At 70.7% G+C, this 102,071-nt stretch carries 80 protein-coding genes and 1 pseudogene (1 of these 81 only partly in view); 41 read left to right on the forward strand and 40 right to left on the reverse strand.

Going from position 1 to position 102,071, the window contains the following annotated elements; translation table 11 throughout:
* On the reverse strand, positions 1–417 hold the 5' portion of the coding sequence (locus ACFYZJ_RS27660; protein ID WP_388572285.1) for an ATP-binding protein. 531 nt of this gene lie to the left of the window's left edge; the window shows 417 of its 948 coding nt (coding positions 1–417); the start codon lies at positions 415–417; its stop codon lies beyond the left edge, outside the window.
* 28 nt (positions 418–445) lie between these two features.
* On the opposite strand from ACFYZJ_RS27660, the gene ACFYZJ_RS27665 reads away from it, so the two are divergent.
* Positions 446–1,297 (forward strand): MBL fold metallo-hydrolase, encoded by an 852-nt coding sequence (locus ACFYZJ_RS27665; RefSeq protein ID WP_388572287.1) that lies wholly within the window; start codon positions 446–448, stop codon positions 1,295–1,297.
* A 370-nt stretch (positions 1,298–1,667) separates the two neighbouring features.
* Here ACFYZJ_RS27665 and ACFYZJ_RS27670 read toward each other — a convergent pair whose 3' ends face one another.
* The 3 genes from ACFYZJ_RS27670 to ACFYZJ_RS27680 form a co-directional block, all read right to left on the reverse strand.
* Entirely contained in the window at positions 1,668–2,117 is a 450-nt protein-coding gene (locus tag ACFYZJ_RS27670; RefSeq protein WP_388572288.1) for a nuclear transport factor 2 family protein, read from the reverse strand.
* Positions 2,118–2,237: 120 nt separating this feature from the next.
* Positions 2,238–3,665: an FAD-dependent oxidoreductase gene (locus ACFYZJ_RS27675; RefSeq protein ID WP_388572290.1), complete on the reverse strand. Its 1,428-nt coding sequence runs from the start codon at positions 3,663–3,665 to the stop codon at positions 2,238–2,240.
* Between the two features lie 212 nt (positions 3,666–3,877).
* Positions 3,878–4,597: a hypothetical protein gene (locus ACFYZJ_RS27680; protein ID WP_388572292.1), complete on the reverse strand. Its 720-nt coding sequence runs from the start codon at positions 4,595–4,597 to the stop codon at positions 3,878–3,880.
* 316 nt (positions 4,598–4,913) lie between these two features.
* On the opposite strand from ACFYZJ_RS27680, the gene ACFYZJ_RS27685 reads away from it, so the two are divergent.
* From ACFYZJ_RS27685 to ACFYZJ_RS27695, 3 genes are all read left to right on the forward strand, one after another.
* A complete protein-coding gene (locus ACFYZJ_RS27685; RefSeq protein WP_388572294.1) occupies positions 4,914–6,410 on the forward strand; it encodes an FAD-dependent monooxygenase in 1,497 nt (498 codons plus the stop codon).
* A gap of 189 nt (positions 6,411–6,599) precedes the next feature.
* Complete coding sequence (gene rpmG, locus ACFYZJ_RS27690; protein WP_388572296.1) at positions 6,600–6,764, forward strand: 50S ribosomal protein L33; 165 nt, start codon at positions 6,600–6,602, stop codon at positions 6,762–6,764.
* A 72-nt stretch (positions 6,765–6,836) separates the two neighbouring features.
* Positions 6,837–7,097 (forward strand): type B 50S ribosomal protein L31, encoded by a 261-nt coding sequence (locus ACFYZJ_RS27695; protein ID WP_388572298.1) that lies wholly within the window; start codon positions 6,837–6,839, stop codon positions 7,095–7,097.
* A 505-nt stretch (positions 7,098–7,602) separates the two neighbouring features.
* Here ACFYZJ_RS27695 and ACFYZJ_RS27700 read toward each other — a convergent pair.
* Positions 7,603–7,692, reverse strand: a pseudogene (locus ACFYZJ_RS27700) (hypothetical protein); the annotation flags it as partial.
* Between the two features lie 408 nt (positions 7,693–8,100).
* On the opposite strand from ACFYZJ_RS27700, the gene ACFYZJ_RS27705 reads away from it, so the two are divergent.
* Both ACFYZJ_RS27705 and ACFYZJ_RS27710 read left to right on the forward strand, forming a co-directional pair.
* On the forward strand, positions 8,101–8,469 hold the full coding sequence (locus ACFYZJ_RS27705; protein ID WP_388572475.1) for a squalene/phytoene synthase family protein: 369 nt from the start codon (positions 8,101–8,103) through the stop codon (positions 8,467–8,469).
* 161 nt (positions 8,470–8,630) lie between these two features.
* A complete protein-coding gene (locus ACFYZJ_RS27710; RefSeq protein ID WP_388572300.1) occupies positions 8,631–8,810 on the forward strand; it encodes a hypothetical protein in 180 nt (59 codons plus the stop codon).
* Positions 8,811–8,833: 23 nt separating this feature from the next.
* Here ACFYZJ_RS27710 and ACFYZJ_RS27715 read toward each other — a convergent pair whose 3' ends face one another.
* The 3 genes from ACFYZJ_RS27715 to ACFYZJ_RS27725 all read right to left on the reverse strand — a co-directional run bounded on the left by ACFYZJ_RS27715 (position 8,834) and on the right by ACFYZJ_RS27725 (position 15,076).
* Positions 8,834–9,469 carry a TetR family transcriptional regulator gene (locus ACFYZJ_RS27715; RefSeq protein ID WP_388572302.1) on the reverse strand — a complete coding sequence of 212 codons (636 nt, stop codon included), beginning with the start codon at positions 9,467–9,469 and terminating at the stop codon, positions 8,834–8,836.
* Positions 9,470–9,669: 200 nt separating this feature from the next.
* On the reverse strand, positions 9,670–10,911 hold the full coding sequence (locus ACFYZJ_RS27720) for a cytochrome P450 (RefSeq protein WP_388572304.1): 1,242 nt from the start codon (positions 10,909–10,911) through the stop codon (positions 9,670–9,672).
* A gap of 79 nt (positions 10,912–10,990) precedes the next feature.
* Positions 10,991–15,076, reverse strand: coding sequence for a discoidin domain-containing protein (locus tag ACFYZJ_RS27725; RefSeq protein WP_388572306.1), 4,086 nt, complete (start codon positions 15,074–15,076; stop codon positions 10,991–10,993).
* 1,686 nt (positions 15,077–16,762) lie between these two features.
* On the opposite strand from ACFYZJ_RS27725, the gene ACFYZJ_RS27730 reads away from it, so the two are divergent.
* From ACFYZJ_RS27730 to ACFYZJ_RS27745, 4 genes are all read left to right on the forward strand, one after another.
* The gene (locus ACFYZJ_RS27730; protein ID WP_388572307.1) at positions 16,763–19,690 is read left to right on the forward strand and encodes a BTAD domain-containing putative transcriptional regulator; all 2,928 of its coding nucleotides are present in this window, start codon (positions 16,763–16,765) and stop codon (positions 19,688–19,690) included.
* 321 nt (positions 19,691–20,011) lie between these two features.
* Complete coding sequence (locus ACFYZJ_RS27735) at positions 20,012–20,848, forward strand: alpha/beta fold hydrolase (protein WP_388572309.1); 837 nt, start codon at positions 20,012–20,014, stop codon at positions 20,846–20,848.
* 399 nt (positions 20,849–21,247) lie between these two features.
* Positions 21,248–21,988 (forward strand): LuxR C-terminal-related transcriptional regulator, encoded by a 741-nt coding sequence (locus ACFYZJ_RS27740; RefSeq protein WP_388572311.1) that lies wholly within the window; start codon positions 21,248–21,250, stop codon positions 21,986–21,988.
* A gap of 407 nt (positions 21,989–22,395) precedes the next feature.
* Positions 22,396–24,702, forward strand: a complete 2,307-nt coding sequence (locus ACFYZJ_RS27745) for a molybdopterin-dependent oxidoreductase (protein WP_388572313.1) — start codon at positions 22,396–22,398, stop codon at positions 24,700–24,702.
* A 196-nt stretch (positions 24,703–24,898) separates the two neighbouring features.
* On the opposite strand, the gene ACFYZJ_RS27750 is transcribed toward ACFYZJ_RS27745, so the two are convergent.
* A complete protein-coding gene (locus tag ACFYZJ_RS27750) occupies positions 24,899–25,384 on the reverse strand; it encodes a VOC family protein (RefSeq protein ID WP_388572315.1) in 486 nt (161 codons plus the stop codon).
* A 178-nt stretch (positions 25,385–25,562) separates the two neighbouring features.
* Between ACFYZJ_RS27750 and ACFYZJ_RS27755 the strand changes: the two genes are divergently transcribed.
* Entirely contained in the window at positions 25,563–27,245 is a 1,683-nt protein-coding gene (locus tag ACFYZJ_RS27755; RefSeq protein ID WP_388572317.1) for an FAD-dependent oxidoreductase, read from the forward strand.
* Positions 27,246–27,505: 260 nt separating this feature from the next.
* Here the strand turns inward: ACFYZJ_RS27755 and ACFYZJ_RS27760 are convergent, their stop codons facing one another.
* Together ACFYZJ_RS27760 and ACFYZJ_RS27765 are read right to left on the reverse strand one after the other, a co-directional pair.
* Positions 27,506–27,991, reverse strand: coding sequence for a DUF1269 domain-containing protein (locus ACFYZJ_RS27760; RefSeq protein ID WP_388572319.1), 486 nt, complete (start codon positions 27,989–27,991; stop codon positions 27,506–27,508).
* Between the two features lie 301 nt (positions 27,992–28,292).
* Positions 28,293–28,799, reverse strand: coding sequence for a DUF302 domain-containing protein (locus tag ACFYZJ_RS27765; protein ID WP_388572321.1), 507 nt, complete (start codon positions 28,797–28,799; stop codon positions 28,293–28,295).
* A gap of 199 nt (positions 28,800–28,998) precedes the next feature.
* On the opposite strand from ACFYZJ_RS27765, the gene ACFYZJ_RS27770 reads away from it, so the two are divergent.
* Positions 28,999–29,565: a hypothetical protein gene (locus ACFYZJ_RS27770; RefSeq protein WP_388572322.1), complete on the forward strand. Its 567-nt coding sequence runs from the start codon at positions 28,999–29,001 to the stop codon at positions 29,563–29,565.
* Here ACFYZJ_RS27770 and ACFYZJ_RS27775 read toward each other — a convergent pair.
* Together ACFYZJ_RS27775 and ACFYZJ_RS27780 are read right to left on the reverse strand one after the other, a co-directional pair.
* Entirely contained in the window at positions 29,478–32,198 is a 2,721-nt protein-coding gene (locus tag ACFYZJ_RS27775; RefSeq protein ID WP_388572324.1) for an AAA family ATPase, read from the reverse strand. The genes ACFYZJ_RS27770 and ACFYZJ_RS27775 overlap by 88 nt on opposite strands.
* A 111-nt stretch (positions 32,199–32,309) precedes the next feature.
* Positions 32,310–33,155 (reverse strand): alpha/beta fold hydrolase, encoded by an 846-nt coding sequence (locus tag ACFYZJ_RS27780; protein ID WP_388572326.1) that lies wholly within the window; start codon positions 33,153–33,155, stop codon positions 32,310–32,312.
* Between the two features lie 282 nt (positions 33,156–33,437).
* Here ACFYZJ_RS27780 and ACFYZJ_RS27785 point away from each other — a divergent pair, with 282 nt between their 5' ends.
* The 4 genes from ACFYZJ_RS27785 (at position 33,438) to ACFYZJ_RS27800 (ending at position 38,560) form a co-directional block, all read left to right on the forward strand.
* On the forward strand, positions 33,438–34,424 hold the full coding sequence (locus ACFYZJ_RS27785; protein ID WP_388572328.1) for a LysR family transcriptional regulator: 987 nt from the start codon (positions 33,438–33,440) through the stop codon (positions 34,422–34,424).
* A gap of 242 nt (positions 34,425–34,666) precedes the next feature.
* A complete protein-coding gene (locus tag ACFYZJ_RS27790; RefSeq protein WP_388572329.1) occupies positions 34,667–37,567 on the forward strand; it encodes an ATP-binding protein in 2,901 nt (966 codons plus the stop codon).
* A gap of 221 nt (positions 37,568–37,788) precedes the next feature.
* Entirely contained in the window at positions 37,789–38,262 is a 474-nt protein-coding gene (locus ACFYZJ_RS27795; protein ID WP_388572330.1) for a DNA starvation/stationary phase protection protein, read from the forward strand.
* A gap of 49 nt (positions 38,263–38,311) precedes the next feature.
* Positions 38,312–38,560 (forward strand): DUF2630 family protein, encoded by a 249-nt coding sequence (locus ACFYZJ_RS27800; protein WP_388572332.1) that lies wholly within the window; start codon positions 38,312–38,314, stop codon positions 38,558–38,560.
* Between the two features lie 408 nt (positions 38,561–38,968).
* On the opposite strand, the gene ACFYZJ_RS27805 is transcribed toward ACFYZJ_RS27800, so the two are convergent.
* Entirely contained in the window at positions 38,969–40,357 is a 1,389-nt protein-coding gene (locus ACFYZJ_RS27805; protein ID WP_388572334.1) for a dihydrolipoyl dehydrogenase family protein, read from the reverse strand.
* Positions 40,358–40,809: 452 nt separating this feature from the next.
* Between ACFYZJ_RS27805 and ACFYZJ_RS27810 the strand changes: the two genes are divergently transcribed.
* The 6 genes from ACFYZJ_RS27810 to ACFYZJ_RS27835 all read left to right on the forward strand — a co-directional run bounded on the left by ACFYZJ_RS27810 (position 40,810) and on the right by ACFYZJ_RS27835 (position 48,137).
* On the forward strand, positions 40,810–42,819 hold the full coding sequence (locus ACFYZJ_RS27810; protein WP_388572336.1) for a BTAD domain-containing putative transcriptional regulator: 2,010 nt from the start codon (positions 40,810–40,812) through the stop codon (positions 42,817–42,819).
* 515 nt (positions 42,820–43,334) lie between these two features.
* The gene (locus ACFYZJ_RS27815) at positions 43,335–44,351 is read left to right on the forward strand and encodes a LysR family transcriptional regulator (RefSeq protein WP_388572338.1); all 1,017 of its coding nucleotides are present in this window, start codon (positions 43,335–43,337) and stop codon (positions 44,349–44,351) included.
* Positions 44,352–44,764: 413 nt separating this feature from the next.
* Complete coding sequence (locus ACFYZJ_RS27820; protein WP_388572340.1) at positions 44,765–45,607, forward strand: alpha/beta fold hydrolase; 843 nt, start codon at positions 44,765–44,767, stop codon at positions 45,605–45,607.
* Between the two features lie 28 nt (positions 45,608–45,635).
* Positions 45,636–46,355, forward strand: coding sequence for a hypothetical protein (locus ACFYZJ_RS27825; protein ID WP_388572342.1), 720 nt, complete (start codon positions 45,636–45,638; stop codon positions 46,353–46,355).
* Between the two features lie 183 nt (positions 46,356–46,538).
* On the forward strand, positions 46,539–47,561 hold the full coding sequence (locus tag ACFYZJ_RS27830) for a zinc-binding alcohol dehydrogenase family protein (RefSeq protein WP_388572344.1): 1,023 nt from the start codon (positions 46,539–46,541) through the stop codon (positions 47,559–47,561).
* A 291-nt stretch (positions 47,562–47,852) separates the two neighbouring features.
* A complete protein-coding gene (locus tag ACFYZJ_RS27835) occupies positions 47,853–48,137 on the forward strand; it encodes a hypothetical protein (RefSeq protein ID WP_388572346.1) in 285 nt (94 codons plus the stop codon).
* Between the two features lie 66 nt (positions 48,138–48,203).
* On the opposite strand, the gene ACFYZJ_RS27840 is transcribed toward ACFYZJ_RS27835, so the two are convergent.
* Positions 48,204–48,875 (reverse strand): enoyl-CoA hydratase/isomerase family protein, encoded by a 672-nt coding sequence (locus ACFYZJ_RS27840; RefSeq protein ID WP_388572348.1) that lies wholly within the window; start codon positions 48,873–48,875, stop codon positions 48,204–48,206.
* 172 nt (positions 48,876–49,047) lie between these two features.
* Here ACFYZJ_RS27840 and ACFYZJ_RS27845 point away from each other — a divergent pair, with 172 nt between their 5' ends.
* Positions 49,048–49,755, forward strand: a complete 708-nt coding sequence (locus ACFYZJ_RS27845) for an enoyl-CoA hydratase/isomerase family protein (protein WP_388572350.1) — start codon at positions 49,048–49,050, stop codon at positions 49,753–49,755.
* Positions 49,756–49,965: 210 nt separating this feature from the next.
* On the opposite strand, the gene ACFYZJ_RS27850 is transcribed toward ACFYZJ_RS27845, so the two are convergent.
* Complete coding sequence (locus ACFYZJ_RS27850) at positions 49,966–50,919, reverse strand: NADP-dependent oxidoreductase (RefSeq protein ID WP_388572351.1); 954 nt, start codon at positions 50,917–50,919, stop codon at positions 49,966–49,968.
* 192 nt (positions 50,920–51,111) lie between these two features.
* Between ACFYZJ_RS27850 and ACFYZJ_RS27855 the strand changes: the two genes are divergently transcribed.
* Positions 51,112–51,633, forward strand: a complete 522-nt coding sequence (locus tag ACFYZJ_RS27855; RefSeq protein WP_388572353.1) for a TetR/AcrR family transcriptional regulator — start codon at positions 51,112–51,114, stop codon at positions 51,631–51,633.
* A 139-nt stretch (positions 51,634–51,772) separates the two neighbouring features.
* Here ACFYZJ_RS27855 and lpdA read toward each other — a convergent pair whose 3' ends face one another.
* The 3 genes from lpdA to ACFYZJ_RS27870 all read right to left on the reverse strand — a co-directional run bounded on the left by lpdA (position 51,773) and on the right by ACFYZJ_RS27870 (position 55,242).
* Positions 51,773–53,173 (reverse strand): dihydrolipoyl dehydrogenase, encoded by a 1,401-nt coding sequence (lpdA, locus tag ACFYZJ_RS27860; protein ID WP_388572354.1) that lies wholly within the window; start codon positions 53,171–53,173, stop codon positions 51,773–51,775.
* A 208-nt stretch (positions 53,174–53,381) separates the two neighbouring features.
* Positions 53,382–54,248: an alpha/beta fold hydrolase gene (locus ACFYZJ_RS27865; protein WP_388572355.1), complete on the reverse strand. Its 867-nt coding sequence runs from the start codon at positions 54,246–54,248 to the stop codon at positions 53,382–53,384.
* A 166-nt stretch (positions 54,249–54,414) separates the two neighbouring features.
* Positions 54,415–55,242 carry an enoyl-CoA hydratase/isomerase family protein gene (locus ACFYZJ_RS27870; protein ID WP_388572357.1) on the reverse strand — a complete coding sequence of 276 codons (828 nt, stop codon included), beginning with the start codon at positions 55,240–55,242 and terminating at the stop codon, positions 54,415–54,417.
* A gap of 546 nt (positions 55,243–55,788) precedes the next feature.
* Here ACFYZJ_RS27870 and ACFYZJ_RS27875 point away from each other — a divergent pair.
* Entirely contained in the window at positions 55,789–56,328 is a 540-nt protein-coding gene (locus ACFYZJ_RS27875; protein WP_388572359.1) for a GNAT family N-acetyltransferase, read from the forward strand.
* A gap of 137 nt (positions 56,329–56,465) precedes the next feature.
* Here ACFYZJ_RS27875 and ACFYZJ_RS27880 read toward each other — a convergent pair whose 3' ends face one another.
* From ACFYZJ_RS27880 to ACFYZJ_RS27890, 3 genes are all read right to left on the reverse strand, one after another.
* Positions 56,466–56,879 (reverse strand): hypothetical protein, encoded by a 414-nt coding sequence (locus ACFYZJ_RS27880; protein ID WP_388572361.1) that lies wholly within the window; start codon positions 56,877–56,879, stop codon positions 56,466–56,468.
* A 215-nt stretch (positions 56,880–57,094) separates the two neighbouring features.
* Complete coding sequence (locus ACFYZJ_RS27885) at positions 57,095–57,931, reverse strand: alpha/beta fold hydrolase (protein ID WP_388572363.1); 837 nt, start codon at positions 57,929–57,931, stop codon at positions 57,095–57,097.
* An 84-nt stretch (positions 57,932–58,015) separates the two neighbouring features.
* On the reverse strand, positions 58,016–59,035 hold the full coding sequence (locus ACFYZJ_RS27890; protein WP_388572364.1) for a zinc-binding dehydrogenase: 1,020 nt from the start codon (positions 59,033–59,035) through the stop codon (positions 58,016–58,018).
* A gap of 543 nt (positions 59,036–59,578) precedes the next feature.
* Between ACFYZJ_RS27890 and ACFYZJ_RS27895 the strand changes: the two genes are divergently transcribed.
* The gene (locus tag ACFYZJ_RS27895) at positions 59,579–60,148 is read left to right on the forward strand and encodes a TetR/AcrR family transcriptional regulator (protein ID WP_388572366.1); all 570 of its coding nucleotides are present in this window, start codon (positions 59,579–59,581) and stop codon (positions 60,146–60,148) included.
* 182 nt (positions 60,149–60,330) lie between these two features.
* On the opposite strand, the gene ACFYZJ_RS27900 is transcribed toward ACFYZJ_RS27895, so the two are convergent.
* Positions 60,331–60,903 (reverse strand): TetR/AcrR family transcriptional regulator, encoded by a 573-nt coding sequence (locus ACFYZJ_RS27900; RefSeq protein ID WP_388572368.1) that lies wholly within the window; start codon positions 60,901–60,903, stop codon positions 60,331–60,333.
* Between the two features lie 213 nt (positions 60,904–61,116).
* On the opposite strand from ACFYZJ_RS27900, the gene ACFYZJ_RS27905 reads away from it, so the two are divergent.
* The 6 genes from ACFYZJ_RS27905 (at position 61,117) to ACFYZJ_RS27930 (ending at position 65,456) form a co-directional block, all read left to right on the forward strand.
* Complete coding sequence (locus ACFYZJ_RS27905; RefSeq protein WP_388572370.1) at positions 61,117–61,614, forward strand: cupin domain-containing protein; 498 nt, start codon at positions 61,117–61,119, stop codon at positions 61,612–61,614.
* A gap of 146 nt (positions 61,615–61,760) precedes the next feature.
* Complete coding sequence (locus tag ACFYZJ_RS27910; protein ID WP_388572372.1) at positions 61,761–62,195, forward strand: universal stress protein; 435 nt, start codon at positions 61,761–61,763, stop codon at positions 62,193–62,195.
* Between the two features lie 118 nt (positions 62,196–62,313).
* Positions 62,314–62,763 carry an SsgA family sporulation/cell division regulator gene (locus ACFYZJ_RS27915; RefSeq protein WP_388572374.1) on the forward strand — a complete coding sequence of 150 codons (450 nt, stop codon included), beginning with the start codon at positions 62,314–62,316 and terminating at the stop codon, positions 62,761–62,763.
* A 168-nt stretch (positions 62,764–62,931) separates the two neighbouring features.
* On the forward strand, positions 62,932–63,450 hold the full coding sequence (locus tag ACFYZJ_RS27920; RefSeq protein WP_388572477.1) for a BlaI/MecI/CopY family transcriptional regulator: 519 nt from the start codon (positions 62,932–62,934) through the stop codon (positions 63,448–63,450).
* A gap of 290 nt (positions 63,451–63,740) precedes the next feature.
* Complete coding sequence (locus ACFYZJ_RS27925; protein WP_388572376.1) at positions 63,741–64,577, forward strand: alpha/beta fold hydrolase; 837 nt, start codon at positions 63,741–63,743, stop codon at positions 64,575–64,577.
* Positions 64,578–64,754: 177 nt separating this feature from the next.
* Positions 64,755–65,456: an SDR family oxidoreductase gene (locus tag ACFYZJ_RS27930; protein WP_388572378.1), complete on the forward strand. Its 702-nt coding sequence runs from the start codon at positions 64,755–64,757 to the stop codon at positions 65,454–65,456.
* 42 nt (positions 65,457–65,498) lie between these two features.
* Here ACFYZJ_RS27930 and ACFYZJ_RS27935 read toward each other — a convergent pair whose 3' ends face one another.
* The 5 genes from ACFYZJ_RS27935 to ACFYZJ_RS27955 all read right to left on the reverse strand — a co-directional run bounded on the left by ACFYZJ_RS27935 (position 65,499) and on the right by ACFYZJ_RS27955 (position 72,141).
* The gene (locus ACFYZJ_RS27935; protein WP_388572380.1) at positions 65,499–66,356 is read right to left on the reverse strand and encodes a hypothetical protein; all 858 of its coding nucleotides are present in this window, start codon (positions 66,354–66,356) and stop codon (positions 65,499–65,501) included.
* A gap of 248 nt (positions 66,357–66,604) precedes the next feature.
* The gene (locus tag ACFYZJ_RS27940) at positions 66,605–67,549 is read right to left on the reverse strand and encodes a GNAT family N-acetyltransferase (protein ID WP_388572382.1); all 945 of its coding nucleotides are present in this window, start codon (positions 67,547–67,549) and stop codon (positions 66,605–66,607) included.
* Between the two features lie 409 nt (positions 67,550–67,958).
* On the reverse strand, positions 67,959–69,584 hold the full coding sequence (locus ACFYZJ_RS27945) for a multicopper oxidase family protein (protein ID WP_388572384.1): 1,626 nt from the start codon (positions 69,582–69,584) through the stop codon (positions 67,959–67,961).
* A gap of 165 nt (positions 69,585–69,749) precedes the next feature.
* Positions 69,750–71,054, reverse strand: a complete 1,305-nt coding sequence (locus tag ACFYZJ_RS27950) for an MFS transporter (RefSeq protein ID WP_388572386.1) — start codon at positions 71,052–71,054, stop codon at positions 69,750–69,752.
* Position 71,055: 1 nt separating this feature from the next.
* The gene (locus ACFYZJ_RS27955) at positions 71,056–72,141 is read right to left on the reverse strand and encodes a GNAT family N-acetyltransferase (RefSeq protein ID WP_388572388.1); all 1,086 of its coding nucleotides are present in this window, start codon (positions 72,139–72,141) and stop codon (positions 71,056–71,058) included.
* A 301-nt stretch (positions 72,142–72,442) separates the two neighbouring features.
* On the opposite strand from ACFYZJ_RS27955, the gene ACFYZJ_RS27960 reads away from it, so the two are divergent.
* From ACFYZJ_RS27960 to ACFYZJ_RS27995, 8 genes are read left to right on the forward strand one after another with little or no spacing between them, the layout of a single operon-like run.
* Complete coding sequence (locus tag ACFYZJ_RS27960; RefSeq protein ID WP_388572390.1) at positions 72,443–73,798, forward strand: DegT/DnrJ/EryC1/StrS family aminotransferase; 1,356 nt, start codon at positions 72,443–72,445, stop codon at positions 73,796–73,798.
* Positions 73,795–74,646 carry a transketolase gene (locus tag ACFYZJ_RS27965; RefSeq protein WP_388572392.1) on the forward strand — a complete coding sequence of 284 codons (852 nt, stop codon included), beginning with the start codon at positions 73,795–73,797 and terminating at the stop codon, positions 74,644–74,646. The genes ACFYZJ_RS27960 and ACFYZJ_RS27965 overlap by 4 nt, the downstream gene beginning before the upstream one ends.
* Entirely contained in the window at positions 74,643–75,674 is a 1,032-nt protein-coding gene (locus ACFYZJ_RS27970) for a transketolase family protein (RefSeq protein WP_388572394.1), read from the forward strand. Before ACFYZJ_RS27965 ends, ACFYZJ_RS27970 begins: the two co-directional genes overlap by 4 nt.
* Entirely contained in the window at positions 75,671–75,850 is a 180-nt protein-coding gene (locus tag ACFYZJ_RS27975) for a lysine biosynthesis protein LysW (protein WP_388572396.1), read from the forward strand. The genes ACFYZJ_RS27970 and ACFYZJ_RS27975 overlap by 4 nt, the downstream gene beginning before the upstream one ends.
* Positions 75,851–75,853: 3 nt before the next feature.
* Positions 75,854–76,723, forward strand: coding sequence for a lysine biosynthesis protein LysX (gene lysX, locus ACFYZJ_RS27980; protein WP_388572398.1), 870 nt, complete (start codon positions 75,854–75,856; stop codon positions 76,721–76,723).
* Positions 76,720–77,742: an N-acetyl-gamma-glutamyl-phosphate reductase gene (gene argC, locus ACFYZJ_RS27985; RefSeq protein ID WP_388572400.1), complete on the forward strand. Its 1,023-nt coding sequence runs from the start codon at positions 76,720–76,722 to the stop codon at positions 77,740–77,742. Before lysX ends, argC begins: the two co-directional genes overlap by 4 nt.
* A 7-nt stretch (positions 77,743–77,749) precedes the next feature.
* Entirely contained in the window at positions 77,750–78,559 is an 810-nt protein-coding gene (locus tag ACFYZJ_RS27990) for a [LysW]-aminoadipate kinase (protein WP_388572402.1), read from the forward strand.
* Positions 78,560–78,588: 29 nt separating this feature from the next.
* The gene (locus ACFYZJ_RS27995) at positions 78,589–79,626 is read left to right on the forward strand and encodes a M20/M25/M40 family metallo-hydrolase (RefSeq protein WP_388572403.1); all 1,038 of its coding nucleotides are present in this window, start codon (positions 78,589–78,591) and stop codon (positions 79,624–79,626) included.
* A gap of 76 nt (positions 79,627–79,702) precedes the next feature.
* On the opposite strand, the gene ACFYZJ_RS28000 is transcribed toward ACFYZJ_RS27995, so the two are convergent.
* The 4 genes from ACFYZJ_RS28000 to ACFYZJ_RS28015 all read right to left on the reverse strand — a co-directional run bounded on the left by ACFYZJ_RS28000 (position 79,703) and on the right by ACFYZJ_RS28015 (position 83,183).
* Entirely contained in the window at positions 79,703–80,548 is an 846-nt protein-coding gene (locus tag ACFYZJ_RS28000; protein WP_388572405.1) for a BTAD domain-containing putative transcriptional regulator, read from the reverse strand.
* 280 nt (positions 80,549–80,828) lie between these two features.
* Entirely contained in the window at positions 80,829–81,182 is a 354-nt protein-coding gene (locus ACFYZJ_RS28005) for a cupin domain-containing protein (protein WP_388572407.1), read from the reverse strand.
* A 69-nt stretch (positions 81,183–81,251) separates the two neighbouring features.
* Positions 81,252–82,703 carry an MFS transporter gene (locus ACFYZJ_RS28010; protein WP_388572409.1) on the reverse strand — a complete coding sequence of 484 codons (1,452 nt, stop codon included), beginning with the start codon at positions 82,701–82,703 and terminating at the stop codon, positions 81,252–81,254.
* A 69-nt stretch (positions 82,704–82,772) separates the two neighbouring features.
* Positions 82,773–83,183, reverse strand: coding sequence for a DUF3291 domain-containing protein (locus tag ACFYZJ_RS28015; RefSeq protein ID WP_388572411.1), 411 nt, complete (start codon positions 83,181–83,183; stop codon positions 82,773–82,775).
* Positions 83,184–83,298: 115 nt separating this feature from the next.
* Here ACFYZJ_RS28015 and ACFYZJ_RS28020 point away from each other — a divergent pair, with 115 nt between their 5' ends.
* Positions 83,299–83,916 carry a MerR family transcriptional regulator gene (locus ACFYZJ_RS28020; RefSeq protein WP_388572413.1) on the forward strand — a complete coding sequence of 206 codons (618 nt, stop codon included), beginning with the start codon at positions 83,299–83,301 and terminating at the stop codon, positions 83,914–83,916.
* Positions 83,917–83,919: 3 nt separating this feature from the next.
* Here ACFYZJ_RS28020 and ACFYZJ_RS28025 read toward each other — a convergent pair whose 3' ends face one another.
* From ACFYZJ_RS28025 to ACFYZJ_RS28060, 8 genes are all read right to left on the reverse strand, one after another.
* Entirely contained in the window at positions 83,920–85,230 is a 1,311-nt protein-coding gene (locus ACFYZJ_RS28025; RefSeq protein ID WP_388572415.1) for an NAD(P)/FAD-dependent oxidoreductase, read from the reverse strand.
* Between the two features lie 30 nt (positions 85,231–85,260).
* Positions 85,261–85,986: a 4'-phosphopantetheinyl transferase family protein gene (locus tag ACFYZJ_RS28030; protein WP_388572417.1), complete on the reverse strand. Its 726-nt coding sequence runs from the start codon at positions 85,984–85,986 to the stop codon at positions 85,261–85,263.
* Positions 85,987–86,117: 131 nt separating this feature from the next.
* Positions 86,118–87,914, reverse strand: a complete 1,797-nt coding sequence (locus ACFYZJ_RS28035; RefSeq protein WP_388572419.1) for an acyl-CoA dehydrogenase family protein — start codon at positions 87,912–87,914, stop codon at positions 86,118–86,120.
* Complete coding sequence (locus tag ACFYZJ_RS28040; RefSeq protein WP_388572421.1) at positions 87,914–88,150, reverse strand: hypothetical protein; 237 nt, start codon at positions 88,148–88,150, stop codon at positions 87,914–87,916. The genes ACFYZJ_RS28035 and ACFYZJ_RS28040 overlap by 1 nt, the downstream gene beginning before the upstream one ends.
* Complete coding sequence (locus ACFYZJ_RS28045) at positions 88,137–89,861, reverse strand: acyl-CoA dehydrogenase family protein (protein WP_388572423.1); 1,725 nt, start codon at positions 89,859–89,861, stop codon at positions 88,137–88,139. Before ACFYZJ_RS28045 ends, ACFYZJ_RS28040 begins: the two co-directional genes overlap by 14 nt.
* The gene (locus ACFYZJ_RS28050) at positions 89,858–91,492 is read right to left on the reverse strand and encodes a PfaD family polyunsaturated fatty acid/polyketide biosynthesis protein (RefSeq protein WP_388572425.1); all 1,635 of its coding nucleotides are present in this window, start codon (positions 91,490–91,492) and stop codon (positions 89,858–89,860) included. Before ACFYZJ_RS28050 ends, ACFYZJ_RS28045 begins: the two co-directional genes overlap by 4 nt.
* A gap of 23 nt (positions 91,493–91,515) precedes the next feature.
* Positions 91,516–99,084, reverse strand: a complete 7,569-nt coding sequence (locus tag ACFYZJ_RS28055; protein ID WP_388572427.1) for a beta-ketoacyl synthase N-terminal-like domain-containing protein — start codon at positions 99,082–99,084, stop codon at positions 91,516–91,518.
* A gap of 105 nt (positions 99,085–99,189) precedes the next feature.
* Positions 99,190–102,071, reverse strand: a 2,882-nt coding sequence (locus ACFYZJ_RS28060; RefSeq protein ID WP_388572429.1) for an SDR family NAD(P)-dependent oxidoreductase, incomplete at its 5' end; no start/stop codon positions are given.

Raw genomic sequence — 102,071 nt, forward strand, 5'->3', positions numbered from 1 at the left:
GGTCGCTGTCAGGCCAACCGATCCATTGAGTTGGATATTCCAACTCACTGATCGGCCGCGTGAGTTGACTGACGGCGTGAGGAACGACGCGATGCCGAAGTGGTCTCCACGGTCAGCGGACGACGCCGTCCCCGCGCCACGGATTCCGTCTCCCCTTTGTTCGACTCGCGGGACGGTGTCGTGTGTGTTGAGGCAAAAGGGCTGCCCCAACGGCTCGTTCCTGTCTCTGCACGGCCGTTTTCCGACCGTGGCGGCAGAGGATGTGGGACAGCGCGGTGTGGATGACTCGCAGGGACGGGAACGCGGTAGCGCCCGGCTCTCCTCCACTCCGTGACACAGGGTCAGTGCGGCCGGCTCGAAGCAGGCGTCTCGCACCCGCTCAGCTACCCACCCAGGCGTGGTCTGGGTGATGTTCACCCGTTCTCATCAGGTGAGAGGAACAACGATGACGTCCTTGGCCTACGCGGTGCACGTCAGTCCGATGCAGCCGTTGGCGCCGACCGCCCTGCCTCCCCGGCCGGACGGCGGCCCGCTGCTGTGGTCTCCGCTGTCCACGACTCTCATCTACGGTCCACGCGAGGCCGTCCTGGTCGACCCTGGGCTGACCACGGAGCAGGGGCTCGCCGTCGCGAAGTGGGCCGCCGGTTTCGATCGCACGATCACCGGCGTCTACGTCACGCATGCGCACGGCGACCACTGGTATGCGACGGCGCCTGTTCGTGAGCGGTTCCCGGACCTGACGGTGTGGGCCACGGCCGATACGATCGCGGAGATGGAGCGGACCACCCCCGGCGGTCTGCCGAACCCGTTCTGGGGAGCGGCGTTCCCCGGTCTCATCGGCGACACCCCTGTCATCGCCGAGGCCGTCCCGGAAGGCGGCCTCCAGGTGGACGGGCAGCCGCTCGTTCCCCATGCCGCCGGGCACACCGACACCGAGCACACGACGTTCCTGCACGTGCCGTCCTTGGACCTGGTCGTCAGTGGCGACGTCATCTACAACCAGGTGCACCAATACCTCGCCGAGGCCGGCGCCCACGGCATCGACAGCTGGCTCAGCGCGATCGACGCCGTGGCCGCCGTCAACCCGACCACCGTCGTGGCCGGGCACAAGAATCCCGAGCGTGACGATTCGGCGTCCATCATTGAGGACACTCGCGATTACCTGCGTGCGGCCGCAGAGGTTTTCGGCGGTGCCACCAGCCGGGGGGAGTACTTCGAGGCGATGACGCAGAGGTTCCCGGCATGGTTGAACCCGGGCATCGCGTGGCTGACCGCGGTCGGACGCTGGGCCGAATGAGTCAGGTGTGAGGCATCGCTTCCGACCCGCGTAACCACGACTTCCCGGCGTTCACCCAGGGGGCCAGGGCCTTCCGCAATGCCCCGGGGGGACGGATTCAGCCACTCCGTCTTCGTCTGGGTTCCCCTGGAAGAACGACCAATGGGCCGGGCACTTGCAGTCGTGGTCCCCGCCGCCTTCCGTGCTGCCGAGCTTGCGGCCGGTCTTCGCCTCGTACACGGTGCCGTCGTATCGGTCCTGCTGGAAGGAAACGGACGTAGTCGTCGCTGTAGCGGGAGGTTGGCGCCAGCCTGCCACGAGGCCTTGTCACTGCCACCGCCCCTTGCGCTCTCGCCCGGCAACACGCCCACCGCGCCGCCGACCCCTATCTTTAGAGGTCAACCTCCTCCCGTTCACCGGCACTTGACGCAGGCCTTCCCCCGGAGGAAACGGCCTGGTGTCGGACGGCGGGTGGAACGGTGTACGCGTTCACCAGGGAGATGATCAGTCCCTCCTCGTTCAGTTCGGCGATCTCGACACCCGCGACAGCGCCGATACGGCCGTCGCGGGTGCGGAAGGAGGCGGCCCACTCGGCCCGCAGCGTGCCGTCGGGATTGGTCGTGGTCTGCCACAGGTGCCGCGACTCGGCGAACCTCGTGACGAACTGACGGTAGAAACCGACGATCGCTTCGAAGCCCGTCACCGGCGTTCCGGTGATGTTGACCGTGGCATCCGGGGCGAAGATGTTCGCCAGTTCTCTTTCCACGATCGCCGGATCTGTCACGACTCGATCGGCCAGCCCGACGTAGCGGTCGAGAACTGTGGAGGGCAGTGCGGACATCTGGTCTCCCTTCCCGTGCTTTCGGTGCCGAGGGGGGTGTGCTCTGCGAAGTGCTTGCGGTATGCGTGGTGTCCGCGGTCCGGGCGGGAGCCGGCTGAGCCGCCACTGCGGGACGAACGCTCAGGCGACATCGGCGGCGGGCCCGTACTCGCGGTCGAACTCCTCGTCCGGCACCCCGGTGGCCAGCGCCGCACGTCGTACGAGGTCAGGCGCGAGGAGTGTCGCCGGATGCGCGAGCATGAAGCTCACGTCGCGGAAGGCCTCGGCCACCTGGCTGTCGTGAACCGCCGCGGCCATGATGTGCCGCATCGCCCAAGCGGTGCGCTGCTGTTGGGCGGTGGCCGGGCGCCCGGCCAGGCCCAGGCGTGCGGCATCCGCGGTAGCCGACGTCTGCCATGCAGCGGCGACGACCACGTGTTGAAGCTCGAAGAAGTGCCGGGCAGGGGTGTCGAGGTCCGGCGCACCGCGCAAGTACTCCGACAGGCACGAAGCGTGCAGCATCGCGGAACTCATGCCCTGGCCGTAGACCGGGTTGAACGACGCCACAGCCTCCCCGGTCACCACCAGGCGGGCAGGGAAACGATCGAGGGCTTCGAAGTGACGCCAGCGGTTGTCGGGATGCCGGAAGGGTGCAAGCTCCCCGATCAGCCGGCCCTTCACGGCTTCCTGGTAGACCGGTTGCAGTTCGGCGCACCGGGCCCGGAAGCCCTCGGCCTCCGCCACCTGCGGGTCGTCGCCGTAGGTGGCCAGCATGACGGCCCATCGCTGGTCCTCGACGGCGTTCACCGCCGCCCCGGCGAACCGCGCGGACGCGAATCGTGGACTGTGGCGCGTGATGCCGCTGAGCGGACCGGCCCAGTCGGGTGGGCGTTCGAAATGAGCCGTGACATAGCGGACGTCGACGTGGAGCCGCTCCGTCCGTGGCCGGGGCCACTCCCCCGCCTCCAGCCAGTCGGCCATCCGGCTGCCGCGCCCGGTGGCGTCCACGAAGAAGTCGCCGGCCTGGACAGTCTCGCCCGCCTCGGTCGAGTACCGCACCGCCGCGACGCGTTGGCCGTCGTGGACCAGACCTGTGACGCGGCCGGCAACCAGCTCGACGTTCGGCAGGCCGAGGGTGCGCTCGCGTATCAGTCCCTCGAGGAAGGGCCGGGTGCAGATGAGGAAGTCCACGTTGGGGGTGCTGACCTGCTGGACTCCGTCCACGTACGAGGCGCTCCGGTCCGGGCCCGGCAGCACCGCTCCGCGGGCCTCGGCCTGGCGCGCGGCTCCGGGGTACCACCGCTCCAACTGCCGCAGGCCGCCGGGCATCAGGGTGTGGACCTGGGACCCCTGAGGTACGCCGGGGCGTGGGGTTCTGCCGATGTCCCCTGCTCCCGCGTCGGGGTCGATCACGACGACACGCTCCGCGTGGTCGGAGAGGACCCTGGCGGCGAACAGTCCCCCGATTCCCGCGCCCAGAACATGCACGGTGCCGAACAGGACGGAGGTGTCGGCGGGCGCCCGGGAAGCACTCAGGCGCTGGAACACGGCAATGGGTGAGGGTGACACTCGCTTCTCCAGGTCGGTCCGGGGGTCCGCAACGACATACGTATCACGGGAGACACCTGTGGCACCGACACATGTGTCACACGCGCTGATCCGGCAGCGGGGCGGCGACCCGAGGGGGCCCGGCCCCGGCCACAGCCGGTGAACCGGGCCGGAGCCCCGGCGGGCAGGTCAGCGTCTTGGTGAGAGGCGTTGCCGGCTTGCCGGACCGGTTCTCACTCGAAGTGGTGGTCGGACAGGTCGACGGAGACGATCAGCGGCTCCGGTGCCGGGGTGTTGTCCGGCTGACGCGGGTAGATGCGCAGCTTGGACGGCAGCGTGATCCCCTGGACCTGCACCGGGTCGATGAGGTAGCGGGCCGCGGGATTGCTGCCCTGGATGTCCACCTCGTAGTCGTGCCGGACGAGAAGTCCGCCCTCGTTGAAGTAGTAGGTCTGGACCTCGCTGTGCGTCGCGATGGTGTCCGGGAAGACGACCCGCAGACGCCGCCACTCCTCACCGTTCTCCTGCCACGGTTCGATCTCCTCGGCCGTCACGCCCGGCTGCTTGAGGACGAAGGGCGAGGTGAGATAGGTCCACATCGTGTACCCGCTGAAGTACGCGACCTGCGCGTCGCTCCAGGGCGTCTCCATCTCATAGCCCGCGAACGACTTGCGGGGTTCGTTCAGTTCCTCGACCACCTCGCCGTCCGGGGTCTCGATCGTGACCCGGTCCGGAGTGAAGACGGAGTGGTTCGGGGTCGGCGCGAACGGCCAGTGGGACACCCGCTCACGTGTGAGGTCGACCCGCACGTGGCAGTCCTCCAGGACCGTGGGCTTGCCCTTGAGGCCCCACAGGACACCGCCCTGATGCAGCTTGGCGGTCAGCGAGGAGAAGCGGCTGAACTGCTCCAGCCCTCCATGCGCCTTGATCGCCAGTTCGACGAGATCACTCATGCTCGTACTCCTCGTGGTTCTTGTTGCTCGGCAGGGAGCGCTCGGCACACGTGTTCCGACGCGTGTGCCATCGCTCGGCCCTGCACCCCACTGTGCTGGCACCCCACGGCGTCGGCATCTGCCACATGACTTAGCGATGTGTGCGGGCGGCCGGATCCACGCCGAGCCGCCGAGGCGGCCGGACCGGTGCGCCGGATCGGCCCGGCGTTCCTTGAATGACCGACTGGTCATTACGGTGGGCAGAGTCGTACCCTGCTAATGACCGCCCGGTCATTACGGCCCGGCGGCGCATCTACCCGTCAGGAGATGAGACGGCATGTCCGAAGACTGGGAGCCCACGCGTCACCAAGTGGTCATCGTCGGCGGCGGCCCCGTCGGCCTGTGGACCGCTCACGAACTGGCCCTCGCGGGCGTACGCCCCCTCGTCCTGGAGCAGGGCGAGCACCGCAGCCCGCATTCCAAGGCCCTGGGCGTGCATCCCCGCACGATCGAGGTGCTGGCCATGCGCGGGCGTCACGAGGAGATCCTGGCAGGCGGCCGGCCTGTGCCGAACTGGCATTTCGGCATGCTGGACAGTCGTCTGGACTTCCGGACGCTGCCCACACCCTTCCCCTTCATGCTGGCCTTCCCGCAGTCGGCCACCGAGGAACTGCTGGAGCGGTACGCGGTCGAGTTGGGCGCGGAGGTCCGGCGGGGTCACGAGGTGGTCTCCCTGACCCAGGACGACGCGGCCGTCACGCTCCAGGTCAGGGGTCCCGCCGGCACCTACGAGGTGACCGCTCGGTACGTCGTCGGCGCCGACGGCACCCGCAGCACCGTGCGCCGGGAAGCGGGTGTCGACTTCCCCGGGACCGAGACCTCCGCGTACGGATACCTCGGCGAGGTCGTGCTGGACAGTCCGCCGCCGTCCGGGTTCCACGCCCTGAACCAGGCCGGTCGCCTCCTGGTGGTGCCGCTCCCGCAGGGCAGGTACCGCGTCACCGGGTACGACCCGCTCAACCAGCACCGCGATCCGCTCACGCTGGACGAGCTCCGGGACGCCGCACGGCGCATCGCCGGCACCGACTTCGGGATGCGCGACCCGTCCTGGCTGACCCGGTTCGGCAACGCGACGCGCCTGGCCTCGTCCTACCGCGCCGGCCGTGTGCTGCTGGCCGGGGACGCCGCGCACAGCCACTTCCCCGCGGGCGGGGTCGGCCTCAACGTCGGGCTTCAGGACGCCATGAACCTCGGCTGGAAACTGGCCGCCGTCGCACAGGGCAGGGCCGGCTCGGAGCTGCTCGACACCTATCACTCGGAACGGCACGCGGTGGGCGAGGAACTGGCGGAGCACACCCTGGCGCAGAGCGCGCTGATCACGGGTCTCACTCCGGACGTCACCGCGCTGCGGTCCCTGCTGAGCAACGCGATCGCCGACGAGCCGCACTTCTCCAGGATGCTGGCCGGCAAGCTCTCCGGACTCGACACGGCCTACCCGCCGGCCGACACGGACGCCCACCCCCTCACCGGCGTCCGCGCCTACGACCCCGAAGGCCAGGGGGTTCTCCCGCTGCTGCACGACGGCCGTCCGGTGCTGCTGACCATGGGTGACACCCCGGTCTCCGCAGAGGTGGCCGAACGGGTGGCAACGGCCGGTGTCGCGGTCCACCGCAGCCGGCTGTCCACCACGGGCGGGGAGCACTGGGCCGGCGTGACCGCGGCGCTGCTGCGGCCTGACGGGCACGTGTGGTGGGCGACCGAACAGCCCGCCGCCACAGCCGACTTCGAAAGTGAGACGGTCAAGGCCCTGGAAACCTTGCCCGCGCGGTTCTGAGCACCTGGAGGTGCCGCCGGCCGGCAGCGGATGCCGGTCGGCGGCTGTGCGGGCCGCTCCGGAGAGGGCGGCGATCGGCGCCCGCGGAGGGCGATGAGGGCCGGGAATGCATCACCGGGTGCCGGCGTTGCAGGGGCCGTCTGGCATGTTCGAGTCAATCGGCTCGCGTGTTGACGGAAGGAGTCCTTCATGGCACGCAGCACCACACGCCCCGTCGTCAAGCTGAAGTCGACGGCCGGCACCGGAGTCACCTACGTGACCCGCAAGAACCGACTGAACGACCCCGACCGGCTCGTCCTGCGCAAGTACGACCCGGTGGCCGACGCGCACGTCGTGTTCCGCGAGGAACGCTGACCCCCGCGCACACCGGTCCCCGCGCACGCCGACCCCGGCGATGAACGCACTCCCCCGAGGAGGAACACCCTCATGAGACACGGCATCCACCCCGTCTCCCGCCCCGTCGTCTTCCGCGACCGCGTGGCAGGCTTCCAGCTGCTCACCCGCTCCACCATCGACACCGAGCGAACGGTCGAGTGGGAGGACGGCACCACGTATCCGGTCGTGGACGTCGAGATCTCGTCGGCGAGCCACCCGTTCTACACCGGCACCTCGCGCGTCGTGGACACCGCGGGCCGGGTGGAGCGCTTCCAGCGGCGCTACGGCCGTACCGCCGCCCCTCGCCACTGACGGCGGAACCCTGTGGGGCCGACCCCGCTTTCACGGCGGCGCGGCCGGCCACGCCCCCGCTGTACAGGTCGTACGGGCCGCGGCTCCGTCGGCTGAGCCCGAGGCCTGACGCTGCCTGACAGGTCACCACATCCTGGCCACGAGGGCAGGTCGGCAGCGTTGATCTTGTCAGTCGGAGCCTCCGCTGCCACGCTCGTGGGGCCGGTCCGGGCGTGCCCGTCCGTGGTCCGGCAGGCGGAGTGGCTGGCCTGTATTTCCCCGGATGCCGGACCGGCCGCCTGCAGCGCTCCGCATCCGAGGCTTCCGGCACGGAAAGCTGAGCGCTGCAGGCCGCCTACAGGTTCATCGACAGAGCTGGATCTCCCGCTTCAGGATCTTCCCCGTGGAACCCTTCGGCAGGGAGGGGAGGAACCAGATCACCCGCGGGTACTTGTAGGGGGCGACACGCGCCTTCACGAAGGATGCCGTAGTAGAGCGCAACGAACGCCGGGACGTTGGGCAGCATCACGCACACCCGGTCACCGGCCGCCAGCCCTTCCGCCCGGAGCGTCCCCGCGACGCGGGAGGCGGCGGTGTCCAGCTCCGCGTATGTCATCAATCACCGATCCGGAGTGCGGGGTGATCGGGGTGGAGCCGCGCCGTACTCGACAGGTTCTCCGCGATGTTCGGCATATGTCCTCCTGCTCAACGACCCGGTGGCAACCCGGCGTCGGCGACCGTGGTCCGGCACGGCACATGCCGTACGACCGTCACACATGTACTCGGAGCAACATAGCAGTCGGCCAGTTTCACCTGCCTTGCCGTTCCGCGCGTCACACGTATGCGCTGCACCACGCGGGACGGTTCACTCCTCCCCCAACGGCGAGTCGGTCGGGACGACTTGCTTCACCTATGGTCACTCGCGGATCGGTGCCTTGCGCAGTTGACCTGCTCTGACGTACCGCGTCCGGCAGCTCCGGTGGTGAGCGCTCGGTCCTGTCCTTCAGTGGAAGAGTCGATCAGTGTGACTGCATTCCATGACCTCTCCCATGCCCGGACGGACGATGTGCGGGCGGCATACCGTCATTGCGAGGCAGTGACACGCAAAGAAGCGAAGAACTTCAGCTACGGCGTCCGGCTGTTACCGGGTCCCAAGCGGCGCGCCATGTCCGCGATTTACGCGTTGGCGCGGCGGGTGGACGACATGGGCGACGGTGACCTGGAGACGCGGCGCAAGACGGAACTGCTCGGGCGCGTCAGCTCCATGGTGGACGGGTTGATATCGGGACGCGCGGATCCTGCGGACGCGACCGACCAGGTCCTCCTGGCCCTCGCGGACGCGGCTCGGCGTTTCCCGATTCCCGAGGGGGCTTTCAGTTGCTGCCGCTGCTGAGAACGGAGGAGAAGTCACACCTGGCGCTCGCGGCCCTGCTGGGACGTGTGCGCTGACGTGCGTCGTGACAGGTGAGCCGGCCTGCAGTTCGCCATCGACCACCCCGACCGCCTCGACGGGCTGATCTTTTACGACACCGCTCCCGTGTACAGGCGGAACCCATGGAGGCGGCCACCTCCAAGATGGCCGCCTTCGTCCAGCGCCGGCCGGACCGGCCGGAGGCGGTCGAGGCAGGCAGGACGTGGGAGGCGGCCGTCGTGGCCGGGACGCTGGTACGTGACGACGACAAATCGCACCAGCGCTGCCTGAACACGATCCTGTCGAAGCGCCGACGCTGGTGATCGTCGGCGGCTTCCGTCGGCCGCTACCGTCCCCGGCCCTGCTCGACGGGCGCGTCCTCGGTGCCGGAATTCCCCTGGAGCAGGGCTTCGAGGGAAGCGGTCAGGTCCGCGGTCAGTTGCTCCGCGCTCATCTCCGCCAGGGCTCCGGCTCGTACCACGTACCGGCTGAACGTGACGCCGACGAGCAAGGCGGCCACGAACGGCAGCCGGTGCCGCAGGTCGTGCTCGTCCAGGAGCCGGCGGTACACCTCGTCGGTACGTTCCTGCATCGCCACGTACAGGGCGGCGGCGCTGCCGGTGTCGTCGGCGGCACTGCGCAGCAGCGCCACGAACGTGTCGTTGCCGTCGGCGCTCTCCATGCGATGCATGTAACCACGGGCGATACGAGCCGCGAGTGGCTCCCGGGTGTCCTCGGCCAGGGCGTCGATGTCCCGGGTGCCCGGGACAGCCGCCAGGAACAGGCTCTCCTTGCTGCCGAAATGGCGCAGCACCGATCCATGGGTGACGCCGGCCCGCCGGGCGATGTCCCGCAGGGTGGCCCGGTGGTAGCCGCGCTCGGCGAAGGCCTGGGACGCGGCCTCCAGAATGGCTCGGCGGTGCAGTTCCGGGTTGCGCGTACGGCGGGGCGGCGCGGGCGGGTCGGAATCGGGTGCGGCCATGGGCCGAGCCTACCGTCGCGGTCGTTTCCGTCGCCGTCGCCGACCGCTTCCCAATCGGCGACACAGTGTGTCTCGAAGGTGAGGATGCCGAGGTCCACGAAGTAGCGGTGGCCGTTCCACCGGTGTGACATGTCGCGCCCTTCAGCAACGTTCGCATCGATACGGCCAACCCTTCCCCCTCCCCGCGTCCTCGGCATCGGTCATCCGACCACCGCGGCGGTGGTCCGTCCCGGCTGGTCCGCTGTGCGTACCGGGAGCGCGATCAGGCCACGCGAGCGCATGGACGGGCGTCGGCGCAGGTTCTGCGGGGAGACGGCGAGCGAGAGGCCGGGGAAGCGGTCGAAGAGCGCGGTGAGCGCGATGCCCGTCTCCATCCGGGCCAGCGGAGCGCCGAGGCAGTAGTGGATGCCGTGTCCCAGCGCCAGGTGCCCGGTGGCGTCACGGCCGAGGTCCAGCCGGTCGGGGTCGGTGAAGCGGCGCGGGTCGCGGTGCGCGGCGGCGAGCGACAGCAGGACGGTCTCACCGGCGGGTACGGTGACGCCACCGATGAGGACGTCCTCGGTGGGGAAGCGGCGGATCGCCAGAGGTACCGGACCGTCGTAGCGGGCCAGTTCCTCGATCGCCCGGTCCAGCAGACCGGCATCGGCCCGCAACGCCGCCAGCTGGTCCGGGTGGGCGAGCAGTGCCGCGACCGCGTTGCCGATCAGGTGCACCGTGTTCTCGTATCCTGCGACGAGGATGAGGAAGGCCAGCGACATCAGCTCGTCCTCGCTGAGCCGGTCCTCCTGGTCGCGTACGGCGATCAGGGCGGACAGCAGGTCGTCGGCCGGACGGGCACGCTTGTCGGCGATCAGCCGGGTGAAGAAGGACAGCAGGTGGCCGACGGCCTCCCTGGCACGTTCCGGCCGCGTCGGGTCGGGCGCGACCAGGGCGTCGGTCCAGGCGCGGAAGTCGGGGCGCTGGGCCTGGGGCACGCCGAGGAGGTCGCAGATGACGATGATCGGCAGCGGAGCGGCGTAGGACGGGATCAGGTCGACCTCGTCCTGCCCCGAGAGGGAGTCGAGCAGCCGGTCCGCGGTGTGTCGGATCGGCACCCGGAGCCCTTCGACGTGCCGGGGGGTGAAGACCTTGGACACCATGCGCCGGATACGTGTGTGGTCCGGCGGGTCCATGTTGAGGAGGTTGGCGTCCAGCGCGGGCGGCAGGGCCATGCCCCGGTAGCCGCCCGGAGTCGCGTTGCGCTTGTCCAGGGACAGCCGGGGATCGGCGAGCGCCTGGCGGACGTCGTCGTACCGGGTGACCAGCCACGCGGGAAGGCCGTCCGTGCCGGTGATCCGGTGGACCGGTCCCTCCTCACGCAGTCGGCCGTAGACGGCGTAGGGGTCCTGGAACAGCTCACCGGCGTCAACGGCGGGTGATGAGGTGGAAGTTGACTTGGTCATTGCGACAGCCAATCAGATCCGGTGACGCGTGCACCGGACACCCCTCGCGGACGGCCGGATTCCCTGCCCGGTACGGATGTCAGGAGCGCGTCCGCACCGGACGGCTGTTGAAGGCCTCCGCGTGCAGCACGGGGCGGCCCGAACGCAGGGCCTCTGCGGGCCACGACAGGGTGACCGTCCGTGACTCGCCGGGCAGCAGCCAGAGGTAGTTGTCGCCGTACAGCGTCGGCAGTACGCGGTCGCCGCCGCCGTCCAGCAGGGACAGCCGCACCATCGCGGCGACGGCCGGACCCCGGTTGGCGACGGTGGCGGTCAGTTCGTGGCGGCTGCCCGACCGTGAGAGACGGGTGATCGTCGCGGACAGCACGACCCGTCTGAGGGTGGTCAGCCGCCGCATGGCCGCGGGTGTGCGGTGGCGCCAGTAGGTGTTGCGGGACAGGACGGCACCGCCGCGGTCCTTCAGGGTCAGGCGCAGCAGGTGCAGGTCGGGCAGCGCGTCCGCGAAGTCGACGGTGAACGTGCGGGCGACCGACGCCGGGGCGAGGTTCACCTCGGCGCTGCTCGGCGCTCCCAGCCGGTCGCCGTTGAGGTCGTGAAGCTGCGCGGTGACGGTCGCACCCCCCAGCGCGCGGCTCGTGTGGTTGACCGCGCACACCTCCCAGCGGAGCGGGTCCGCCTGGACGTGCAGCGGCTCGCAGGCGCTGCGGGCCCCGTAGTAGGCCCCGTTGACGTCGAAGTCGTAGTCGTACGTCTGCCAGACGGTGCTGTGCCAGGCCGGGTGGGACATCCACAGCATCAGGCCGGAGGCGTCGTTCCAGAGGTTGGCGTTCCACGCCTCGAACATGGCGCGGACGTTGTCGAAGTTGACGAACTGTGCCTTGCGTGTGAAGTCGTCCAGGTCCGTCGCGGCGCCGAGGCGCTCCTCGATGGCCGCCCTGTAGCCCTGCGGTGCCTGATTGCCGTGCTCGCTCCAGTCGTGGTGGTACCAGACGTCGCCGATCGGCCAGGCCGGCTCGTCACCGGCCATGGCGCGCGTGCCGGCGGCGGTGGAGACCACGGGCATGCCGATCTCGCTGTGGAAGCCGAAGCTGTTGCTGCCGTAGGAGGACGGGTCGTAGTACTTGTGCGGCTCGACCCAGTTGTACGGTCCGCCGCCGTTGATGATCCCGCCGGCCGAGTTGTTCTGGTAGAGGATGCCCGGGGCCAGCCGCTCGACCGCCTCGCGCATGCCCGCGTCGATCGCGGCCGGCGGGTTGCCCTCGTTCGCGCCGCACCAGACCACGACGCACGGGTGGATGCGGTACCGCAGTACGGTGTCCCGCGCGATCGTGTTGAAGGCGTCGTGGTCCGGCGGGTCCATGCCCCAGGCATTGGGGAAGTCGTTCCACACCAGGATGCCGTGCTCGTCGCAACTGGCGTAGAACTCCTCGCGGTTGCTGCTGCCGACCCAGTTGCGGATCATGGTGAAGTTCATGTCGCGGTGCATCCGCACGGCGGCGTCCATCCGCTCGGCGGGCATCCGGCGCAGCAGCTCGTCCCAGCCCCAGTTGCCGCCGCGCGCCAGGACCCGGACACCGTTGACGCTGATCTTCAGCGGCTCGGGAGTGTTCGTGGCGGAGACCACGTCGGTCCAGGTCTCGCCGTCGTCGGACACCTGGACGACGTAGGTCTTCGGATAGGCCGTCTCCCACATGACGGCCACCCGGTCGAACGTCCGCCCGGAGCCGAGGTCGACCTGGATCCACTGGTGGTCCTCCGCCTTCGAGGACCACCGGGTGCCGCTGTCGCCGTCGGTGGCGTGGGCGGCGGGGTGGTCGGCTTCCTCGGTCGACGCGGTCGCCGGGCGGTGAAGGGCGAGGTCGGTCCCCGGCTCCTTGCTGTCGATCACCGACAGGGACCACAGCGAGTTCCCCCAGCTCGTCTGCCGCAGACCGCAGGCGATCCGGACGAAGCGGGCGGTCCGGGCCTCGAAGTCGTGCGTCCGCAGACTGGCGTTTCCCCGGTTGAACAGCAGGGGCACCGCCGTGTTGTCGACGTGTGCGGCGTCGGCCCAGGTCTCGTCGTCGGCGGACACCTGGACGACGTAGGTGGCGGCGTACGCCTGCTCCCACACCAGGTCGACGCGGTCGAAGGACTGCGGGGAGCCGAGGTCGACACGTATCCACTGGTCGTCCTCGTAGGCCGAGGACCACCGGGTGCCGGAGTCGCCGTCGGTCGCGTTGCCGGGCCCCAGGTCGTCGCCACTGGTGCTGGAGGCGGTGGCCGGCGCGTGCAGGGCGAGGTCGACGCCGGGACGGCCGCTGTCGGCCACGGACAGCGACCACAGGGAGCTGCCCCAGCTGGTGGCCCTGGTCAGGCACCTGATCCGTACGTACCGGGCCTGCTGCGGGCCGGTGGGCACGGACTGCGCGCAGGCGTTGCCGTAGGTGGCGAAGGGCAGCGGCACCTCGTACTCGTAACCGAACTGGCGGATGCCGAACCGGGTGGTCCGCCGGTCGCTCTCCGCGCCGTCCACGGTGGCCCGGAGAGTCAGGTCGTGCAGGTGCGGGTCGCCCATGCCGTTGGGCCACCACAACTCGGGGTTCTTCACCCGCAGGGCGGGACGGGTGTCGGGGCGGAAGGTGACGTCCAGGCTCTGGCCGGCCGGGATCGTGACGACGGTGGAGACGTTCACGTCGTCGAAGGCCGCGGAGACCGTGGCCGTGCGGTCGGTCGCGCCGGCGTTGCGGACCGGGACGGTGAGGGTCAGCTCGGCGACCGAGGTGTCGGGAAGGTGGGGCAGGACCGTGTCGACGCGCGGGTCACCGATCACGACGTCGCCGGTGGACCTGAGCCGGACGTGGTTCCAGATGCCGGCGGCGCGGTCGCGCACGGCGGGCATCCAGTCCCACCCGGAAGCGGCCAGGTACGTGGGCGAGTTGAGGTTCATCTGTCCCGCGCCGGCGTCCACCCAGGACTCACCCGCCGGTCCCTTGTCTCCGGGGCTTCCCGGAACCGGCATCGGCGTGATCCGGACCGCGAGGGCGTGCTCGCGCCGGTCCGCGACGAGCGCGGTGACGTCGTGGGCGCAGCGGGCGAAGGGGTAGGTCAGCCGGCCCACACTGCCGCCGTTGAGCCAGATGTCCGCCTGGTGGTTGACTCCGTCGCACTCCAGCCACACCCTGCGGCCGGGCCCCGTGCGCAGGCCCCCGGGCAGGGTGAATTCCCGCCGGTACCACCAGGAGTGGCGCGAGAGGGCCTCGGGAACGCGCAGGTTGTTCAGGCCGGCGACCGGGTCGGGCAGCAGGCCCTGCTCGACGAGTGAGGCCAGCACCGTGCCGGGCACGGTCGCGGGCAGCCAGTCGCTGGTGTCCACGTCCGGCACCGACAGGTGGGCCCCGTCGCGCTGCTCCCGGTCGTCGAGAGTCAGCGTCCAGCCGGACTCCAGGACCACCGTGCCGTCGTCGGCGACCACGAGCGACGGCGCCTGGCCGTGGTGCGTGCCCCAGTCCGTCCAGCCCGACGCCGCCGGGCGGTGGCCGCCTACGGTGCCGTAGACCTCGAATCCGTTGAGGCCCAGCGGGTTGACGCTGGAACGCCGGTGCGAGGTCATGCGCACCCAGCGGGCGGTCACCGGACGGGGCAGCCGGATCTCCACGACGCCACCCGTTCCGGCGGTGGTGCGGTAGACGCCGGTCCACGACTCGTGGTCCTGGGAGGTCTCCACGACGAAGTCGGTGGCGTAACTCGAGAGGATCTCCTTGCCGGTGGTGCCGTCGGCCCAGTTGCCGCTCGGCGGCGGTACGAAGACCGGGTCGCCCGCAGCGGCTTCGAACGTCAGACGGATGTCGGTGACCTCGCAGTCCGTCTGGAGATCGACCGCGACCCACTGCGGATCGCCGTCGGCCGCCCGCCATCCGGTGCCGCGCACACCCTGAACCGTCATCCCGTCGACCACGAAGGAGGCCGGGGTGGGCGCGTACGCGGTCGAGGAGACCTCGACCGGGCGGTAGACCGCCAGATCACCGGAAGTGGAGTGCGCGGCGGAGGCGCCTGCGCGCTCGGTGGCGTAAGCGGCCGCCGGCAACACTCCGCCGAGTCCGAGGCCGGCCAGGAGGGTGGAACCGGAGGCTACGACCGACCGCCGGGAGGGATGGCGGGGCGCCGAATCACCGTGAGCTGCCATGTGTGGGGCGTCCAATCGGGTGACGATGCGGGGAGGAAGGTCTTGGCCGACGTGGCTCCAGGCAGCGAGCTGCCCTGCCTGACAACGTTGCCATAGGCTGTTTCGTTGAACGGCTTGTGTCAAGAGGTGTGACACGACTGGGAATTGCCGGCTCGACTCGGCATCGCTCGCCGCACACCTGGAAACGGTGGCTGGTCACATGTTTCTCGCGGCGGACGCGACGGGGCGGGGAGAGCGGGGCAGGGAGAACCAAGAACCCCAGCCACCCCTGGACCGCGAGGCAGGGGCAGCCGGAGCCCCGGCCACCCCGCCGGCTGCCGCCCCGCCGTGGCGACCGGACGTCCTGGGCAGCGGTCCTCGCCTCTTGAGGTCGTACCCGCGTTTCAGGAGACGGATCGGCATCGACGGCAACCCACCGTCGGGCCGGGCACGGATCCCCACGGATTCGGTGCGTGCGCAGTCTCGCTGCTCGTGGTGCGGGCGCTCGGCATCCCAAAGACCGCTCCGCCCGATCGGGCAGAGTTGTGGCCTTGTCGCGCACTCGGCGTCCAAGGCCCGGCGTACGAGGCGAGCCCGTGAACCCGGCCGAGGAGACCCCCGCGAGGTCGGGTCCGGCTGCCTGTAATGCCGACAGCCGGAAGCCGACAAGGGACGACTGTCCGATTTGGTCGATTCGAGCCGAAGCGGCAGGCGAGACCCGTTTGACAGAATGAAAATGACCGACCATATTGGATTCGTCGCCACACACTTGGCGTTCATCGACGGGGCTTGGGGGTGCTGTGATCAACCGGTCCAGCGAGCCCACCTGCACGGATCCGGCCGCCGGGAGACCCGGGCGAACGGTCGGAGCCGTGGCCCTGTCCCGCGAAGCCGTCGGTGCCGGCCACTCGGCGGCGGGTCTCCCTCGTGACGATGTGGAGAGCTGCATGACCGAGTCCATCCCCACCGATCCGATCGAGCCGTCCGAGGCGGACGCCTTGTTCCGCAGCCCGTCCCGCGCCCCGCGGAGAAGCGACGGGCCGTCTCTCGCGTTGCGGAGAGGGCCCGGGCCCTCTCCGGCCGTCCGCGACGAGCCGGCCGGGCCCCGGAGCGAAGCCCCCTGGCTTGGATCCGCCGGACCGGTCACCGCCGGCCTCGTGGCCGCGTTATGCGCCTTCCGTCAGCACCCGGGCCTCCTTGCCGGCCGGTACGCGTGCGAAGGAGGAGCGGCAACCGGCCGCGGGACCCGCCGCGCCGTCCTCCGGCCGGCGTAGGTGCTCTCGTCGGTTGTCCCTGAGGCCCGCACCGATATCCGCGCCGACCACGGTCCCGGGAGCGGTCGGCCGTAGGGGAAACCGGCGCACACGCCTCGCCGCGGCGGGCAGCGCCTCCTGTCGCGGTTCGCCGCGCACGCGGGCGGCTGGGCCGCCGCCGACGGCCGACGGAGGCGGCGCGCAGCGCGGCGGCTCACACACCTTTCCGCACACCATGCTCCGCAGAGGTTTCCGAGCAACGTATGAACGAGGGATCCGGGTCGGGCAACGTCCTGGACGGCCATGTACGCCGATGGGGATGCCCGCCGTCCGTACGACCCGTATGAGCAGCACATCGAAGACATGAGCCGACCGTGACCGGGCCGGCGCCGCTGACCGGTGCGTGAGGCGGTGGCGGGAGACGAACGGAGTCGGTGGCAAGGAGAGATGCACGATGACAGGGTTGTCGCGCGAGTCAGGTGATCACGCCATCCAGTTCTCCGTCCTGGGACCGGTGCAAGTCCGGCGGGGCGGCAGCGAGCTGCTGCTCGGCCCGAAGCAGCAGCGGCTCATCCTCGCTGTGCTCCTGGCTCGTGCCGGGCGGCCTGTGTCGATGCACGAGTTCATCGATCTGCTGTGGGACGGTGATCCGCCGTCGAGTGCGACCAACGCGGTGCACCGGTACGTCGGAGCACTGCGCCGGCTCCTGGAACCGGACCTGCCCGCGAGGTCGCCCGGGCGGTGGCTCGCCCGGCAGGCGGGTGGATACCTGCTGCGCGTCGATGCCGACTGCCTCGACCTGCTGAACTTCCGGGCTCTGGTCGATCAGGCACGGCAGGCGGACGCAGCGGGCGACCCGACGGGCTCCGTCGGGCTGTTCACCACCGCTCTGGGCCTGTGGCAGGGTCGGTGCGCGGCGGACCTGGAACCGGTCAGCGGCAGCCACCCCGCCTTCGTCATGCTGGAGCACGAATACGTGTCGGTGGTGTGCGAGGCAGCGGACAGGGCGCTGAGTTGCCATCGTGCCGAGTCGGTGTTGTTGCCGTTGCGGCAGGCCGCGGAGCGCAATCCGCTGGACGAGGCGCTGCTGGCGCGCCTGCTGCTGGTGCTCGCTTCGGACGGCAAGCAGGCCGAGGCCCTGGCGATGTACGAGGAGATCCGGCTGCGGTTGCTGGAGGAACTGAGTGTGGACCCCGGCGCGGAGCTGCGGGCCGCCCACGAGCGGATTCTTCGGCACCGCGTCGACACAGGCACGCCCGCGGAGGCGGAGAAGGACAGGGGAGCCGCTGCCTGCGGTCCACCGGTTCCGGCCGGTTCCGGGGCGTCCCGCCCGTCGTCGGTGAGAACGGCACGACCGGCCCAGTTGCCTCCCGCCCTGCCGGGATTCACGGGACGTGAGGACGCACTCGCGCAGGCCCGAGCCCTTGCCGCGCGGGGTGGGGGTGCTTTGCGGGTGCTGGCCGTCGACGGCATGCCCGGCATCGGAAAGACCGCTCTGGCCGTGCACTTCGCCCACCAGGTCGCCTCCGACTTCCCCGACGGACAGCTCTACGCCGACCTGCGCGGCTTCGCGCCGGACGGCGAACCCACCGACCCCACCGACATCCTCCAGGGCTTCCTCGACGCCCTCGGTGTCGCCCCCCAACGCGTCCCCACCCAGCCCGACACGCGCTCCGCGCTCTACCGCAGCGTCCTGGCCGACCGACGCGTCCTCGTCGTCCTCGACAACGCACGCGACCTCGCCCAGATCAGACCCCTGCTGCCCGGGACCGGCAACTGCATGGTCATCATCACCAGCCGCAGCCGCCTCACCGCACTGGCCACCGCCCACGGAGCACACCTGCTCACCCTCGACGTCCCCACCGCCACCGAAGCGACCACCACCTTCCTCGAACGCGTCCGCACCAGCCGCCCGCACGACGGCGCCCACGAGATCCGCCCCCTTGTCGAACGCTGCGGCCGCCTCCCCCTCGCCGTCGCCATCGTCGCCGCCCGAGCCGCCGCCTACCCCGAGCGCAGCCTCCACGACATCGACCTCGAACTGTCCACCAGCGGCCACAGCCTGGACGGCTTCAGCGACGACAACCTGGACAACGACGTACGAGGCGTCTTCTCCTGGTCCTACCGCACACTCGGCCCCCGGGCCGCACACCTTTTCCGCCTCCTCCCCCAGCACCCCGGCCCCGACGTCACCACCGCCGCCCTCGCCAGCATGGCCGGCATCACACCGCACGAAGCGGCCCAGGCCGTGGGCGAACTCGTACGAGCCAGACTGCTGACCGCGCGTGGGCGCAACCGTTACCGGGCCCACGACTTGATCCTCGCGTACGCCGCCGAACTGTCCGTCCAGTACCAGCCGGACCGGCCGGCCGTCCGGTCCCGCATGTACGACCACTACCGCCAGACCGCTCACGCGGCGAACCTCCTGCTGCGGCCCGGACCCCAGCCGGTCGCTCCTCAGTCGCCCCTGCCGTCCGTGACGCCGGAGCCGCTGGCGGACACCGCCGCGGCGACAGCCTGGTACACCCAGGAGCGGGCGGTACTGCGTTCGGTGGTGGAAACGGCAGCCGCGCACGGCGACGGCCGGACGGCGTGGGAACTCGCCGTGACCCTGCAGATGTGCCAGCAGCGCATGGGATGGTGGCACGACTGGGCCGCCACCATGCGGGCCGCCCTCGGAGCGGCACGCAAGGCCGATGACGTGGAGGGCATGGCGCGGACCCATCACGGCCTGGCCGGCGCCCTGCACTACCTCGGTGACCAGCCCGGTGCGCTGCGCCACCTGGAACACGCACGTCACCACTTCGAACAACTGCACTCCACCGCCGACCTGGCACACGTGCTGCGGAACCTCGGGCTCGTGCGTCACACCCAGGGGGACCACCTCCGCGCCCTGCGTCATTTGGAAACGGCCTTGGACCTGCTGAGCGGGCCCGAGCCGGGCCAGCTCAAGGCCACGATTCTGTGCATGGCCGGAATGACTCGTGTGAAACTCGGTGACCTGGGGGAGGCTCTGCGACTGCTGCGCACCGCTGTCGCGATGTTCCGCGAGCTGCGCGACCTCAACGGTGAGGGAGTGACCCTGACGGTGATCGGGCAGGTGTTCGACCAGTGGCGCGACTACGCCCGGTCGGTCTCGTACTACGAACGGGGCATCGAACGGCTGCGGCTGGCCGGCAGCCGGGCGAACGTCGCGGAGGAATTGATGGCGCTCGGCGACGTACGGCTCGATGCCCGGGACGTGGCGGGAGCACGACAGGCCTGGACCGAAGCCCTCGGAAGCCTGGACGATCCCGACCTGCCGCTGGTCGTCCAGGCCCGGGAGAAACTGGCCCAGTTGGACACGGCGAAGGAGGAGCGCCGAGCGGCATCGGTCATTTGACTACACGCAAGGTTCCAGGGCCATGGCCGCACCCGCCGCCGGCGGCCCGGGGCACCCGCCGAGTGGGCCATCACTCCCGGACCGGCCCGCGACCGGTGATGCGTGGACGGACCCGGGTCCGTCCTCGTCATCGGGAAACACCTGTAGCACCGCAAGGGTCGGACCATGTATGCCGGCCTGCTGCACGGGCCTCGATATGGGTCGGGGTTCAAGAGATAAGTCGTTAGACAGATTCGGCCGTGCTCGCTGTCGAGAGACAGTGTGTCCGTCGTCCGGCAGTGCGGTTCCGTCGCACCGCCCCACACCCGAAAGGCCACCACCATGCCGTACATCACCGTCGGTCAGGAAAACACCACCGACATCGAGCTGTACTACGAGGACCACGGCACCGGCCGACCCGTCGTCCTCATCCACGGCTACCCCCTCGACGGCCACTCCTGGGAGAAGCAGACCACCGCCCTCCTCGCCGCCGGCTACCGCGTCATCACCTACGACCGCCGTGGCTTCGGCCAGTCCAGCCAGCCCACCACCGGCTACGACTACGACACCTTCGCCGCCGACCTCAACACCCTCATCGAAACCCTCGACCTCCACGGCGCCACCCTCGTCGGTTTCTCCATGGGCACCGGCGAAGTCGCCCGCTACCTCTCCACCTACGGCTCCGCCCGCATCGCCAAGGCCGCCTTCCTCGCCTCCCTGGAGCCCTTCCTGCTCAAGACCGACGACAACCCCACCGGCGCCGGCGACCACGCCTTCTTCCAGGGCGTCTCCGACACCGCCAAGAACGACCGCTACGCCTACTTCACCACCTTCTACAACGACTTCTACAACCTCGACGAAAACCTCGGCACCCGCATCAGCGAAGAAGCCGTCCGCAACAGCTGGAACGTCGCCGCCGGCGGCAGCGCCCACGCCGCCTGGGCCGCCCCCCTCACCTGGCCCACCGACTTCCGCAACGACATCCCCAAGATCGACGTCCCCGCCCTCATCCTCCACGGCACCGCCGACAACATCCTCCCCATCGACTCCACCGGCCGCCCCTTCCACAAGGCCCTCCCGCACGCCGACTACGTCGAGATCGACGGTGCCCCCCACGGCCTCCTGTGGACCCACGCCGAGGAAGTCAACAACGCCCTCCTCACCTTCCTCGCCAAGTAGTCGCTGCCGAGGCCACGGTGGCCCACTCCGCGATCCAGCGGTGCGGGCCACCCGGGCGCACCTCCCGCGTACGACCCGGAGCAGTGAGTCCGTGCATCCTCCCGGGCCCGAGGATCCCTCGCGGCCACGTCCGGAGCCGGCGGGACGGACCGGAACACCTGCCTGACCTGTCTCCGGCCACGTCGATTGACAGACGTCAGGGACGTCGTCCCCGTACCCGCGATCTCCTGGCCTTTCTCGCGCCGACCGGAGGCGGGCGTCAGCACCGTGGATCCGGCGCACGCGGCGGAGCAAATCGCGCCACGGACGATGGCTTTCCATCTGTACAAGATGTCTCCGCGGCCGGGTCAGCTCCCGACGGAAACTCGACCGCGCATCACAGGAACTCGGTGATCACACATGAGACGAAGCGCCGTCGAGGCACCCGCGTGGGAGCGTCCGGGCGCGGCCGACCGGTTCCATCTGGCGTCCGTACCGGAAGCGCCGGCGATGAGGGCCGTGGGAGGGGGCGAGGACCGGGACGCCCTCCCGGTGACGCTCACCCTGACGGCGAGCGACGTGCTCACGGAGGAGGGCGCTCAGGCCTACCTCCGCGGGGCGTCGGGTGTGCGCGTGGTGCCCTGGGAGGACCGACACGGTGCCGACGTGGCACTGGTGCTGGCCCACAAGGTCACCCTGGCGACGTTCAAACGTATCGAGGAGGTAACCGGGCCGAACCAGGGACGGGGGCTGCCGGTGCTGCTGGCGGTGGACTCGATCAGCGAGCGACACCTGTTGTACGCGGTCGACCGCGGGGTGGTGGGTGTGCTGCTGCGCGGCGAGGTCGGTTACGCCGACATCGTGCGGGCGAGCCGCAGGGCGCTGCAGGGGGAGTCGCCGCTGCCGCCCACCCTGGTGCGCGCGCTGGTCGAGCGCCTTCGCTCGCTGCCCGCGCACCAGCCCGGTTCGTCCGAGCTGTCCGCCCGGGAGGTGGACGTCCTGCGGCTGCTGGCCGAGGGATTGAGCACCGCCGAGGTGGCGGGACGCCTCAACTACTCGGAACGCACGATCAAGAACGTGCTGCACGACGTCATCACCCGGCTTGGCCTGCGCAACCGGACTCAGGCGGTGGCCTACGCCATCCGCAACGGTGCGCTGTGAGAACGACACCGCGGGCCGGTGGCCGGCCGCCGGCGAGGCGGGGGACACGTCCCGCGTGAGCCGCCACGTACCGTCTGACGCCCCACCAGGCCGGGATGACCCGCCTCACGGTCGACGGGCTGACGAGCCAGCGGATCGGCCCGCAGCTGCGCACTGGAGCCATCGCACGGTCGCGAGTCATCGTCACATGTCTTCGCCGAGACAGGTGTGACCTCGCGCCGGCACCTGCCCGCGGCGCTCCGCGCTGACGCCCAAGGAAACGGGCCACATCGCCGCCTTGACAGGGAGGGTTCGACGAAGAAACCCTGTGCTTCGGAATGTGTTCACCCCATCAGGCACCCAGGCGTCGCCGCTCGCCGAGCGGCCCGTGACCCGGTGCGGGGCCGTCGCGGAAGCGGGAAACACGTATGACCGACTGGCACAAGACAGCCTGCAGCCTCTGCTACGTCAACTGCGGTCTGGAGGTGGCGATCGACCAGCGTGCGATCACCCGCGTCCGCGGCGACAAGGAGAACCCACGCACCCGGGGCTACCTCTGCCAGAAGCCGCAGCGACTGACGTGGTACGGCGACCACCCGGACCGTCTCACCACGCCGCTGCGCCGCCGCCCCGACGGCGGCCACGAGCCCGTGGACTGGGACACCGCGCTGACCGACATCGCGCGGCGCCTGCGTGACATCCGGGACACCACCGAGCCGGGAGGCCCCGGCGCGCTCGCCTACGTCGGCGGCGGGGGCCAGGGCAACCACTCCGGTGGTGCGTACGGGAACGCGCTGATGAGCTGGATGAACTCCACGCGGCTCTTCGGCGCCCTGTCGCAGGAGAAGACCGGGGACTTCTGGGTCAACGGCAAACTGTTCGGGGGGCAGGTCTGCCACACGTCCGAGGGCGTCGAGGAGTGCGACCTCCTGGTGGCGATCGGCTGCAACCCGTGGCTGGCACACGGCTTCAACCGGGCTCGCACCGCGGTGAACACCATCAAGAACGACCCCGGCCGGAAGATGATCGTCATCGATCCGCGGCGCACCGAGACGGCGGACGTCGCCGACGTCCACCTGCCGTTGCGGCCCGGAACCGACGCCTACCTGCTGGGTGCGATCCTCGCCCTGATCGTGCGGCGCGGCGGCGCGGACGAGGCGTTCCTGCGGGAACACACCGAGGGATACGAACAGGTCGCCGACGCCCTGCTCCGCATCCCCGTCGACGAGTGGATCGCGCACGCCGAGGTGCCGCGGTCTCAGGTGGAGCGGGCCGTGGAGCTGATCCTGGCCGCGCGGTCGATGACCGTCCGCGTCGAACTGGGCGTCCAGCAGGGGCGCAACTCCACGCTCAACAGCTACCTCGAGAAGCTGCTGTACCTGGTCACCGGGCACTTCGGCCGGCCGGGCACCAACGCCCTGCACTCCTGGCTGATCCCGTTGTGGAAGGAATCCCACGGGGAGCGCTCGCAGATCACCGGGTTCGAGTACATCGGCGGGTACCTGCCCATGAACACCCTGGCCGAGGAGGTCCTCGCCGACCATCCGCACCGGGCCCGTGCCATATGGGTGGACTCGTCCAATCCGGCCAACACCGCGGCGGACACGGCGTCCGTCGAGCGCGCCCTCTCGGAGTGCGAACTGTCGGTGGTCGTCGACATCGCCTACACGGAGACGGCGGCACTGGCCGATTACGTCCTGCCCGCGGCCTCGCAGCACGAGAAGTGGGAGTGGACGTTCTTCGACTTCGAGTGGCCGACGAACTACTTCCAGCTCCGGCGGCCGCTGTTCGCTCCGCTGCCGGGCACCCTGGTGGAGGCCGAGATCTACACCCGGCTTCTGGAGAAGCTCGGCGCTCTGCCGGACCGGGCGGAGCTCGACCGGCTCACGGAGCTGGCCCGCACCGACCGGCCGAACCTGCTGCGGCACGCCGCTGCCGCCCTGCGCAAGGCCCCGGGCATCGCCCCCGTCCTGCTGTACCGCACACTCGGCCGTACGCTCCCCGAGGGCGCGGCCTCCGCGGCGGTCCTGTGGCCCGGCTGCCACACCGCCGCGCACCGGCTGGGACCCGCCGTCCAACGGGCGCTGGACACCGAGGCGTCCGGGACCGCACTCGGCGAGGAACTCTTCGACCGTGTCCTGCGGTCACCGAGCGGTCTCGCCTTCAGCAAGCACACCTACGACGAGGTGTGGAGCCTGATGCGCAGCGAACGCGTCACGCTCGCCGTGCCCGAACTGCTCACCTGGCTCACGTCCCTGGACCCGGCCACCGACCGCCATGACCCCGAGTTCCCGCTGTCCCTGATCAACGGTCAGCGCCGCAGCCACAACGCCAACCAGATCCTGCGCCCGCCCGCATGGCGCAAGAGCGACCCGGACGGCGCGCTGCGCGCCCGTTCCGAGGACCTCTCCGCCGCCGGTGTCGCCCCGGGCGACTGGGTGGCCGTGGTGTCGAGGACCGGACGCCTGGTCGCGCGGGCCGAGGCCGACGAGACGCTGCGGGCCGGGCAGGTGGCCCTGCCCCACGGCTTCGGCATGTCGGTCCCCGACGGCCGCGGTGGGCGTGTCACCCATGGACCGCGGATCAATCTGCTCACCGACGCCACCGACCGCGACCCGATCGCCGGCACACCGCACCACAAGGACATGCCGGTACGACTGGAACGGCCGACCCCCGAGGAACTGGAGACCGCCCAGCGGGACAGCGAGCGTGTGCACATGTTGATGCACACCTGACCGACAACAGCGGCGATCGCATACCTGGCATGCACGGTCTCCCACGCGCCCGGCACACCGTCCCGGCGGACACCGGGCACTCGGCGCATGCGGGGCGCCCCCAGGCGACGGCGCGGACGATGGCGAGCTTCCGGGACGGCGTACGGTCACGGCGTCCCCGCGGTGAGCGACGGCGCTTCCCCGGTCGCCGGGCGGCTCACGGCCGGTCAGGCATCCGGGGCGGGCACGGAGTCGGGGCGCAGCCAGGCAGACGCGAAGTCCACGTGTTCGGCGCCCAGTCCGTGGGGCTCGTCGGTGTAGAACCGCAGCCGGACACCGTCGGGGTCGGGAACCACCAGGAGATGGCCGACCAGGCGACGATGGGCGGTGAATGGGTCACGCCGAGCGTGTCGAGGTGACGGATCCAGCCGTCGAGTTCCGCCCGGCCCGTCACCGTGAAGGTCAGCGGGTCGAAGCCGGCCAGCCGTGCGGCGGTCGCCGGGTCGAGACGCAGTTCCACGGGCACGTCCACACCCGGGATGTCGAGGATGACGGCGCACAGCTCCCCGTCCGGGGTGACGTGGTCGAACTCCTCAAGGCGACGTGCGCCCAGGACGGAGCCGTACGAGGCGATGCTCCGCTCCAGATCCGACACGGGAATCTTGATGTGGTGCAGACCCCGCACCACGGGTCGGGCGGACATGCGGAACACTCTCCTTGGATATGCGCACCCCACTGCCGGGGCACCGCCGAACATACTCCCCGGGCAGTGGAGCCGTTCGTGCACGGAAACTGTCCCAGCGTGCACATGTTCGCCGTCAGAGCCACATACGGAGGGCGATCCGTGGCCCGGAGGTGTGACCCGGTGGCATTCTTCGGGCATGGCAACCTCATTCCCCGAGATCGGTGATCGTCCCGACGATCTCGCCTCCGCCGCCGAAGTGCGGCTGGACGACGGTCAGCTCGCCCGGGCCGCCCGGTACGCAAGCCGCGAGGAGGTCCGAGCAGGCGACGTCCTCTACCAGGTCGAGGACGATTCGGTCGACCTCTTCCTGTGCGAGACAGCGACGCTGGAGGCGATCATCCCGTCCTCGGAGGGCGGCGACGGGCACCTCTTCATGACGCACGGCCCCGGCCAGTTCGCGGGCGAACTCAACCTGCTCACCGGGCAGCGGCGCGGGCTGACCGTACGCGTGGCGACCGGTGGCACGATCCACCGGGTGCAGCCGGCGGCCTTCCGCCGGCTGATGGCCCAGGAGACCGATCTCTCCGACCTTCTCCTGCGCGCGATCCTCGCCCGGCGCCGGCTGCTGCGCCAGGCGACGGAACAGACGCTGCGGATCGTCGGCGACGCCGGGTCGGCCGCGGGCCTGGCCATGCGCACCTTCCTGGACCGTCAGGGCGTGCCGCACCGGTGGCTCGACAGCGGCTCCCCGCAGGGCGCGGACGCGATGCGCTCGTCCGGTCTCGCCGAGGAGGACCTGCCCGCGGCACTGTCGTCGCGCGAGGCGACGCCACGTGTGACCCCGGGCGTGCTGAGCCAGCAGCTCAACCTCGCCTACCGCCGTACCGGACGCGGCTCGGCCGACCTCACCGTCGTGGGCGCCGGTCCGGCCGGGCTGGCGGCCGCGGTGTACGGCGCCTCGGAGGGCCTGGAGACGGTGCTGCTGGACGGGGTGGCCGTCGGCGGCCAGGCCGCCACGAGCGCACGTATCGAGAACTACCTCGGTTTCCCCTTCGGGCTCAGCGGAGCCGATCTGACCGCGCGGGCCGCCGTACAGGCCCTGAAATTCGGAGTGCACCTCGCCAGTCCCTGCGGTGTCGTCGGGCTGAGCACCGAGGGCCGCGACCACGTCGTGACCCTGATGGACGGAACCCGCATCGGGACGCGGGCGGTGATCGTCGCCACCGGAGCGGAATACCGGGCGCTCCCCCTCGACGGCTGGACGGAGCTGACCGGGTGCGGCATCTACTACGCGGCCACCGACCTGGAGGCCCAGGCGGTGGCCGGCCGGCCGGTCGCGGTGGTCGGCGGCGCCAACTCCGCCGGGCAGGCCGCCTTGCACCTGGCCCGGTACGCCTCCGAGGTCACCCTGGTGGTACGGGGAGCCGATCTCGGCGCTCGCATGTCCGCGTACCTCGTGGAACGCATTCTGAACGACCCGCGGATCACCGTGCTCACCGGTACCGAGGTGACGGCGCTGCACGGCAGGCCGCACCTGGAAGGTGTGGACCTGACCACCCGGGCCGACGGCACCGGGGCACGCCGAATCGACTGCGCGGGCCTGTTCTGCTTCATCGGCGCCCGGCCGGCGACGACATGGCTCGGCGGAGTGGTCCTGGACGCGGACGGGTTCGTGCCGACGGACCGGCAGTTGTCGCCGGAGGACCTCGGACCGCGCTGGAAGGAACTGGAGCGCGAGCCGCTGCCGTACGAGACCAGCGTGCCCGGCGTGTTCGCCGCCGGTGACGTGCGTCTGGCGTCGATGAAACGGGTCGCCGCCGCAGTCGGTGACGGCGCCAGCGCCGTCCGTTCGGTCCACCAGTACCTCGCGACGGTCTGAGACGGGAACGCTCAGGAACAGGCCACTGCGCGCTGACGACATCGTTCACATCGACGACGACGTCCATCTGGTGTCGCGCAGCAACACCAACTGGGTGATCGTCAAGGACGGTGTCGACGCCACCGGCCTCGCAGATGAACTGACGCTGCGCGCACCGTAGTCTGCGCCGCCGACTGCTCACGAAGGCTACACGTACCCGGCTGTCTTCAGAACGCGGCGAGAGGCCGGGGAGACAGGCTCCCCGGCCTCTCGGTCCCGCGCTACGCCTCGAAGACCTCGCGCAGCTTGGCCTCGTCCTGCTGGGAGAGGTTGCTGCGGATCAGCTGGGCGTTGCCCTGGGGGAACGCCTCGTGGACTCGGTCCACGACCGCGTCGGAGGTGAGCAGGAACAGAGCGGACGTGCCCTGCTTGACCTCACCCCGGACGCTCTCGATGAAGTCGTCGTCAATGCCGACGTCGGCCAGCGAGCCGCCCAGCGCACCGCTGAAAGCGCCTACGGCGGCGCCGAGCAGCGGCACGAAGAAGATCAGGCCGAACAACATGCCCCAGAAGGTGCCGGACAGCGCGCCCGCGGCAGTCAGGTTGTAAAGCTGCTTGGTCTTGGGGTGCTTGCGACCCTCCGGCCAGGTGACGACCGCCGCGTCGTGGACCTGGACGAGTCCCTGCTTCTGCAGGGACAGCAGGGTGTCCTCGACGCGGTCGGCGCCGTCGGGGGTGGAGAACTTCCAGACGGTGAGAGTGGCCACGAAGCTCCTTTCGGGGACTGGATCGCCGCGTATGACGACAGCGCGGAAGGTGTCGACAGCGCGGAAGGTGTCGTATGCGCTGACGCAGGAGAAGAACCGGGCCGGTACGCTCCGGGGGCCGCCGCCCGGCACCGTGCCGTCGCGGTCTGTCGGCGAGACGCAGAGACAGATATGTACGCGGCCGAGATCAGTGGACAGCACACCCAAGAGGGCAGCACAGATACGTGTGTCACAGGGCGAGGTGCCTGTGACATGTGCGAGACGGAGTCCGAAGCCGGTGTTCCGCCGGTGCCGGGCCGGGTCAGCTCTGCAGCAGTTCGTTCGGTACCTCGGTACCGAGGAAGTCGAGGAGGGCGGCGAGTTTCCGGTCGAGTTCGACACCGACCTCGGTCACCTCCGGGATGCCGAGCCCGGCGAAATGGGTGCTGGGCTGGTCCACGCTGAACCAGGCGGCTCCGGCCTCGTCCTGCCAGATCACGGTGCGCAGCGGCGCGTAGAGCATGGTCCGCGGGTCGTGGCGGTACATGCGCTCGGCGATGGTGTGGTTGCCCATCAAGTACCAGAAGCAGATCGTCTGGTCTCCGGCGCGGCGGAAGACGGGGTGCGCCGCGTTCTTCGCGAAGATCATGAACCCGTGCGGGGCCGCCGAGTCGATGAGCCCGGTGATCTCCGACCAGGAGGCTTCCCGGCGGATCAGGGACTCCAGCTCCTCCTCCGGAACTCGTGGTACGGCGGCCTCGTAGCTCTGCCGGAAGTCGGACACGGACGGCACGGCCACGTCCAGACGCCGCACGGGGAACGTACTCATTTCGCCTCCTGGCTGGTGCGCGGTGCGATCGGCATCGACCATAACGGCGCAGCCGCTGACGCACGACGCACACGTATCCAACGGGCGGTCCGGCGGCCCGTTACTGCACCATCGGGCAAGCGCCCCACAAAAAATCCACAAGTGCCCCTGATCCTGGGGCAGTCCACCACTCGCCAACGGTCGTGCGGAGGGGACCGATATGTTCCTGCCGAGGTTCGTCCGGTCGACGTACCGGTCCGCCGCGCTCGCCCGTGCGACGGCGGACGCGGGCGCGATCTGCGCGGCGCTGCCCACGGTCCTCGGCCCCGGGTATCACCGCTTCGACCTGGTGGTCGAGTGGAGCGACGGCACCCTCGACCGGGCCGAGGGCGCCATGGACGAGGGCTCCGCCGGCAGGCCCGGTGCCGCCGGCCCGGAGCCGGTGGGAGAGCTGGCGGATGTGCGGGCCTTGCTCGCGTCGGCGCTGTCGGGCAGGGGGATCAGCGCCGCCGTTCTGGTGGCCAGGACGGCGGCGGTCGGCACCCGGGTGTGCGGCTGGAGCGTGCGAGACGGCTGGGTGGAAGCCCTGGACCCGCGCGCACTGAGTCTCGCGGTCACTCCCTGCCCGGGCGTACCCGTGGTCCCGAGCATGGTGTCACGCGCCCCCGCCCTGGTCCGCGACCGCCGGCGGCGCCGCCGTCACGTACCGTTGACTTCGTCGAAGGCCTTCAGTGCGTCGCGCAGAGCGGCGCGGGAGGTGATGCCCAGCTTGGGGAACACCCGGTAGAGGTGGGCGCCGGCGGTGCGGGGCGAGATGTTGAGCTGCCGGCCGATCTCCTTGTTGGACAGGCCGCTCGCCGCGAGCTCCGCGATGCGACGCTCCTGTGCGCTCATCTTCACGCCGGTCCTGGCGTCGGCCACCCCGACACCCACGCCGGCCGCGCGCAGTTCGTCCCGCGCGCGCTGCGCCCAGAGCGGCGCCTTCAACTGCTGCTCGAACAGTTCCAGCGCCACACCCAGCTGGACGCGCGCGGCCGTGTACTCCCGGCGCCGGCGGAGCCACTCGCCGTACCAGAGCCGGATACGAGCGTATTCATAGATCCACAGGGAGGCGTCCGGCACCGCCAGGGCCGCCTCGTACAGCCGCCCCGCCTCGTCGTCGGGTGCGACGACCGCGACAGCCGCAGCGAGGGTGACCGCGTGGTGCGGTGAGATGGCGTCCAGACGCGCCTGCCGGCCCGCTTCGACGTGTGCGCGGGCCTCCGCGGTTCTGCCGGTGCGCATCGCGGACTCCACGAGGTCCAGGAACACGCGTGAAAAATGGGGGAAGTGCGAGGGCAGTTCTCCCGGTGGGGTCAACGCGGAGGTCAGCAGGTAGGCCTCCTCGAAGTCCCCCCGGCCGACCGCGGCGCGGGCCCAGGTCTCGTTCACGGTGGACATCAACAGCTGCATGCGTCGCGGCTGGGCCCACGCGGTGATCGTGTCGCAGTGCCGGCGCAGGGCTTCCTCGTCCCCGCGGCCGGACGCGACCATGGCCAGTCCGTAGGTGAAGATGATGTGAATGAGGTTGTACTCGTGCTCGGTGGCGTCCGCGATGCCCTGGGATGCGATCGCCTGAATCCTGTCCCATTCACCCCGCATGAACGCCTCGTGAGCCCTGGCCACCACGCCGAAGCGCAGGCTGTCGTACGCACCGTGGCCGACGGCCTCCCGCCACACGCCGTCGTAGAACGTGAAGCAGTCGAGATACATGGCCGTGTAGATCAGCCAGGTGACGCGCCACAGGGGCGTGTCGGGAGACAGTGCGGCCGTCGCCCGGTCCAGTCGCTCCCGCACGTCATGAGCCGTCCGCGCCGGGTCGGCGACGCAGTCGAAGCACATGCGCGCGGACTCGGAGATCCGGTCGAGCGCGCGGTACACGGGAGGCCACAGTTCCGCGCGTCCTCCCCACACCGCCGCGTTGAGCAGGACGTAGAACGCGTCGTCGAACGCTTCCACGTCCTCCGGGGCGGTGCTTTCGCGCGCCGCCTCCATGGCAGGGGGCAGGATGCGGTAGACCGCGTCGATGTCTCCCTCCCGGTGGAACTGCACGTAGCCCGCGGCTGCCGCGCCTCGCAGTGACTCGGTGGTCTGGCCGGCCAGTTCGTGGGCCGTGTCCAGGAGGCCGGCGATGCCGGCGGCGAACGCGGCCTGCTCCAGGCGGCGGGCGCGTTCGGTGGAGTCCTGGCTGAGTTCCGCGGCACGGCGGTACGCCGTGGCGGCCTCCGCGGCGCCACCACGGGCCATGGCCCGCTCCGCGGCGCGGGTGAGTTCGACGGCGACCGCCTCGTCGGGGTCGTCCGCGGCGTGGGCGAGGTGCAGGGCGCGTCGCTCCGGCTCCGCCTTCAGCACCTCGGCCAGCGCACGGTGCGCGGATCTGCGGCGGCCGGCCGGGGACATGTGCACCACGCAGGAACGGACCAGGGGATGACGGAAGGTGACCTGCTCCGCGACGTGGTCGATACGGACCAGCCCGGTGTGCTCGCTCGTCTCCAGCAGGCCGTCGTGCCACTCCTCGCCCACTGCGCCGAAGGCCGCCCGGATGTCCTCCAGATTTCCGGGACGCTCTCCGTCCAACGCTGTCAGCAACAGGACGAATCGTGGCGCGGAGCCGAGCTGCCGGATGCGGTCGGCGAACACGCTCTCCAGCCGGCTGCTGAGCGGCAGGTTCGTCGGCAGGGCTTCGGCGCCGTCCCGCTGCGCGTCGGTGAGCTGGCTCGGCAGCTCCACCAGGGCGAGCGGGTTGCCTTCGGACTCGTCCAGCAGGCGCCGCCTGGTCGGTTCGGCAAGCCCCGGGTGACTGCTGTCGAGCAGCACCAGCGCATCGCGGGCCGGCAGCGGACCGACATCGAGCACGCGCAGGCCCGTGGGGTCGAGGAAGCCGTGTGCTCCGCTGCGCGCGGCCATGATGAAGGCTGCCCGGCAACTGCTGAGCCTGCGGGTGATGAAGGTCAGCACCTCGGCGCTGGAACGGTCGATCCAGTGCACGTCGTCCACCACCACGCACAGTGGCTGCCGCTTGGCCGCGGCCTGGAGCAGCGCCAGGGCCGCCGCCGAGATGGCGAAGCGTCCCGGCGCCGAGCCCTCACGGATGGAGAGCGCCTGTTCCAGCACGCCGCTCTGGAAGGACGGCAGTCCCGCGAGGTGATCGAACAGCGGATACAGAAGCTGGTGCAGCGCGGAGAACGCGAGTTCCTGCTCGCTCTCGACTCCGACGACCTGGAGCACACGCAGTCCGCCCGTCCGGGCGTGGGCGGTCACGGCGTCCAGCAGCGCGGTCTTCCCCACCCCGGGGTCGCCTTGGAGCAGCAGCGCTGCTCCCTCGTTCTCCGCCTCGACCAGCAGTGCTTCCAGGGCATGCAACTCGGACGTACGGCCCACCAACGACAACGTTCCTCCCACGCCGGAGGGCGGTTGCCCCTGCCGGCGCTCACATGATGGCTGCCGGCGGGCGCGTGTCGCATCTGTCGGTCGACTGGTATCGGCCGGGTTTCAGCAGCCTTCGGCCAGGAAGCCGAGCACTTCCCGCGCGACCTCCTCGTGGTGCTGGAAAAGGAAGCCGTGACCGGAGTCGGGATACGTTTGCACCCGCGCGTCGGGCAGCAGGCCCGCGAGCAGATGGGACGCGCTGGGCGGTGTGACGAGGTCGTGGTCGCCGTGCACCACGAGCGCGGGGTGCCTGATGTGGGAGAGCCTTTCCAAAGCACCGTGATCCGGGAGGCCCCACTCGGTCATCGCCTCGTACTGCGCCTGCCTGGCCGATCGGCCGGCCGGCAGGTCCCGGTCGTGCTCCCGCTCGATGTACCTGCCCAGAAACTCGAGCCCACTGCGCTGACTGGACTCGGTGTGATGGAAGAAGGTGTAGAGGTAGTCCTCCAGGCTCGGCTGGTCGACGTCGGCGCGGGCGAAGATGTCGTCCGGCCAGCCGGGTACGCCCGGGCCACCGCGAGGCGCGGTGGCCGCCAGCACCACGCGGCGGACGGCGGCGGGGCGCGACAGGGCCAGTTCCTGGGCCGTGTAGCCCCCCATCGAGAATCCCAGCAGGTCCGCCTGACGCACCCCGATGGCGGCCATGAAGGCGAGGGTGTCCACCGCTGTCTCCGCGATGGTGCGGGGGGTGTGGCCGGTACTCAGACCGACCCCGGCGTTGTCGAAGGCGATGACATCGCGTTCCACCGCCAGGGCGTTGACCAGTGCCGGGTCCCAGCTGTCCAGGGTGCCCCGGAAGTGGTGGAGCATGAGCAGCGGCGGCTGTGAGCCGGAGGGACCGCAGCGCCGATAGGCGTATCTGACGCCGTTGGCGGCGTCGACGACGTGGTTCGGTGCGTCGATGTACATGTCGGATCCTTCTCCGGGGCCTTGCTTCCCGCTCAGTGGGGAGCACCGTATGCCGTCGAGTGTGTCGGCGCGCCAGGGACGCGGCATCGGACATATGACCATGGGCCCTCAGTTCCGGACGTCGGCGTGCCGCCCTCTCGTGGAGCACAGTCAGTCGACTGATGCGTTGCCGTGTGAGGCCTCCTAGCCTGAACAACGCTGTGGCCACTCACCGCCCGACCGCCGCCCGTGCGCTATCCGTGTGCCATGTGGTTCCGTACAAGAGACCGAGGCAGGTCAGAAATGACAGACTCCTCTTCCGTCGCCCTGGCGGATCTTCAGGTGACGCGTTCCGAGCCCGACATCGACCCACGACTGCTGCGGGCGTTCCTGGCTGTCGCCCGGGAAGGTCACTTCGGTCATGCCGCGGACAGTCTCATGGTCGCCCAGTCGGCGTTGAGCAGACAGGTGCAGCAACTCGAACGCCTGCTGGGGGCGCCCCTGTTCACACGTACGTCGCGGGGTGCCCGGCTGACCGCCGTGGGACGGCTCGTGATGCCGCATGCCGAACAGGCCATCGCTCAGAACCGTCGGCTCGTCCGCCTCGCGAGATCGGCGGCCGGGCAGTACGGAACGCGCACATTGACGATCTCCGCACCCCTGCCCAGCCCTCCCGGCGGACTGCTGGCGGAGGCCGTGCGTCATTTCCGCGCCACGCACCCGGACGTGCAGGTCTCGGTCGTGGGACTGGACGACCGCGACGTCGCCGCCGCACTGCGGGACGGCCGCATCGACGCGGCTCTCACCTGGGGCGGGGACCTTGACGCCGAACAGGCGCAGGTACTGCTGGAAGAGGGCGCCGGCGCACTGCTGAGCCGGCATCACGCCTGGGCCGCGGCGCCGGAAATGCCCTTGGCCGCGCTGACCGAGGACCCTGTCCTCTTCCCGGTCCGAGAACGCGAACACTGCTGGGACTCGCTGAGCGAGATGGCCGCCGCCGCACAGGTACGGCTGACCCCCGTGCCCACGGCTCCCTCCGCCGTCCCGGACCTGGTCGCGGCTGGTCTGGGGGTGTCCGTCGTGCCGGCATCCTTCGGCTTCGCCGACTACACGGACGTGGTCTTCGTACCGCTGCCCGGTCTGCACCACCGGATGAGCGTCGTGTGGCACGGCGGAGACAGTTTCGCCGTCGCGGGGGCCTTCGTCGCATCCTGCCGGTCCGCGGCCGCAGGGCTGAGCGCCGCGCACCCCGACATCTGGAGACTGCCCGCAGCCTTTCAGCCGCGCTGACGGGATCCCGGGTTTGCGTCGACGCGGAACACCGCGCACCGTGTCCATGGCAATGCGGCGGCGGGCCCGCGCGGGTTGTGGAATGAATCTGGAATTCCCTCCACTTTTTCTGCGAGAATTCTTGATTATCTCTGGAAGAGCGGCCTCCGACGCGTTCCGGACTTCCCATCACAAATAAATACCCAGGCCCTCCGGTATTCCGTGATAGCTTCCGATTGATTCCGAGGAGCCGGGGAGGAACAATGGTCCGTGGAGGCGTGGAAGAGGATCCACTGGACGGGATCATCGGGCGTGAGCCTGAGATATCGCGTGTCCTGCGCGGCCTTTTTCCGGAGCGGGCAGAAGAGGCAGGTGCCCTTCTCCTCGTGGGTGAGTCCGGCACCGGCAAGACCACCCTGCTGCAGGCCGTGACGGCGGAAGCGGCCCGCCGCGGGACCAGCATCCTCAGCTGCGCCGGCAACCAGGCAGAGCGAACGCTCGAACACGGGGCCCTGCACCAGTTGCTGAGGCCCATCCTGGATCGCCTCCCCCAGTTGCCGGCTCCGCAGCGCGCCGCCCTCTCCCGCGCCCTCGGCATGCAGCACGCGCCTGCCCGGGCCGGCGACACGGAAGGCGGTGGCGACCGGCTGCTCGTCGGGCTCGCGTCCCTGAACCTGCTGCTGGCTTCGGCGAGCGACCGCCCGGTCACGCTCGTCGTGGACGACCTGCAGTGGCTCGACGACTCCTCCTTGGAGACCGTGCTGTTCGTCGCGCGACGCATAGCCGGCGAACCGGTGGGCCTGCTGGCGGCGGTACGCGGCGACAGCGCGTCCCCGCCCATGTGGTCCGCTTTCGAGCCGGTGCCGGTCGGGCCCTTGTCGGGCGAAGCGGCTGGGCGCTTGCTGGACGCGCAGCCTGTGGTTCCGCGGGGCAGGGCGCGCGGGCGGATGCTGCGGCTGGCGGCGGGTAATCCGTTGGCCCTGGTGGAGTTGGCGCGGGAGACCGCGGAGCGGGGCTCTTCGGGGTGGGACGCAGCTGTGGGGGCGGGATTCTCGCTGCCGGCCCGGTTGGAGAAGGCCTTCGCGGAACGGTTGGACGGATTGCCGGAAGCGACACGCCGGGTGCTGTTGTTCGCGGCGGCGGCGGACGGGCCGGACATGAGGGCGGCTTTGTCGGCGGCAGCGTCGGCGCCTGACGGGGGCGTCGAGGCCTGGGCGGCCGCGGAGGACGCGGGACTGGTGCGTCTGGTGAGCGGGAGAGTCGAGTTCCGGCATCCCCTGATGCGGTCCGTGGTGTACGGGACGGCGTCGTTCGCGGAGCGTCGCGAGGTGCATCTGCGGTTGGCCGACGGGCTGGCGGGAGATCCCGACCGGCGGGCATGGCACCTGGCCGCGGCGTCCTTGGCACCGGACGAGTCGGTCGCGGGCGCGCTGGTGGAGACGGCGGGCCGGGCGCGCCGGCGTGGGGGCTATCGCGTGGCGGCCGCGGCGTTGGAGCGTGCGGCGCAGTTGAGCGAACGGGGGTGGTCGCGGGCGCGGCGGTTGCTGGACGCGTGTGATCTCGCCGCGCACGCGGGTGAGCCGTGGTGGGTCGAGACGCTGGCCGGCGAGGTGGCCGCGGCGACGGACGACACCGGGATGCTGGCCGCGGCGGCGTTGCGCAGAGGGTGGGCGCTGGCGGCGACCGGCCGGCAGAAGCCCGCGCTCTCGCATCTGCTGCCGCTGGCCGCCGACATGATGGATGCCTCGCCGGCGACGGCGCTGGACGCGATCAGTCACAGTGCGGTGGTGCTGTACTGCAGCGGTGACGAGGCTTTCCGCCGCCAGGCGCTGGAGTTGCTGGCACGTATCCCGGGGGATGCGGGCTGCGCGTACGAACAGGTGTGGGCCCGCGCCTGTTGTGATCCCTTCGGTGACCGTCGTGGTGTGCTGGCGGCGCTGGAACATGCCGCGGCCGGGGCGGACGGCGTGCCGGGACGGTTGAGCGTGCTGGGAGGCGCAGCGTGGGTCCTGGACGAGACGGCGTTGGCAGTGCGGTTGCTGAGTGCGGTGATGGAACGTCTCCGGACGGTGCCGGCCGCAGGCTCCAGCGCGATGGTGGGACAGACGCTGGCGTTGGCACAGTTCGACGCCGGTGCGTGGGAGGCGGCGTGGGAGTCCGCCGAGGACGCGCGGCGGGTGGCGGAGGAGAACGGGCTGGAGGCGGCGGCGTGGGTGGCCGTCTACGTGAACGCCATGGTGCTGGCCTTGCGCGGGGAGGATGCCCGGGAGCTGATGGCGCAGGCCGTGCAGAGGCTCGACGTGTCGGAGAGCCGGGCGCTGGGCGTGCGTATGGCGATGGTGCGAGCGGCGGTGGCCGCCGCCGCCGGTGATCACGCGGTGGAGTTCGAGTTGCTGCGCGGGTTGTTCACGGCGGGCCCCGATCCGCGGCCGGTGCACTACCACTGCTCCCTGTACGGCGTGGGGGACCTGGCCGCCGCTGCCGTCCGGGTGGGGCGGCCCGAGGAGGCGGTCGCGGTGGTGGACGCGGTCGAGCGGTGGGTGGGCGAGGGGATGTCACCCCGCCTGCGGCTGATCGTGGGGCGGGCGCGGGCGTTGCTGTGCGAGGGGGAGGAAGCGGAAGCGCTGTTCCGTGCGGTCGTGGGGGATCCGGTGGGAGAGCAGTGGCCGTTCGAGCGGGCGGTGGTGTCGCTGGAGTTCGGTGAGTGGCTGCGCCGTAGGCGTCGGATGAGCGAGGCGCGGCCCGAACTGGCGCGGGCCTTGGCGGTGTTCGAGCGGTTGAAGGCGCATCCGTGGGTGGAGCGGACGACGGGAGAGCTGCGGGCCTGTGGGGTGCCCGTGCGGGACGCGGAGGGGAACCCGGGGTCGGTGGAGCGTCTCACCCCGCAGCAGCTGCAGATCGCACGGCTGGCGGCCACGGGGCTCACCAATCGGCAGATCGGCGAGCGGTTGCAGCTGTCCGCTCGCACCGTGGGCTTCCACCTGTACCAGGTGTTCCCCAAGCTGGGGGTCAGCAGGCGGACCCAGCTCCACGACGCGCTCAGCCACGCCGGGAAGCCGCGGGAGCGGACACTGGAACACGTGTCCGGAACCGGGACCATGCCGCTCAGGCGCCCTGTCGCCGACCCCGGCGAGACACCGTCGCGGTTGGTGAGCCGGCGGTAGCCGCAACGCGATCACCGGGTCACATGACCGACGGCCTCCGTCCGTGCCGGTAAGTCAAACAACGGATCACCCCGGACGGCGCGAAGGGAAGAATCGGGGGCCGAGGGCGTCCCACAACCCACGTCGAGCCTCCGTCAGGTGACATGTCGTCACCCGGCAGTCGTGGGTCCGACCGTCTGCCACGGCCGATGGAGTCGCCCGGAAAGGGATCAGACGTCATCATGACCATCATCACGGGCCCACTCGCCGAGCAGGACCGCGACGACACCGGTGCCGTGCTGCAGAGCACCCTGGTGGATCTGCTGGACCTGTCCCTGCTGGCCAAGCAGGCGCACTGGAACGTCTACGGCCCCCGCTTCCGCGCCGTCCACCAGCAGCTCGACGAAGTGGTGACCACGGCCCGGGACTTCGCCGACCAACTCGCCGAGAGGGCGGCCACACTCGGGATCAGCCCGGACGGCCGGGCCGGCACCGTCGCGGAGAGCAGCGGGCTGCCCGCCTTCCAAGCCGGCTGGATCGCCGACGGGAAGGTCGTGGAGGAGATCGTGGAGGTGTTCTCCACCCTCATCGGCCGGATGCGTACCCGCATCGAGGAGGCCGGACGGTCGGATGTCGTGACCCAGGACCTGCTCATCTCCTTGACGGCCGCGCTGGAGAAGCAGAGCTGGATGTTCCAGGCCGAGAACCGCGGATGACCGCGACGGCCAGGCCGCCACACCCTCGATGAACCAGGAGACCACACCGATGGATACCGACCAGCGAATCCTGCACCGGATCACAGAGATGGCGGACGAGGAACGCAGACTGCGGGACGCTCTCGCCGCGGGTGGCGCGAACCGCACTGCTGATCACGACCGACTCGGCGCCCTCGAACGGGAGTTGGATCAGTGCTGGGACCTGCTGCGACAGCGGCGCGCCAGGGCCGAATTCGGGGAAGACCCCGACGAGGCCCGTGTGCGGCCGCAGGCCCAGGTGGAGAACTACCGGTCCTGACTGGCGAAAGGCACGAGGAGGCCTCTGTGGTGTGCGTGCCCGGCAGGGGCAGCCGCCCCTGCCGATCCGGTCCGACCGCGACGGCCTCACAGGAAGACGCCGGTCCGATGAGCCGGACGAGCAGCAATCCCCCTCGTGACCTGGCCGACCGACGGCTGCCGCGTATCGCGGCGCGAGGCCGACGCAGGCCACGCGGAATATCCGGAATATATGGAATATACGGGGAGGTTTGGTCGCTTGAATCCCCGACTTCCCGCCTGGACGCCTCTGACGTATGCGGTTGTCCAGCATGCCGACAGCGACCGAAGGGTTTTCGGTCGCTGTCGGCGATGTGAGGCGGCGGCCAAGGGGAAGCCGCCTGGAGGAACGCCGCATGCCGCAGCGGCAAGCGGCATGCGGCACGGCTTCTCAGTCCACCCAGGAGGCGAACAGCGCGTTGAGTCCCTCCGCCATGGTCGGGTGCGCGATCATCCCGTCCCGCAGCCGAGTGAACGGCATCTGGGCCCACATGGCCGTCTGCACCACGGACAACACCTCCGCCGATTCGGGGCCGAGCAGGGCGGCACCCAGGATCTGTTCGGTGTCCCGGTCGACCACCGCCTTCCACAGGCCTCGCGTGTCCCGTAGTGTGCGCGCCCGCGGGATGGCCTCGACCGGCAGTTTCGCGACCCTGATGGAACGGCCCGTGGCGCGGGCCTGTTCCTCGGTGAGACCGACACGGGCGAGTTCCGGGTCGGTGAACAGGTTCCAGGGCACCAGCCGGCCGGCCGTACTGCGGGCACCCCCGTTGATGTTGGCCTTGACGATGCGGTAGTCGTCCAGCGACACGTGGGTGAACTGCGGGCTGCCGGCCACGTCGCCCACCGCCCAGGTGTGCGGGGCGTCGGTCGCCAGCCTGTCGTCCACCCGTACGAACCCGCGGTCGTCGGTCCGCACCCCCGCCGCCTCCAGGTTGAGGTCGCGTGTGACAGGGTCCCGGCCGGTCGCCGCGAGAACGTCGTCGGCGGTCAGGGTCCGCCCGTCCTCCAGCAGCACCCGCACCGTCTGCCGCTCCCGGACCACTTCCTTCACGGTGATGTCGGTGATCAGTTCGACACCGTCCTGCTGAAGGTATGCCGCCAGAGCCGTGGCGATGTCCCGGTCCTCGCTCCGTAGCAGGTGGGGGCCGCGTTCCAGGACGGTCACCTGACTACCGAACGCGGCGAACATGTGGGCGAACTCCAGCCCTACGTAACCGCCGCCGAGGACCACGAGCCGCTCCGGGATGCGGCGCAGGTCCATGATGCTCTCGCTGGTCAGCGGTCCCGCCTCGGCAAGCCCGGGTATGGCCGCGATGTGCGGCTTCGTCCCCGTGTTGATCACCACGTCGGTGCCGCGTACGACACGGCGGCCTCCGTCGTTGAGGTCGATCTCCACCGTCCGCTCCGCCACGAAGCGCGCCGTGCCCAGGACGAAGTCCATGCCGCTGTCCAGGAACTGCCGGTGGTTCAGCTCGACCATGCCGGAGACGACGCCCTCCTTGTGCGCGCGCAGCAGTTCCAGGTCCACCTGCGGCGTTCCCAGCCGGAGCCCCAGCGACTCGGCGCTGCCGGCCCTGCGGGCCAGCCGGGCGCTGGTCACCAGCGTCTTGGTGGGGATACAGGCGACGTTGATACAGGTGCCGCCGATCATGCCCCGCTCCACCATGACCACCCTGCCGCCGGCCCGCGCGGTGTCCATGGCCAGCGTCTTGCCGGCCTTGCCACCACCCACCACCAGCAGGTCCACATCCTCCACGATGTCCTCCGCAACGCTCATTCCCTCTCCGTCCTCCTCGGCCGTGCACCAGTGGTGCGGTGGGACAGCCGGCGCCTCACGCACCGGTCCCCGGTCAAGGTTCGCCGTTGTGCCAAGCGGCCGTATCAGTCGAATGACCAACCAGCTCGCGGCGCGCTGCGAGAAACGTCTCGCTCCTGACCGTGACGGAGTGCGGAACGAAGAACACCGACAGCGGAGCGACGTGCGCGCCGGTTACCCGGACACAGGTCGCGGGGCCGTCACGAGTGTTCCGGCAGCCCCGACGGCGCAAGGCCAGGTGTCGTCCACCGCCGTGAGTCAACCGACTGATGCCCGTCGAGTGGCCCGGACCTACCTTTTCGGCGTAGCCGCCGGACGGAGCACCACGTCGGTGGAGGGGTACGACCGGTGCGGATCCGGGCGGCGGTCCAGCTGCCGGATCGCCGTCCGGACGGCGAAAGGAGGACATCTCGATGCCCGTGGCACCGCGCCGACGCATCGGCGAAGACCAGGAGTCGGCACAGGCGATACGTTTCACGCTGCTGGGGCCGGTGCGAGCCTGGCGGGGCGAGGCGGAACTCCCGCTCGGCCCGCGTCAGCAACGCCTGATCCTGGCCGCGCTGCTGGCGGGCGCGGGACGGCCCGTCCCGCTGACGGAACTCATCGGCCTGCTGTGGGACGGTGACCCGCCGGTCAGCGCGGTGAACGCGGTCCACCGGTATGTCGGTTCACTGCGGCGGCTTCTCGAACCGGGCCTGCCGGCCAGGTCGTCCGGCCGGTGGCTCGTCGGGCAGGCAGGGAGCTACCTGCTGCGTGTGGACGCGGACGGTCTGGACCTGCTCAGGTTCCGCGACCTCGTCCGGCAGGCCCGCGCCGCGGGCGCCACGGGCGACCTCCCGGCGGCCGTCGACATGTATCTGGAGGCGCTGGGCCTGTGGCAGGGCCACTGCGCAGAGGACCTGGGCGCTGTCGCCGCGGTGCACCCGGCCTTCGCCATGGTGGAACACGAATACGCTCCGGTCGTGTGTGAGGTGGCCACCGCGGCCCTGGGCTGCGGTCGGGCCGGCTCCGTCCTGCTGCCCGTGCGCCAGGCCGCCGACCGCTGCCCGCTCGACGAAGCGCTCCAGGCGTCCCTGCTGCTCGTGCTGGCCGCGGACGGCAAGCAGGCGGAAGCGATCAGGCTGTACCAGAGCATCAGGACCCGGCTGTCGGACGAGCTGGGGGTCGACCCCGGGGCGGAGCTGCGGGCCGCTCACCAGAGCGTTCTGCGTGGCAGCCCGGCGGAGCCCCGGGGGCCGGCGGCCGCCGGGTCCGCGGCACCGCCCGCGGCGTCGCTCCCGCGATCCCGGCCGCCGTGGATCGAGCCCGCCCAGCTACCGCCGGACCTGCCTTTCTTCACCGGACGCGAGCGAGCCCTCGACCAGGCGCTGGACACCGCGAACCGGGTCGGCGACGGGCTGCGTGTCCTGGCCGTCGACGGCATTCCCGGGGTCGGCAAGACCGCGCTGGCGGTCCACTTCGCCCACCGGGTGGCAGCGGACTTCCCCGACGGGCAGCTCTACACGGATCTGGGCGGCTTCGCGGCACACGGTAACCCCGCGGATCCGAGTGAGGTGCTGCACGGATTCCTGGAAGCCCTGGGCGTCGACCGACACCGTATCCCCGCCTCGGTGGAGGCCAGGTCGGCTCTCTTCCGCAGCGTCCTGTCCGGGCGTCGCGTGCTCGTGGTGCTCGACAACGCGCTCGACGCGGACCAGGTACGGCCGCTGTTGCCCGGAACCCCCGAGTGCATGGTCGTGGTGACCAGCCGGAGTCGGCTGATCGGCCTGGCGACCGCGCACGGAGCACGGCTGCTCTCCCTGGACGTGCCCTCGGTGGCCGAGGCGACGGCGTGCTTCCTCCGACGTGTCGGCCCCGCACGGACCGACGTCGGCACGGCCGTCGTCGAGGAGATCGTGGCGCGCTGCGGCCGGCTGCCTCTCGCCCTGGCCATCGTGGCCGCCCGCGCGGCGAGCCGTCCCGAACAGCCGCTGACCCGGTTGGCCGCCGAACTGGCCGCCGCGCAAGGCAGCCTCGAAGGCTTCGACGAGGACGACCGCGCGAACGCGCTGCGCGGTGTCTTCTCCTGGTCCTATCGGACGCTCGGTGCCGAGGCCAAGCGGGTCTTCTGTCTGCTGCCCCTGCACCGGGCTTCCGACATCAGCACGGCCGCGCTGGCGAGTGCGGCCGGTATCTCGCGGGGCGCGGCGGCCACGGCTGCCGGGGAACTGGTGCGCGCCCGTCTGCTGGACGTCCGGGGCCGTGACCGGTACGGGGCGCACGACCTGGTACTGGCCTACGCGGCCGAACTCGACTGTGCCGGAAAAGCGGACCGTTCGGCCGCTCCGCGGCGCTCGTACGTGCACTCCCGTCGGTCCGCGCGGCCCGTGGCGCGGCCGCTGCCCGGCCGAGCCGACGCGCACCTGGAGGAATGGGCCCTGTGAACGCGCCCCCGCGGCGCCGGCCTGTCGGAATCACCGCTGAGCGATGTGGCGCACACCTCTCCGGCAGCCCTGCACACCTGGCACTAGGTGTGAGCCCGAGGAGCGGTTGTCGTGCGGCACTCTGCCGGCCGTACGGCGTGGCGCACGGCCGGAGACGGCTCACGCCGCCGGCTCGTCAGCACGGGCGACGAGCCAGGGGCGTCCGGGGGAAACGCCTGGCGTGAGCCGTCTCGCTGCCGGACCCGGGCCGGCCTTCACGGGTCAACCTGGTACCGTCCAGGCGACGTTCGCCGTGGGGAGGAACCGCGGGCTCACCGGCCGTGGCCGCCTGTCCTGTCGTCGTCCGGCCGGCCACGCCCCCTATTGGATCAGAGCCTGACCGGCGCGTCCAAGACGGATACGTCATCGGACGATGCCGGTACGGCATGCCTCCTCGGTGCTCCCGGACCTCCTGCGGCGACACCAGGCACGTCGGTTGCCGAACCCATGGCCTCCGTCAGAAAGGGCAGCCCGCTGTGAACACGTATGAGGCGGACACGTTGCCGACCTCCACCGAGCCGGACATCGACCCGAGACTGCTGCGCGCCTTTCTCGCCGTGGCCAGGGAGGGGCATTTCGGGCATGCCGCCGCCGGCCTGGGCATCGCCCAGCCCGCGCTCAGCAGGCAGGTGCGCCGGCTGGAACGTCTTCTGGGAACCGACCTGCTGATCCGCACACCGCGGGGCGCCGAACTCACCGAGGCCGGAAGGACCGTCGTACCGGAGGCGGAGCGCGCCCTGGCGCACAACCGGCGCCTCGTACGGGCCGCCCGGTCCGTGGCCGAGGCCGGAGCCGGTGTCCTGACGATCTCGGCCCCGATGCCCAGCCCACCGGGCGGGTTGCTCGCCGAAGCGGTCCGCCGTCTGTGGTCCGGCCGCGCGCGCACGCGCGTGTCGGTCGTGGAGCTGCGGGACGGACAGCAGGCAGCCGCACTCGCCGACGGGCGTGTCGACGCCGTCCTCACCTGGGATCCGCCGGTGACGGACGGGCTGGCCACCGAAGTACTGGTGGAGGAGCGCACCAGCGCGCTCCTGGCCCAGGGGCATCCTCGCGCCGGAGCGGAGCTGATGTCGCTCGCAGCGCTCGGGGCGCAAGCCGTTTTGTTTCCCGTGCGCGAGCGCAGCCACTGCTGGGCCCAGCTGGACGCCGTGGCGACGGCTGAGGGGGTGGGCATCACACCGGTGCCCACGGCACCCTCGGCGGTGGCCGACCTGGTGGCAGCCGGCCTGGGTGTCTCCGCCGTACCGGGATCGTTTCGGTTCGCCGGGTATCCGGGCGTGACGTTCGTACCGCTGGAGGGGCTGTCCGGCACGATGAGCGTGGTCTGGCGGCGCGACGACGCCTCCCGGGCCGTGGCGGGCTTCGTGGCGGCCTGTCGTGAAGCGGCCCGGTCCCTGGCCGCCGCTCACGGGGACGTGTGGCGACTCCCTGAAGCGGCCGGCCCCCTCGCCCTGCGGGCCGGGGCGGACACGGAACCGACCCCGGCCGCGTGACACACTCTCCGCGGCGGGCCCGGCCCACCGAGTAACCACCCGCCGTGGAGAGCGCCGCCCTGCGATACGTCCGCCCGGTGGGCGTGAACGCCGGGCCGGCTGCGGTTTGTCCCCCGGGGACCGCCGTACGCCGCCGGTCCCCGGCTGCCGCCGTCGGCGCGGCCCGGTTACGCCCCCTTCCGGTATCTGCGCCACCCCCTGCTCGGCCGCCCCTCACCTTCGGGTCAAGACACTCACCACAAAGTTTCCACTCCCCACTCCGCATGCTGTTCAGGAGGCACGCGTGGCCCGGAGCGACCGGACCACCGACCGCCGCCGACGCAGACCGTTCTGGAACGGACGGCGAGCCCACGGAAAGCCGCCCCCGGCTTCACCACCCCCAGGATTCCGATCCCGTTCCGGCAGGGAGAAACATGTCCGCTGATACCCACCACACCGCTCCTACGCAGTTCGTCGAGGCCGACGGTGTCCGCTACGCCTACCGCCGGCTCGGCTCCGGCGGCGAGGTCCCCCTCGTCATGCTCCAGCACTTCACCGGCAACCTCGACAACTGGGACCCCGCCCTCGTCGACGCTCTCGCCGCCGAACGCGAGGTCATCCTGGTCGACTACCCCGGCGTCGCCTCCTCCACCGGCGCCTTCGCCACCACCATCGCGCAGATGGCCCAGCAGATCATCACCTTCACCGCCGCCCTCGGCCTGGAACGGATCGACCTGCTCGGCTTCTCCATCGGCGGCTTCGCCGCCCAGGACATCGCTCTGATCAGGCCCCGCCTGGTCCGCCGTCTCGTCCTCGCCGGGACCGGCCCCAAGGGCGCCCCCGGCATGCACGGCTGGCGCAAGGACATCGAGACGCACGCCCGCGCCGAGGTGCCCACCGGTGAGGACCTGCTCTACATCTTCTTCGCCCACACCGAGACCAGCCAGGCCAAGGGCGTTGAATTCCTCGGCCGGTTCATGGCCCGTACCGAGGGCCGGGACGTGCCCAGCAGCCTCGCCTCGCGTGACGCCCAGTACGACGCCGTACTGGAGTGGGGCATCCCGGACCACTCCGCGCTGCAGCGCCTCACCGGCATCCAGTGCCCCACCCTCATCATCCAGGGCGACGACGACCTGATGATCCCCACGAAGAACAGCTACCTGATGGCCGGTCTGATCCCGGACGCGCAGATCCGGATCTACCCCGACGCCGCCCACGCCTCGCTGTTCCAGTACCCCGCCGAAGCCGCCAAGGACGTCAACGCCTTCCTCGGCTGACCCCCGCCACGTCATTACGGAGAACACCATGTCCGACCTGCTCAGCACCATCTTCGACGCCTACGGCGGGCGCACCCGCTGGGAAGAAGCCAGCCGGATCACCGCCCGGCAGTTCTTCGGCGGCGCCCTGTGGGGCATGAAGGGCCACCCCGGCGCCCTCAACGACGTCGACGTCACCGTCGACCTGCGCCGCGAGTACGTCACCCAGAAGCCGTTCTTCCACCCCGACCACCACACGGCGTTCTCCGCCGACCGCGTGGCGGTGGAGGACTCCGACGGCAACGTGATCGAGGAACTGACCGATCCGCGCGCCTCCTTCGCCGGCCACGACCTGATGACGCCGTGGACGAGGCTCCAGCTCGCCTACTTCTCCGGCAGCGCCATGTGGACGTACCTCGCCGAGCCGCTCTCGCTGACCTATCCCGGCGTGCGGACGGAAGAGATCGATCCGTGGACCGAGGACGGGGAGAAGTTCCGGCGCCTGCACATCACCTTCCCCGACAGCATCGCCACCCTCAGCACCGAACAGACCGTCTACGTCGACTCGCAGGGGCTGATCCGCCGACGCGACTACAGCGTGGAGATCGCCGGCAACACCCCCGCCGCGCACTACATCTCCGGCCACCAGGAAGTATCCGGCCTGGTCATCCCCACCACACGGATGATCTACAGCCGCGACGACAACGGCCACAAGATCCCTGACCCGCTCGTCGTCTCGGTCCGGCTCGAAAACGTCGCGGTGTCCTGACCCGCCCGGCGCACCTCCGCCGCGGTGGCCCCGGTCGAGACCGGCGCCACCGCGGCGGACCGATGAACGGCAGCGTGACCCGGTACCGAGCCGCAACCTTGGGGCCTCCCCGCCGCCCACCTGCCCGCCTGCCCGGACGGCCTCGTCCTCACCAGGACCCACCTACCAGGAGAACCTTGCGACATGACCACCACCATGCGCGCCGTCGCCTACCGCGCGTCCCTGCCGCTGACCGACGACGAGTGCCTCCTCGACGTCAAGCTGCCCGTGCCCGAACCCGGCCCCCGGGACCTTCTCGTCCAGGTCGAGGCCATCGCCGTCAACCCGGTCGACCACAAGATTCGGAAGAGCCAGGATCCGAAGGGCCGTGAGCGGGTGCTGGGCTGGGACGCCGCCGGCACGGTCGTCGCGACCGGCGCCCAAGTGGAGAACTTCAAGCCCGGCGACGAGGTGTTCTACGCCGGATCCCTGGACCGGCCGGGCGCCAACTCCGAGTACCACACGGTCGACGAGCGCCTCGTCGCTCTGAAGCCGACCACACTTACCTTCACCGAGGCGGCGTCGCTGCCATTGACCTCGCTCACCGCGTGGGAAGGCCTGTTCGAGCGGATCGGACTGCACCACGACCTGATCGACGAGACGGGCTCGCTGCTGGTGACGGCCGCCGCAGGCGGTGTCGGAGCCGTGGTCAGCCAGCTGGCCCACGCGCTCACCGACCTGACGGTGATCGGGACGGCGTCTCGCCCGGAGACGGTCGACTTCGCCCGCCGCATGGGCGCTCACCACATCGTGGACCACCACCGGGCGTTGTCGCCGCAGCTCGCGGAGGTGGCTCCGCACGGCATCGACCATGTCTTCAGCACCGCCGGGACCGACCGTAACCTGGCCGCCTACGCCGAGGCCCTCAACCCGTTCGGGCAGATCGTCGCGATCGACGACTTCGAGGCCCTTCCCATCGGCCTGCTGAAGCCGAAGAGCATCAGCTTCCACTGGGAGTTCATGTTCACCCGCTCCCTGTTCCAGACCGCGGACATGGACCGGCAGCGCAGGATCCTCACCCAGGTGGCCCGCCTCGTGGACGCCGGCATCCTGGTCAGCACCGCGACCAAGGACCTGGGCCCCGTCAACGCGGCGAATCTGCGCGAGGCCCACAGGATCATGGAATCCGGCACCGCCATCGGCAAGATCACTCTTACCGGCTTCTGAAGCGCCCCGACGCCTCCGGCACCGCAACTCGTCATGGGTGGCGGCTTTGAGAAATCTCCGGCCCGTGGCGGCGCCTTGAGCGGAGGGCGCTCCCGCCAGGGGCCGGTACCACGGGCGGACGGGTCGCGGCGTACCCGGTCCTGACGGTTCGGGCAGGACAGTTGCACGTTGGTGCCTCGTCCACGGCGGACTCAGGTGTCCGGAGCTCATATGGGGGAACGTGAGCGAAGCGGCTTCGGACTCCTGAGGCGTGCTTTCTACCACTGCCGCCGGAAAGGGACTCGTGACGACGTGAACATCGTGATCGAAGCCGGGGTGACGGCGGGCATCGCAGAGGACGGGGCACTCACGTTGTTGTCGCCCCACGGCGCCCCCTACTTCTACGCGCCCGAGGCCAGCGCCATGTGGATCGCCCTGCGGCAGCACGGTGGGAACGTCCGGGCCGCTGCCGCGGTGCTCGGGAGCGCGTGGGGTGTCGACGTCTCGGCGGTTCGCCGGCTCCTTCAGGAGCAGGTGACCGACTGGCAGCGGGCCGGCCTGGTGAAATCCTCTCCCGCGCCCGTCCACGCTTCCTGACAGGGCCGCGGGCACGGAGCCCGTCGGCACGCCTCGGCCCGACAGTGCGTGCACCTGTGCCCCAGCTCAGTGCGACGGTGCGTCGATGTCCCGGAGCGCTGCCAGAACCCCGGTGAACATGCGAGCCTTGGTGGTGCCCAGGGCGTCACCCGCCTTGGCCGCGTGCGCTGCGGCGATCTCCAGCGCTGTGCCGCGCACGGCGTCCCCCGCGACCGCGCGGTCGGCGATGTGAGCGGCTTCGGCCTCCGCACCGCCGTACCGGCGGCTGGTGAGCATGGCCTCTTGAGCGATGTGCGGGCTCAGACGGGCCTGGGCCAGGGCGGCCATGCCGCGCGGGAAGGGCATACCCATCTCCGACTCGGGCAGACACCAGTAACCGCGGTCCGCGCGCATCACGCGGAAGTCGTGTGCGAGGGAGAAGATCGCTCCGGCGCCGAAGGCGTGGCCCTGTACGCAGGCCACGGTGATCACCGGCAGGCAGAGCAGGCGCGCGAAGAGTTCATGGACGCGCACGGTGAAGTCATGGCGTTCGTCGTCATGGGCGGACAGCCAGTCCAGGTCCAGGCCGTTGCTGTAGAACTTGCCCGTGCCGGTGGTGATGAGGGCCCGCGGACCCTCAGCCTCTTCCACCTCCTTCAGGGCGGCGTCCACGGCCGTGACCCAGTCACGGTCGATGCGGTTCTCGCCGTCACCGAGATCGAGGACGAACACGTCGTTCTGACGGTCGAGTGCTGGCATGTCAGCTCCTTGGAAAAGACTGGTCACATGACTGATGGCCGGGCCGGGACGATCGGACAGGGTTGGTCCCGACACCGATGGCAGGACCGAGCAGGACGCCCAGACCCTGGCCGGTCCGCACACGTATATGGAGCGGGCTATGTCTACATGGACTTCGAATCGGTTCGGCCCTGTGGCTGTCCTGACGTTCACCAGGGAACCCGGCAACTTCATGGACTTCAGCTCCATGGTGCAACTCGGGTCCATGCTGGAGGACTTGGGTCGGCAGACCGATCAGGTGAAGGTCGTCATGCTGGCGAGCGGGCTGGACGACAAGTTCATCGACCACGCCGAGTTGTCCGATCTGGCCCGGGCGGGTGCGGGCCGGGCGAGCGAGGAGGAACTCGGCTCGTGGTCGCGTGCGCTGCGCCTGCTGGAGGAGATTCCCCAGCCCACCGTCGCGGCCGTCGACGGTCTTGCCTCGGGCGGAGGCAATGAGATCGCCCTGGCGTGCACCCTGCGCGTCGCTTCCCCGCGCTCCCGCTTCCAGCAGCCGGAAGTCGCTGTCGGAATCATTCCGGGCGGCGGAGGAAGTGTCCGGCTGCCTCGGCTGATAGGCCCCAGTCGCGCGGCCGAGGCGATCCTCACGGGACGACTCGTCTTCGCCGAGGAGGCACTGCGGGTCGGATGGGTCAACACCGTCCTCACGGGCACCGATTTCCCGCGGGAGGCGTTGCGCTGGGTCGAGGCCATCGCCAGGAACGCGGGGCCCGCGCTGCACGCGGCGAAGCACTCCGTCGTGGCCGGTTCGCGCCTTCCCTTCGGCGACGCCATCACGACGGAGCGGCGCCTCTTCCGAGAGCTCACCGCGGGGAACGAAGCGCTCACTTCCGGGATCTGACCCGTACTCAGGCGCGGAGATGACCTGTCCCGCCCAGGACAGGCCGCCCCGAAGACGAAGAGGTCCTGCCTTCCTGGGCGAACCGGGGCGCCAGGAGCCCACCAGCCGCGCCGCGTCACCGTGCCCGGGATCGGACCCCCAGGCGACCGGACCGATGCCGGCGCCGACCTGGTCCGTCCGGCCGATCACCGCGGCGCCTGCACGCTGGTGTCAGGACACCACTACGACGGTCTTGCCCGCGCCGGGCCTGCCGGCATGCGCCTTGGCCAGGTCCTCCAGGGCAAACGTGGCACCGACGTGGGGGGTGATACGGCCGTCCGCCGCGAGCGAGGCCAGTTCCCGCATGCCGAGCCGGTCGGCCTCCACGAACAGTCCCGCCAGACGCACCCCGCGCTCGGCGGCAGCCCCTGCCGCCGCGGCGAGGGAAGGAGGCAGCGTCGAGACCAGGACCCCGCCGGGCTTGAGGACCTGCACGGCCTGGACCGGGTACTCCCCGCCGATGCTCTCCAGGACCACGTCCAGATCGCCGGTGGCCTCGGTGATGGCGGTGGTCGTGTAGTCGATCACCTCATCGGCACCCAGCGCCCGCACGAAGTGGGCGTTGGCCGCGGCCGCCACCGCCACCACGTACGCCCCGTGTGCCTTGGCGATCTGCACCGCCAGGTGACCGACCCCGCCGGCCGCGCCGTTGATCAGCACACGGTTGCCCTCGCCGATCCCGGCGGTCTCCACCAGCGCCTGCCAGGCCGTCAGACCCGCCATGGGCAATGCCGCGGCCTGCACATGGTCCAGGCGCTCCGGCTTGCGCACGAAAGGCCGAGCCGGGGCCACCACGTACTCGGCATAGGAACCCAGGCCGTGCGGGAAGGGCAGCATGCCGAACACCTCGTCACCGACCCGGTGCACGGTCACACCCGGGCCGACCGCCGCGACCGTGCCCGAGACGTCATAGCCCAGCACGAAGGGCGGCTTGCCGACGAACACACCCGACGCCCGGTTCATGACATCGACGGGGTTCACACTCGTGGCGTGCACCCGCACCAGAATCTGCCCCAGCCCCGGAGTGGGACGAGATACGTTCACGGGCTTGAGGACCTCGGGGCCACCGAGTGTGTCCTGACTGAAGGCGCGCATGGTCGCGGACGCCTGCGTGGTGTCGTTCATGCACACATGTTTGCACTCGTCGACGACTGCCGTCCATGGCGGACAGGTCATTCAGCGGTGGAAACCTGCCACACCCAATAAGTGGTGCAGCCACACCACTTACGGTTATGCTGGCTCACACCGGGACGGCGAACGGCCGCCCGGGCCCCCGAGAGAGGCGACACAGCTCGGGTACATCGGCGGCGTGCCGGAGTGGGCATCGCCACGTTGCAGCGCAACTTCGCCGGGCGCGAGGAACTGGTCGCCGCGGTGTTCACGCCCCGGGTCCGCGCATACGCCGATGCCGCCGACCGAGCCCTGGAAGAGCCCGATCCATGGGTGGGCTTCTGCGGTTACATCGAGCACGTGGCCGCTCTGCAGTGCGAGGACCAGGGACTGGCCGTCGTACTGAACACGACGTTCCCGGCCTCGGCCGAACTCGAAGCCCACCGGCGCCGTGCCATGCGCGGCTTCACCCGTCTGGTCCGGCGCGCCAAGGAGGCCGGGGCTCTGCGCCCCGACTTCTCCCCGCACGATCTTCCGCTGCTGCTGCTCGCCAACGCCGGCGTCGTCATGGGCAGCGGGTCCGACGCGGACAAGGCGTCCCGCCGGCTGATCGCGTTCATCCTGCGTGCCTGCGCCGTGGCGGACGACGAACCCCTGCCGACAGGGCCCCCCGCCCGCAGTCTGCTGCGCTCCCTCGACCCGCCCCTGCCTCCGACTTCCCGTCGCTGACGGCACCGCCCGGCACGTGGCCGGCATGGTGACCGCCGGGTTGCCGGCCGGCGGCCGCCGGCCAGGACGATTCCCGGCCGGCGGCCGACGGGATCACCTTCCGGTCACCTTCCGGTCACCTTCCGGCCGGGTCACGGCGTCACATGTTGATCATGTGGCCGGACAGGCCGTGAATGGCCTCCTTGACCGACTCGCTGAGCGTGGGATGCGCGTGCACGTTGCGCGCGACCTCATGGACAGTCAGGTCCCACTGCTGGGCCAGCGTCAGCTCCGGCAGCAGCTCGGCCACTTCTCCGCCGATGAGATGCGCGCCCAACAGCTCACCGTACCTTCCATCACTTATGATCTTCACGAAGCCCGTCGGGTCACCGAGGCCCTGCGCCTTGCCGTTCGCGGTGAACGGGAACTTCGCCACCCGCACGTCGAAGCCGCGCTCCCGTGCCTGTGCCTCCGTCCACCCGAAGCTGGCGATCTGGGGCTTGCAGAACGTGACGCGCGGGATCATGACGTAGTCGAGTTCCATTGTCTCCGCTCCGCCGATGGTCTCCGCCGCCACGATGCCCATCGACTCGGCGGCATGCGCCAGCATCAGCTTGGCCGTGACATCGCCGATCGCGAAGATGTGGGGGACATGGGTACGCAGCCGGCCATCCACGTCGATGGCGCCCCGCGCGGTGAGCCGTACCCCTGTGTTCTCCAGGCCGTAGCCGGTCACGTTCGGTTGGAAGCCGAGGGCCTGGAGCACCTTGTCGGCTTCGAGAACCTGCTGCTGACCGCCGCGGGTGACGGTGACCCGTACCTTGTCGGCCTCCTCCGAGACGGCGTCCACCCGCGTGGAGGTCAGCACCTCGATGCCGAGGCGCCGGTACCACCGCGCCAGCTCCGAGGAGATCTCCTCGTCCTCCAGCGGGGCCAGCCGGTCCGCGAACTCCACCATGGTCACGCGGACGCCGTAGTTGTGCAGCACGTACGCGAACTCGACGCCGATCGCGCCGGCGCCCGCGATGATGACGCTGTCCGGCAGTTCCTCGACGAGGATCTGCTCCTCGAAGGTCACCACCCGCTCGCTCAGCCGGGTGCCGGGCAGCAGCTTGGCGGTGGCGCCGGTGGCGATGATGCAGTGGTCGAAGGTCACCGTTTCCACCCCGCCGTCGGCGCTCGTCACCCTCAGGGTGTGGGCGTCGGTGAAGTGGCCGCGCCCGTCGTACTGGGTGATCTTGTTCTTCCGCATGAGAAAGCTGACGCCCTTGGCCCGGCCGTCGGCGACCCGCCGGCTCCGCCGGAACGCCTCGCCATAGTCGAACCGCACCTGGCCGTCGACCTCGATGCCGAAGGTCCTGGCCTCCCGCGTGAAGATGTGCGCGAGTTCGGCGTTGCGCAGCAGCGCCTTCGCCGGGATGCAGCCCACGTTCAGGCACACCCCGCCCCAGAAGCGTTCCTCGACGACCGCGGTACGCAGCCCCAGTTGGGCCGACCGGACAGCGGCCGTGTATCCGCCCGGGCCGGCGCCCAGGACGACGACGTCGTAATGTGCGCCCATGGTCAGCCAGCCCTCCTGCTCGATATGGCCGACGGCAGGAAGGTGACCGCGGAGGATGTCGTGTGCTCACCGGGGCCGGTGACGAGGCCACGACGGAGGCGGACGTGAGGCTGGCTGCGCATGGAGGTGTTCCCGATTTCTGGATACGTGCGGTACGGATGAGTCGCGGAGCGAGCGCGGGCCTGGACCGCTCGCTGGGCGAGGGCCGTCAGCTGCCGAGGAAGGCGTTCACCTCTTCGGCGAACTCGGCCGGGTACTGGAAGAGGAATCCGTGCCCGGCGTCCGGGTAGATGCTCAGCCTCGCGTTGGGCAGGTGTTCGGCCAGCAGGTAGGTGTTCTTGGTGGGGACCATCTCGTCGTTGTCGCCGTTGGCCACCAGAACCGGCTGCTGAATGGACGCCAGGCGCTGCAGGCGCGAGTCGTCCCGTACACCCCAGGCGGAGATGGCGGTCAGCTGCGCGTCACGAACGGCCAGGTCCGTCGCGGTGTCCCGCTCGGCGGTGCGCAGCCCCAGGCGCTTGAGGAACTCCATGCCCTTGGCCTGGCTGGACTCGCTCTTCTCGAAGAAGAGGGTGAGCAGATTCCCGGCAGAGGGGGCGTCGTCGAAGGCCGCCTCACGAATGGCGCCGGCCGTGTACTGGTGGATGTCCCGGCCGCCCCGGGGCGCCGTACCGGCGAGGACCAGCCGGCGTACCTGCCACGGGCGGAAGAGGGTGATCTCCTGGGCGATGAAACCGCCGAGGGAGAAGCCGAGCAGGTCGAAGCGGCGCAGCTCGATGGCGTCGAGGAAGGCGATCGCGTTGTGCGCCATCTCCTCGACGGTGTTCGGAGTGGTCCCGGTGGAACCGCCGACCCCGGCGAGATCCACCAGGATGACCTCGCGCTCGGTCGCGAGTGCGTCGACGAGTTCGGGATCCCAGTTGTCGAGGTTGGCGCGGAAGTGCACCAGGCAGACCACCGGCAGATCGCTCGCGTTGGGGCGGCCGAAGCGGCGGTAGCGGTAGGTGACGCCGTCGCCGGCCTCGACATGGAGGTTGGGCGTCGTGATCTGGCTGTGAGTGGATTCGGTGGCCACGGTAAGCGCCTTTCAGTACTGATGAGCGGAATAGGGAGGTCAGGCGGGAGCGTGCGGGCCGCGGACCGGCGTCCGGCGCGTGCCCGCTGGTTCGGGGCCCTCGGGCCGCCCTGGGCATGCGGCGCTACAGCGTGCAGCGCTACGGCGAGCGGAGTAGGTGCCCGGACTAGGCGCGAGGGCCGAGGCGCTCGCCCATGTTCAGTTCCAGGTCGTAGATGACCTCCGGGCTCGCCTTCGCCGACAGCTGCAGGCGCTGCTGGACGAAGTCCCGGGCGAGCAGCCCGGCGAAGCGCTGGTGGGTGGCTGCCAGGTCGTCGGGGCTGTGCAGCGGGGCCTCCTCGTTGATGATCTCCTTGACCGCGCGGAGGGCGTCGGTGTCGAAGGAGGCGATCCGCCGCGCGAAACGGTCGACGACCGCGTCCAGTTCGGCGTCAGGGACGGCACGGTTGACCCAGCCGTACAGTGCGGCCGTGTCGGCGTCGTAGTCCTCACCGGAGGTGATGATCTCCAGGGCCCGTGACCTCCCGGTGAGCTGCACCAGGCGCTGGATGCCACCGCAGCCGGGGATGATCCCCGTACCGATCTCCAGCTGGCTGAGCACAGCCTTCTCCCGGCTGGCGAACCGCACGTCGAGAGTGGTCAGGAACTCGTTGCCGATGCCACGCGCACGGCCTCGCAGAGAACCCACCGTGATGAAGCGGGCGCTGCCGAGACGGCCGATGATGTCGAACCACGTCGGCATTCCCTCCCCGAACTCCGCGACCCTGCCCAGGTTCAGGTGTGCCATGAAGAAGTCAGGAACGGCGCTGTCGAAGACGACCACCTTGACGTCGGGGTCCGCCTCCAGCTGGTCGACGATCTTCGCCAGGGCGGACTCCATCTCGGGCTCGTAGAGGTTGAGGGGAGGATTGTCGAAGGTGACCTTCCAGTACCCAGGGCTCTGCTGTTCGGCACGCACAGGTGTATGCGTGGAGGCGGTTGCGGTGTTCGACATGGAGAAATCCCGGTTCGTAGGGTGCACGCAGGAAATGGCACACCGGCCCTGTCTCAGAAGACCGGTCGACTGACCATGACACTAAGGCCGTCGGCATGCCGTGGGCGGTGCCGGACGCCAACGCTGCCCGATCGGGCACATTTCGCTCATACGCGGGGCCGTGGACCAACGTGTGGTGTCATGTGTTCCTCGGGGGCCGACCACGGGGGCTCGCCCGCCGGGGCAACACCGGCCGACGCGTCAGTCATTCTTCGCCCACCGTCAGTCGTTCGACGGAAGCGGACAGCGCTTTTCCGCGCTGAACTGGCCTCACATGTCGTCGGCGACGGCACGGACCGCCGCACCCTCATCCGGTCGCTCCGCCCGTCCGCCCGACTGTCACAAGCCGAACCGACGTGCCGACGACATCCACGACGGAGCGGATGTCGCGCTTTTCCGCCCCTGCACCCGATACAGGACCTCACTGTGACACCTGATGCGCTGACAGCCCCTACCGCCGGCACGGCCGGATCCGCGGGGCACCGGATCCGCACCCGATCGGGCCGGATGACCGTGACCCGGCGAGCCGAGGCGGCGGATCTCGCGGCGGTGAACGCCATGCACGGCCGCTGTTCCCCGCAGACGCTCTTCAGTCGCTACCAGACCGGGCGTTTCGCCCTGCGCGAGCACGAGTGGGCCCGCCTGACCCGACAGGGTGTGAGCTGGGTGACGAGTCCCGTGAACCGTCCCGACGTGGTCGTCGCCGCGACCCACCTGTTGCCCCAAGGGGCCAACAGCGGTGAGCTGGCCTTGCTCGTGGAGGACGGCTGGCAGGACGTGGGCCTCGGCACGGCGCTGGCGCACTGGGCGGTGTCACAGGCGCCGTTCCTGGGAGTCCGGCAAGCGGTGGTCGTGACGACGCGTGACAACCGCCGTATGACTGCCATCTGCAACTCGCTCAACGCGCATGTCGAGCCGGCGGAGGCCCTGGACGGTACGCAGGACTGCGCGAAGGACGGCGACAACGTCGTCCACTTCGTGTGGGGCGTGCCCGAGAAGGCCTCGCCCCGGCGTGTGCGCGGCACATGTGGCCATGCTTCGGCCTGACCCGGTCCGCCGTGCTTCGGCGTGACGCGGTCTTCCGGTGTGACCTCGGCCCATCCGGCCCGACGCGGCACACCCGGTGCGCCACGTGCGGGGGCGTCCACTGGGCGGTGACGCACAGGCCAGGGCCGTCGCGGAGATCACTGCGGCGGCGAGGTCCGTACTCCCTGCGCGCGGGTGATCAGGTACCGGAGCGGTGCTTCGACGTACGGGCCGTCACCGGCGATCAGGGCCGCGTGCCGGCCGAGAGCCTCGGCGCTGAACCAGCCGGGGTGGTCCGCTCCGATGGCCGCCCGCGGACGCGTGCGAAGGGGACCGGTGACGAGTTCGTGGACCCTCGGGCCCGAGCCGTCCAGCTCTGTGGTGAGGGAGCGCACCAGGGACTTCCTCGCCGCGTTGGTGGCGCCGACGAAACCGGCACCCACGGGGGCCGCCACGGTCGTCTCCGACCGGGCCGCACCGGCGTACGCGCGGGCGGTGAGCAACAACCGGGCGTCCGGGCGGGCGCGTTCTCCGCCTCGGCCGACGAGCCGTCCGGTCTCGGTCAGGGTCACCCCCGTTCGAGGCACGGTGAAGAGCAGTACCCCGAGGCCTTCTCGAAACGCTGGACGTGGCGGCTCAGCGATGGCTGCCCCATGGACAGACGGGCCACGGCGTGACCGAGATGGACTTCCGCTGCAACCGCGGTCATGGGCAACCTCTTGGACCGGCGTGCACGATGAAGGGGCCGCGCGGGGACGAGGGCGGCGCCCGCGCGGCAGTACCGGGCTCAGGCGGAAAGGAAGCGGTTGACCTCGTGGGCAAAGTCGTCCGGATGCTGGAAGAGGAAGCCGTGTCCGGCGTCGCTGTAGAGGATCACCTTCGCGTCGGGGAGCTTCTGCGACATCGCGTAGGTGGCGTAGGCGTGGATCATGACGTCGTGGGCGCCGTTGGCGACCAGGACCGGCAGGGTCAATTCCTCCTGCCGGTGCCAGTAGCCCTTGAACGAGCTGATGGCACCCAGCTGGCCGCGCACCGCCTCGGGGCCTACGACCGCCTGGGAGTCCTTCAGCCGGTACTCCAGGCGCTCCAGGGAGGCCCGGCCCGCGGCGGTCGCCTGCTCGGTCTCGGGGAAGAACAGGGAGAGGAAGTCCTCGGCCACGTTGACCGGCTTGGCCATGATCTGCTGGGTGCGGGCCGAGGGCGGCGGCAGGTCCGGTACACCGCCCGCCGAGCTGCCCGCCACCACCAGGTGACGGACGATCTCGGGAGCCGCCAGCGCCACCCCCTGGGCGACGAAGCCGCCCATGGACCAGCCCAGCACGTCGATGTCCGTCAGACCGAGCGCGTGGATGAAGGCCAGGGAGCCCTCCACCATGTCCTCGATGGAGGCGGGCGGGTTGCCACTGGACAGGTTGATGCCCCGGTTGTCGAAGACGATGACTTCGCGTTCGGCGGCCAGCGGCTCAAGGAAGGCGGGGTCCCAGTGGTCAACGGTGCCACGGAACCGCATGTGCATCACCAGCGGACGGCCGCCCGCCCGGCCGAACCTGCGGTACGCGAAACGCTCCCCCAGCGGTCCCTCGACGTAACGGGTCTCGGCCGCATCGGCCACATAAGCAGACATGCAAGGACTCCTGTTCATGAAAGACGGCGCCCCGTTCCCGGGGTACCGGTCAGAGTGGGCTGGGCGGAAGTACGTACGCCGCCGTCAGATGCCGATGACCATGCGGAACCGTGCCTCGCCGCGCAGCATCCGGTCGTAGGCCGCCTGCGCGTCGGGCAGCGACACCTGCTCCACCATCGGCGCCACGTCATGTGCCTGGGCGAAGGCGAGGTTCTGCTCGTTCTCCGCCGAGGTTCCGGTGAGGGAGCCGGACACCTGCACCGCGTCGAAGATCAGTTGACGCGGCGCGACACGGACCGGCTCCGGCGACACCCCCACCAGGACCAGCCGGCCCCGGCGGGCCAGGCCATCCAGCAGCGGGCTCACGTCCCCGCCCGCCGCCGTGCCCAGCACCATCCGGGCACCCCCGAGCTTGGTCAACTGCTCGGCGACGTCCGAGGCCTTGCTGTCGACGTAGTGGTGCGCGCCCAGTTCGAGGGCCAGTTCCTCCTTGTCGGCCCCGCGCGCGATCGCGACCACCCGCAGTGCCAGGGCACGCGCGTACTGCAGGGCCAGGTGCCCCAGGCCGCCGATGCCCTGCACGGCCACCAGGTCACCGGCCACCAGGCCGCCCGGCTGCCGTACGGTGTCGACCAGGGCGTTGTACACGGTGAACCCGGCGCACAGCAGCGGCGCCACCCGGGTGGCGCTCATCTCCTCCGGCACGGCGACCAGGCCGGTCTGCCGGGCGTACATGTACTCGGCGTAGCCACCGTCGACATGCACACCCGTGTACGGCTGGTCGGTGCAGCCGACGAAGTCACCCAGCCGGCATGCCGCGCACACCCCGCAGTGCCCGCCGAGGAAGCCCACGCCCACCCGGTCGCCCACGTTCCACCCCGTGACGCCCTCACCGAGAGCGTCGATGCGGCCGACGGCCTCGTGTCCGGGAACCCGGCCGGTTTCCCCCTCGTCATGCGGATGCACGACGATCGAGTCACTGTGACAGATGCCGCAAGTCTCCACCCGGATACGCACCTGACCCGAACCCGGCGGGACCAGCTCCCGCTCAGTGAGACGTAGGCCCCCGTCCGGGGCGACCTCGACTGCGCGATACATGGTCATGAGCAACTCCATTGGCGGAAAGGCGAGTATGTGTGGGAAACGGATGGTCCGTGTGTGCCCACCGGCCATCGATCCCAGCATCGCGTGCGGTAGTGGAATCTTTGTGGCCACACTCTTGACCGCAGGCCGGCACTCGTAAGGGGGGACGGCATCGCCGCACGTGTGGGCTGACTTGACTTTGCCAAGACGACCGGACACATTCGTGGCGGGAGGGACAGGGGCCAGACCGCGAGCCGTTCGTGAGCTGAGAGCGCAGCCCAAACGAAAAGGGGGGAGCAGATATGTCCGGTGGCACGTCGACGTGTTTCGCTGCACCGCTCCCCACTGCTCCGACCAACGACAGCGGCCACGCCGTCACCGTCGTGAGGACGGCCGGACCCGCACCTGCCGCCGGAGCGGTAACCGGTGGCATCGGACCAGGTGGCGCACCACTGACGGTGCCTCACGGCACCGTCGTCGCTCGGCCGGCCACGGCCGGCGCCCAGTCCACTACTTCGCGGACGCGTCAGTCGTGCCGCCACGTACCGCCGAGGAGCGGAGAACATGCCACAGATCAGTGTCCGGGAACGACTGGTCGACAACGCCGAGGACGTCTTCCGCCGCAGGGGGTTCAGTGGTGCGAGCATCCAGGACGTCGCCGAGGCGGCAGGCGTGCCGAAAGGGTCCTTCTACAACCACTTCCGCAGCAAGCAGGACCTCGCCGTGGAGATCGTCCTGCGCTACGCGCGTGCCACCGACTACTCGATCCTGGAGGGTGGGGGCCCCGCGCTGGAGCGCCTGCGAAGACACCTGACCGCGCAGGTCGAGCGTATCCGCAGCTCCGGAATCGAGTTCGGATGTCTGCTCGGCACGTTCGCCAGTGATGGCGCCAACGCCGGCGAGAAGGTTCGTGAGGCGGTCCGGGCGGCCCTGGACAGCTGGACCGATGCGATGACTGCCACGATCGCGGACGGTCAGGCGTCAGGCGAGATCACCACTGCCTGGTCCGCCGCCGCCATGGCCGCCTTCCTGCTCGACCTGTTCGAAGGCGCCACGCTGCGGGCCAGGACCGCGGCCGATCACGCGCACATGGCCGAGGAGATGAGCATCGCCCTCCAAGCGCTGCGCCCTTGACGGTCGAGAGGGCACCGGTGCGCTCCTCGGACAGGACCACCAGGTGGCCGCCCCATCACACGGAGCCGGCACGCCGGGCGAGATACGCCGTACCGCAGGAGCACGGTACGGCGACGCGCGGAGTGAGAGCGACGGGACGAACGGTGGTCCTGATCGCTCCGGTCACCGGAAGAATGCCGTTGTCAGGCCTTGATGGCGTTGAGGGCCAGGTTCAGGGAGCGCATGGCCGCGGTCTCGTCCCGTGTCGCCTTGCCGCGCAGCCCCGCGCCCTCGAAAGCGTCGATCAGGAAAGCAGCGATGTCACTCGCGGGCTCCTGGGATGTGATCTCACCCGACCGCTGCCCCTCCTCGATCACCGGGGCCAGTACACCGACCCACGCGGCGATGCTGCGGCGAACGACCGTCCCGACCTCGTCGCCGACCGTGGGTCCCTCGCTTGCCATGGTCATCAGCAGGCATCCGTACTCGACGCCGGTGGAGCTGGTACGCGAGGCCTGGGCGGCGAAGTGTGCGCGCAGCTGCTCCACCGCCGAGAGCCCCTCGGTGCCGAGCATGCTCAGATCCGTTCCGCGGCTGTAGCGGCGGACGATCTCGGCGGCGAGTTCCTGCTTGCTCTTGAAGTGGTTGTAGAAGGAGCCCTTCGGCACACCCGCCGCATTGGTGATGTCCGCGACGCTGGCGCCATTGAAGCCCTGACGGCGGAACACGGTCTCCGCGTGTTCGATCAGCTTTCCCTTGACGCTCACCTGAGGCATGCCATCAATATGGCCGGTCTGCTTGAGATTGTCAAAAAGTCCGTGAACTGCGGTTTCCGTCCTATCCGACGGGTACCGCCGCTGTGATCGTGACGCGCGGGCGCGCGCCCGGCGCATGCCGATCCGGCATGAGGCGATGCCGCATCCGTCTTGGACGGCTCGTTGCGCCCTCTGCTCGAATGTCACCCGAACTGAGCGGAAGCGAGGAGAGCAGTGACTTCCCTGTCCGGCAACATCACATCCCCCGTTCTGACGGACCCCGACACCCAGCAGGCGGTGCGGTTCCTCGGCGGTCTCGTGCGCATGCGGGCGCGGGCCGCCGACACCGCGGGCGCCTACGCGCTGCTGGAGCACACCGGTGAACGCGGCTACATGTCGCCGCTGCACCTGCACGAGTCCGACGAGGAAACATTCCTCATCCTGGACGGCACGCTGCGGGTGGAGGTCGGCAACGAGGTGCGGAGCGTGGGGGCGGGCGCGCTCGCACTGCTGCCGCGCGGGCTGGCGCACGGCTTCGTCGTGACTTCCCCGACAGCTCGCTTTCTGACGCTGCACACTCCGGGCGGAGGTTTCGACGCGTTCGTGGCCGACGTGGGTGTGCCGTTCGAGGGCACCGTGCCGGAGCCCGGCCCGGGTCCCGACCCGGAGGAACTGACCCGGCTCGCCGCCGCACACGGCATCCAGATCGTCGGGCCGCCGCTGCTGCCCTGACCCGGCTGCGCCGGGAGGGCACTGTCGGCGTTGACTTTTAAGACGACCAGTCATATTGTCGCTGGTAGGTCGACGCGCCCTCCCGGCCATACCGTCACCACACCGCCCAAGCCCCGGCCGCGGCGGTCACAGAGAGGAAGAACGCCGTGTTCGAACGCATCCTGGTGGCCATCGATCCCAGTGCCGCCCGGAAGACGGCGCTCCTGATGGCCGGCGAGCTGGCCCGCTCGGCGAACGGCACAGTCCACGTGCTTCACGTCGTGACATCGATGGTCGCGGGCGACACCGTCGTGGAGCTGGAAGAAGAAGACCAGGGCGAGGCGATTCTGGAAGAGGCTCTGGCCACACTCCGCGACCTTGGCGTGGAGGCGGAAGGGAGCCTGGCTCACAGCCTGACGAACCAGGTGCCCTCCGTCATCTCCGCTGCGGCGGAGGACTTCAAGGCGGACCTGCTGGTCGTCAGCCCCCACCACCGTGGCTCGGTCGCTGCCTTCTTCCACCCCCGGGTCAGTGACGCCGTCGCGCACGCAGGCGGAATCGCAGTTCTGCTGGCTCCCGAGGTGACGCTTCCCAGCCAATAGCCCGGAACGGTTCCCGTCTCCGCGTCGCACCAGATCCCGGGGCGCCCCCGCCCGCCGTCGGTGGGCTCGGGCTGACCCGGTGAGGGCCGAAGCCATCGAAACAAAGGACATCGGGCGCATGACTGACGGACTCGACCGCAGCAACGACACGCGGCAGCCACTCTCGGCGCTGCGTACCAGCCTCCACTTCCTGTCCGCGCCGCCCGAAGACAGCACGATCGAATGTGTGTTTAAGTACGGCGCCGACGATCCGCTCGCCGTGCGCCTCGAGCTTCATGTGTCCGCGGACACCCACGTCACCTGGGTGGTGGGGCGCGATGTCCTGAGCGCCGGCGTCTCAGGCCTCAGCGGAGACGGCGACTTCAAGGCCTGGCCCTCGCGCGCCCCGTCCGCCACTCCCCTGCTGTATCTGAGACTGGAGCGCCCCCAGAGGAAGGCGACCTTCGCGGCCGACCTGACCGAAGTGCACCGGTGGCTCGAACACACCTATGAACTCGTGCCCGCCGGTGACGAGGACGCCCTGCTGGACTGGGACGCCCTCACGAGGATTCCCCTCCCGCCCGCCTGACGAGGAGTGCCGGTCCCGGACCCGGCACATGTCACCCGTGACGATCGCACATCTCTCCTCCCTCGTCACGTGTGGACATTCCTGAGTACGATGCCCAGGTCATCCACATGCAAGGGAGTGAGGGCTGTGCCCACCGAGTCAGCCGCCGCCACGGTCCGGTCGCGGTACATGGAGCAGGCCGCGTCCGACCTGGAGGACAACCACCGGCAGCAGAAAGAGCTGCAACGTCAGCTCGATGCTCTGCGCCAGGAGGAGAAACTCCTCCTGGACATCCTCAACCTCGCGGAGCACTCCACCACGGTGCCGGAACAGGCTCAGGCCACGGAGCCGGAGAAAGCACCGAGCACGGACACGAAGGAGAAGTCCGCGTCGCGTCCGCGCGCGGTCAGGGCCGCCGGGCGTGGGTCATCACGCAAGGACAAGGCACCCCGGGGACGTGCCGCGCGGCGCCCCCTCCTCGGAGACCTTCTGCTGGACCTGCTCAAGAAGCACGACGAACCGCGCCTGGCCCAGGAGTTGCGGGAAGAGCTGATCGAGGCATATCCCGACCGGGTCCCCACGCCCCAGGTCGTGCGCAACACTCTGGAAGGACTCGTCGCGAAGGGCCTCATTCGGCGCCAGAAGCAGGACCGGTCGGTCCTGTACACCCCGATCACATCGGCCGATGCCGTTGCAGGCGGGCACTGACCCGGCCGCGCGGAAACAGGGCAGAGCGGCCGAGGCGCACCTGCGTCGTCGGCCGCCGACCACCCTCGCCTCGTCCCGGGCCTGTCCGTACGGCCCGGTGGGCCGGCACGCCCGGTGAGCCCGCACGCCCGCTCCGGGCCGTGACCACAGGAAATCGCCCGCGCTTCACTGCCCATGAGAGCCGCGTACGGTCAAATGGCTGATGACCGGCGTCGGAGACGGCGTCAGACTCGACGCCGTCCGTGTGCTCGTCGCCTACCGATGAGCACTTCACCGGCGCAGGAGCCCACATGTACATCGAGACGCCGAACCGCACGGTCGGAGCGGCCCACGGCATCACCTATGTCTACCGCCGATGCGGTCCCAGGGACTCACAGCCTCCGCTGCTTCTTCTCCAGCACTTCCGCGGCACGTTGGACAGCTGGGATCCCGCTCTGGTGGACGCGCTGGCAAGGGAACGCGACGTCATCGCCTTCGACAACGCCGGTGTCGGTCTGAGCGGCGGCAGCACACCCCGCACCATCGGGGACATCGCCCTCGACACCGTGGCCTTCCTCCAGGCACTCGGAGTGCGGCACATGGACGTGCTCGGGTTCTCCATGGGCGGCTACACAGCACAGGAACTGGCCGTGTTCCAGCCGGCCGCCGTCCGCCGGCTCGTCCTCGCGGCCACCGCCCCACGCGGCGCCCCGGGCATTCACGGACTGCGGGACGACATCCTCGCCCATGTCAACTCGGATCAGTTGGGGGCCCAGGACTATCTGTACACCTTCTTCAACCACACCGAGTCCAGCCAGCGCAGCGGCCTGGAACTCCTCGGACGCCTCATGGAACGGGAGCGCGACCGAGATCTGCCGGTGAGTGCGGACGCCCGGGAAGCCCAGTACGAGGCCATACTCGAATGGGGCGTGCCGGATCAGGACGCGCTGCGCAGGCTCGACGCGATCGAGCAGCCCGCACTCGTCGCGGGCGGCGACAGCGATCTGGTCGTCCCGCCCCCCGCACTCCAGCTGCTCGGGAGTTCGCTGCCCAACGCCCGCGTGCGTATGTACCCGGACTCCGGACACGGCTTCCTGTTCCAGCACCACGAAGAGTTCGCGCGGGAGGTCCTGGACTTCCTGCGCTGAGGGCCCGCAGGGACGCCGATCGCCCGACCATGCCGATATACGTATGCGATGACTTGACGAAACTGCTGAGCACATGTCTCATGACGTGTGCGTCGCCTCTACGTATCAGTTTCATACGTGTCCAACCGTGACGGTCGGTTGGGTTTCGGGGCGACGGGTTCTCCTGAGGAGCTGAACATGACATCGCTCGAAAAGGCAGTGGTCCTCGTCACCGGCGGCGGCCGCGGACTGGGGCGCTCGCTGGTCGAAGAGGTGCTGGCGCGTGGCGCGGCCAAGGTGTACGCCACGGCACGGGACCCTCGCTCGGTGACCAACCCCGACGTCGTGCCGCTGGCGTTGGAGGTCACCGATCCGGCGTCGGTGGCAGCAGCGGCCGAGCAGGCGAAGGACGTCACCGTACTCATCAACAACGCGGGCGTCTCGGTGCAGGCGTCGTTCCTCACCTCGCCGATCGAGGACGTCCGGCGAGAGTTCGAGACGAACTTCTACGGTCCCCTGCGGGTCACCCGTGCCTTCGTCCCTATCATCGAGGCCAACGGCGGCGGCCACGTTCTCAACGTCCACTCCGTCCTCTCCTGGATCGGTGTCGCCGGTTCCTACAGCGCGTCCAAGGCGGCCCTGTGGTCGCAGACGAACTCCCTGCGGCTGGAGTTGAAACCACGCGGTATCGATGTGACGGGTCTGCACGTCGGATACATCGACACCGACATGGCAGCAGGCGTCGACGCGGCGAAGTCCAGCCCCAAGGAAGTGGCCGCGCTGGCCATCGACGGGGTCGAGTCCGGAGCGTACGAGGTGCTCGCCGACGACCTGTCCCGGCGCGTCAAGGCGGGGTTGGCGGCGGACATCGAGACGCTGTACCCCCAACTCGTGGAGTGACGTCCGCAGAGCCGCCGGGACCCGGAGACGTTCGCTGACGTGTCAGCATGGGGCAGTCCACCTGACATGCCAGGTGGACTGTCGGAGCAGCAGCGACCGAGTGTGGCGGTACTTCAGCCCGGGAGGATCCGCGCCGCACACGGCGGCATCCGTGGAGCGGAACCGTGCATCCCCTGCCCCTCCGCCCACGACGCCACCGGCAATCCGCACCGCAAGAAGACCGCATGGCAACAGGGCGCCGTGCGCGCCATCCTCCTCAAGCCCCGCTACACCGGCCACGAGGTCCGGAACGAGAAGCACAAGGAAGAACGCCTCCTCGACGTCGATGACGTCACCCTCGGCCACCGCACCCACATGCCCCCGCCGAGGAGCCCCTACGCTCTGCGCGGTCGGATCCGGTAAAGCCTGTGCGGGCGCAAGATGCAGCCCGCCACCATCCGCAGCGGCGTCTACCACCGCTGCGAGTTCAAAGAGGAGGAAGCCGCCCTCTACCCCGACCTGGCGCGCCAGCGCACCGTCTACCTGCGGGAAGACATCGTGTGCCAGGCCCTGAACCGGTGGATCGCCCGGGCCTTCGCCCCTGACCGGCTCTCCGCCACCATCGAAGCGCTCACCCACGCGAGCGCCGCCGCAAGCACCCCAGAGCCCCACACCCCCGAGCAGGCCCAAGCCCGCCAGGCGATCAAGGAATGCGAGCGGCCGCTCGCCCGCTACCAGGCAGCCCTCGACGCCGGAGCCGACCCCGCTGTCGTCACCCAGTGGATCAACGGCGCCCAGCGGGACAAGGACCCGGCACAGAGGAAGCTCGACGCGCACCCCGCCGTCACCCGGCAGAAGCAATCCCCGCTCGACGCGCGACGGATCCGGCAGATCACTGAGAGTCTCGGAAAGATTGCGCATCCAGACCGCCGCCATCGAGAAGAAGGGCCCGCTCTACGACGCCCTGGGCATCACCATCACCTACGAACACGCAACGAGGACCCGACCGTAAGGTCGAGGCCCTCATCACCGTATCGTCAAGCGTTGTGTCCGAGGGGCGAGTTGACCGTGGACGATACGGTCGTGGTCGCGCAGGGAAGACTCCGGCTGCAAGGTCCGTCGAAGGGCCCGCGGGAACGCTTTACGAAGGCGCCGGCCGGGATGCCGTATCACCCGACCAGTCGCACATCGACGTCCTGGACAAAGGGTGCCCGGTACGGCCGGAGGTCGGGGGCCGGCTGGGTGGTCAACACATCGAGCCCCAGCGGGGCCCCTTCGACGATCAGCCCGGAGCCGTCATCAGCGGGCAGGTGGTAGCGCAGCAGCAGGGATGGTTCGCTCAGCGCGTCGAGGCGGAGCACTCGGGTGGCCTCGTCGGGTTCGTCCACCGTGCCGAAGAACCGGGCCGGGATCGGAGTGAAGCGCAGCGCCGTCTTGAAGCTGAACAGGCCCGGCTTGGCGATGTGGCCGTACAGTGCCGGATCGGTGCCCAGTGAGATGTCCCGGCAGCCCAGTTCGCGGGCAACCTGGAAGGCCTGCATGTACATGGCTCGTACGACACGATGCTGCCGGCTGTCCGGGGCTGTGGCGGCGAAGCGGATCACCACCGTGGACACGTCCTCGCGAACGCGGCACACGCAGCAGCCGACGAGCGTGTCGTCCGCGAGGACCTGCACGGCGAAGTACTCGTCGGCGTGCGAGAGGACGTCGTCACGGTCGTGACGCGCGAAGGGCACACCGTGACGCATGGTGCTGATCTGGCGTTCGTACAGTTCCAGGAAGGCGTCGTAGGTGTCTGAATCCAGTGGCAGGACCGCCTTCATGCGGATGCCCTGTTCGTCCACGAAGCGCATGCCGGCCCGGACACTACGGCGTTCCTTCCCGGAGAGCCCGTCGAGAAAGGCCTCCTCGGAAGGGCAGGCCGGAGCGATCCAGGTGACCCAGGCCGGATGGACGGCGAACCCGGCCCGCCGCAGTTGCGGTCGGCTGCGCGGCTTGGGGTCGAGGACGCGGACCACGTCGAACTCACCTCGCAGCGAAGCCCAGTCCGTGTTCAGGGCTTCGTCGGCCGTCACCACTGCCGTGGTCAGTCCGTACGCGGTCTCGACAACCATCCGTGCCTCCTGGTCCTGGGGGTTGGGGCGGAGCCCCGCGTGTTCTTGTTCCGTTCGGCACACCGGGCGTCGCGCCGCGTGCCGCGATCACATCGGCACCGCGTCACACGGACGCCGTCCTCGCACGAGCGTGGTGCCGGATCGCGACCGGGCGGCAGCCCCCGGTGGCTGTCGCCGCTTCGGCCGATCCGGCGACAGCCCCGGAGCACTCCGGCCCTCGCCGCACCCGAAACGGCCCCGACCATGGAGCCGACCACAGCAGGTCGGTTCGGCGATGTGGTCGAGACCGCTCGGCATCGCAGTCGGCTCCTGCGCGCAGCCGCACAGCGTGCACGCCGCGAGGAGCGCCAGGAGCCTTCTGCCGGTTGATCAGCCTGGCGGGGTGCGCGCGCAGGTCAACCGGCCGAATCTAGTCGACGACGTCGATGTAGCTCATCATGCCGTTGTCCTCATGGGCCGCGATGTGGCAGTGGAACATGACCTTGCCGGTGAAGTCGGAGAACGGGACGCGGATGACCACCTTGCCGGGCACTCCGTTGACCGCGTGGGGCACCGGGATGGTGTCCTGACGGCCGATGTAGGGCTGGGGCACGCCGTTGATCGACATGACCTGGAAGGAGTCGGTGTGGATGTGGAAGGGGTGATCCTCACCGGCCTCGTTGGTGAGGGTCCACTCCTCGACGGTGTTCAGCTTCGCGGGGGTGCTGAACACCGAGGAGTCCATACGGAACTGCCGGCCGTTGATGAGGAAGCCGTGCGAGTCGTCCCCGCTGAGGGTCACGCTGCGGTGCTGCGCGATGGTGGCGTCGGACAGGTCGGGAGGCGAGGTGGGCAGCGCGCCGGAGACGGTGGGCAGCTGGGCCCGCGTGCTGCCGGCGATGTTGACGTTGAACAGCGGGGTGTCCGGGTAGCTGTCACCGTCCGGACCGTTGCTGAAAGCGAGCGTGCGCAGGGTGGTCCCGCCGGTCCGGCCGCCGGCGGTGACCAGCACGTCGTAGCGCTTGCCGGGGGGCAACAGCAGGGTGTCGTCCGTGGTCACCTCGGAGGCCGGAACGCCGTCCTGGCCGATCACGGTGAACCGGTAGCCGTCGAGCTGCAGGTGATACCAGATGTCAGCACCGACGTTGGCCAGGCGCCACAGCTGGGTCTCACCGGGCTTGATGGTGAGCACGGGCAGCAGCTGCCCGTTGACCAGCCGCACTGTCGGGGCGTTGGAGTCGATCGACGTGGTGTCGGTGTTCTGGACGATGTGGCCCGACCTGTCGAGCTGAACGTCCTTCAGATCCACGGTGTGCGTGGTGATGTCCCGCAGGGCGGGCGGCAGCAGGGCCCTGTCGTCGCCGACGACCATGGCACCCGAGAGGCCGGCGAAGATCTGGTTCTCCACGTCGCCAGGGGAGAAGGAGGCGCTGGGCGAAGGGGGCATGTCCATGCCCGCCATGCCGGAGCCGTCCGGTGGGCAGGTCGTGCCCATGGCGTGGCTGTGGTACCAGTACGTGCCGACCGGATGGTTGGCGGGCAGGTCCAGGTGGTACTGGAGCGTGCTGCCCGGGGCGACGCACAGGAACGAATCGTCCGAGTCGTTCGACGGCGAGACGTGCAGGCCGTGAAAGTGCAGATTGGTTGCAACCGCGAGGTTGTTGACCAAGGTGATCGTGGCGTGCTCACCCGGCACGAAGTGCAGAGTGGGGGCGATGAACGAGCCGTTGTAGGACTGGCCCCACACCTGCTTGCCGGCCACCGCGAAACGCGTGTCGTGCGCGTTCAGGGTGATGGTCATGTTCGGGCTGGTGACGGTGTCGAGGACCGGCGGGTCGGCGAAAGGCTGTCCGGAGGTCATGCCCGTCTGCTGCTGGGCCGTCGAGAGCGGCTGATCCGTCGTCGACGCCGAGGTCGGCGCGGCCGAGGCGCCCCGGGAATACACGACCGCGGCGGCAAGGACCAGGAGCGCGGCTGCCAGCGTCTGGATCGCCAGGACGTGCCGTCGTCTCTGTCGGCGGCCTGCATCCGGCACGGTGCCGGTGGTGTTGGACATCGGTTCCCCTGTTTGTTCGAAACGGTGATGAGATCGGCTGGTGAACAACTCCCGTTCAGCACAGGCGAGTCAGCCCCTTCGGACACAGCGCTGACACAGGAGGTCTCGGTGGGCCGTGGCTGATCTGCCGTGGCCTCATTGGTTGTCGTCCGACGCGTACGGACGTCATCGGCTGTCCGGCTCTCCTGCCGCCGCGGCGGGTACCACTGCCGACCTGCCGGCGTCGTGTGCCGCTCCCGCCACCCGCTGCGCCGCCGTCTCGCGCTCCGCGGGAGCGCTGCCGGGCAGTGTGCCCCGGCGCCGGCCCACGGCGGCGAGGGCCAGCAGCACCAGGCCGCTCACGGCGCCCAGCACGAGGAACGGCAGGCGGTCGGTCACCTCGTAGAGGGCGATACCGATGACGGGGCCGAGGACGTTGCCGAGGTCCGAGACCAGGCCGAACAGGCCGAATGCCTTGCCGTCGTGCGCAGTGGCGGCCTTCAGCTCGACAATCCCGCGCCGCGCGGCGAGGAAGAGCGTCGCATAACCGAACATGTAGACCATGAAGCTTCCGCCGACGGCCACGAAGTGGGCACTGGCGGCCATGGCGCACAGGCCGACTGCCGTGAGACCCAGTCCGATCGCCGCCAGGGTCCGCAGTGGCGGCGTGTACCGGCCGAGCAGCCACATGGCCAGGCCCGAGACGGCCAGTCCGGCGACGAAGACCGCCGAGATCGCCGTTCGTGCCGACGCGTGCGCTCCGGTACTGAGGTAGACCGGCAGGACCGGTTCGAGCGCCGAGTACACCAGGAAGGTGAACATGTCGAGCCCGCCGAGCAGGAGGGCCCACACCCACCACCGGACCGGTGCGGGCCCCGCCGCCGCGGCAGCCGGGGCGGGCACGGACTCCGGCTCCTCCTCGGACCCCTCGGGTTCCGGCCCGGGAATGGCCCGTAGGAGTCCGAGAGCCGTCGCCGCGGTCACCGCGGCGCCCGCGACGAAGAGCGCCGTCAAGCCGGCGGGTACGGCCACTCCGGCGATCAGCGGCCCGAGGAGGAACCCGGCCACCGCCGCCGACCCGAAGTTCCCCATCATCCGGCTGGTGGGGATGCCGTGCCGCCGGCACAGCGCCGTCATGCCGGCGTAGAGAGCCGGGGACACGAGTCCCTCACTGATCCCCCAGCACACCCGGGCCCCCAGCAGGGTGAGACTGTCCCGGGCCAGGGCCGTGAGGACGATGCCGACCGCGGCGGTGAGCATGGACAGCATGGCGACGCGGTCCGCCCGCCACTTGTCGACCCACCATCCGCCGACCGGCTGGGCGAGCGCTTTGGCCGCGGCGAACAGTGCGAAGGTCAGCGCGACGACGACCGGTCCGGCCCCGACCCGGTGCTCCAGGTCCGGCACGAACGGGATCATCACCGTGTAGGACGCGTTGACGCTGACGACGGCTGCCAGAAGCAGCGCGGCAGGGCGCCGGCCCGGACCCATCTCATTCTCCCCTGATGTAGGCGGACAGCACCTGGTGCATGTGGGCGAGCGCCGGTTCCAGGTCCGGGCGGCGCTCGGGGGCGTAGACCAAGGCCCACAGGTCGGTGCCGCTCAGGGCGTGCCGTTCCTTGAACCGGTAGTTGTCGCGGCCCCACTCGATGCGGCGCATGCCGTGCCCGTACGCCCACTCCGTGCTGCGGTACATGAGCGCCACGTAGGTGCTCAGGTCGTGGAGCGTGGCGTAGTCGACACCCCCGCACATGAAGGTCACTTCCGGCCCGCGCCGGAACGCGAAGAAGGCACCGACCAGCCGGTCGTCCACCTCGGCGGCGACCATCATGGCGCCGGGCACCCGGAGCATGCCGTGCAGCGCGTCCTCGTCGAACAGGGCCGGCCAGTCGTTCTTGTCGCTGGTGTCGACGGTCAGCGGGAACGCTGCCGGCACCAGAGCGTGCGCCTCCGGCCCTTCGACCATCCGGACCCGCAGGCCGCGCTCGTCGGCCCGGCGCAGCCGCCTCTGCACATCCCGCCTGATCTTGTTGGTGACGCGGTACATGTGGTCGTCGAAGTCGCCGGACAGGTCGCAACTGTAGGTGCGTTCGAGCAGTACGCGGCCGACCGGAGGCCCGGCCACGGCCAGCCAGTCGGCCACGCCCTCCTCGGTGAGGTTGGGCACGACGAGCACCTCGGCCGGTCCGGATTCGATCCATTCCATCGCGGTGGCGTACGCGCCCCGGACCAGCGCAGCGGGCACGTGCCCGCGTTTGCCGTACATGGAGTACGGGGAGCCGGCGAAGACCACCGGGTTGCCGAACCGGCCCACGAGGCCGACCTGCCGCTCGTATCCGTCCCAGAAGGGGGACTCGTACACGGCGTAGAGCGGGAGAACCGACGCGCCGTCCGGGTGTGCCGGGTCGGTGTGGACGTAGGCGTGCCGAGCGCGCTTCTCGATGCCGATCCTCTCCCAGGCGCGCAGCCAGTTCGCGGAGTCGTACAGGCAACTGGCGACCACCCGCTCCGGCACCTCGTCGGACAGCCGCCAGTCGGACGCGGTCACCAAGCACTGGCCGGTTCGTGTGGTACCCACCCCGCACACCTCCCGCTTGAGCCATCGGTCGAGACTGGGACACGGTAGGGACGGCGTCTCTCGCGGTGGTCTCACGCCGATCCCGCCTCACGCCGCCCCGATCTCCGTCATCCGGCGGCACTGCCGTGCCCGGGAGCGCTCGCCCGGGGAATCGAGTGGCCGGATATCGCCGTGAGAACGCGACAAGAGCGGCGAGCCCTAGCGTCCACCACAGGGCCCGGCCCACGGCGTCGTGGACGGCTCTTCCCGTATCCCGGCGATACGGAACAGACGCGTCCTGTTTGGCTCACAAGGGGGAGACATGAAGGCGCAGCTGGCGATGTTCGGCAGCAAGCCCGTGGTGCGTCCGGAACACCGGCGCCTGGAGTGGCCGGTGGTGACGCAGGCGGACAGGGACGCCGTCCTGCGGGTCCTCGACAGCCGCAAGTTCACGGTCGGCGCGAAGGACGAACAGGAGATCAGCGGGCTCGAGAGGGAATGGGCCGAGTTCTGCGACACTCGTTACGCGGTCGCCGTCAACAGCGGCACGGTGGCGCTGGAGCTGGCGCTGACCGCCCTGGGCCTCCAGCCCGGCGACGAGGTGATCGTCCCGGCGCTCAGCTACGTGGCGACCGCGATGGCGCCCCTGTACCAGTTGGCGATTCCTGTCTTCGTGGACATCGACCCGGTCACGTTCAACATCGACGTGCAGCAGATCGAAGCGAAAATCACCCACCGCACCCGGGCGATCATCCCGGTCCACCTCGGTGGTCTGCCCGCCGACATGGACGAGATCCGGGGCCTGGCCCGCAAGTACGACCTGCTGGTGGTCGAGGACGCCGTACAGGCGCAGGGCGGGAAGTACCGCGGTGAGACCGCGGGCTCCATGGGCGCTGCCGCGGTGTTCAGCCTCAACGTCGAAAAGAGCATCCCGACGTGCGGCGAGGGTGGACTGATCGTCACGGACGACGAGAACGTCGCCGAGCGCTGCCGGAGCCTGCGTATCCTCGGCGAGGACCTCAGCACGGAGGAACGGCTGTACGTGTCCGCCACCCGCGGCTCGAACCTCAAGCTCAGCTCGGTGCTGGCCGCCTTCACCAGGGCCCAGCTCGCCAGGTTCTGGGACTACCAGGTCCGCCGCGACCAGAACATCCCCGTCTTTCTGTCGCGACTGGCGGCGCTGCCGGGCATCGTCGTCCCGCTCACCCCGGCTGACCGCACCCACATGTGGCACATGCTGCGCTTCCGCTTCGACCCGCGGGCGGCGGGCCTGGACGGGGTCACGCCGGGCCGCTTCCGCCAGGCGCTGCGCCGGGCGCTGCTCGCGGAGGGCGTGCCGCTGACGCACTACCAGATCATTCCGCTGCCGGGTCAGCCGGTGTTCCAGGAGCAGAACGCCTATGGCAAGGGCTATCCGTGGTCGCTGCCAGGGGCCAATCCGCAGCGTTACGACCTGGCCGACTACCCGGTGACCTGCCAGGTCATCGAGGACTCCCTCTGCCTGCGGCGCATGCACCTCAACCCCGACGCCGGTCCTGCTCTGGACGAGTACGCGACCGCCTTCGAACGGGTCTGGGAGAACCTCGACGTCATCGCCCGCTTCGCCCGGGCCCTCGACTACGAGCCGCCGTGGGCAGCCGTCAAGGGGTACCAGCAGAAGGCCGGTGTGCCGGCGTGAGCGTCCAGATCGCCGAGTCGGTCACCGGCGAGGACGCGGCCTGGGACGACCTGCGGTGCCGGGCGACGGCGGTCCGCGAGCACGTGCTCAGGATCGGGGCCGGGCCGATCGGCACGCACGTGGGCGGGTCCCTGTCGGCGGCCGACATCCTCGTGGCCCTCTATTTCAGGGTCCTGCGGGTGCGGCCGCACGATCCCGGCTGGGCCGGGCGTGACCACTTCGTACTCAGCAAGGGGCACGCCAGCGCGGCACTGTACGCGACGCTCGCCGAGCGGGGATTCCTGGACACCTCCGAGCTGGACACCTACGGGTGCGCCACCGGGCGGTTGATGGCGCACCCCACACCCGCGGTGCCTGGCGTGGAGTTCGCGACCGGATCGCTGGGCCACGGCCTGTCGCTGGCCACCGGACTGGCGCTGGCCGCTCGCCGCGCCGGACGCCCCAACCGGGTCTTCACCCTGATGGGCGATGGCGAGTTGCAGGAGGGGTCGGTCTGGGAGGCGGCCATGGCGGCCGCACACCTGGAACTGGACAACCTCACCGCCGTGGTGGACCGCAACCGTCTGCAGATCAGTGGTCCGACCGAGGACCGGATGCGGCTGGAGCCCCTCGCCGACAAGTGGAGGGCCTTCGGCTGGCAGGTGGCGCAGGTGAACGGCCACGACTTCGGCGAACTGGTGCCGGCACTGCGGTTCTCCCCGGTCACAGGGCGCCCGACCGTACTGATCGCCGACACGGTCAAGGGACGCGGGGTGCGCCATCTTGAGCACCGCAAGCAGAGCCACTTCGCCAAGCTCGGCGAGGCGGCCTACGAGCGGGCACTCGCCGCCCTGCGAGCCGCGACATGAGTGGCCCGCCGAGCGCGCACGGTACGGCGCGGCGGGCCGCCGAGGACCGGCAGGACGGCTCCGACCGGGCCGCCTACCGCGCCACACTGCTCGAACTGGCGCGAGCGGACAGCCGGATCTGGTGCCTTGATTCGGACATGGGCGGGCTGGAGAAGCAGTTCGAGGCCGTGCTGCCGCAGCAGTACGTGGACCTCGGGATCGCCGAGGCCAACCTGATGTCCGTCGCAGCCGCGCTCGCCGGCACCGGCATCCTGCCCTTCGTCAACACGATGGCCGCGTTCGCCTCGGCCCGAGCCCTGGAACAAGTCAAGATCGATATCGCCTACCACAGGCTGCCGGTACGCATCGTCGCCACGCACTCCGGCTTGTCCGCGGGCCACCTCGGCCCGACCCACCACGCCCAGCAGGACCTCGCGGTGATGCGGTCGCTGCCCAACATGACGGTGATGACGCCCGCGGACGCCGCCGAGACGGTGCGGATGGTCAACGCGGCGGCGTACCTGCCCGGCCCGGTGTACATCCGGCTCGGCCGCGGCCCGACCGACCCGGTCCACCACGGCGACGCCGGCTTCACCGTCGGCGAGGCGGTGGAGCTGCGCGCCGGCGGTGACGTGACGATCATCGCGGCCGGCTCCTACCCCGTCCTGTTCGCGCTGGAGGCGGCCGAACAGCTCGCTGAGCAAGGCATCGACGCAGCAGTGCTGAACATGCACACCATCAAGCCCCTTGACGTCACGGCGGTGGTGAGGGCGGCCGGCAGCACCGCCGGCATCGTGACCGTCGAGGACCACGCGCTGCTCGGCGGGCTGGGCGGCGCGGTCGCCGAGGCCGTCGCGGAACACGAGCCGACCCGGGTGCTGCGGGTCGGCGTGCGCGACGCCTTCTCTTCCAAGCCGGGCAGCCACCGCGCCCAGCTCAGCGCCGGCGGCGTCAGCCCACACCACGTCGTCGCCGCCGCCAAGGCCGTCCTGAGCGGCCGTTCCTGCACAACAACCGTTCACAACACCGCAAAGGAGACTGCGTCATGACCACCGCCACGGCGAGCACCTGCCCGGAATGCGCCGAGGTCGTACCGACGGCGCCGGACATGCACGTGACGTCGATCGTCGTGTGCCCGACCTGCAGGGTCGAGTTGGAGCTCATCTCCCTCGACCCGGCCGAGTTCGCGCTCGCCCCGGAGATCGAGGAAGACTTCGGGGAGTAACGGGTGATCACGAGTGCGTCGCAGGACGGCCTCCTGGCCGTCCTGACCACCCGCGTCCGCCTGGAGGAGCGGCAGATCTTCGCCGCTCTCGAGCGGCGCGGCATCCCGTACGCCTCCGTCGACGACCGGACCCTGGTAAGTGACCTGCAATCGCCGCCGCCGGTGCGGTACCGGGGCGTGCTGAACCGGATCATGTCGCACACGCGGAGCCTCTACGCCGCGCACCTGTTGGAGTCGACAGGCCATCAGGTATTGAACCCGAGCAGCGTCATCGAGGTCTGCGGCGACAAGATCCTCACGTCGCTGGCCCTGGTACGCGCCGGGTTGCCGACCCCGCGGACCGTCGTGGCGGTGACCCCCGACGCGGCGCTGCAGGCCATCGAGGAGATCGGGTACCCGGCGGTGGTCAAGCCCGCCGTCGGGTCGTGGGGGCGGCTGCTGTCGAAGGTCAACGACCGGGACGCGGCCGAGACGCTCGTCGAGCACAAGCAGGCGATGCGTTCACCGGTGCACTCGGTCTTCTACGTCCAGGAACTCATCGACAAGCCGGGCCGCGACATACGGGCCATCGTGCTCGGCGACCGGGTCGTCGCGGCCGTCTACCGCAGGTCGGAGCACTGGATCACCAACACGGCGCGCGGTGCCACCACGGAGCCCTGCGAGGTGACGCCGGACCTGGCCAAGCTCGCGCTGCGGGCCGCGGAGGCGGTCGGCGGCGGCATGCTCGCGGTGGACCTGATCGAACGCCCCGACGGCGAGGTGCTGGTCACCGAGGTCAACCACACCATGGAGTTCCACGGACTGGCCTCGGCCACCGGGCTGGACATCGCCGATCTCCTCGTCAGCCACGTCTTGGCGGTGGTGGCGCGGTGAAGGCCTCGGTGATCGGCGCCGGCGGATACATAGGCGGCGAACTGGTCAGGCTGCTGCTTCAGCATCCGCACGTGGAGCTCAGCCAGGCCACCTCGACTCGCCACCGCGGACGTCCCCTCAGCGCCGCGCACCCGAACCTGCGCGGCCAGAGCGACTTGTCCTTCGTGGCCGAGGAGGACCTGTCGGAGTCCGACGTCGTCTTCCTGGCGACGCCGCACGGGGCATCGACGAAGAGCATCGCCACCTGGTCCGCGCTCGCGCCGATGGTGGTGGACCTGAGCGCCGACTTCCGGCTCCACGACCCCGGCCGGCGGGAACGCCACTACCCCGGCGCCGCGCCGGAGGCGTCCTGGCTCTCCCGTTTCCAGCCGGGGATTCCCGAACTGCACCGGGAGCAGCTGCGCGGGGCGAGTCACATCGCGGTGCCGGGCTGCATGGCCAACGCCGCGATCCTGGCCCTGCACCCGCTCGCCACGGCGGGGCTGGTCGCGGGCCCGGTCCTGGTCGACGCCCGTACCGGCTCCAGTGGCGGGGGCAGGACTCCTGACGAGGGCAGCCACCACCCCGAGCGCAGCGGCGCTCTGCGCATGGCCAAGCCGCACGGTCACCGGCACACCGCGGAGATCGAGCAGGCATGCGGAGTGCGGGTGCACATGACGGTGACCGGCGTCGAGGCCGTGCGCGGCATCCAGGTGGCCTGCCACATCACGCCGGCGCGGACGGTCACCGAGCGCGAGCTGTGGGCGCTCTACCGCACGGCCTACCAGAACGAGCCCTTCGTGCGGCTGGTCAGAAAACGGTCGGCGCTGCGTCGGATGCCGGAGCCGAAGATCCTCAGCGGCACCAACTACTGCGACATCGGTCTGTCGCTCAACTCGGAGGGAGACCACCTGATCGTCGTGTCGGCCATCGACAACCTGGTGAAAGGAGGTGCCGGCAATGCCGTCCAGTGCTTCAACATCGCCTCTGGCCACGACGAGACCGCGGGCCTGCGGTTCGCCGGGCTCCACCCGGCCTGAGCGCTTCGTGATCAAGGTCGGCGGTTCGCTCGGCGCGGACATGGCCGGCGCATGCGCCGACATCGCCGAACTCGCCGAGCAGGGCGGCGAGGTGGTCGTCGTGCACGGCGGCGGCGCGGAAGCCGACCGGCTCGCCGCCGAACTCGACCGGCCCACCCGCACCATGACCGCTCCCAACGGCCGGCACAGCCGCTACACCGACGCGCCCGCACTCGACGCGCTCGCCATGGCGATGCTCGGCCGTGTCAAACCGGCGCTGGTCACGGCGCTGACCGGGGCCGGACTCCGCGCTGTCGGCCTGTCCGGAATCGACGGTTCCCTGGTCACCGCCCGCCGAACGCCGCCGGCCAGGGCCGTGGTCGACGGCGTCGAGCGGGTCGTCCGGGACGACTTCTCCGGGCGGATCCATGAGGTCGATCCGGATCTCGTGCTGACCCTGCTGGGCGGTGGCTACGTTCCCGTGGTGTCGCCTCCCGCACTGGATCCGGCCCTCGGCATGCTCAACGTCGACGCCGACCGGTTCGCCGCCCGGCTCTCGCTCGCCCTGGCAGCCGACTGGCTGATCATCCTCTCCGATGTTCCCGGGCTGCTGCGCGACCCCGCGGATCCCACGAGCCTGGTGACCGAGGTGCCCTGCGAGGAGTTGTCCCGCTACCTGGACGGCGCGGGAGGGCGCATGAAGGTGAAACTGCAAAGCGCAGGGGAGGCCTTCGTGGCCGGGGTGCCTCACGTCGTCCTCGCCGACGGCCGACTGGACTCCCCCGTGCTCGCCGCACGGGCGGGGGCCGGCACGACATTCGTGAGAGGAACCCGATGAGTACACGTGCCGAGTCATTGCTTCGGCGAATGGTCGAGATCCCCTCGCCGTCGGGCCAAGAGGCGGAGCTGGCCGCCTTCCTGGCCGGCGAGCTGCGGGACTGGGGCTTCACGACGCGCATCGACGAGGTCGGCAACGTCATCGCCAGGCGCGGTCCGGCCGCCGGCCCGACGATCATGCTGATCGGCCACATGGACACCGTGCCGAGCCGGCTGGAGGTGCGGCAGGAAGGCACCGTCCTGCACGGGCGCGGCACGGTGGACGCCAAGGGGCCGCTGGCCACCATGATCTGCGCGGCCGCGGCCGCCGAGGTCGGCCACGCCCAACTGGTGGTCGCAGGAGTGGTCGAGGAAGAGACGTTCGGACGGGGTGCGACACACCTTCTCGAGGGGCACCGGCCCGACGCCGCCTTCGTCGGGGAACCCAACGGGTGGTCCGGCGTCGGCATCGGCTACAAGGGCCGGGTCGTGGTGCGGTACGCCGTGTGCCGTCCCGCCGGGCACACGGCCAGCCCCGAGGAGAAGGCCACCGAGGCGGCCATCGCCTTCTGGAACAAGGTGGTCGGCTACTGCGAGGCGCACACAGCGGGAAGCCGCGCCTTCGACCGGCCCATCCCGACGCTGGTGGAGATGGGCGGCACGATCGAAGAGGCACGGATGACCCTAGCCTGCCGCACTCCCCCGGGATTCGACCTGGCGGAGTTCGAGCGGTTCCTGGCAGACACCGCCAAAGACGCCGTGCTGACGATCGACGACCGGACCCCGCCCGTGCGCGTCGACACCCGTGGCGCCGCGGTGCGCGCCCTCTGCTCCGCGATACGCGCTCAGGGAGCGCGTCCCACGCTGAAGCTCAAGACGGGCACAGCCGACCTCAACATCCTCGAGCCGTGCTGGAACGTGCCGATGGCCGTCTACGGCCCGGGCGACTCCAGCCTTGACCATACCGACCGGGAGCACATCGACCTCGTCGAATACGTGAGGGCCATCGATGTGCTCCGGCATGCGCTGGAGACGCTCGCCGACGAGCTCGTACAGGCCGAGGAGGCGGCAGCGGCCGGTGCCCGGTGATGACGCCGCACGTGCTGTGCGGCTGCCGGGGTGCCGCCCTGTGCCTCCCTCCGCGCGTCCCTCGTCGAGGGTGCCGTCAGCCGACCGCTCGGGAAACGCCCCGCAGGGCGGGTCCCGGGCGCGAGCCGGCCTCGGTCGGGAAGACGGGGTGACCTGCGATGATCCGCTGGTGCAGCTCCTGGAGGCGGGCGCACGGGTCGAGGCCGACATGGCTGATCAGTGCGGCCCGGCCCGCGTGGTAGACCGCGAGGGCGTCGGCCCGGCGGTCGGACAGGTACAGCGCCGTCATCAGGTGCCAGCGGAGCTGTTCGCGCAACGGGTGCTCGTCGACCAGCAGGCTGAGTTCGCCGACCAGTTCCCGATGGCGGCCGAGGGCGAGTTCCACGTCGAAGCACTCCTCCAGCAAGGCGAGCCGACGCTCCGCCCAGTACGCCGCGACCGGCTCGAGTGCCCGGCCCGCCAGCCCGGCCAACGGCTCTCCCCGGAACAGCGCCAGAGCCGCGCGATAGTCGTCGACGGCGCCCTTCGGATCACCGGCCTGAGCCCGGACGCGGCCGCGCCCCCTGAGCTCCTCGAAGAGCTGGGTGTCCAAGGACCCGTCGGGCAGACGCAGCAGGTAGCCGCCGGGGACGGTCTCGATGAGATCAGCGCGGGCCCCGGCGGCGACCAGTGCCTTGCGTACCCGCCACACACAGGTCTGTATCTGTTTGTCCGCGGTGACCGGCGGCGTGTCGCCCCACACCGCGTCAACCAGCCTGCCGAGCGGTACAGCCTTGTTGACCTCGGTCAAGAGGACGGCCAGGACGGTGAGTTGGCGGCTTTCCGGGAGGGGAACCTCCCGGCCCCCGCAACAGATCCGCAACGGCCCCAGGACGCGGAAGAAGGTCTTGTGGGCACTGTCGGAAGACGATTCGACATGCATGGGAACCCTCGGCTCTGTGATGGTGATGATGCCCACGACTTGACACTGATCACGACGAGTCGGCTGCCGCAGACATCCGCCATCCGGGTCTGCGGGAGGGGCGTACGCGCCAGGCAGTTGAGGCCGCCACCCCGGCGACGCGCCGATGCAGGCCAGGCGGTCGGTGGCAGGTCCAGCTCCTGTTCGGCCGGCCGGCCCACTTGGATCGCCCAGTTCCCGGAAATCCACACGAGCCGGCGCCACGGCCTGCGGCGGCGCCGCTTGCGCCGAATGCGCGGCGTCAAGCCTTCTCTTCGCTGCTCTCGATTTTGAAGATCGACACGTACCTTAGGGGTGTTTCGGCAATGAAGTGGGTGTGCGCGGAGCCTGCAGCAGCGGCGAACACGTCGCCGGTGGTCATGGTGCGGCCCTGGTTGCTGAGCGTGCCCTCGATGACGTACAGGAACTCGGCGTGCTCGTGCACGTGTGGGTCCGTGCGGTAGCCCGGCTCGGCCTCGACGATGGCCACGTGGTAGCCGTCCGCGCGGGCGGCGATCCTGGCCCGCGCCTTGCCCTGGGAGCCCCAGGGGATCCACGGGAGTTCGTCATTGCCGTCGAGGCGGGAGATGTCCCAGCCTTCGAGTGAGGGTTCCATGGTTCCTCCTGGCACGGGGGGCGCGGGTGCCCGCGGGGGATCGGGCACCCGCGCCGGTCGGGGGGACGGTCAGGCGGTGGCTGCTGCGGCGCGGTCGGCGTCGGCGACGGCTGCCCCCGACTCGGCGGTCGGGGCGTCGGCGGACTGCGGCCGACGCGGGATGCCCAGTGCGCACAGCGCGCCGGCGAGCACCACACCGACCCCCACCCACACCGCGGGGTGCATGCCATCGACGAAGGACGTGGGCGAGGCGGTGCTGCCGTGGCCGGCGAAGACGGTGCTCAGCACGGCGATACCAAGCGCGCCGCCCACCTCGCGGACGGTGGTGTTGGCACCGGAGGCCTTGCCCGCGTGCTCCTGACTGACCGAACCGAGCACCACGGCCGCGGTGGGCGCGAAGACGAAGCCCATGCCGATGCCGGAGACCACCATCGGCGCGACCAGGCTCGCGTAGGAGGTGTCGGTGCCGGCGACCAGGTTGATCCAGGCCAGTCCGGCGCCCTGCAGGAAGAGGCCGAGGGCCATCAGCCGTCCGCCGCCGACCTTGTTGGTCAGCATCCCGGCGACGGGGGCGACGAACATCGGCATCAGTGTCCAGGCCAGGGTCCGCACACCGGCCTCCAGCGGGGTGCGCGGCGGGGCGATCTGCAGGTACTGGGCGAGCAGGAAGAGCGAGCCGAAGACGCCGAAGTACATGCTGGCGGAGACGACGTTGGTGAGGGTGAAGGCGCGCACCCGGTAGAAGGAGAGCGGCAGCATGGGCTGCGCGGTGCGACGCTCCCAGAGCAGGAAGAGGACGAGCAGCACGGCTCCGGCGGCGAACGCGCCGAGCACGGTGCCGGAGGTCCAGCCGTCGGTGGAGGCGTGCACGATGCCCCAGACCACGGCGAACAGCGCTGCGGCGGCCAGGAGCATGCCCAGCAGGTCCAGGCCCACGCCCTCCAGCCGGCTCTCCTGCAGCACGAAGCGGATCAGCGGCACGGCCACGATGCCCACCGGCACGTTGACCCAGAAGATCCACTGCCAGTCCAGGCCGTCCACCACCGCGCCGCCGACCACCGGGCCCATGGCCACGGCCAGGCCGCTGATGCCGGACCAGAGTCCCAGCGCCAGGCCGCGCTTGCGGGCCGGGACGGCCTGGGAGAGCAGGGTGAGCGAGAGCGGCATGACGGCGGAGGCCCCGATGCCCTGCACGGCGCGGGCGGCGATCAGCTCACCGCTGGTGGTCGCGAGCCCGCAGGCGATGGAGGCGAGAGTGAAGAGGGTGATGCCGAGTATGAAGGCCCGGCGGCGGCCGAAGCGGTCACCGAGCGCGGCCGCGGTGAGCAGCAGGCAGGCGAAGCTGAGCACGTAGGCGTTGACGAACCACTGCAGGTCCTGGGTGGAGGCGTTGAGCTTCACGGCCAGCGTGTGCAGGGCGGTCGAGACGACCAGGTTGTCCAGCGCGACCATGAACATCGGGACGCTGGAGGCCACGATCGACAGCCACAGCGGTACCGACCGGGTATCGGGCTTGGTCATGGAGGGTCTCTCCTCGGCGGGGTTCGCCAGGGGAGGCGAACGGGATGGGCAGTATGTGCTGACGGCTGTTCAGGAACGGGGTTCTGCGGCCTGCTGCTCGGCGAGGCGGCGCTTGGCGTCGCTCCAGGTGATCGGCAGCTCGCCCACCGGGACCTCCCAGAAGGTGAAGACCGAGTGGCGCATGGTGGGCCGCAGACCCTTCATGATCGAGTTGTGGGGTTCGGTCTTGGCGTAGGCGTAGAGCTGCTCACGGCTCTCCCAGGCGGAGAGGGTCCAGAAGGTACGGCGCAGCGGATCCGCGATGAGCGAAGCGCCGAGGGCCCCGTGGGCGCCGCGGACCTGCTTCCAGGCCACGAGGGAGCGGAGGAAGAACCGCGGCACGTCTTTCAGCGAACGCACCTCGAGACGGGAGGCCATGACCAGCGCGGTGGTGAGGCCGGGCCGCGGTGCGTTCGGGGTGGTCCAGGGAAGTGTGGGCATGACTGTGTCTTCCTGGGAGGGGCCTTCTGCGGACGCCGCCCGCGGCCATATTGGACAGTGTCACTATCGATGATAGACAGTAGAGCTATCGAATGGCCAGAAGGAAGCGAGCGCGATGCGAATCTCGGAACTGAGCCGGAAGAGTGGGGTCTCCGTGCCCACGATCAAGTTCTACATCCGCGAGGAGCTGCTGCCCGCCGGCCGCCTGACCTCGGCGACCCAGGCCGAGTACGACGAGCAGCACCTACGCCGGCTGCGTCTGATCCGGGCGCTGATCGGGATGCGCGGGCTCTCCGTGGAGGCCACCCGGCAGGTGCTGGGAGCCCTTTCCGAGGAACACTCCTCCCCGCACCTCGTGCTCGGCCTGGCCCTCGGCGCGATCCGGCTCTCGGAGGAGCCCACCGAGGAGTCCGAGCAACTGGCCGCGGTGGACGCGCTGGTCCATGAGCTGGGCTGGCACGTGCACAAGGACGCCCCCGCCCGCGGCGTGCTGGCCGAGACCCTGGCCAGCCTGCAGCAGTTCGGGATCGCTCTCGACTGGCACGCCCTGCTCCCCTACGCCCGGCTGGCCGCGGACACCGCCCGCCTGGATCTCGACCAACTGGACGGGGTGACCGACCCCTTGGAGCTGGCCGAGCGCGCCGTCGTCCTCACCACCCTGCTGGAGCCCGCCCTGATGGCACTGCGCAGGCTCGCCCAGGAACACGAGTCCGCGCAGCGCCACAAGGAATGACGCTCAGGCGCCCAGGCCGTCGAGTTCCTCCAGCAGGCGGCGGGCCGCCTCGGCGCCGGAGGAGAAGCCGGCCTCGTGCGAACCGATCTGGTCCCAGCCGAGCCTTCGGGAGTGGAAGTAGGAGCCGCAGAACTTGACCCGGGTGCCCTCGTTGACGTCGTAGATGTCCTTCTGCAGTTCGCGCACCGGGTTGTCGATGATCGGATGGGTGTACGGGAAGCGGGCGATCACCCTCTCGGGGCGCACCTCGCGCGGGTAGTCGAGGGTGACGAAGTAGTCCTGCTCGGCGGTGAAGCCGTGCAGCTTGTTCATGTAGTACGCGACGTAGGTGTGGGCCTGGCCGTCCATCGAGACCTTGCCGTAGTTCCACGCCTCCCAGCGCTCGCGGTCGGCGGGCATCACCGAGTCGTCGGTGTGCAGCACCACGTCGGAGGAGTTGTAGCGCACGGTGCCCAGGACGGTCCGCTGCCGTTCGGTGGGGTTCTCCAGCATGGCCAGTGCCTCGTCCGCGTGCGCGCCGATGACGGCGTAGTCGAAGCGCTCGCTGCCGCCGGCAGTGGTGACCGTGACGCCGTCCGGTTCCTGACGGACACCGGTGACCGGCTCGCCGGTGCGGACCTCGGGGCCGATGGCGGCGATGGCCTTGCGCACGTAGGAGATGGAGCCGCCGCCCACCGTGCGCCAGTCCACGCGGCGCCCGCCCAGGCCTCCTTCGTCGTGGCCCATGTAGAAGGCGATGACGGTGGAGGCGGGGATCTCCCAGATCAGCTCGGCGGGCACCGACCAGACGGCCGAGCAGAGCAGGATGACGTAGGAGTGCCGGAACTCCTGGCTGTAGCCACCGCGGTCCAGGTACTCGCCGAGCGGGATGTCGGTACGGCGGCGCAGGAAGTCGCGGCGGCCCTCGGTGTGGAAGCGGCGTGCCTCCCGCCAGATGGTGTGGAACTCCGGCGAGCCGGTGTAGCGGGCCGTCACCTCTTCCTCGGTCAGGTCGAGTTCTTCGGTGCCGTATTCCAGCCCGGTGTCCAGGTCGAAGAAGTTGAAGCCGCCGAGGTGCTCCACCGCCTCCACGCCCAACTCGTCGAAGAATCCGTAGAGGTTGGGGTAGGCGGGGCGGTTGAAGACGACGAAGGCGGTGTCGATGCCGAGGACGCGGCCGGCCTCCTCGACCTCGACCGTGTTGGCGTGCCCGCCGAGCCGATCCTCCCGTTCGAAGAGGGTGATCCGGGCGCGGTCACGCAGATGGTAGGCGGCGGAGATGCCGGACACGCCCGCGCCGATGACGGCGACGCGGGGGGTGTGGTCGGGTGCCATGATGGTCCTCTCGGTGAAGCGGACGGCGGGTCAGGCGGCGGGCGGCTCGCCGGGGTCGGCGAGGTCGATGCGGTGCAGTTCGCCCGCGCGGCCGTGCTCGGCGGCAACGGCAAGCACGTGCCCGGGGGCGGGGCGGAGGAGCTCGAACCACCACGCGTCGCCCGCCCAGGGCGGCCTGTGGGGATCGTGCACGGTGATCGGCCCAGCGGGCGGGGCGGTGATCGTGAAGCCGGCCAGGTCCCGGCTGATCCCGGTACCGAGGGCTTTGAGGTACGCCTCCTTGAGCACCCATATCTCGCTGAGCCGGTCGGCACGGGCGGCCGGCGGCAGGGCGGCCAGTTCCGCGCGCTCCGCGTCGGCCAGGTGCGGGATGAGGTGGGTGACCGCGTCCGGTGAGGCGGGGGCGCACTCGACGTCCACCCCGCAGTCGCGGCCGTGAGTGGTCACGCAGGCGATCAGTCCCTCGGTGTGCGAGAGATTGAACCGCAGTTCCTCGTAGGGCGGTTCGGGCTCGGGGCGGCCCCAGGGGCCGGGCCGGAAGCGCCAGGTGTGCGGCGGCCGCCCGCTGCGCGCGCTGAGCGCGTAGCGGGCCAGCAGCCGGGCTCCCAGGAAGCGCCGGCGCGCGCCCTCGCCGCGCAGGCGCTCCAGGCGGGCCCGCTCCTCCTCGGTGAGCAGCCGCCGGCCGCCGAGCGCGGTGACGAAGCTCGCCACGGCCCGCTCGGGCAACAGCCAGAGCACGGCCGGGTCGGCGCTCATCGCCGGCGTCCTTCTGCCGGGAGTGCCGGGAGCGGTGTCCAGGAAGGCGGTTGCGTTCCCAGGCGACGGGTCCGGGGGTGAAACGGGCGGCGTCTGCGGGACGTGGCTCACGCCGGTGTCCTCCTCGGGGGTCAAGAGCGCACGGCGTCCTGGTCGACGGCGCGCGTGGCGAGCGGGAACTGCCAGTGCGAGAAGAGCCGGTCTTCGCGGTGGAAGTGCCGCAGTACCCGCATCACCTCGTCCACCACGGCCTCGTCGGTGACGGCCTCGTGCGGCCGCAGGTGCCGACGCAGCCGCTCCAGCTGGAGCAGCAGCACGGCGCCGTTGGGCAGTGGCTCCTGCAGGGCCTCGTGCGAGTGGACGAAGGTGAGCACGCATGCGGCGGCGGCGTGCACCAGGCAGTACTCCTTGGCCAGGTCGAAGAGTTCGGCGGACTGACCGTAGGCACGGCCCAGCTCGGCGCGCAGCCGCTCGCAGCGCTCGGCCAGCGAGGCGGTGTGGCCGAGCAGTTCCTCGGCGGAGTCGGCGGCACGGCGCAGCCAGTCACGCCGGTCGTCCTCCTTGGCCTCCTCGGCGAGGGCGCGCAGCCGGGCGATGCCGTCCGGCGCGGCGAGCACGGTGTCGTCCCGGCCGCGGCTGAACAGTTCCTGCAGCCAGGGCCGGTAGGGCGGCATGGGCTGCTCGATGCCGTAGAGCACGGCGGCGTTGCGCACCGCCTCGGAACGCGACTGCTGGTCCCCGCTGACGGCCTTGGTCAGGAGGGGCTGCAACTGGTGGCCGAGGTTGCGCAGGTTGACGACCGTGTTGCCGTCGGCGAAGTTGGCCACCAGCAGGTCGCGGAGCATCTTCTGGAACACGCCGTAGTGCGGGTGGCCGCGCAGGAAGAAGCGGGCGCCGAGCACGACGGCCAGCTGGGACATGGTGCGTTCCAGCAGGGTCGGCACGAAGTACTTCACCACCGAGGAGGAGACGCTGACCTGTTGCGGCGTCACCTGCAGCCCGCGCACCGCGCCGAGGCTGACCGCGTCGGCCACCAGCAGGTCGGCGAAGACCTCGGTGAGCTGGCGGCGGCTGTACGGGATGTCGCTGACGGCCTGGCCCAGGATGATCCGGCCCTCTGTGAAGTCCAGGGTGAGCCGCAGCCCGGTGTCCACCGCGGAGAGCGCGATGCTGCTGATCTGGGCCCGCGCGGTCTGGGTGGCCTTGAGGGCGGTCTCCAGGCCCTGGCCCTCGGCGCCGAGCCGGGCCTCCTCCGGCACGAAGACGCCCTCCACCCGCAGGCCGCTGATGTCCATGGCGCGCAGGCCGTGCAGCCGCTCACCGGGCAGCTCCTGGACGCTGCCGACCGGGGCGGTGCGCTTGTCGAGCACGAAGACGGAGAAGCCGCCGGTGCCGCCGCGCTCGCTGGTGCGGGCGAAGACCACCATGCCGTCCGACCAGGTGGCGTTGCCGATGAGCCACTTCTCACCGGTGAGCAGGTAGCCGCCGTCCACCCGGGTGGCGGTCATGGCGTTGGCCAGCAGGTCGCTGCCGTGGGCGCGTTCGGACAGGCCCCAGGAGAGCCGGTGGCCGTGCTTGACGGCCGCGACGATCCGGCGCTTCTGCTCGTCGGTGCCGGCGATCCACACCGGCATGAAGGCCAGGTTGGTGATGATCAGCGCGGTGGCGGTGGCCGGGTCCCGCCGGGCGACCAGCCGGACCAGGTTGAACTCGGCCTCCACGTCGCCGGCGCGGCCGCCCTGCTCACTGGGCAGCGCGTACTCCGGCACCCCCCAGCCGCGCAGCATCTGGACGAACTCGTAGGGGTAGGACTCCCGCTCGTCCAGCTCCATGATCCGGGCGTACGGCATCCGGCTCGCCGGATCGTGCGGACAGCCGAGGAACTCCTCCAGCCGGGCGGCCAGTGCGGTCAGATCAGCCTTGGGCATCAGCGGCCTCCCGAGGAGTCGCGGCGAGGCGGACGGGGGGTGGCGGACTGCTCACCGACGAGGACGGACTCCGGTACGGCCCAGCCGCGCAGCAACTGGAGGTACTCGTACGGGCGGGACTCCCGCTCGTACGGCTCCGTGAACCGGGCGTACGGCATCCGCCCGGCCCGATCGTGCAGGCAGCCGAGGAACTCCTCCAGCCGGGCGGCCAGTGCGGTCAGATCAGCCTTGGCCATCAGCGGCCTCCTGGGGCTTCGCGGCGAGGCGGACGGGAGTGGCGGTGAAGAGCAGGCCCTGCTCGCGCAGGGCGGCGAGGGCGTCGAGGGCGGGCAGCAGGTGCGGGCCGCACCACCGGGGATCGGTGCCCTCGGCGCGGGCCAGCAGGTAGGCGAGAGCGGCGCGCAGCCAGCCGGTGGCACCGGGCTCGGCGCCGTAGAGCGGGCGTTCGCGGTTGGCCCACCACAGGTGGACGCAACAGGCGGCCCCGTGCAGCGAGGCGTAGCGCTCGGCGAGGTCGGCGAGGGCGTTGGGGTCGGCGCCGGGCCGACGCGCGGCCGCGGCCTGCGCGGCGAGGCCGGCGGCGGCCACGGACAGGCGGTCGACGAGGTCCGACGTGTCGTGGTCCAGGGCCGCGCGGACGGACGCGGCCACGGTCGGCAGCCCGCCCAGCACCGGGTCCACGCCCCGCGCGATCAGGTCGAGGCGGGCGGGCTCGTAGGGCGGCAGCTCGGCGTCCAGGGTGAAGATGCGGCGCAGGGTCTGCGGCGCAGGCGTCTCGGTGGTGGCGAGCAGGGTGGGCAGCTGGCCGCAGTAGGCGCGCAGGTTGGCGTACGGGCTGGCGTCGATGACGCGGACGACGGCCGAGTCGCGCTGCAGCTTCTGGAACACCCCGTCCCCGGGGGCTTGCTCGCGCAGCACCGAGCGGGTGGCCAGCACGGTGCCGCAGCGGCGCAGCAGGTCGTCGGCAGCCTCGGCGACCAGGTGCTTGGCGGCCAGGCCCCAGACGCTGAACGCTTCCGGCACCACGTGCACACCGCGGGCGGCGGAGAGCGCCACCGCGTCCGCCGCCAGCAGTGCGGCGGACGCGATCGACAACTCCCGTGCCGCGTACGGCGTTGCGGACAGCGCCGTACGGCCGAACCGGCGCTCGGCGGCGAAGTCGAGGGTGAGCCTGAGGGCGGTGTCCGCGATGCCGAGTGAACCCGCCATGCTCATCAACCGCACCGCCTGCTGGGCCCGGATGGCGACCTCCAGGCCCTCGCCCTCCTTGCCGACCTGGGCGTCCCACGGCACCGGGAGGGCGTCGAAGCGCACGGTGGCGAGGTCGATGCCGCGCATGCCGCCGGTCCGCGGCGCCGGCAGCCGGGTCAGATCGTCGTGGTCGACGGTTTCGTCGGTCAGATCGAGCAGGAAGGAGGTGAAGGCGCCGGGCCCGCGTTCGCCGGTGCGGGCCACGACGTAAACCGCCTCGCACCGCAGGCCGTTGCCGACGAGCCACTTCTCGCCGTGGAGCAGCCCGTCCGCGTCGAGCCGCACTTCTCCGGCGAGCAGGTCGCTGCCGTGGTCTGCTTCGGTGAGCGCGAAGGCGACGGCGCCGCCGTCCCGCAGGATGCGCGCGACCCGCTCCTGCTGCTCCGCGGTGCCGTGCAGTTGCAGGCAGGTGGCGGCGATGATGCTGAACATGGTGCCGGGCATGACCGTGACGTCCCGGCGGGCCGCCGCGCGGACCAGCGTGAGGCTGCGGTCGAAGGACTCGAAGGCGCCACCCCACTGCTTCGGCAGGTAGTTGAGGTGGAAGCCCGCGTGGCGCAGCCTCTCGCAGAGCTGCTCGGGGAAGGCGTCCGCCTCGTCGCGGGCGACGGCGGCGGCGTAACCGTACGGGTTGGCGGGGTCGCCCGGGTCGCCGAGCAGTTGCTCCAGCGCCTCGGGGGTCAGGTCGGCGCTCACCTGGCACCTGCCGTGGGTGCGATGCCGACCGGGGTCTCCAGCGGGACGGGGCGGTAGTCGGAGACGCCGGCCGGGAAGTGCACGCCCGCCAGGCGCAGCTGGGCGAGGCGGGTGTGGAAGGCGGCGCCGCGCATCAGGTGGTGGGCGACATCGGCGACCCGGCGGTTGCTGGGGTTCTTCAGGTAGCTCCCGGTGACCCAGTCGTTGAAGGAACCCATGGCCGGTCCGCACCAGATCTGGTAGTCCTGCGCCCGGTCCTGCTCCCCCGTCACCGCCCAGCGCGAGGCCATGCCCAGGTACCAGCGGAAGACCAGGGCCATCCGGCGCTTGGGGCTGTCCGCGGCGCGGGTGAGCTGGTCCGGGTCGCGGCGCTCGAAGTAGGTCACGCAGTCCTGCCAGACGTCCTCCAGCGGGCGGCGGAAGATCTGCTGCTCCAGTCGGGCGCGCTCGGCCGGCGGCAGCGCCTCCAGGCCGTCGTACGCCTGGTAGAGCTGGTGGAGGCGGCGGGCGCGCATCGGGAAGAGCGTGCCCTTCTTGAGTACCTGGAGGTCGACGCCCATCTCGAACATGTCGGCGGCCGGGGCCATCTCGCAGTCCGCGATGCCGGCGTCGGCGAGCATCGCCTTGGCGGCCGCAGAGGCCCCGGACTCCAGACAGGACTGGTTGACCGAGCCGGTGACGACATAGGCCGCGCCCATGGCGAAGGCCGCCGCGAGCGCGACCGGTGTGCCGAGGCCGCCGGCCGCGCCGACCCGGATCGGCACCGGGTAGCGGTGCTCGCGCTGCACGTGGTCGCGCAGCCGCAGGATGGCCGGGAGCAGGGCGGGCAGCGGGCGGCGGTCGGTGTGGCCGCCGGAGTCGGCCTCCACGGTGATGTCGTCGGCCAGCGGCAGGTGGTGGGCGAGCGCGGCCTGCTCGGCGGTGATCAGCCCCTGCTCCAGCAGGGCGCTGACGGTGGCGGCGGGAGCGGGGCGCATGAAGCGCTCGGCGGTCTCCTGACGGGAGATCTTGGCGATCAGCCGGTGGTCCGCCACGATCCGCCCGGCTGTGTCCCGCCGCAGCCCGGCCAGCCGGTAGCGCACCACGTGCGGCGTGAGGTCCAGGTAGGCGGACGCCTCGACGCAGCGCACGCCGTGACGCAGGAACAGCTCCACGGCCTCGCGCTCCAGCCGGTCCTCGCTGGGGCTGTGGATCAGGTTGACGGCGTACGGCAGTCCGGGGATCTCGGAGGTGAACCGCAGCAGCGCCTTCTCGATCACCTCGGGCAGCAGCCCGGCCGCGCCGAAGGAGGCCAGGAAGCCCTCCCGGGCCAGCGCGATCACCATGTCGGCGGAGGCGATGCCGCCTGCCATGGCCCCGGCCATGTAGGGCTGGCGCACGCCATGGGCGGCGGTGAAGGCCGAGGAGCCGAGCCGGTGCGGGGGCAGTGGGGCGGCGGCGGCCAGCAGCTGCGGGCCTTCGCCGGTGGTGGTGGCGGTGCCTCCGGAGACGGCTCCGGGCCCCTGCGGAGTGCCGACGACGAAGCAGGGGTTCTCCAGGTCTGCGAGGGCCTGGTAGACGCCGGCCGGGTCGGTGCTGGGGTAGCCGTCGCCGTACCAGCGCAGCGGGGTCTGGGGGTGCGTGGTGGACATGGAAACGCAGCTCCTAGGCTGGTTCAGGCGTGGGCGGGAGCGGAGCGAACCTCGATGGCCGCGTCGGTGAGTTCGTAGATGCGCAGGCCCGGCTTCCACAGGTCGGCGTCGGCGATCAGCAGCAGCCGGTCGGCCTCCCGCCGCACCTCCTTGATGTGCACGTCGAAGCGGAGTTCGCCGTCGTTGCGCAGGATCTGCCCGCGGTACTTCCAGCTCATCTCCACACCGGTGGCCATCGCGAAGCGCGGGTTCTCGATGCCCTCGGCCAGTCCCTGTTCCAGCACGAACAGCCGCATGGCCTGCAGTACGGCTTCCACCCCGAGCGAGCCGGGCATCACCGGGTCGCGGTGGAAGTGGCAGTCGAAGTACCACTCGTCGGGCCGCACCTGGCGGTAGCCGTGCAGGTAGCCGGCGCCGTGCCGGCCGCCGTCGGCGACCAGGTCGACGTGGTCCACCAGGTGGAAGTTCCCGCCGGGCAGGTGCAGGTGCCCGCCGGTGGGGTCGGTGAACGCCGGGGCGTCCTCGGCGAGTTCGATGCGGCGCACCCGCTCGGCGGCGGGCGGCTCCTGCTCGATCCACGGGGCCACATAGCTGCCGTTGTCCAGGCCGACCTGGTTGGCGAGCGCGGCCTCGCTGAAGTAGCCGAAGAGGGATTCGCCCGTGTAGAAGACCTCGCCGTCCGCGGAGAGCTCGTAGGAGAAGTTCTGCAGCACGGCACCCGAGACGGCACTGGTCATCAGCAGCCTGGAGTGGTGGCGGATGGTCTTGCCGCGCAGGTCCACGTCCTTCACCAGGGTGGCCCGGCCGTCCAGGTTGCGGATGGAGTACTGCTGCTGCGGGTCCTTGAGGGTCGCGCCGAGGTAGTAGCCGAGGAAGATGGCCGCCTGCAGCGAGGTCTCCATGTACACGCAGTTGGGCATGTGCGGGTAGGAGTTCTGCCGGTAGTACCAGGCGTCCGCGGGCGAGTCGTACTCGGTGACCATCTCGGAACCGGGGCCCAGGTCGCCGCGGGTGCCCTTGAGTGACATCACCCGGTCCACGAACTGGAAGTCGCCGTTGGGGATGTAGGGCGCGCGGCTGCTGCGGTAGACCTCGAACTCCGGGCCCATCGCCATGTCCAGCAGGCCCTTGGCGGCGTGCGCCAGGTGCAGTTCGTTGATCATCGCGGGTTCGCCGCTGCGGTTGCGCCGACCGAGGAAGGCGGGCACTCCCCCGGTCTCCGGGCGGTAGGGGGTGCCGTCCTTCTCCCGCACCTGAAGGCCGAGGTTCCGCATCTTGATGACGGGCTTGTCGCCCAGGTAGACCAGGATGTCCGCCATCACGGTCGGCCGCGGCAGCAGCGTGATCTCCATGATCTCGACCTCGTAGCGGATCTCCCGGTGCTCCGGGGTGACCTGCCCGCGCACCTGGACGTCGATCCGCTCGTCGGTGACGGTCTGGAAGCGGGCGTCCGGCAGGGTGAGGTGCATGCCCAGGTGGAGCAGGTAGATCTGGAGCAGCTGCACCGCGCCCTCGGCCACCAGCGAGCCGGCCAGTACCGGGTCGTCGGGGAAGTGGCAGGTGAAGTACCAGGCGTCCGGCTCCAGGCGCTTGACGGCGGTGAGCTTGCCGAGGCCGCGCGGGCCGCCGAGGCGGTCCACCGTCACCTCGTCCACCATCCGCAGCATCGCGTCCGGCAGCCGCAGGGCCGGGTTGAGGCCCTCGTCCTGGGCGTGCTCGGGACCGAAGACCTCACCGTGCCGGCCCTGCGCGAGCAGCTCCAGGTCGGCAGCGGTGAGCAGGGTCTTGCCGGTGCGGGCGAGGGGCTTGAAGTACCCCTTGGTCAGGGCGGCGCGCTCGGCGCGCTCGCGCTCGGTGATGACGACGCCGAGCGAGGAGTCCAGCTCCTGCTTGCTGAAGAACCCGGCGCAGGCGTCGCGGAGTTCCAGGATCAGTTCTCCGTCGGCGTAGCAGTTGTAGCTGAAGAAGAACAGCGTGGTGTCGCCGTTGTGCACGAAGCGGTCGATGGAGATGTCGTAGCGCAGTGTCTGCCCGGCCCGGGGCAGCCCCCCGCGGAAGATCAGCGAGCTGTCCAGCAGGCGGTAGACCCGCTCTCCCTTGTTGCGGAAGTCGATGCCGAGATAGCTGACCAGCAGCAGGTCGCACTGGCCGGCCTCGACGGTGACGGCCGGCGGCGCACCCTCGTCCACCAGGTACCAGGCGTCCTCGGGGATGTCGTACTCGGTGGTGATGGTGGCGGGGCCGAACGTGCCGGTCCGCGCGTCCAGCTTGGTCACCCGGGTGACGAAGTGGTACGGCGGTGCGGGCAGGCGGACCCGCTTGGCGTAGGCGTCGATCGGCGCGAACTGCGGGCCGAACACCTTGGCCACCGACCCGGTGGCGAACTCCAGCAGTGCGGCCTCGTCCCAGATCACCCCCTCCAGCGGGGTGTCTCCGGGCGCGTCGGTTGCGGCCGGGACGGCCTGGGCGGGCTGGGGCGCGGGCGCCGTCGGGGGCAGTGGTGCGGGCGCACTCTGCCGGGGGACGGCCGGGGTCGGCGGGGCCTGTGAGGGGATCGGCTCCCCCGCGACCAGGGCCTCGGCGCGGCTGAGGGTGGCGTCCTGGAGGACGCGCTGGGTCTCCATGACCACCGAATGGGTGGACATCATCTGACGACGCAGCTCCCGCACCAGGTCCGCGGCGGGCGCGCCGGTGCCGTTCGGGCCGGCGGGCGCCTCCGGGGCGGTCGGTGCGGTGGGACGCTCGGGGCGGTCGGGCAGGACGCGGGCTGCGGTGGCGGGCTGCTCAGGGCTCGTCGGCGCCCACGGCAGGAAGGCGATCGGGTCGCCGTCGAAGACGATGGCCTCGGGGTCCATGACGGTCGGGTCGGCGGGCATGGGATCGGGTTCCTCCGGTGCGGTGGACGGGACGGGGGCGGAGGCGGAGGCGGGTCCGGAAGCGGGCACTGGAGCGGAGGCGGCGGGCACGGCCACCGGCGTGGCGACCGGCTGGGCGGCCGGCATGGCGGTTGGCTGAGCGACGGGACGAGCGATCGGCTGATGGGACGTCAGCAGATCGGCCTCCGCGGCGACGGCACGTACCCTGCGGGCCACCCGCTCCGGCACCGGGTCGCCGCCGCCCACCCGGAACCGGGCGGTGCGCCTGGCCGGGGCGGGCACCTCGGCCTCGGCCTCCGCGCCGAGCAGCGCCGTGAGGTCCACCGGCAGGCCGTGCCCGACGAGCCGGGCGGCCAGCTGGGCGATCGACTTGGTGGCCGGCACGCCGCGCCGGTCCACGCAGACCGCGACGTGCGGCTGCTCGCCGAGGGTGTCGCGCACCCAGCGGGAGCAGGTGGCGCCGGGGCCGACCTCGATGAAGTAGCGGTAGCCGCGGTCGTAGGCGGTGCGGATCAGGCGCGGGAAGTCGATGGTGGAGCGCAGAGTGTGCGCGATGCGCCGGGCGATGCGCTCCCGGTCCAGACCGGGCAGCTCCTGGTAGTCATAGGCGGAGAACAGCTCCAGGCCCTCGATGGAGCCGGTCGGGTAGTCGTTCAGCCCGGCCAGGCCGTCGAGTTCGGCGTCCACCACCGGGCAGTGCATCACCACACTGACCGGCGAGCGCGCCGCCGGGCAGCCCAACTCCTCGATCAGCGCGCGGCACTGCGCGGGGTCACCCGCGATCACCAGTTCGCCGGGGGTGTTGACGTGGGTGAGGAAGACCCGGTCGTATCCGGCCAGCGCGGCCTCGGCGGTCCGCTGGTCGGTGAGCAGGACGTGCGAAGCCCACAGGTCCTTGTCCGGGGTCCCGGCCGGTATGTCCTGCCACAGCTCGCGCACGGTGCGGCGGGGGCCGACCAGGCGGTCCCGGAAGATCGGCGTGGTGCTGATCAGGTCGTCGCGGCGGCCCTCGGCGAGCCAGCCGCCGGTGGCGAAGAGCATGCTGGACTCGCCCAGGCTGTAGCCGAAGCCGCCGTGCGCGGTGACGCCCAGGATCTCCCGCACCAGGTGGGTGTAGAGGATGGCGAAGCTGGTGCCGGTGGCCAGCATGAACGGCACGTCCTCGCCCAGCGCGGACTCCAGCTCCATCAGCTCCCGCCGTCCCGGCGTCACGAACGTGCGTGGGTGGAGAAGGGCGGAGCGCAACTGCCGGGCCGGTTCCTCGGCCTGCGCCTCGAAGTGCTCCAGCAGGCCGGGGAAGGCGCGGAACAGGTCCTGGCCGAGGCCCGGGTAGGAGTTGAACGCGCCCGGGTAGACCAGTGCGACCTTGCCCTCCGGGCCGATCGGGCGGGCCGTGAAGTAGGAGCCGGCCGGGGTGGCCCACTCGCCCCCCGCGGCGTGCGCACCGGGGATGTCCCGTGCGGCGAGTTCCAGTTGCAGGCGAAGGTCGGCCGCGTTCCGGCCGACGAGCACCGCGCGCAGCGGCGCGCCGGGGAGTTCGCGGGCGGCTGCGCGGGCCAGCGTCAGCGGGTCGGCGCCGCCGTCCAGCAGACCGCGGTGCCGCTCGACGGAGGCCATCAGGCCGTCGAGGCTCGCGGCGGAGAGCGCCAGCAGGACCGGGCCCTCGGCCCGCTGCCAGTCGGCGTCCACCGCGCGCCCGTGGGTACCGTCCGCCGAGAGCACGAGATGCGCGCAGGCGCCGTGGGCCCCCAGCATGCTGACGGCGGCATGCCGCCGCGCCCGCCGCGAGGTACGCAGCCAGGGCCGCGACCGCTCGGGCACATAGAGCGCGGACCGGGCGAAGCCCTCCACGAACTCCGCGGCCGGCCGCTGCCACCCGGCGGTGCCGGGCAGATACCCGTGGTGCATGCAGAGCACGGTTCGGATCAGCCCTGCCATCCCGGAGGCGCACCCTGCGTTCCCGATCTGAGCCGTGACGCTTCCCAGCGCGGTGGTGCGCGTCGGGTCGGCGGGGCTGCTCAGGGCCGGGGCATCGCCGAGCGGGTCCGGGGTGTCGGCGGATGCGCGCGCGGGACCTTCACCGTGCTCCGGCGCCCGGGCCTCGCGCGCGGCGGCCGCTCCTTCGGCGAGGTCCTGGCGCGGGGCTGCCGTGGCGTCCGCGGCGGCGGTCGTCGGGCCGTCCTCGGCGTCGTCCCGTGCCACCGTGCTCGGCTCGGCGTGCCCGGCAGGACGGTACACCCGTGCCAGCGCGGTGAGTTCGGCGTCGTCCTCGGGGGCGGTACCTGCCGCGTGAGCCTCGACGTAGCCGACCTCCGCGGCGGAGATCCCGGCGGCGGCCAGCGCCTCCTCCGCTGTGGCGGCCAGCGTGGCGGCGTCCGCCTGCGGTGCCGCGCCGTCGCGGGCCTGGGCGGTGCGCAGGGCGAGGGCGTCCAGGCGGGCGTAGACGCGGCGGCCTTCGGACTCGCCGCTGCGGGTGACGACGACGGCGCCGGCGCCCTCGCCGACCCGCAGGCCGCGTGTGCCCTCGGCGAAGGTCAGGCCCGCCTCGGAGACCACGTCGGGGTGCAGCAGCAGGTGCTCCGCGGAGCCGGCGAGGTCGACCGCGCCGACCAGCACCGCCTCGACACCCGGGTCGAGCAGCAGCAACCGGGCGACCTCCAGGGCTTCCGCGGTTCCCGAGCCCTCCGCCGAGACGGTGAAGGACGGGCCGGTGAGGTTCCACAGCGAGGAGATCCGGCTGGCCATCACGTTGCCGATGTAGCTGAGCACCTCGTTGGCCACGATCGGCGGCACCACCGCGTCCCGGCCCACCGCCGCCACCGCCGCGAGCTGCTGCTCCGTCAGCTCCACTCCCGCGGTCTCGAACTGCTCCCGCAGGAAGCTCCCCAGCGTGTACCGGGTGAGCCTGGCGTGTGTGTACGGCTCCAGCTCCATCGCCACCACCACCGCGATCCGCCGTGGCTCGGGCGCGTTCGCGCCCGGTGGGACGGTCCGGCTGTAACCGGCGTCGCGCAGCGCCTCGTCGGCGACCTGTGTGGCGAGCGCGTGCTGGAGGTTGTAGGTGCGCAGGTCGGCGGGCGGGATCTTGTGGTCCACGGGGTCGATGTCCACCCCGTCCACGTAGGCGCCGCGCGGTACGGACTCTCCTGCCAGCCCGGCCTGTTCGAGCGTTCCGCCGCGGGTCCGCTCCAGGCCGCGCCAGCGCCGCTCGGGCAGCGGGCCGAACGCGTCGGTGCCCGCGTGGACGGCCCGTTCGAGCGCGTCCACACCGTCCAGCGGGCCGAAGTGCGCGCCCAGGCCGACGATGTCCAGCGCGGGCAGCTCGGCCGGGGGCTCCTCGACGGGCTCCCAGGTCTCCGCGGCCTCGGGCGCGGAGAGCACGACGTGCGCGTTGGTGCCGCCGAAGCCGAACGCGGAGACGGCCGCCCGCAGCGGTCCCACCCCTTCGGGCCACGGCCGGCCCTCGCGGACCAGCACCCCCTCCCCCACCCGGCCGTCGCTGGAGCGCACCGGCTGTTCGACGCCGATGGTGGGCGGGATGTGGCCGTCGTCCATGGCCAGGATGACCTTGAGCAAGCTGCTGAGCCCGGCCACGGTGAGCAGGTGCCCGACGTTCCCCTTCACCGAGCCGATCAGCGGTACCTTGCCGTGGCGGCCGAAGAAGGCGGCGACGGACTCGGCCTCGGTGGCGTCGCCCAGCGGGGTGCCGGTGGCGTGGCACTCCAGGTAGTCGATGGTGGAAGGGTCGACGTCGGCCTCGGCGTAGGCGAGTTCGTAGGAGGCGAGCTGGCCGCCGGCCTGCGGGACGAGGAGGTGGCGTCCGCTGCCGTCGTTGCTCAGGCCGATGCCGTCGATGACGGCGTGGATGCGGTCGCCGTCCCGCAGTGCGTCGGCGAGCCGCTTCACGGCGACCACCCCGGCGCCCTGGCCGGTGAGGATGCCCTCGGAGCGGTTGTCGAAGGGCTGGCTGAAGCCGCTCTCCGGGTAGGCGTGCAGGTCGCTGAAGGAGAGGTGGATGAGGGTGGGGTCCGGGGCGCAAACGCCGCCGGCCAGCACCAGGTCGGCCTGCCCGGCGGCGAGGTGGGCGCAGGCCAGTTTGAGCGCGTAGAGCGCGGAGGAACAGGCGGCGTCCAGGGCGTAGCGCGGGCCGCCGAGGCCGAGCGCGGCGGCGGTCACGGCCGCCGGGGAGCCGCTGACCCGTAGGTTCTCGCTGCGCAAGGGGTCGGCGTCGACCAGCTGAACGCCGGACGGAAGCCCGGCCAGCGCGGGCAGCCCGGCCTGGCGCAGGCCCTCGAGCACCGCCTCTCGGGCCAGCGGGATGCTGATCCGGGCCGAGGTAGGGGTGGGGAAGGAGTAGTTGCCGAGAATGAGCGCGGTGCGGGCGAGGGTCTCCCGCTTGGTCTCGTAGCCGCTGTCCCGTAGAGCCTCGCGGGCCGTGTGGAGCGACCAGTGGAAGATCCGGTCGAGGGGAGCGAGTTGCTCGGGGTCGAGGCGGTAGCCGGTGGGGTCGAATGCGAAGTCGGTGATGAAGCCCCCGCGGCGGCAGTAGATGCGGTGCTGCGGGTCGAGGTCGGCGTCCTCGGGCGTCGCGCCGAAGATCTCGTCACCGCCCTCCCGGCGGGCGTCCGCCCCGCTGCGCAGGTTCTGCCAGAACTCGGCGGGGGTGCGGGCGCCCGGGAAGAGGCAGGACAGGCCGACGATGGCGTACTTGCTCATCAGAGCGAGGTCCCTCCGTAGTCGGTCGGCCCGGCCGGCAGGCGCGCGGGGGCGCACCGGCCGGGCCGACCGGGTCAGGTCGTCAGTCGGATGCGGACGGGCAGGTCAGCCGACGACGAACTTGGCCGTGAGCTGCGGCGCCGAGATCACGGAGACGTCGTGCAGACGCATCAGCACCCGCCCGTCGGGGGCGCAGGCGGTGACGGTGAGACGGGCCTCGGCGCCCGCGCTCGCGGAGCCGGGCTGCACCAGGACGAGGAAGGGCTCGCCGTCGGGCAGCGGGTGGTGCAGTTCGGCGTGGCCGACGCCGAGCGGGAGCCCGGCGCTGCCTCGGAAGAGCCGCACCCACACCAGCGTGGCCTGCAGCAGCAGGTCGGCGGTGCCGGGAGCGTAGCGGGCACCGGCGAAGGCGCCGCCCGCGGTGCAGTGCTCGGCGAGCGCGCACTCCAGGACGAGCCGGGACTCCTCCTCGGCGAGCACTCGCCGGATGCCGCGCAGCGAGGGGCCGTGGAAGAGGGTGCCGTCGGCGTAGAGGCCGTCCGCTGCCCGGCCGGCGCCCAGCGGGGGCAGCCCTGCGACGGGCGCCTGGGGCGTGGCCGGCGCGGTGTCCAGGACGGCGGCGTAGTGCGGCCGCACCGCGCCGTCCTGGCTCACCGAGCGGATCGCCGCCTGCACGGCGCCGGAGGTTTCCGGCAGCGGGCTGATGACCAGGCGGCAGTCCTCCGGCTGGGTGCCGTCGAAGACGATGCCCTTCTGCACCGAGAACTCCCGCACCTGGCGGACCTCGCCGCCGGTGGCGCGCTCCACCGCGCCGATCGCCCAGCCGAGGGCCACGGCCGCCGGGAGCACGGGGGCCTCGCCGATCACGTGGTCGGCCACGATCGGTTCCTGGGCCAGCCCGGCGATCCGCCGCTCGACGGTGACGGAGGCGACGGGAGCGGCCGGGAGGCGCTCGGAGAGCGGGGTCGTCGGCCCGAGCACGGTCACCACGTCGTCCGCGCGCTCGGCGGCGAACTGGTCGGCGAACATCGCTGCGCCGGTCTCCTGCGGGATGAGGGTGATCCCGCGCTCCCGGAAGACGGCCTTGATCTCGGGGGAGACCATGCCGCTGTCCCAGGCGCCCCAGTTGAGCGAGGTGACCCGGGCGCCGGGGTGGCGCTGCTTCCAGGAGGACGCCCAGGCGTTGAGCGCCTCGTTGGCCATCGCGTAGTCGGACTGGCCGCGGTTGCCGAAGAAGCCGGCGACCGAGGAGAAGAGCACCACGTGCCGCAGCGCGTCCGCGTCCAGCGCGGCCGTCACGGCCCGCAGTCCCGCCAGCTTGGGCGCGAAGACCCGCTCGATCTCGGAGGCCTTCTTCTGCGCGATCAGCTGGTCGGCGAGCACCCCGGCACCGTGCACCAGGCCGGTGACCCGGCCCCGGTAGGGGGCGAGGGCGGCAGCCGTGGCCTGCGGGTCGGTGATGTCCACCGCCAGGTACTCGGCGTGACTGCCCGCCGCGCGCAGCGCGTCCAGGGTCGCCCGCACCTCGCGGCCGCCGACCACGGCCCGGTAGGCCTGCTCGACGCGCTTCGGGGTGGGCTTCTCGCCCGCGGCCTTCAGGTCCGCGACGGCAGCGGCCTTGAGCGCCGCGGCGTCCTGCACCCCGCGCGCCCATTCCGGCTCCTCCTCCAGCGGGGTGCGGCCGAGCAGCAGCAGGCCCGGCTGGTGACGCCGCGCCAGCTCCACCACGCAGGCCGCGGTGATGCCGCGCCCGCCTCCGGTGACGACCAGCAGGTCCTCGGAGCTCAGCGGCTGCGGCTTCGCACCCACCGGGTGCAGCGGCTGCTCTGCGAGAGTGAGGGTGACGCGGCGGGTGCCGTCGTGGCCGACCTGGACGGGCTCGCCGGCCGCGTCGTGGACCTCCCCGAGCACCAGCGCGGCGGCGGCACCGGGCGCCAGGCCGGGCGCCAGGTCGATGGCCCGGCAGAAGAGCTCCGGAGCCTCCACGGCCAGGGTCTTGACCAGACCGGCGACGCCGCCGATCGGCGCCAGTTGCTCGTCGACGCCGCCGAGGCCGAAGGAGCCGTCCAGCCGGGTGACGGTGGTGTAGGCGGCGCGGCCGAAGGCGGCGGCGCTGCTCAGCGGCTCCACCAGGTGCTTGGCCACCAGCAGGGTGTGTGCCAGGCGGCGCGCCCCCTCCGTCCAGTCCGCGGGGGGCACCGTGCACAGGTCGAGCACCAGGCTGATCCGCTCGCCCAGCGCCTCCTCGACCCGCGCGGCGAGTTCGGTGACGCCCCAGCCGCTCAGCGCGTGGTCCACTGCGCCGTCCACCCGCTGCGGCACGCCGGGCAGCCGCAGCACGTGCACCTTCCAGCCCTGCCTCTGGAGTTTGGCGGCGATCTCGGGGGCCAGCTCACCGCCGTCGTCCACCAGCAGCGCGCCGGAGGACTCGGGGTAGGCGTTCACCAGCTGGTCGGGGACCGGCAGCTCGGCCAGGGCGGCTTGCGCCCGGCCGATCCGGCCGCGTTCCGGGGCGGCTTCCGGCTCGGGCGCCGGGGCCGGGGCGGAGTCGGCGGACGGGCCGGCCTGCGGAGCGGGAGCATCCTGGCCGGATATGAAGCCCACGATGTCCTGCAGCGTCCGCAACTCGGCCAGCTGCTCCGGACCGGCAGCCACACCCGAGGCGAACCGCTCGTGCAGCACACCCATGATCTCCACCCGCTTGATGGAATCGATGCCCAGATCCGCCTCGACATCCATCCCCAACTCCAGCATCTCCGCCGGATAACCCGTCTTCTGCGCCACCACCTCCAACAGCACCGACGTCACCGTCGCCGCATCAGGCCCCACAACACCAGCCGCAACCGGCACAGCAACAGGAGCCACAGCAGCCGACGCAGCGGCACCGGACATGAAGCCCACGATGTCCTGCAGCGTCCGCAACTCGGCCAGCTGCTCCGGACCGGCAGCCACACCCGAGGCGAACCGCTCGTGCAGCACACCCATGA

Source organism: Streptomyces sp. NPDC001848 (assembly GCF_042891915.1).
In the GTDB taxonomy this organism is placed as follows: Bacteria; Actinomycetota; Actinomycetes; order Streptomycetales; family Streptomycetaceae; genus Streptomyces.

What these genes read in the sequence shown, in the direction of transcription:
- ACFYZJ_RS27940 (WP_388572382.1), bottom strand. Translation starts at nt 67,549, where the DNA reads ATGGTTGTCGAGACCGCGTACGGACTGACCACGGCAGTGGTGACGGCC.
- ACFYZJ_RS27970 (WP_388572394.1), top strand. Translation starts at nt 74,643, where the DNA reads ATGAGTGGCCCGCCGAGCGCGCACGGTACGGCGCGGCGGGCCGCCGAG.
- ACFYZJ_RS27755 (WP_388572317.1), top strand. Translation starts at nt 25,563, where the DNA reads ATGGCAACCTCATTCCCCGAGATCGGTGATCGTCCCGACGATCTCGCC.
- ACFYZJ_RS27945 (WP_388572384.1), bottom strand. Translation starts at nt 69,584, where the DNA reads ATGTCCAACACCACCGGCACCGTGCCGGATGCAGGCCGCCGACAGAGA.
- ACFYZJ_RS27780 (WP_388572326.1), bottom strand. Translation starts at nt 33,155, where the DNA reads ATGTACATCGACGCACCGAACCACGTCGTCGACGCCGCCAACGGCGTC.
- ACFYZJ_RS27740 (WP_388572311.1), top strand. Translation starts at nt 21,248, where the DNA reads ATGAGACGAAGCGCCGTCGAGGCACCCGCGTGGGAGCGTCCGGGCGCG.
- ACFYZJ_RS28000 (WP_388572405.1), bottom strand. Translation starts at nt 80,548, where the DNA reads ATGCATGTCGAATCGTCTTCCGACAGTGCCCACAAGACCTTCTTCCGC.
- ACFYZJ_RS27820 (WP_388572340.1), top strand. Translation starts at nt 44,765, where the DNA reads ATGTCCGCTGATACCCACCACACCGCTCCTACGCAGTTCGTCGAGGCC.
- ACFYZJ_RS28005 (WP_388572407.1), bottom strand. Translation starts at nt 81,182, where the DNA reads ATGGAACCCTCACTCGAAGGCTGGGACATCTCCCGCCTCGACGGCAAT.
- ACFYZJ_RS27825 (WP_388572342.1), top strand. Translation starts at nt 45,636, where the DNA reads ATGTCCGACCTGCTCAGCACCATCTTCGACGCCTACGGCGGGCGCACC.
- ACFYZJ_RS27960 (WP_388572390.1), top strand. Translation starts at nt 72,443, where the DNA reads ATGAAGGCGCAGCTGGCGATGTTCGGCAGCAAGCCCGTGGTGCGTCCG.
- ACFYZJ_RS27800 (WP_388572332.1), top strand. Translation starts at nt 38,312, where the DNA reads ATGGATACCGACCAGCGAATCCTGCACCGGATCACAGAGATGGCGGAC.
- ACFYZJ_RS27770 (WP_388572322.1), top strand. Translation starts at nt 28,999, where the DNA reads ATGTTCCTGCCGAGGTTCGTCCGGTCGACGTACCGGTCCGCCGCGCTC.
- ACFYZJ_RS27900 (WP_388572368.1), bottom strand. Translation starts at nt 60,903, where the DNA reads ATGCCTCAGGTGAGCGTCAAGGGAAAGCTGATCGAACACGCGGAGACC.
- ACFYZJ_RS27850 (WP_388572351.1), bottom strand. Translation starts at nt 50,919, where the DNA reads ATGAACGACACCACGCAGGCGTCCGCGACCATGCGCGCCTTCAGTCAG.
- ACFYZJ_RS27890 (WP_388572364.1), bottom strand. Translation starts at nt 59,035, where the DNA reads ATGACCATGTATCGCGCAGTCGAGGTCGCCCCGGACGGGGGCCTACGT.
- lpdA (WP_388572354.1), bottom strand. Translation starts at nt 53,173, where the DNA reads ATGGGCGCACATTACGACGTCGTCGTCCTGGGCGCCGGCCCGGGCGGA.
- ACFYZJ_RS28035 (WP_388572419.1), bottom strand. Translation starts at nt 87,914, where the DNA reads ATGCCCAAGGCTGATCTGACCGCACTGGCCGCCCGGCTGGAGGAGTTC.
- ACFYZJ_RS28015 (WP_388572411.1), bottom strand. Translation starts at nt 83,183, where the DNA reads ATGCCCACACTTCCCTGGACCACCCCGAACGCACCGCGGCCCGGCCTC.
- ACFYZJ_RS27935 (WP_388572380.1), bottom strand. Translation starts at nt 66,356, where the DNA reads ATGCGCAATCTTTCCGAGACTCTCAGTGATCTGCCGGATCCGTCGCGC.
- rpmG (WP_388572296.1), top strand. Translation starts at nt 6,600, where the DNA reads ATGGCACGCAGCACCACACGCCCCGTCGTCAAGCTGAAGTCGACGGCC.
- ACFYZJ_RS27805 (WP_388572334.1), bottom strand. Translation starts at nt 40,357, where the DNA reads ATGAGCGTTGCGGAGGACATCGTGGAGGATGTGGACCTGCTGGTGGTG.
- ACFYZJ_RS27785 (WP_388572328.1), top strand. Translation starts at nt 33,438, where the DNA reads ATGACAGACTCCTCTTCCGTCGCCCTGGCGGATCTTCAGGTGACGCGT.
- ACFYZJ_RS27875 (WP_388572359.1), top strand. Translation starts at nt 55,789, where the DNA reads ATGACCGTGACCCGGCGAGCCGAGGCGGCGGATCTCGCGGCGGTGAAC.
- ACFYZJ_RS27710 (WP_388572300.1), top strand. Translation starts at nt 8,631, where the DNA reads ATGGAGGCGGCCACCTCCAAGATGGCCGCCTTCGTCCAGCGCCGGCCG.
- ACFYZJ_RS27995 (WP_388572403.1), top strand. Translation starts at nt 78,589, where the DNA reads ATGGTCGAGATCCCCTCGCCGTCGGGCCAAGAGGCGGAGCTGGCCGCC.
- ACFYZJ_RS27840 (WP_388572348.1), bottom strand. Translation starts at nt 48,875, where the DNA reads ATGCCAGCACTCGACCGTCAGAACGACGTGTTCGTCCTCGATCTCGGT.
- ACFYZJ_RS27725 (WP_388572306.1), bottom strand. Translation starts at nt 15,076, where the DNA reads ATGGCAGCTCACGGTGATTCGGCGCCCCGCCATCCCTCCCGGCGGTCG.
- ACFYZJ_RS27750 (WP_388572315.1), bottom strand. Translation starts at nt 25,384, where the DNA reads ATGTCCGCCCGACCCGTGGTGCGGGGTCTGCACCACATCAAGATTCCC.
- ACFYZJ_RS28025 (WP_388572415.1), bottom strand. Translation starts at nt 85,230, where the DNA reads ATGGCACCCGACCACACCCCCCGCGTCGCCGTCATCGGCGCGGGCGTG.
- ACFYZJ_RS27925 (WP_388572376.1), top strand. Translation starts at nt 63,741, where the DNA reads ATGTACATCGAGACGCCGAACCGCACGGTCGGAGCGGCCCACGGCATC.
- ACFYZJ_RS28050 (WP_388572425.1), bottom strand. Translation starts at nt 91,492, where the DNA reads ATGTCCACCACGCACCCCCAGACCCCGCTGCGCTGGTACGGCGACGGC.
- ACFYZJ_RS27950 (WP_388572386.1), bottom strand. Translation starts at nt 71,054, where the DNA reads ATGGGTCCGGGCCGGCGCCCTGCCGCGCTGCTTCTGGCAGCCGTCGTC.
- ACFYZJ_RS27735 (WP_388572309.1), top strand. Translation starts at nt 20,012, where the DNA reads ATGCCGTACATCACCGTCGGTCAGGAAAACACCACCGACATCGAGCTG.
- ACFYZJ_RS27920 (WP_388572477.1), top strand. Translation starts at nt 62,932, where the DNA reads ATGGAGCAGGCCGCGTCCGACCTGGAGGACAACCACCGGCAGCAGAAA.
- ACFYZJ_RS27930 (WP_388572378.1), top strand. Translation starts at nt 64,755, where the DNA reads ATGACATCGCTCGAAAAGGCAGTGGTCCTCGTCACCGGCGGCGGCCGC.
- ACFYZJ_RS27975 (WP_388572396.1), top strand. Translation starts at nt 75,671, where the DNA reads ATGACCACCGCCACGGCGAGCACCTGCCCGGAATGCGCCGAGGTCGTA.
- ACFYZJ_RS27895 (WP_388572366.1), top strand. Translation starts at nt 59,579, where the DNA reads ATGCCACAGATCAGTGTCCGGGAACGACTGGTCGACAACGCCGAGGAC.
- ACFYZJ_RS27730 (WP_388572307.1), top strand. Translation starts at nt 16,763, where the DNA reads ATGACAGGGTTGTCGCGCGAGTCAGGTGATCACGCCATCCAGTTCTCC.
- ACFYZJ_RS28040 (WP_388572421.1), bottom strand. Translation starts at nt 88,150, where the DNA reads ATGGCCAAGGCTGATCTGACCGCACTGGCCGCCCGGCTGGAGGAGTTC.
- ACFYZJ_RS28030 (WP_388572417.1), bottom strand. Translation starts at nt 85,986, where the DNA reads ATGAGCGCCGACCCGGCCGTGCTCTGGCTGTTGCCCGAGCGGGCCGTG.
- ACFYZJ_RS27870 (WP_388572357.1), bottom strand. Translation starts at nt 55,242, where the DNA reads ATGTCGAACACCGCAACCGCCTCCACGCATACACCTGTGCGTGCCGAA.
- ACFYZJ_RS27670 (WP_388572288.1), bottom strand. Translation starts at nt 2,117, where the DNA reads ATGTCCGCACTGCCCTCCACAGTTCTCGACCGCTACGTCGGGCTGGCC.
- ACFYZJ_RS27720 (WP_388572304.1), bottom strand. Translation starts at nt 10,911, where the DNA reads ATGACCAAGTCAACTTCCACCTCATCACCCGCCGTTGACGCCGGTGAG.
- ACFYZJ_RS27790 (WP_388572329.1), top strand. Translation starts at nt 34,667, where the DNA reads ATGGTCCGTGGAGGCGTGGAAGAGGATCCACTGGACGGGATCATCGGG.
- ACFYZJ_RS27765 (WP_388572321.1), bottom strand. Translation starts at nt 28,799, where the DNA reads ATGAGTACGTTCCCCGTGCGGCGTCTGGACGTGGCCGTGCCGTCCGTG.
- ACFYZJ_RS27665 (WP_388572287.1), top strand. Translation starts at nt 446, where the DNA reads ATGACGTCCTTGGCCTACGCGGTGCACGTCAGTCCGATGCAGCCGTTG.
- ACFYZJ_RS28055 (WP_388572427.1), bottom strand. Translation starts at nt 99,084, where the DNA reads ATGAGCAAGTACGCCATCGTCGGCCTGTCCTGCCTCTTCCCGGGCGCC.
- ACFYZJ_RS28010 (WP_388572409.1), bottom strand. Translation starts at nt 82,703, where the DNA reads ATGACCAAGCCCGATACCCGGTCGGTACCGCTGTGGCTGTCGATCGTG.
- ACFYZJ_RS27830 (WP_388572344.1), top strand. Translation starts at nt 46,539, where the DNA reads ATGACCACCACCATGCGCGCCGTCGCCTACCGCGCGTCCCTGCCGCTG.
- ACFYZJ_RS27885 (WP_388572363.1), bottom strand. Translation starts at nt 57,931, where the DNA reads ATGTCTGCTTATGTGGCCGATGCGGCCGAGACCCGTTACGTCGAGGGA.
- ACFYZJ_RS27810 (WP_388572336.1), top strand. Translation starts at nt 40,810, where the DNA reads ATGCCCGTGGCACCGCGCCGACGCATCGGCGAAGACCAGGAGTCGGCA.
- ACFYZJ_RS27695 (WP_388572298.1), top strand. Translation starts at nt 6,837, where the DNA reads ATGAGACACGGCATCCACCCCGTCTCCCGCCCCGTCGTCTTCCGCGAC.
- ACFYZJ_RS27680 (WP_388572292.1), bottom strand. Translation starts at nt 4,597, where the DNA reads ATGAGTGATCTCGTCGAACTGGCGATCAAGGCGCATGGAGGGCTGGAG.
- ACFYZJ_RS27745 (WP_388572313.1), top strand. Translation starts at nt 22,396, where the DNA reads ATGACCGACTGGCACAAGACAGCCTGCAGCCTCTGCTACGTCAACTGC.
- ACFYZJ_RS27715 (WP_388572302.1), bottom strand. Translation starts at nt 9,469, where the DNA reads ATGGCCGCACCCGATTCCGACCCGCCCGCGCCGCCCCGCCGTACGCGC.
- ACFYZJ_RS27685 (WP_388572294.1), top strand. Translation starts at nt 4,914, where the DNA reads ATGTCCGAAGACTGGGAGCCCACGCGTCACCAAGTGGTCATCGTCGGC.
- ACFYZJ_RS28020 (WP_388572413.1), top strand. Translation starts at nt 83,299, where the DNA reads ATGCGAATCTCGGAACTGAGCCGGAAGAGTGGGGTCTCCGTGCCCACG.
- ACFYZJ_RS27795 (WP_388572330.1), top strand. Translation starts at nt 37,789, where the DNA reads ATGACCATCATCACGGGCCCACTCGCCGAGCAGGACCGCGACGACACC.
- ACFYZJ_RS27915 (WP_388572374.1), top strand. Translation starts at nt 62,314, where the DNA reads ATGACTGACGGACTCGACCGCAGCAACGACACGCGGCAGCCACTCTCG.